This is a genomic window from Curtobacterium sp. 'Ferrero' (assembly GCF_002412165.1).
GTDB lineage: Bacteria > Actinomycetota > Actinomycetes > Actinomycetales > Microbacteriaceae > Curtobacterium.
Genome location: NZ_NXIA01000010.1, coordinates 1 through 111445, shown reverse-complemented (window position 1 = coordinate 111445; position 111445 = coordinate 1). Strand labels below are relative to the sequence as shown.

General features: G+C 72.5%; 113 protein-coding genes (1 of these 113 cut by a window edge). 56 read left to right on the top strand and 57 right to left on the bottom strand.

All coding sequences use genetic code 11. From position 1 onward, the window contains the following. Positions 1-1076 carry the 3' portion of a molybdopterin-dependent oxidoreductase gene (locus tag Csp2054_RS10570; RefSeq protein WP_096899272.1) on the top strand. 1726 nt of this gene lie to the left of the window's left edge, so only the last 1076 of its 2802 coding nucleotides appear in the window; its start codon lies off the left edge, out of view; the stop codon is at positions 1074-1076. Next, positions 1076-2068: an XdhC family protein gene (locus Csp2054_RS10565; RefSeq protein ID WP_096899271.1), complete on the top strand. Its 993-nt coding sequence runs from the start codon at positions 1076-1078 to the stop codon at positions 2066-2068. Before Csp2054_RS10570 ends, Csp2054_RS10565 begins: the two co-directional genes overlap by 1 nt. Positions 2069-2121: 53 nt before the next feature. On the opposite strand, the gene Csp2054_RS10560 is transcribed toward Csp2054_RS10565, so the two are convergent. Further along, positions 2122-3444 (bottom strand): amidohydrolase family protein, encoded by a 1323-nt coding sequence (locus Csp2054_RS10560; protein WP_096899270.1) that lies wholly within the window; start codon positions 3442-3444, stop codon positions 2122-2124. A 118-nt stretch (positions 3445-3562) separates the two neighbouring features. Between Csp2054_RS10560 and Csp2054_RS10555 the strand changes: the two genes are divergently transcribed. After that, on the top strand, positions 3563-4960 hold the full coding sequence (locus Csp2054_RS10555; protein ID WP_096899269.1) for an amidohydrolase family protein: 1398 nt from the start codon (positions 3563-3565) through the stop codon (positions 4958-4960). Between the two features lie 74 nt (positions 4961-5034). Here Csp2054_RS10555 and Csp2054_RS10550 read toward each other — a convergent pair whose 3' ends face one another. Both Csp2054_RS10550 and Csp2054_RS10545 read right to left on the bottom strand, forming a co-directional pair. After that, positions 5035-6003 carry a PDR/VanB family oxidoreductase gene (locus Csp2054_RS10550; RefSeq protein ID WP_255252699.1) on the bottom strand — a complete coding sequence of 323 codons (969 nt, stop codon included), beginning with the start codon at positions 6001-6003 and terminating at the stop codon, positions 5035-5037. Further along, complete coding sequence (locus Csp2054_RS10545) at positions 6000-6629, bottom strand: helix-turn-helix domain-containing protein (RefSeq protein WP_096899268.1); 630 nt, start codon at positions 6627-6629, stop codon at positions 6000-6002. The genes Csp2054_RS10550 and Csp2054_RS10545 overlap by 4 nt, the downstream gene beginning before the upstream one ends. A gap of 154 nt (positions 6630-6783) precedes the next feature. On the opposite strand from Csp2054_RS10545, the gene Csp2054_RS10540 reads away from it, so the two are divergent. The 7 genes from Csp2054_RS10540 to Csp2054_RS10510 all read left to right on the top strand — a co-directional run bounded on the left by Csp2054_RS10540 (position 6784) and on the right by Csp2054_RS10510 (position 13977). Further along, complete coding sequence (locus tag Csp2054_RS10540; RefSeq protein WP_096899267.1) at positions 6784-8094, top strand: amidohydrolase family protein; 1311 nt, start codon at positions 6784-6786, stop codon at positions 8092-8094. A 43-nt stretch (positions 8095-8137) separates the two neighbouring features. After that, positions 8138-8905: an ABC transporter ATP-binding protein gene (locus Csp2054_RS10535; RefSeq protein ID WP_255252698.1), complete on the top strand. Its 768-nt coding sequence runs from the start codon at positions 8138-8140 to the stop codon at positions 8903-8905. Next, positions 8905-9774 carry an ABC transporter permease gene (locus tag Csp2054_RS10530; RefSeq protein ID WP_096899266.1) on the top strand — a complete coding sequence of 290 codons (870 nt, stop codon included), beginning with the start codon at positions 8905-8907 and terminating at the stop codon, positions 9772-9774. Before Csp2054_RS10535 ends, Csp2054_RS10530 begins: the two co-directional genes overlap by 1 nt. A gap of 78 nt (positions 9775-9852) precedes the next feature. Then, positions 9853-11040 (top strand): nitrate ABC transporter substrate-binding protein, encoded by a 1188-nt coding sequence (locus tag Csp2054_RS10525; RefSeq protein ID WP_096899265.1) that lies wholly within the window; start codon positions 9853-9855, stop codon positions 11038-11040. Positions 11041-11216: 176 nt separating this feature from the next. Continuing rightward, on the top strand, positions 11217-12578 hold the full coding sequence (locus Csp2054_RS10520; protein ID WP_096899264.1) for an FAD-binding oxidoreductase: 1362 nt from the start codon (positions 11217-11219) through the stop codon (positions 12576-12578). After that, the gene (locus tag Csp2054_RS10515; RefSeq protein WP_096899263.1) at positions 12575-13402 is read left to right on the top strand and encodes a creatininase family protein; all 828 of its coding nucleotides are present in this window, start codon (positions 12575-12577) and stop codon (positions 13400-13402) included. The genes Csp2054_RS10520 and Csp2054_RS10515 overlap by 4 nt, the downstream gene beginning before the upstream one ends. Next, entirely contained in the window at positions 13399-13977 is a 579-nt protein-coding gene (locus tag Csp2054_RS10510) for a pyridoxal 5'-phosphate synthase (protein ID WP_096899262.1), read from the top strand. The genes Csp2054_RS10515 and Csp2054_RS10510 overlap by 4 nt, the downstream gene beginning before the upstream one ends. On the opposite strand, the gene Csp2054_RS10505 is transcribed toward Csp2054_RS10510, so the two are convergent. Further along, positions 13974-14459 carry a DUF6328 family protein gene (locus Csp2054_RS10505; RefSeq protein ID WP_096899261.1) on the bottom strand — a complete coding sequence of 162 codons (486 nt, stop codon included), beginning with the start codon at positions 14457-14459 and terminating at the stop codon, positions 13974-13976. The two genes, Csp2054_RS10510 and Csp2054_RS10505, sit on opposite strands and share 4 nt — an antisense overlap. A gap of 95 nt (positions 14460-14554) precedes the next feature. Here Csp2054_RS10505 and Csp2054_RS10500 point away from each other — a divergent pair, with 95 nt between their 5' ends. Next, positions 14555-15175, top strand: coding sequence for an antibiotic biosynthesis monooxygenase (locus Csp2054_RS10500; RefSeq protein WP_096899260.1), 621 nt, complete (start codon positions 14555-14557; stop codon positions 15173-15175). 4 nt (positions 15176-15179) lie between these two features. Here Csp2054_RS10500 and Csp2054_RS10495 read toward each other — a convergent pair whose 3' ends face one another. The 4 genes from Csp2054_RS10495 to Csp2054_RS10480 are packed head-to-tail and all read right to left on the bottom strand — an operon-like array spanning position 15180 to position 19394. Beyond that, entirely contained in the window at positions 15180-16115 is a 936-nt protein-coding gene (locus tag Csp2054_RS10495; RefSeq protein WP_096899259.1) for a Ppx/GppA phosphatase family protein, read from the bottom strand. A 31-nt stretch (positions 16116-16146) separates the two neighbouring features. Beyond that, a complete protein-coding gene (locus tag Csp2054_RS10490) occupies positions 16147-17004 on the bottom strand; it encodes a ribokinase (RefSeq protein WP_096899258.1) in 858 nt (285 codons plus the stop codon). Next, a complete protein-coding gene (locus tag Csp2054_RS10485; RefSeq protein ID WP_096899257.1) occupies positions 17001-18428 on the bottom strand; it encodes an MFS transporter in 1428 nt (475 codons plus the stop codon). Before Csp2054_RS10485 ends, Csp2054_RS10490 begins: the two co-directional genes overlap by 4 nt. Positions 18429-18434: 6 nt before the next feature. Continuing rightward, a complete protein-coding gene (locus tag Csp2054_RS10480) occupies positions 18435-19394 on the bottom strand; it encodes a nucleoside hydrolase (protein ID WP_411897152.1) in 960 nt (319 codons plus the stop codon). Positions 19395-19636: 242 nt separating this feature from the next. Here Csp2054_RS10480 and Csp2054_RS10475 point away from each other — a divergent pair, with 242 nt between their 5' ends. Further along, positions 19637-20623 (top strand): LacI family DNA-binding transcriptional regulator, encoded by a 987-nt coding sequence (locus Csp2054_RS10475; protein WP_255252697.1) that lies wholly within the window; start codon positions 19637-19639, stop codon positions 20621-20623. A 260-nt stretch (positions 20624-20883) separates the two neighbouring features. On the opposite strand, the gene Csp2054_RS10470 is transcribed toward Csp2054_RS10475, so the two are convergent. The 7 genes from Csp2054_RS10470 to Csp2054_RS10440 form a co-directional block, all read right to left on the bottom strand. Continuing rightward, positions 20884-21366, bottom strand: coding sequence for a GNAT family N-acetyltransferase (locus Csp2054_RS10470; RefSeq protein WP_255252696.1), 483 nt, complete (start codon positions 21364-21366; stop codon positions 20884-20886). A gap of 96 nt (positions 21367-21462) precedes the next feature. Then, a complete protein-coding gene (locus tag Csp2054_RS10465; RefSeq protein WP_096899256.1) occupies positions 21463-22140 on the bottom strand; it encodes an HAD family hydrolase in 678 nt (225 codons plus the stop codon). A gap of 62 nt (positions 22141-22202) precedes the next feature. Then, entirely contained in the window at positions 22203-22844 is a 642-nt protein-coding gene (locus Csp2054_RS10460) for an MBL fold metallo-hydrolase (RefSeq protein WP_096899255.1), read from the bottom strand. A 69-nt stretch (positions 22845-22913) separates the two neighbouring features. After that, the gene (locus tag Csp2054_RS10455) at positions 22914-24845 is read right to left on the bottom strand and encodes an amylo-alpha-1,6-glucosidase (protein ID WP_141399225.1); all 1932 of its coding nucleotides are present in this window, start codon (positions 24843-24845) and stop codon (positions 22914-22916) included. Further along, positions 24842-25756 carry a carbohydrate ABC transporter permease gene (locus Csp2054_RS10450; RefSeq protein WP_096899254.1) on the bottom strand — a complete coding sequence of 305 codons (915 nt, stop codon included), beginning with the start codon at positions 25754-25756 and terminating at the stop codon, positions 24842-24844. The genes Csp2054_RS10455 and Csp2054_RS10450 overlap by 4 nt, the downstream gene beginning before the upstream one ends. Continuing rightward, entirely contained in the window at positions 25753-26793 is a 1041-nt protein-coding gene (locus tag Csp2054_RS10445) for a carbohydrate ABC transporter permease (RefSeq protein ID WP_255252695.1), read from the bottom strand. Before Csp2054_RS10445 ends, Csp2054_RS10450 begins: the two co-directional genes overlap by 4 nt. 5 nt (positions 26794-26798) lie before the next feature. Beyond that, complete coding sequence (locus Csp2054_RS10440) at positions 26799-28067, bottom strand: extracellular solute-binding protein (protein ID WP_096899253.1); 1269 nt, start codon at positions 28065-28067, stop codon at positions 26799-26801. A gap of 94 nt (positions 28068-28161) precedes the next feature. On the opposite strand from Csp2054_RS10440, the gene Csp2054_RS10435 reads away from it, so the two are divergent. Then, positions 28162-29145 (top strand): LacI family DNA-binding transcriptional regulator, encoded by a 984-nt coding sequence (locus Csp2054_RS10435; protein ID WP_096899296.1) that lies wholly within the window; start codon positions 28162-28164, stop codon positions 29143-29145. A gap of 231 nt (positions 29146-29376) precedes the next feature. Next, positions 29377-30087: a hypothetical protein gene (locus Csp2054_RS10430; RefSeq protein ID WP_096899252.1), complete on the top strand. Its 711-nt coding sequence runs from the start codon at positions 29377-29379 to the stop codon at positions 30085-30087. Here Csp2054_RS10430 and Csp2054_RS10425 read toward each other — a convergent pair. Continuing rightward, positions 30084-30710 (bottom strand): helix-turn-helix domain-containing protein, encoded by a 627-nt coding sequence (locus tag Csp2054_RS10425; RefSeq protein WP_096899251.1) that lies wholly within the window; start codon positions 30708-30710, stop codon positions 30084-30086. The genes Csp2054_RS10430 and Csp2054_RS10425 overlap by 4 nt on opposite strands. A 66-nt stretch (positions 30711-30776) precedes the next feature. On the opposite strand from Csp2054_RS10425, the gene Csp2054_RS10420 reads away from it, so the two are divergent. Further along, complete coding sequence (locus tag Csp2054_RS10420; protein ID WP_096899250.1) at positions 30777-31760, top strand: NAD(P)/FAD-dependent oxidoreductase; 984 nt, start codon at positions 30777-30779, stop codon at positions 31758-31760. Here Csp2054_RS10420 and Csp2054_RS10415 read toward each other — a convergent pair. The 5 genes from Csp2054_RS10415 to Csp2054_RS10395 all read right to left on the bottom strand — a co-directional run bounded on the left by Csp2054_RS10415 (position 31745) and on the right by Csp2054_RS10395 (position 35773). After that, the gene (locus Csp2054_RS10415) at positions 31745-32413 is read right to left on the bottom strand and encodes a pentapeptide repeat-containing protein (RefSeq protein ID WP_096899249.1); all 669 of its coding nucleotides are present in this window, start codon (positions 32411-32413) and stop codon (positions 31745-31747) included. The genes Csp2054_RS10420 and Csp2054_RS10415 overlap by 16 nt on opposite strands. A 4-nt stretch (positions 32414-32417) precedes the next feature. Next, positions 32418-32867, bottom strand: a complete 450-nt coding sequence (locus Csp2054_RS10410) for a DUF6314 family protein (RefSeq protein WP_096899248.1) — start codon at positions 32865-32867, stop codon at positions 32418-32420. Between the two features lie 22 nt (positions 32868-32889). Further along, positions 32890-33213, bottom strand: coding sequence for an SHOCT domain-containing protein (locus Csp2054_RS10405; protein WP_096899247.1), 324 nt, complete (start codon positions 33211-33213; stop codon positions 32890-32892). Between the two features lie 252 nt (positions 33214-33465). Next, a complete protein-coding gene (locus Csp2054_RS10400) occupies positions 33466-34518 on the bottom strand; it encodes an NAD-dependent epimerase/dehydratase family protein (protein WP_096899246.1) in 1053 nt (350 codons plus the stop codon). Positions 34519-34579: 61 nt separating this feature from the next. Further along, positions 34580-35773 (bottom strand): zinc-dependent alcohol dehydrogenase, encoded by a 1194-nt coding sequence (locus tag Csp2054_RS10395; protein WP_096899245.1) that lies wholly within the window; start codon positions 35771-35773, stop codon positions 34580-34582. Between the two features lie 257 nt (positions 35774-36030). On the opposite strand from Csp2054_RS10395, the gene Csp2054_RS10390 reads away from it, so the two are divergent. Beyond that, on the top strand, positions 36031-36867 hold the full coding sequence (locus Csp2054_RS10390) for a polysaccharide deacetylase family protein (protein WP_255252694.1): 837 nt from the start codon (positions 36031-36033) through the stop codon (positions 36865-36867). 44 nt (positions 36868-36911) lie between these two features. Here the strand turns inward: Csp2054_RS10390 and Csp2054_RS10385 are convergent, their stop codons facing one another. The 5 genes from Csp2054_RS10385 to Csp2054_RS10365 all read right to left on the bottom strand — a co-directional run bounded on the left by Csp2054_RS10385 (position 36912) and on the right by Csp2054_RS10365 (position 42188). Continuing rightward, positions 36912-37811 (bottom strand): aminoglycoside phosphotransferase family protein, encoded by a 900-nt coding sequence (locus Csp2054_RS10385; protein WP_255252693.1) that lies wholly within the window; start codon positions 37809-37811, stop codon positions 36912-36914. Positions 37812-37894: 83 nt separating this feature from the next. Beyond that, positions 37895-38521, bottom strand: a complete 627-nt coding sequence (locus Csp2054_RS10380; protein WP_176491654.1) for a DNA alkylation repair protein — start codon at positions 38519-38521, stop codon at positions 37895-37897. Continuing rightward, positions 38518-39318: a sulfite exporter TauE/SafE family protein gene (locus tag Csp2054_RS10375; RefSeq protein ID WP_096899243.1), complete on the bottom strand. Its 801-nt coding sequence runs from the start codon at positions 39316-39318 to the stop codon at positions 38518-38520. The genes Csp2054_RS10380 and Csp2054_RS10375 overlap by 4 nt, the downstream gene beginning before the upstream one ends. A gap of 39 nt (positions 39319-39357) precedes the next feature. Continuing rightward, positions 39358-40455: a type I restriction endonuclease gene (locus tag Csp2054_RS10370; RefSeq protein WP_096899242.1), complete on the bottom strand. Its 1098-nt coding sequence runs from the start codon at positions 40453-40455 to the stop codon at positions 39358-39360. Between the two features lie 530 nt (positions 40456-40985). Further along, positions 40986-42188: a peptidoglycan DD-metalloendopeptidase family protein gene (locus Csp2054_RS10365; protein ID WP_096899241.1), complete on the bottom strand. Its 1203-nt coding sequence runs from the start codon at positions 42186-42188 to the stop codon at positions 40986-40988. 231 nt (positions 42189-42419) lie between these two features. Between Csp2054_RS10365 and Csp2054_RS10360 the strand changes: the two genes are divergently transcribed. The 4 genes from Csp2054_RS10360 (at position 42420) to Csp2054_RS10345 (ending at position 46901) form a co-directional block, all read left to right on the top strand. Then, the gene (locus tag Csp2054_RS10360; RefSeq protein ID WP_096899240.1) at positions 42420-44276 is read left to right on the top strand and encodes a gamma-glutamyltransferase family protein; all 1857 of its coding nucleotides are present in this window, start codon (positions 42420-42422) and stop codon (positions 44274-44276) included. Positions 44277-44523: 247 nt separating this feature from the next. Then, the gene (locus tag Csp2054_RS10355) at positions 44524-44964 is read left to right on the top strand and encodes an OsmC family peroxiredoxin (RefSeq protein ID WP_096899239.1); all 441 of its coding nucleotides are present in this window, start codon (positions 44524-44526) and stop codon (positions 44962-44964) included. 79 nt (positions 44965-45043) lie between these two features. Further along, positions 45044-45298, top strand: coding sequence for a hypothetical protein (locus Csp2054_RS10350; RefSeq protein ID WP_141399224.1), 255 nt, complete (start codon positions 45044-45046; stop codon positions 45296-45298). A gap of 106 nt (positions 45299-45404) precedes the next feature. After that, a complete protein-coding gene (locus Csp2054_RS10345) occupies positions 45405-46901 on the top strand; it encodes a threonine/serine exporter ThrE family protein (protein ID WP_096899237.1) in 1497 nt (498 codons plus the stop codon). A gap of 18 nt (positions 46902-46919) precedes the next feature. Here Csp2054_RS10345 and Csp2054_RS10340 read toward each other — a convergent pair whose 3' ends face one another. Both Csp2054_RS10340 and Csp2054_RS10335 read right to left on the bottom strand, forming a co-directional pair. Beyond that, positions 46920-47114, bottom strand: a complete 195-nt coding sequence (locus Csp2054_RS10340) for a DUF2795 domain-containing protein (protein WP_096899236.1) — start codon at positions 47112-47114, stop codon at positions 46920-46922. A 106-nt stretch (positions 47115-47220) separates the two neighbouring features. After that, a complete protein-coding gene (locus Csp2054_RS10335) occupies positions 47221-47898 on the bottom strand; it encodes a TetR/AcrR family transcriptional regulator (protein WP_096899235.1) in 678 nt (225 codons plus the stop codon). Between the two features lie 190 nt (positions 47899-48088). Here Csp2054_RS10335 and Csp2054_RS10330 point away from each other — a divergent pair, with 190 nt between their 5' ends. Both Csp2054_RS10330 and Csp2054_RS10325 read left to right on the top strand, forming a co-directional pair. Continuing rightward, positions 48089-48412 carry a hypothetical protein gene (locus Csp2054_RS10330; RefSeq protein WP_096899234.1) on the top strand — a complete coding sequence of 108 codons (324 nt, stop codon included), beginning with the start codon at positions 48089-48091 and terminating at the stop codon, positions 48410-48412. A gap of 86 nt (positions 48413-48498) precedes the next feature. Continuing rightward, positions 48499-49314, top strand: a complete 816-nt coding sequence (locus tag Csp2054_RS10325) for a hypothetical protein (RefSeq protein WP_096899233.1) — start codon at positions 48499-48501, stop codon at positions 49312-49314. Between the two features lie 6 nt (positions 49315-49320). Here Csp2054_RS10325 and Csp2054_RS10320 read toward each other — a convergent pair whose 3' ends face one another. Continuing rightward, positions 49321-50232: an SDR family oxidoreductase gene (locus Csp2054_RS10320; protein WP_096899232.1), complete on the bottom strand. Its 912-nt coding sequence runs from the start codon at positions 50230-50232 to the stop codon at positions 49321-49323. Between the two features lie 224 nt (positions 50233-50456). On the opposite strand from Csp2054_RS10320, the gene Csp2054_RS10315 reads away from it, so the two are divergent. Next, complete coding sequence (locus Csp2054_RS10315) at positions 50457-51233, top strand: hypothetical protein (protein WP_141399223.1); 777 nt, start codon at positions 50457-50459, stop codon at positions 51231-51233. 3 nt (positions 51234-51236) lie between these two features. On the opposite strand, the gene Csp2054_RS10310 is transcribed toward Csp2054_RS10315, so the two are convergent. Continuing rightward, positions 51237-52019 carry an endonuclease/exonuclease/phosphatase family protein gene (locus Csp2054_RS10310; protein WP_096899230.1) on the bottom strand — a complete coding sequence of 261 codons (783 nt, stop codon included), beginning with the start codon at positions 52017-52019 and terminating at the stop codon, positions 51237-51239. A gap of 16 nt (positions 52020-52035) precedes the next feature. After that, positions 52036-52605 (bottom strand): sigma-70 family RNA polymerase sigma factor, encoded by a 570-nt coding sequence (locus tag Csp2054_RS10305; RefSeq protein WP_096899229.1) that lies wholly within the window; start codon positions 52603-52605, stop codon positions 52036-52038. A gap of 49 nt (positions 52606-52654) precedes the next feature. Here Csp2054_RS10305 and Csp2054_RS10300 point away from each other — a divergent pair, with 49 nt between their 5' ends. Continuing rightward, a complete protein-coding gene (locus Csp2054_RS10300; protein ID WP_096899228.1) occupies positions 52655-53305 on the top strand; it encodes a TetR/AcrR family transcriptional regulator in 651 nt (216 codons plus the stop codon). Here Csp2054_RS10300 and Csp2054_RS10295 read toward each other — a convergent pair. The 3 genes from Csp2054_RS10295 to Csp2054_RS10285 all read right to left on the bottom strand — a co-directional run bounded on the left by Csp2054_RS10295 (position 53298) and on the right by Csp2054_RS10285 (position 57825). Further along, a complete protein-coding gene (locus tag Csp2054_RS10295; RefSeq protein WP_096899227.1) occupies positions 53298-54836 on the bottom strand; it encodes an LCP family protein in 1539 nt (512 codons plus the stop codon). The two genes, Csp2054_RS10300 and Csp2054_RS10295, sit on opposite strands and share 8 nt — an antisense overlap. 154 nt (positions 54837-54990) lie before the next feature. Then, positions 54991-55641, bottom strand: coding sequence for a GntR family transcriptional regulator (locus Csp2054_RS10290; RefSeq protein WP_096899226.1), 651 nt, complete (start codon positions 55639-55641; stop codon positions 54991-54993). Positions 55642-55653: 12 nt separating this feature from the next. Further along, entirely contained in the window at positions 55654-57825 is a 2172-nt protein-coding gene (locus Csp2054_RS10285; protein WP_255252692.1) for an MMPL family transporter, read from the bottom strand. 76 nt (positions 57826-57901) lie between these two features. On the opposite strand from Csp2054_RS10285, the gene Csp2054_RS10280 reads away from it, so the two are divergent. Both Csp2054_RS10280 and Csp2054_RS10275 read left to right on the top strand, forming a co-directional pair. Further along, complete coding sequence (locus Csp2054_RS10280; protein ID WP_096899224.1) at positions 57902-58300, top strand: MarR family winged helix-turn-helix transcriptional regulator; 399 nt, start codon at positions 57902-57904, stop codon at positions 58298-58300. 78 nt (positions 58301-58378) lie between these two features. Beyond that, a complete protein-coding gene (locus tag Csp2054_RS10275) occupies positions 58379-59401 on the top strand; it encodes an LCP family protein (RefSeq protein WP_096899223.1) in 1023 nt (340 codons plus the stop codon). 66 nt (positions 59402-59467) lie between these two features. Here Csp2054_RS10275 and Csp2054_RS10270 read toward each other — a convergent pair whose 3' ends face one another. The 5 genes from Csp2054_RS10270 to Csp2054_RS10250 form a co-directional block, all read right to left on the bottom strand. Further along, entirely contained in the window at positions 59468-60151 is a 684-nt protein-coding gene (locus tag Csp2054_RS10270) for a transglycosylase family protein (RefSeq protein WP_096899222.1), read from the bottom strand. A gap of 348 nt (positions 60152-60499) precedes the next feature. Then, positions 60500-61651: a 23S rRNA (uracil(747)-C(5))-methyltransferase RlmC gene (gene rlmC, locus Csp2054_RS10265; RefSeq protein WP_096899221.1), complete on the bottom strand. Its 1152-nt coding sequence runs from the start codon at positions 61649-61651 to the stop codon at positions 60500-60502. A gap of 7 nt (positions 61652-61658) precedes the next feature. Further along, the gene (locus Csp2054_RS10260) at positions 61659-62543 is read right to left on the bottom strand and encodes an SMP-30/gluconolactonase/LRE family protein (RefSeq protein WP_096899220.1); all 885 of its coding nucleotides are present in this window, start codon (positions 62541-62543) and stop codon (positions 61659-61661) included. A 47-nt stretch (positions 62544-62590) separates the two neighbouring features. After that, on the bottom strand, positions 62591-63232 hold the full coding sequence (locus Csp2054_RS10255; RefSeq protein WP_096899219.1) for a FadR/GntR family transcriptional regulator: 642 nt from the start codon (positions 63230-63232) through the stop codon (positions 62591-62593). Between the two features lie 19 nt (positions 63233-63251). Beyond that, positions 63252-63974: an SDR family oxidoreductase gene (locus tag Csp2054_RS10250; RefSeq protein ID WP_096899218.1), complete on the bottom strand. Its 723-nt coding sequence runs from the start codon at positions 63972-63974 to the stop codon at positions 63252-63254. 46 nt (positions 63975-64020) lie between these two features. Here Csp2054_RS10250 and Csp2054_RS10245 point away from each other — a divergent pair, with 46 nt between their 5' ends. The 7 genes from Csp2054_RS10245 (at position 64021) to mnhG (ending at position 71346) form a co-directional block, all read left to right on the top strand. Further along, a complete protein-coding gene (locus tag Csp2054_RS10245; RefSeq protein ID WP_096899217.1) occupies positions 64021-64779 on the top strand; it encodes an SDR family NAD(P)-dependent oxidoreductase in 759 nt (252 codons plus the stop codon). Positions 64780-64949: 170 nt separating this feature from the next. Then, positions 64950-67865: a Na+/H+ antiporter subunit A gene (locus Csp2054_RS10240; RefSeq protein ID WP_096899216.1), complete on the top strand. Its 2916-nt coding sequence runs from the start codon at positions 64950-64952 to the stop codon at positions 67863-67865. After that, positions 67862-68290, top strand: coding sequence for a Na(+)/H(+) antiporter subunit C (locus Csp2054_RS10235; RefSeq protein WP_096899215.1), 429 nt, complete (start codon positions 67862-67864; stop codon positions 68288-68290). The genes Csp2054_RS10240 and Csp2054_RS10235 overlap by 4 nt, the downstream gene beginning before the upstream one ends. Next, positions 68287-70047, top strand: a complete 1761-nt coding sequence (locus tag Csp2054_RS10230; RefSeq protein WP_096899214.1) for a Na+/H+ antiporter subunit D — start codon at positions 68287-68289, stop codon at positions 70045-70047. The genes Csp2054_RS10235 and Csp2054_RS10230 overlap by 4 nt, the downstream gene beginning before the upstream one ends. Next, a complete protein-coding gene (locus Csp2054_RS10225) occupies positions 70044-70640 on the top strand; it encodes a Na+/H+ antiporter subunit E (protein ID WP_096899213.1) in 597 nt (198 codons plus the stop codon). Before Csp2054_RS10230 ends, Csp2054_RS10225 begins: the two co-directional genes overlap by 4 nt. Next, positions 70637-70996: a sodium:proton antiporter gene (locus Csp2054_RS10220; RefSeq protein ID WP_176491653.1), complete on the top strand. Its 360-nt coding sequence runs from the start codon at positions 70637-70639 to the stop codon at positions 70994-70996. The genes Csp2054_RS10225 and Csp2054_RS10220 overlap by 4 nt, the downstream gene beginning before the upstream one ends. Continuing rightward, complete coding sequence (gene mnhG / locus Csp2054_RS10215) at positions 70993-71346, top strand: monovalent cation/H(+) antiporter subunit G (protein ID WP_176491652.1); 354 nt, start codon at positions 70993-70995, stop codon at positions 71344-71346. Before Csp2054_RS10220 ends, mnhG begins: the two co-directional genes overlap by 4 nt. 151 nt (positions 71347-71497) lie before the next feature. Here mnhG and Csp2054_RS10210 read toward each other — a convergent pair whose 3' ends face one another. Both Csp2054_RS10210 and Csp2054_RS10205 read right to left on the bottom strand, forming a co-directional pair. Next, a complete protein-coding gene (locus Csp2054_RS10210) occupies positions 71498-72715 on the bottom strand; it encodes an MFS transporter (RefSeq protein ID WP_096899211.1) in 1218 nt (405 codons plus the stop codon). Between the two features lie 149 nt (positions 72716-72864). Next, on the bottom strand, positions 72865-73050 hold the full coding sequence (locus tag Csp2054_RS10205; protein ID WP_096899210.1) for a hypothetical protein: 186 nt from the start codon (positions 73048-73050) through the stop codon (positions 72865-72867). 104 nt (positions 73051-73154) lie between these two features. On the opposite strand from Csp2054_RS10205, the gene soxR reads away from it, so the two are divergent. Further along, positions 73155-73622, top strand: a complete 468-nt coding sequence (soxR, locus tag Csp2054_RS10200; RefSeq protein WP_096899209.1) for a redox-sensitive transcriptional activator SoxR — start codon at positions 73155-73157, stop codon at positions 73620-73622. Between the two features lie 66 nt (positions 73623-73688). Here soxR and Csp2054_RS10195 read toward each other — a convergent pair whose 3' ends face one another. The 3 genes from Csp2054_RS10195 to Csp2054_RS10185 form a co-directional block, all read right to left on the bottom strand. Next, positions 73689-74414, bottom strand: a complete 726-nt coding sequence (locus Csp2054_RS10195; RefSeq protein WP_096899208.1) for a phosphatase PAP2 family protein — start codon at positions 74412-74414, stop codon at positions 73689-73691. Between the two features lie 67 nt (positions 74415-74481). Further along, positions 74482-75132, bottom strand: a complete 651-nt coding sequence (gene pcp, locus Csp2054_RS10190) for a pyroglutamyl-peptidase I (RefSeq protein WP_096899207.1) — start codon at positions 75130-75132, stop codon at positions 74482-74484. Between the two features lie 73 nt (positions 75133-75205). After that, a complete protein-coding gene (locus Csp2054_RS10185) occupies positions 75206-75889 on the bottom strand; it encodes an SDR family NAD(P)-dependent oxidoreductase (protein ID WP_096899206.1) in 684 nt (227 codons plus the stop codon). 101 nt (positions 75890-75990) lie between these two features. Between Csp2054_RS10185 and Csp2054_RS10180 the strand changes: the two genes are divergently transcribed. Beyond that, entirely contained in the window at positions 75991-76836 is an 846-nt protein-coding gene (locus Csp2054_RS10180) for a helix-turn-helix transcriptional regulator (protein WP_096899293.1), read from the top strand. 9 nt (positions 76837-76845) lie between these two features. On the opposite strand, the gene Csp2054_RS18100 is transcribed toward Csp2054_RS10180, so the two are convergent. Then, positions 76846-77148, bottom strand: coding sequence for a Dabb family protein (locus Csp2054_RS18100; RefSeq protein ID WP_176491651.1), 303 nt, complete (start codon positions 77146-77148; stop codon positions 76846-76848). Continuing rightward, positions 77145-77285, bottom strand: coding sequence for a hypothetical protein (locus tag Csp2054_RS18095; RefSeq protein WP_176491650.1), 141 nt, complete (start codon positions 77283-77285; stop codon positions 77145-77147). The genes Csp2054_RS18100 and Csp2054_RS18095 overlap by 4 nt, the downstream gene beginning before the upstream one ends. A 158-nt stretch (positions 77286-77443) precedes the next feature. Between Csp2054_RS18095 and Csp2054_RS10170 the strand changes: the two genes are divergently transcribed. After that, positions 77444-77896 (top strand): hypothetical protein, encoded by a 453-nt coding sequence (locus Csp2054_RS10170; RefSeq protein WP_096899204.1) that lies wholly within the window; start codon positions 77444-77446, stop codon positions 77894-77896. A gap of 108 nt (positions 77897-78004) precedes the next feature. Further along, entirely contained in the window at positions 78005-78601 is a 597-nt protein-coding gene (locus tag Csp2054_RS10165) for a DUF305 domain-containing protein (protein ID WP_096899203.1), read from the top strand. 23 nt (positions 78602-78624) lie between these two features. On the opposite strand, the gene Csp2054_RS10160 is transcribed toward Csp2054_RS10165, so the two are convergent. The 5 genes from Csp2054_RS10160 to Csp2054_RS10140 all read right to left on the bottom strand — a co-directional run bounded on the left by Csp2054_RS10160 (position 78625) and on the right by Csp2054_RS10140 (position 85065). Further along, entirely contained in the window at positions 78625-79572 is a 948-nt protein-coding gene (locus Csp2054_RS10160) for an ROK family protein (RefSeq protein ID WP_096899202.1), read from the bottom strand. Further along, positions 79569-81263 carry a dipeptide ABC transporter ATP-binding protein gene (locus tag Csp2054_RS10155; protein WP_096899201.1) on the bottom strand — a complete coding sequence of 565 codons (1695 nt, stop codon included), beginning with the start codon at positions 81261-81263 and terminating at the stop codon, positions 79569-79571. Before Csp2054_RS10155 ends, Csp2054_RS10160 begins: the two co-directional genes overlap by 4 nt. Beyond that, the gene (locus Csp2054_RS10150; RefSeq protein ID WP_096899200.1) at positions 81263-82156 is read right to left on the bottom strand and encodes an ABC transporter permease; all 894 of its coding nucleotides are present in this window, start codon (positions 82154-82156) and stop codon (positions 81263-81265) included. Before Csp2054_RS10150 ends, Csp2054_RS10155 begins: the two co-directional genes overlap by 1 nt. Before the next feature lie 58 nt (positions 82157-82214). Beyond that, the gene (locus Csp2054_RS10145) at positions 82215-83174 is read right to left on the bottom strand and encodes an ABC transporter permease (RefSeq protein WP_096899199.1); all 960 of its coding nucleotides are present in this window, start codon (positions 83172-83174) and stop codon (positions 82215-82217) included. A gap of 94 nt (positions 83175-83268) precedes the next feature. Then, positions 83269-85065: a peptide ABC transporter substrate-binding protein gene (locus Csp2054_RS10140; protein ID WP_096899198.1), complete on the bottom strand. Its 1797-nt coding sequence runs from the start codon at positions 85063-85065 to the stop codon at positions 83269-83271. 207 nt (positions 85066-85272) lie between these two features. Between Csp2054_RS10140 and Csp2054_RS10135 the strand changes: the two genes are divergently transcribed. From Csp2054_RS10135 to Csp2054_RS10110, 6 genes are all read left to right on the top strand, one after another. Next, entirely contained in the window at positions 85273-86457 is a 1185-nt protein-coding gene (locus Csp2054_RS10135; RefSeq protein ID WP_217990904.1) for an ROK family protein, read from the top strand. Continuing rightward, positions 86450-87976 carry a M81 family metallopeptidase gene (locus Csp2054_RS10130; RefSeq protein WP_096899196.1) on the top strand — a complete coding sequence of 509 codons (1527 nt, stop codon included), beginning with the start codon at positions 86450-86452 and terminating at the stop codon, positions 87974-87976. Before Csp2054_RS10135 ends, Csp2054_RS10130 begins: the two co-directional genes overlap by 8 nt. Further along, a complete protein-coding gene (locus tag Csp2054_RS10125) occupies positions 87973-88713 on the top strand; it encodes a copper homeostasis protein CutC (RefSeq protein WP_096899195.1) in 741 nt (246 codons plus the stop codon). The genes Csp2054_RS10130 and Csp2054_RS10125 overlap by 4 nt, the downstream gene beginning before the upstream one ends. A 75-nt stretch (positions 88714-88788) precedes the next feature. Then, entirely contained in the window at positions 88789-90375 is a 1587-nt protein-coding gene (locus tag Csp2054_RS10120) for a sensor histidine kinase (RefSeq protein WP_096899194.1), read from the top strand. Next, entirely contained in the window at positions 90372-91073 is a 702-nt protein-coding gene (locus Csp2054_RS10115; protein WP_096899193.1) for a hypothetical protein, read from the top strand. The genes Csp2054_RS10120 and Csp2054_RS10115 overlap by 4 nt, the downstream gene beginning before the upstream one ends. A gap of 182 nt (positions 91074-91255) precedes the next feature. Then, the gene (locus Csp2054_RS10110) at positions 91256-92779 is read left to right on the top strand and encodes a glycosyltransferase family 2 protein (RefSeq protein WP_096899192.1); all 1524 of its coding nucleotides are present in this window, start codon (positions 91256-91258) and stop codon (positions 92777-92779) included. Positions 92780-92790: 11 nt separating this feature from the next. On the opposite strand, the gene Csp2054_RS10105 is transcribed toward Csp2054_RS10110, so the two are convergent. Then, a complete protein-coding gene (locus Csp2054_RS10105; protein WP_096899191.1) occupies positions 92791-93780 on the bottom strand; it encodes a response regulator transcription factor in 990 nt (329 codons plus the stop codon). 47 nt (positions 93781-93827) lie between these two features. Here Csp2054_RS10105 and Csp2054_RS10100 point away from each other — a divergent pair, with 47 nt between their 5' ends. Further along, a complete protein-coding gene (locus tag Csp2054_RS10100) occupies positions 93828-94187 on the top strand; it encodes a hypothetical protein (protein WP_096899190.1) in 360 nt (119 codons plus the stop codon). Positions 94188-94363: 176 nt separating this feature from the next. Beyond that, positions 94364-94810 (top strand): MarR family winged helix-turn-helix transcriptional regulator, encoded by a 447-nt coding sequence (locus Csp2054_RS10095; protein ID WP_317951662.1) that lies wholly within the window; start codon positions 94364-94366, stop codon positions 94808-94810. Between the two features lie 57 nt (positions 94811-94867). Here the strand turns inward: Csp2054_RS10095 and Csp2054_RS10090 are convergent, their stop codons facing one another. Beyond that, on the bottom strand, positions 94868-95260 hold the full coding sequence (locus Csp2054_RS10090; RefSeq protein ID WP_096899188.1) for an Asp23/Gls24 family envelope stress response protein: 393 nt from the start codon (positions 95258-95260) through the stop codon (positions 94868-94870). 133 nt (positions 95261-95393) lie between these two features. Next, positions 95394-96506 (bottom strand): 5-methyltetrahydropteroyltriglutamate--homocysteine S-methyltransferase, encoded by a 1113-nt coding sequence (locus Csp2054_RS10085; protein ID WP_096899187.1) that lies wholly within the window; start codon positions 96504-96506, stop codon positions 95394-95396. A gap of 69 nt (positions 96507-96575) precedes the next feature. Between Csp2054_RS10085 and Csp2054_RS10080 the strand changes: the two genes are divergently transcribed. From Csp2054_RS10080 to msrA, 9 genes are all read left to right on the top strand, one after another. Then, the gene (locus tag Csp2054_RS10080) at positions 96576-97397 is read left to right on the top strand and encodes an aldo/keto reductase (protein WP_096899292.1); all 822 of its coding nucleotides are present in this window, start codon (positions 96576-96578) and stop codon (positions 97395-97397) included. A 219-nt stretch (positions 97398-97616) separates the two neighbouring features. Further along, entirely contained in the window at positions 97617-99236 is a 1620-nt protein-coding gene (locus Csp2054_RS10075) for an amino acid permease (protein ID WP_096899186.1), read from the top strand. Between the two features lie 105 nt (positions 99237-99341). Beyond that, positions 99342-100181 carry an urea amidolyase associated protein UAAP1 gene (locus Csp2054_RS10070; RefSeq protein ID WP_096899185.1) on the top strand — a complete coding sequence of 280 codons (840 nt, stop codon included), beginning with the start codon at positions 99342-99344 and terminating at the stop codon, positions 100179-100181. Continuing rightward, complete coding sequence (locus Csp2054_RS10065) at positions 100181-100876, top strand: urea amidolyase associated protein UAAP2 (protein WP_096899184.1); 696 nt, start codon at positions 100181-100183, stop codon at positions 100874-100876. Before Csp2054_RS10070 ends, Csp2054_RS10065 begins: the two co-directional genes overlap by 1 nt. Before the next feature lie 50 nt (positions 100877-100926). Beyond that, the gene (gene uca, locus Csp2054_RS10060; protein ID WP_096899291.1) at positions 100927-104565 is read left to right on the top strand and encodes an urea carboxylase; all 3639 of its coding nucleotides are present in this window, start codon (positions 100927-100929) and stop codon (positions 104563-104565) included. Continuing rightward, the gene (gene atzF, locus Csp2054_RS10055; protein ID WP_096899183.1) at positions 104562-106316 is read left to right on the top strand and encodes an allophanate hydrolase; all 1755 of its coding nucleotides are present in this window, start codon (positions 104562-104564) and stop codon (positions 106314-106316) included. Before uca ends, atzF begins: the two co-directional genes overlap by 4 nt. Before the next feature lie 23 nt (positions 106317-106339). After that, on the top strand, positions 106340-107038 hold the full coding sequence (locus Csp2054_RS10050; protein ID WP_096899182.1) for a TetR/AcrR family transcriptional regulator: 699 nt from the start codon (positions 106340-106342) through the stop codon (positions 107036-107038). A 58-nt stretch (positions 107039-107096) separates the two neighbouring features. Next, positions 107097-107705 carry a biotin transporter BioY gene (locus Csp2054_RS10045; RefSeq protein WP_096899181.1) on the top strand — a complete coding sequence of 203 codons (609 nt, stop codon included), beginning with the start codon at positions 107097-107099 and terminating at the stop codon, positions 107703-107705. Positions 107706-107785: 80 nt separating this feature from the next. Then, entirely contained in the window at positions 107786-108307 is a 522-nt protein-coding gene (gene msrA, locus Csp2054_RS10040) for a peptide-methionine (S)-S-oxide reductase MsrA (RefSeq protein WP_096899180.1), read from the top strand. 103 nt (positions 108308-108410) lie between these two features. On the opposite strand, the gene Csp2054_RS17765 is transcribed toward msrA, so the two are convergent. Both Csp2054_RS17765 and Csp2054_RS17760 read right to left on the bottom strand, forming a co-directional pair. After that, positions 108411-108608, bottom strand: coding sequence for a hypothetical protein (locus Csp2054_RS17765; protein WP_141399221.1), 198 nt, complete (start codon positions 108606-108608; stop codon positions 108411-108413). Further along, positions 108598-108918, bottom strand: a complete 321-nt coding sequence (locus tag Csp2054_RS17760; RefSeq protein ID WP_141399220.1) for a hypothetical protein — start codon at positions 108916-108918, stop codon at positions 108598-108600. The genes Csp2054_RS17765 and Csp2054_RS17760 overlap by 11 nt, the downstream gene beginning before the upstream one ends. Here Csp2054_RS17760 and Csp2054_RS10035 point away from each other — a divergent pair, their 5' ends adjacent. Next, a complete protein-coding gene (locus Csp2054_RS10035; RefSeq protein ID WP_141399219.1) occupies positions 108919-109368 on the top strand; it encodes a hypothetical protein in 450 nt (149 codons plus the stop codon). 83 nt (positions 109369-109451) lie between these two features. Continuing rightward, positions 109452-110090, top strand: a complete 639-nt coding sequence (locus Csp2054_RS17755) for a hypothetical protein (protein WP_141399218.1) — start codon at positions 109452-109454, stop codon at positions 110088-110090. A 97-nt stretch (positions 110091-110187) separates the two neighbouring features. Here the strand turns inward: Csp2054_RS17755 and Csp2054_RS10030 are convergent. Next, positions 110188-111445: IPT/TIG domain-containing protein (locus Csp2054_RS10030; protein WP_141399217.1), on the bottom strand; the 1258-nt coding region annotated here is incomplete at its 5' end.

Here is a 111445-nt window from a genome sequence, read left to right as displayed (position 1 = left end):
ACGGCAGCTCCGGCCTCGACCAGTGCATCGACCTGGTCGAGGACGCCCTCGCCACCGGACCCGACACCGCCGAGCACGACCGCGCGCTGCCGTGCATGGACGGCCCCGTGCTCGACGACTCGGCTGACTGGGTGTCCGGCAGCGGGATGGCCGTCGCGGCGATCGCCACCGTCCCCCCGCGAGGGCACCACGCGCACGCGACGGTGGAACTCACCGGGGAGGGGCGTTACCGGGTCGGCGTCGGGACGGCGGAGTTCGGCAACGGCACGACCACCGTGCACACCCAGCTCGTCGCCACCGCCCTCGGCACCACCCCGGACCGGATCACGGTCCACCAGTCCGACACCGACGCCGCCCGGTACGACACCGGTGCGTTCGGCTCCGCCGGTGTGGTGGTCGCCGGCAAGGCCCTGCACGCGGCGGCCACCGCCCTCCGCGAGCTGATCGTCGAGCGGGCGACGACGGTCGTGGCGGACCGGACGCCCCGGACCGCCACCGGCGTCCTCGGCCCGGCGGTCCACGTCGGGCCCGACGGCGTCCGCGTCGGCGACGTCCACGTCCCGACGGCCGAGCTGCTCGCGGCGGGTCCCCTCGTCGCCCACGGACAGCACGACGGCACACCGCGGTCCCTCGCGTTCACGGTGCACGGGGTCCGGGTCGCCGTGCACCGCCCGACCGGCGAGGTCCGGGTGCTGCAGAGCGTGCAGGCCGTCGACGCCGGGACCGTGATGAACCCCGAACAGCTCCGCGGCCAGGTCGAGGGCGGCGCCGCGCAGGCGATCGGCTCGTCGCTCTACGAGGAGGTGGTGCTCGACGACACCGGGCGCGTGACGACCGACAGCTTCCGCAACTACCGCGTCCCGAAGATCTCCGACGTGCCGCGCACCGAGGTCCTGTTCGCCGAGACCCACGACCCGCTCGGCCCGCTCGGCGCGAAGTCCATGAGCGAGGCGCCCTACAACCCCGTCGCACCCGCCGTGGCGAACGCCGTCCGCGACGCGATCGGTGTCCGTCCGTACCGCCTCCCGATGACCCGGGACCGGGTCTGGGCACTCGTCGAGACCGGGAGGTCCTGATGTTCGAACTCGCCGACCGCCTCCTCGCCGTCCTCGACACCGGCGGGTCCGTCGTCGTCGCGACCGCGGTGGACGTCCAGGGCAGCGCCCCGAGCGGCACCGGGACGTCGATGGCCGTGCTGCCCGGCGGGCACGTCGTCGGGACGATCTCCGGCGGATGCGTCGAGGGCGTCCTCCACACGGTGGCCGAGACCGTCGCCGAGACCGGCGAGGCCGTGCTCGAGCGGTTCGGGTTCGACGCCGCGCCGGACGACCCGGACGCCGTGTGGGCACCGGCACTGCGCTGCGGCGGCCGCGTCGAGGTGCTCGTGCACCGGGTCACACCGGACGACACCGCCGTCGTCGAGGCCCTCCGGCACGCGTCCGTCGGGTCGCCGACGACGCTCGCGCTCTCGCTCGCGCCCGGGTCCCTCGGACAGGTCGTCACCACCCCCGACGGGTGCCGCGGCCGGGTGTTCACCGAGTACGCCGGCGGCCGTGCCCGCTGCCTCGTCGTCGGCGCCGTCGAGTTCGCGGTCGCCGTCACCAACGCGGCGTCCGTGCTCGGCTACGCCGTCACCGTCCACGACCCCCGACCGGTGTTCCTCACCCCCGAGCGGTTCCCGGCCGCGCACGGGCTCGTCCTCGGCTGGCCGACACGGACGCTCGCCGACACCGCGATCGACGCCTCGACCGTCGTCATCGTGCTCTCCCACGACGACCGGTTCGACGCGGAGGTCATCGACCTCGCGCTGCGCCGCGGCGCCGGCTACGTCGGCGCGATGGGATCGCGCGCGACGCACGCGCGTCGGATCGTCGAGCTCGAGGCGCTCGGGACGCCGGACCTGCACCGGTTGCGGTCGCCGATCGGCCTGGACATCGGGGCACGCACCCCGGCGGAGGTCGCCGTGTCGATCATGGCGGAGGTGATCGCCACGCGGACGGGCGCCGACGGCCGCCCCCTGGCCCAGGGCGCGGGTCCCGTCCACCGGAGGCCGCTCGCGGTCGGGTGACGTGCCTCCCGGCCGGCCACGCGTGGACCGCGCGCCGACACGCGGTCGACCCGTCAGGCGGGAGGGCCATCCGCGCGCGCCGACGCGGCCGGCGTCCGGCCGAGACGCTCCCGGAGCCGCGCTGCCAGCTCGCGCTCGTCCGCGTCGACCAGACGGCCGTCACGGACGACCACACGCCCGCCGACGACCACGTGCCGCGGTCGTCGCCCCGGCGATGCCCACAGGAGGCCCGCGACCGGGTCGTCGACCCCGGCGTCGGCCACCCCCGACACGTCCCAGACGCACAGGTCGCCGGCGGTCCCGGCGCCGAGGTGGCCGAGTTCCGGACGCCCGAGTCCGGTCGCCGAGCCCTCCGTCGCCATGCCGAGGACCCGTCGCGCCGTGAGCTGCGATCCGACGAGGGCCGAGACCTGCATCGCGAGCCGGGCGTCCGCCAGCAGGTGCCCGGCGTCGTTGCTCCCGCCGCCGCTCGTCCCGAGCCCGACCGGGACGCCGGCCTCTGCCAGCCGTGCGACGGGCGCGATCCCCCACCCCATCGGCACGTCACACCCGGGCGCGTGCGTCGCGGTGACGCCGGCCGCCGCGAGCCGTGCGATCTCGTCGTCCGTCACGTCGCAGAGGTGCGCGAGCGTGACGTCGGGCGCGAGCCAGCCCCACTCCTCGAGCAGGTCGACCGGTCGGCGCCCGTAGCGCTCCAGGGCGATCGCGGTGTCCACCTGCTCGTTGGCCTGGGTCCGCCGCCGGAGGCCGTGCCGTCTGGCGACGTCGCCGAGCACGCGGAACGTCGCCTCGGGGTCGGAGTGCACACCGGCCGGACCGACCGCGACCTGCAGGCGACCGTCCGGATCGACGCCCCCGACCGCTCCGGGAGCGAGCAGCCCCCGGACGATCGCCTCGGCGGACTCGCCCGCCCGGTTCGGGTCGTCCCGCGCCGCACCCCGCACGAAGACGATCCGTCCACCCAGGGCGCGCACCGCGTCGGCGGTCGCCGCCGCCAGGGCGACGGTGTCCTCGGCGGTGCCGTCCGCGGGCCAGTTCAGGTGGTGGTCGGCGATCGTCGTGACGCCGGACAGGAGGCCCTCAGCGGCGCCCACGGACGCGGCCAGCGCGTAGAGCTCGGGATCGTGACCGACCCGCGTGTACGCGGCGGCCATCGCCGGCAGCCAGTCCGCCATCGGGACGCCACGCGTCCCGGGGAGGGTCCGGAACGCGGTCTGCAGCAGGTGGTGGTGTGCGTTCACCAAGCCGGCGGTGACGACACAGCCCTCGGCGTCGAGGACGGTCTCCGTCCCGGAGCCGTCGTCGAGCACGACGTCGCCGTCCCGCTCGGTCCGCGGATCGACGAGGACACGGACGGCGCCGGAGACGGTGAGCATGTCGGCAGTTCTAGCAGCGCCGCGTTTCCGGCTCGTGTCGGGCCGCGGCGCCGCAGCCGTCCCCGGCCGACACCTGCCGGTAACACCCGTGTGACACGGCCCTCCTAGGGTCGCGGGCATGACCCGCACTCTCGTCCGCGGCGGCTGGGTCCTCACCGCCGCCCCCGACTCCTCGTCGACCCCGGCCGCGATCCGGGACGGCGCCGTGCTCCTCGACGGGCCGCGGGTCGCCGCGGTCGGCACCTTCGCCGAACTCGCCGCAGAGCACCCCGACGCCACGGTCCGCGGCGGGGCCGACGACATCGTCACCCCCGGCTTCGTCAACACGCACGGGCACTTCAGCGAGGGGCTCATCACCGGGATCGGTTCGCAGTACACGCTCTGGGAGTGGCTGCAGGAGCTGATCTCGCGCGTCAACCCGGTGATGACGCGCGACAAGGCGTACGCGGGCACCGTGCTGCAGGGCATCCAGATGCTCCGGAGCGGCGTGACGACCGCCAACGACATGTTCTGCTCCGACCCGATCCCCGGCGAGCCGGCGACCCCCGGTGTGGTCCAGGCGCTCGAGGACCTCGGCCTGCGGGGCGTGGTCTCGTTCGGGTCGGGCGACGTCGACCGCGGGTTCGGGCCGGCACCGATCATCGAGGAGTTCCACGCGCTCCGCGAAGCAGCCGACCGGAGTCGCTACAGCACGTTCCGCGTCGGCATGTCCTCGATCGGCCGCTACACCGACGCGGCGTGGGAGGAGCACATCGGGTACGCCGTCGACGGCGGCCACGGCATCCACATCCACATCCAGGAGGTCCGCGAGGAGGTCACGGCCGCCCGGCAGCGCACCGGGCGCACCGTCGTCGGCCACGCCGAGGCGACGGGCATGTTCCGGGTGCCGGTCATCGCCGCCCACAGCGTCTGGGTCGACCGCGACGACCGCGAGCGGTACGCCGCCAACGGTGTCGGCGTCGCGCACAACCCCGTCGCGAACGGCATCCTCGCGAGCGGCATCGCACCGGTGGCGGAGATGCGTGCGCTCGGGATCCCGGTCGGCATCGGCGTCGACGGCCCTGCGTCGAACGACTCGCAGGACTTCCTGCAGGCGATGAAGACCGCCGCGCTCCTCGCCCGTGTGCGCGACCTGCAGGCGACGGCGATGAGCGCCCGCGAAGCGTTCGAGATGGCCACGCTCGGCGGAGCCCGGGCGCTCCGGATGGACGACGAGATCGGCTCGTTGGAACCCGGCAAGCGCGCCGACCTCGTCGTGTTCGACGGCGACGGCCCGACGCTGGCGAACGTGCACGACCCGTACCAGGCGGTCGTGTTCGTCGCGGGGAGCCGGGAGGTGCGCGATGTCTGGGTCGACGGCGACCTCAGCGTCGAGCACGGCGAGGTCACGAAGGTCGACGTCGGCGAGGCCGTGGCACGGGCGCGACCGCTCGCGAAGCAGCTCGTCCGCGAGGCGGGCCTGGAACGGCTGTCGGCGTTGACCGGCGCGTCGTTGGACGACACCGAGCGGCCGTAGGGGCCCGGCAGGTCCGCGGATCGGCGTCGGCGGTGCCGGGCCGCCGCGGACGCCGGTCCGCCCGTGCGCGCGCCCTACAGTTCGAGCACGAGCTTCGGGCACCCCGCCGCCGCCCGCGAGACGCAGATCATCATGACGCGGTCCTCGGCCTGCTCCGCCGGGCTGAGGACGGTGTCACGGTGGTCCACGGCGCCCTCGAGCACCGGCGTCTCGCACGTGCCGCAGGTGCCCTCGCGGCAGGACGACAGCACGAACACCCCGGCGTCCTCGGCGACCGCGAGGACCGACCGCTCCGCGGGCACGGTGAACGTCTCGCCGGTCAGGGCGAACTCGACCTCGAAGGAGTCCCCCGGGGCCGTCGCGTCCGCCAGCGCCGCGAACCGCTCGACCCGCACGCTGCCGTCGGGCCAGTGGACGGCAGCCGCGACGACGGCGTCCATCAGCCGGGTCGGACCGCAGCAGTACACGACCGCGTCGCGCGGCGCGGCGAGGAGCGCGGCGACGTCGAGCCGTCCGCCCTCGTCCGCCGCCAGGATCGACACGCGCTCCGGGTACGCGGCGGCGAGGTCTGCCGCGAAGGCCATGTCGGCCCGGCTCCGTCCGGCGTAGTGCAGTTCCCACGGGGTCCGAGCGGCCTCGGCCGCCTCGATCATCGCCGCGATCGGGGTGATGCCGATCCCCCCGGCGACGAACACCGCCGGACGCGCCGGGTCGAAGCCGAAGTGGTTCCGGGGACCACCGACGACGAGCTCGTCGCCAACGTCCACCCGCTCGTGCACGGCGACCGACCCGCCTCGGCCGTCGGGCTCCCGGAGCACGGCGACCCGCCAGTGCCCGACGGGGGTGGTCGCGACGAGGGAGTACTGCCGTTCGGTACCGGGGGCGACCTCGACGTCGATGTGGGCACCGGGCTCCCAGGTCGGGAGGGGCGTCCCGCCCGTCGGGGCGAGGTCGAGCACGACGACGTCCCGTGCGACGGCGGCGCGGCGAGCGACTCGGACACGGAACCGCCCGGCCGCACCGTTCGAGATGCCGCCGTTCACGACCGGCCTCCGCTCCGCGCGGGGCTCTCCTTGACGACGATGAGGTGGAACCGGGTGCCGACCGGACTGCACCACCGGTGCGGTGTCCCGCCGCGGTAGTACGCCGAGTCGCCGGGCCCGAGCAGCAGCGGCTCGTCGTCGCCGAGGTCGAGCCGGACCGCCCCGGCGAGCACGTAGAGGAACTCGTCCTCCCGGTGCTCGTAGAAGTCCCCGGGGTCGGTGTTCTGACCGGTCCACTCGAGCGGCTCGAACGCGTGCTCGCCGCCGTGCACGAGCAGCCGTGCCTCGCCCTGCGAGAAGGGACCGCGGGCACCCTCGTCGGCCCGGAGCACGTCGGGACGCGGGTCGTCCGGTCCCCGGAGGTACGGGTCGCCGGCGGCGAGCAGCTCGACCTGGCTGGTGCCGAGCGCGACCGCGATCTTCTCGAGCGAGACCATGCTCGCCCGCGAGTGCCCGCGTTCGAGCTGGCTGAGGAACGGGTGCGACAGTCCGGTCAGCTCGGCGAGCTGCACGAGGGTCAGCGCTCGGTCGCGGCGGAGACCACGGATGTGCTCGCCGATGCGGCGGGCCTGCTCGTCGACCACGCGCTGGTTGGCGCGCTCGGTCTCGATGATGTCGGTCGGCATGGACGTCTCCTGGCGTCTCGGACCGCTCCGGTCCAGGTGCCGGAGCGGTGTGTCACGAACGGCAACCGCCGCGAAACAGGGGGGAAACACGGTCCCCATAGCATCGCCGATGTTGATGCGATCAACATTCTCACACACGATCGAGAGGGACCCAGTGGACCAGCACCTGCCTCGGCCGCTCGCCCTGATCCGGGACGCACTCCTGCCGGACGGGCAGCGCGTGGACGTCTCGATCGTGGGCGACACCGTCGCGGCGGTGGCTCCGGCCGGGACGCTCCACGCGCCGGACGAGGCCGTGCTCGAGCTCGGCGGACGCCTGCTCCTCACCGCGCCGGCCGAGCCGCACGCCCACCTCGACAAGGCGCTGAGCTCCGACCGGATCCAGCCGCCGCTCGGTGACCTCGGGTCCGCGATCGCCGCCTGGGTCGACCACGCCGCGACCATGACCGTCGAGGACGTCGTGGACCGGGCCCGCACCCAGGCACTCGCGATGCTGGCGGCCGGCACCACGGCGGTGCGGACCCACGTCGACGTCCTCAGCGGGCACGGCGAGGCGTCGCTCGAGGACGCCACCCGGGGCGCCCGCGCCCTGGTGCAGGTCCGCGACGAGCTCGCCGACCTGATGGACATCGAGCTGGTCGCCCTCGCCGGCCCGCACGCCCCGGACGCCCACGTCGAGGCCGTGCTCGACCTCGGCGTGGACCTCGTCGGCGGCGCGCCCCACCTGGCGGACGACCCGGACGCCGACGTCGACCGTCTGCTGGCGATCGCCGCCCGTCGCGGCACCGGGGTGGACCTGCACGCCGACGAGAACCTCGACGGACCGGTCACCCTCGACCGCTACGCCCGGACCGTCCGCGACTGGCCCCGGGACCGGCAGTACTCGGCCGGACACTGCGTCCGGCTCGGCACGCTCGACCCCGAGCGCCTCGACGCGGTCATCGCCGACCTGGTGGCGGCCGACATCGGCGTCATCGCGCTCCCGATCACGAACCTGTACCTGCAGGGCTGGGACCACCCGGTCGCGACCCCGCGCGGGCTCGCCCCGCTCCGGACCCTGCTCGACGCCGGGGTCCGTGTCGCCGCGGGTGCCGACAACGTCCGCGACCCCTTCAACCCGGTCGGACGCTCGGACGCCCTCGAGACCGCTTCGCTCCTCGTCAGTGCCGGACACCTCACGCCGGACGAGGCCTACGGGCTCGTCAGCGACGGCGCCCGCAGCGTCATGGGGCTGCCCGTCGCCGGAGCCGTGCCCGGCGCGCGCGCGGACTTCCTCGCCGTCGCCGCGTCGAGCGTCGTGGACGCCGTCGCGAACGCCCCTGCCGAGCGCTCCGTCGTCTCCCGCGGTCGACTCGTGGCGACGACCGAGACCGTCCGGGCCGTCGCCCGGCCCCGACCCGCCGCGCAGCCCGCTCCGGCCACCGCTGGGTCCCGACCCACCGCGCAGGCCGCCGCCCGCGGCTGAAACCCACCCGACACCAGATCCCGAACCCCGAGAAGAGGACGCCGTGACCACCACCGCTCCGCCGCCCGTCACGAAGACGGACCGGCTGCTCGACTTCGCGGACGTCGAGATGACGTTTCCGAACGGCACCGTCGCACTCCAGGGCGTCGACCTGACCGTCGACCGCGGCGAGTTCGTCTCCGTCGTCGGCCCGTCCGGCTGCGGGAAGTCGACCCTGCTGCGCATCGCCTCCGGACTCGAGACCGCGTCGGACGGCACCGCCGGGGTCGCCGCCGACCGGATCGGGTACGTCTTCCAGGACGCCACGCTGCTGCCCTGGCGCACCGTGCAGGGCAACGTCGAGCTGCTCGCCGAACTCCAGAAGGTCCCGAAGGCAGAACGCGCCGCGAAGGCCGGACGCGCCATCGAGCTGGTCGGCCTGCAGGGCTTCGAGTCGAACCTGCCGAAGCAGCTCTCCGGCGGCATGCGGATGCGCGTCTCCCTCGCCCGGTCGCTGACGCTCGACCCACAGCTGTTCCTGTTCGACGAGCCGTTCGGAGCGCTCGACGAGATCACTCGGGAACGCCTCAACGACGAGCTGCTCCGGCTCTTCGTCGAGCAGCGGTTCGCCGGCCTGTTCATCACCCACTCGGTGTCCGAGGCCGTGTACCTGTCCACGAAGGTCATCGTCATGTCCGGTCGTCCGGGCGGTGTCGTCGGTCGGTTCGACGTGCCGTTCCCGATGCCCCGGGACCCCGACATCCGCTTCACGCCCGAGTTCGCCGAACTCGTGGGCGAGGTCTCGCACGCACTCCGGGAAGGACACCGCTGATGGCCACGCTGCAGGAGGTCGCCGAGACCCGCGCCGTCCGCGCCGCCGCCCGTCGCACCCGGGGCACCGGACGGGCGCGCATCGCATGGTGGCAGCCCGTCGTCGTCTTCGCGGTGCTCGTCGGCATCTGGTACGCCGCGGCCGCCTACTACGACCACGTCCGGAACCTCGCGTTCCTCGTCCCCTACCCGCACCGCGTGCTCCAGGCGATCGTCCACCCGACACTGCCGGACGGGTCGCCCTCGACGTTCGGCAGCGACCTCTGGTCCGCCCTCGGTCGGACCACCGTGGTGTCCCTGACCGGGCTCGGGCTCGCGATCGTGATCGGTGTCGCGTGGGCGATGGCGATGGCCCAGGCGAAGTGGCTCGAGCGCTCGCTCTACCCGTACGCGGTCGTCCTGCAGTGCGTGCCGATCCTCGCGCTCGTGCCGCTCATCGGCGCCCTGTTCGGCTACGAGTTCGCCAGCCGGGTCATCGTCACGGTGATGATCGCCCTGTTCCCGATGGTCTCGAACACCCTGTTCGGGCTGCAGTCCGCCGACCGTGGCCAGCGCGAGCTCTTCCAGCTCCAACGCGCCGGCCGGCTCGCCCAGCTCGTCAAGCTGCAGCTCCCCGCGGCGCTCCCGTCGATGTTCGTCGGTCTCCGCACCTCGGCCGGTCTCAGCGTCATCGGCGCGATCGTCGGCGACCAGTTCTTCCAGCGCGGCAACCCCGGCCTCGGCGTCCTCATCCAGGTCACGGCCTCGCGCCTGATGGGCCCGGAGCTCTACGCGACCATCATCATCGCCTCGCTCTACGGCGTCGCCGTCTTCCTCGTGTTCGGCCTGATCGGCCGCCTGGCCGTCGGCCGCTGGCACGAGTTCGGCTGACCCCCCTTCCTTCCCTCCCTCCCTCCACCCACCCGACAGCACCAGCACCACGAGACCCGCACCACGAACGGAGCCTCCATGCGCACCACCACCCGACTCGGCGTCGCCACCGCTGCACTCGCCGCCACCGCCATCGCCCTCACCGGATGTGCCGCCGGCTCGTCCGCCAGCGGCACGACGAGTGCCGCGACGTCGAAGGCGGCCACCGGCCCGGCCGTTGACCTCTCCGGGGTCTGCCCCTCGACCGTCGTCGTGCAGACCGACTGGAACCCCGAGGGCGACCACGGCCACCTCTACGAGATGCTCGGGCCGAACCCGACGATCGACGCCTCCGACAAGAAGGTGACGGGCGACCTCTACGCCAACGGCAAGAGCACCGGCGTGAAGCTCGAGATCCGTGCCGGCGGCCCCGCCATCGGCTACTCGAAGGTCTCGTCGCAGATGTACCAGGACAAGTCGATCACGCTCGGCTACGTCTCGACCGACGAAGCCGTGCAGTTCTCCGGCAACCTGCCGACCACCGCCGTCTTCGCCGAGAACGACCAGTCGCCGATGGTCATCATGTGGGACCCGTCGAAGTACCCGAAGGTCGACAGCATCAAGAGCCTCGGCAAGGCCCTCGAGAAGGACGGCGGCGTCGTCCGCTACTTCAACGGCGCCGCGTACATGACGTACCTGCAGCAGTCCGGCAACCTCCCGAAGAGCGTCCTCGACGGCAGCTACGACGGCACCCCGGCGAAGTTCGTGGCGGCCGGCGGGAAGGACGCACAGCAGGGCTTCGCGACCGCCGAACCGTACATCTACCAGAACCAGGTCGCGGCCTGGGGCAAGAAGGTCGACTACGCCCTCATCTCGAGCACCGGGTGGAACCCCTACCCCGAGACGATGAGCGTCCGGACGGGTGACCTGCAGAAGCTGTCGCCCTGCCTGGAGAAGCTCGTCCCCGTGATGCAGCAGGCCGACGTCGACTACCTGAAGTCGCCGCAGGCCACGAACGACCTCATCACGAAGCTCGTGCAGCAGTACAACAACGGCTGGACCTACGACTCGAAGGTCGGCGACTTCGCCGCGGAGCAGATGGTCAAGCTCGGCATCGCGAAGGACACCGACGGGTACATCGGCTCGATGGACGAGTCCCGCATGCAGTCGTTCCTCGAGAAGGCGGAGCCGATCTTCGCCGGCGGCGGCGACGTCAAGTCCGGCATCACGCCGTCGGACCTGTACACGAACGAGTTCCTCAGCAAGTCCATCGGTCTCGGCGACTGACCGAGCGGTCGGCGCAGCCGACCACCCACCGGACTGGAGGCGCGGTGCCGGCCCGCACCGCGCCTCCCCCCACCGGCACGGCCGGGACGCCGCAGGCGCGTCGCCCCGGAACCGGCGTCGTGGGCCCAGTCCGCACTCCCCCCGCCTCCGGCCCTTCCCACCTCCCAGGAGTCACCATGCCCGCATCCCCCGCCGCCCTCGAGGCGCTGCGGACCGAGCTCGTCGCCCTGCTCGGCGAGCGCGGCGTCAGCGCCGACCAGAAGACCCGTGAGCGCGCCTCCGTCGACGAGGCGACCATGAGCCCGATCCTCAGCGAGCAACTGCCCCTCGGTCTCGCCGACCTCGTCGCGTCACCGTCGAGCGCCGACGCGATCGCGGCGACCCTGCAGGCCGCCGTCCGCCTCGGTGTCCCGGTGACCACGCGGGGCAAGGGGACCGGCAACTACGGGCAGGGCATCCCGCTCCACGGCGGTCTCGTGCTCGACACCAGCCGCGCCAGGGCGGTCGTCGAGGTCGGTGACGGCTGGATCACCGCCGAGGCCGGCGCGACCATGGTCGCGCTCGAGCAGGCGGCCGCCGCCGAGGGGCAGCAGCTGTGGATGTACCCGTCCACGGCGCAGTCGACCATCGGCGGGTTCCTCTCCGGCGGGTCCGGCGGGACCGGGTCGATCTCCCACGGGTCGAACTGGGAGGGCTTCGTCACCGCGCTCGACATCGCACTGCCCGGCGAGTCCGAGCTCGTGCACGTGGAGGGCGACGAGGCGCAGCCGTTCGTGCACACGTACGGCACCGCCGGCGTCATCGCCCGTGCGACCGTCCGCCTCGAGCCGCTGCAGGACTGGCGTGCGGTCTACGCCACCTTCCCCACGTTCGAACGCGCCCTCACCGCCGTCCGGACGCTGCGCGACACCACCCCCGCGCCGCGACTCGTCAGCGCCGACCGCGCCGAGGTCGCCGCGAAACTGCCGAAGGACGCCGGGATCGACCCGACGCTGGCGAGTCTCCGCGGGATCGTCGACGCGGCCGTGCTCGACGAGTCGATCGAGCTCATCGAGGCCGCCGGCGGCACGGTGCTCGACGTCCGCGAGGGACTGCAGCAGACCACCAGGGTGTCGATGCTCTCGTACAACCACCCGATCTGGTGGCTCAAGCGGAACACCCCCGACACCGAGTGGTTCCACGTCGAGGTCGGCGGCGAGGCGCTCATCGACCGCATCGCCGAGGTCGAGGCCGTCTACCCGGGCGCGATGCTCCACATCGAGGCCGCGCACGTGGGCCCCATCGGCATGCTCACCGCGCCCTACACCGGTGCCGAGGACGTCTACGCCGGCTACCCGCTGCTCCGCGACCTCGGCGTCCGGGTGCACAGTCCGCACCAGTACTACGTCGACCACGGCGTCGAGGAGCTCGTCGCACTGAAGCAGCAGACCGACCCGCAGGGGCTGCTCAACCCGGGGCACGTCATCGACCCCTCGCTCGTCCTCAGCGGCGGTTCGACCGCGTCGGCGCAGCCCGTCGTCCCGGGGTTCGGCAAGTGAGCGCCCGGCTCCTGACCGAACTGTCCGGGCCGGAGGTCACCAGACGGGTGACGTCGGACACGATCGTCGTGCAGCCGACCGGCGCGGTCGAGCACCACGGCCCGCACCTCCCGCTCATCACGGACTTCCTGCTCGCCGACCACATCGGTGGTGCCGCGGTCGACCGGGCCGCGGAGGAGGGTCTCGACGTCTGGCGGCTCCCCACCCTGGCGTTCACGAAGTCCGACGAGCACAGCTGGGCGCCCGGCACCGTGTGGCTCGACGAGTCGACGATGTTCGACACCGTCGTCCAGGTCGGGCGGGCCGTCGCGCTGATGGGCGCCGGATCCCTGGTGTTCGCGAACGGGCACGGCGGGAACGTCGCGCTGCTCCAGGTCGCGCTCCGTGAGATCCGGAAGCGGTACGGGCTGAAGACGTTCCTCATGCCGACGCTGGCGCGCACGCCCGGCCCGTCCGGTGAGGACGCCGACGAGCGCGGACTCGGCATCCACGGCGGCGCGGCGGAGACGTCGATGATCCTGCACCTCCGCCCGGACCTCGTCGACATGACGAAGGCCGAGCGGTGGGTGCCCGACCACCTGGCGGAGTTCGAGAGGATCCGGTTCAACGGCGGTCCGGTCTCGTTCGGGTGGCTGTCGAACGACTTCGGGACCCCCGGGGTGGTCGGGGATGCGAGCCGCGCGACCGTCGACTACGGCCGCGCGCTGTGGGACGTCTCGCTCGACGAGGCCGTCGCGTCCTTGCACGAGATCGCGCGCTTCGACCCGGCAGTGCGTCGGCCAGCAGTCGGCACGGTGACTGCTCCGGCCTCGGTCACGCGGTGACCGTGCCCGCGGAGCCGTTCGCGACGCTCGCGGAGTGGCTGCCGGACCCGTCCTCGGGCGACACACCCGTCATGACGCTCTCCACGATCGGTCTCGACGGGTACCCCGCCGCCCGCACCGTCCTGCTCTCGCGGTTCGACGGACGGCGACTGCACTTCCACACCGACGCCGACAGCCGCAAGGTCGCCGAACTCACCGCGACGCCCCGGGCCACCGTCACCCTGCTGTGGCCGGAAGCCGCTCGGCAGCTGGTCGTGACGGGCGACGTCACCCGGGTGTCCGGTGCCGAGGCACGCACCGCCTACCGCGATCGGTCCCGGTACCTGCAGGTCCTCGCGTGGCTGAACGACCACGACCTCGCCGCACTGGGCGCGGACGAGCGGCGGACCCGTTGGGCCGACTTCGAACGGGAGCACGCCGGCCTGCCGTTGGAACCACCACCGGGGTGGGCGGGTTTCGCGATCGATCCCGTCCGGGTGTCGTCCTGGCGGGGAGCGACCGACGCCCCGAGCAACCGGGTCGTCCACGAGCGGCGCGCGGACGGGGGCTGGTCGGTGACGAGCCGGGCCGGTTAGTCCTCGGTGTCCCGCGAGGTCCGTCGCAGCACCGTGGGCAGCGCCGTCCAGAGCGTCCCCGTGCCGACGAACACCGCGATGCCCGCGATGACGCCGCCCACGCCTCCGAGCACCACGTCGAACACGAACCACACCGTGCCGGCGAACAGGAGCGCCGCGGCGAAGAGCGTCACGAGCAGGAGGACGTTGCCGGCCCGCACGAGGTCGTGCTTCTGCCGCTGCTTGAACACGAGCCGGTGGGTGGCCACGACGGCGAGGGCGACCACGGTCACGACGACGGCGAGCACGACCAGCGTGAGGTAGATGGTCTCCTGCCGCACGCTGAGCGACGAGAACCGCTGCTGGAACGGCAGCGTGAGCAGGAACCCGGCGAGGATCTGCGTCCCGGTCTGCACGATGCGCAGCTCCTGCTGGATGTCGGTCCAGTTCCGGTCCCACCGCTCGGTCGGGGTCTCGTTCCGGCCCCGCTCCAACTCGCTCATGAGGTGACCGTACTGGTCGCGCGGACGTTCCGACTGCGCCGCTGTTCGCCCGGCGACGTCACGAACCCGAAACACACGTCAGCGAGACTGGGAGCATGACTCCACAAGAGCCAGGGAGCCTCGCCTCGTCATCCGTGAGTGCAGGCCCGCCCGTCACCGTGTCCATCACCCGTCTGGTCGAACCCGACCGTATCCCGGAGGCCACCCGCTGGGTGCAGTCCGGTGTCAACCTCGCGAACCGGTACCCCGGGTTCCTCGGATCCGGTTGGGTCCGCTCGCACGCGACGAGCCGCGAGTGGCACATGCTCTACCGTTTCGCCGACCATGAGCAGCTCGCCACGTGGGAGAACTCCGACGACCGGCTGCGGTGGCTCGACCTCGGCCGGGACCTCGTCGTCGAGTCCCGTGTCGAGCGGCGCACCGGGATCGAGGGCTGGTTCGACGCCCCGCAGGACGCCCCGTCGTCGAGCGCCCCGCCGCGGTGGAAGCAGGCGGTGAGCATCTGGCTCGGGTTCTTCCCGGTCAACCTCGCGTTCACGTACCTGGTCGGCTGGCTCGTCCCGGCGTTCGGGCACCTCCCCGTGCTGCCGCGGGTGCTCCTGACGACCCTGGTGCTCACGCCGATCATGACGTTCTGGGTGCTGCCGTTCGTGACGGGGCTGATCCGGCCGTGGCTCCTCGCCCCGCCACGGAAGGTCGGACAGCCGACCGGCTGATTCTTCAGCCGAGGACGGAAAGCTGGTCCAGCCGCTCCAGGATGACCCCCTCGCGGAGCGCCCACGGGCAGATCTCGAGCGCCGGCAGGTCGAAGATGTCGAGGCAGGCCTCGGCGACGAGGGCTCCGGGGACCACCTGGTGCGCCCGACTGGGCGAGACCCCGGGCAGCGTCGCCAGCTCGTCGACGGTCATGCCGAGCAGCGCGGGGAGCTGCCGCCGGAGTTCGGCACCGTCGAGCGACCGGGCGACGAGCGGCCCCGCGGCCGACGGCGCCGCACCGCAGATCCGGGCGATCGACCGGAACGTCTTCGAGGTCGCGACGGCCCGGTCCGGACGTCCGGCACGCAGCAGCAGCCCCGCGTCCCGCGCGATCTCGACGCGGATCTCGTGCCGGAGCCGGCGGACGTCGTCGTCGGTGGGGGTGCCCGCGGCGAAGAACGACCGGGCCAGTCGCGCGGCCCCGATCGGCATCGACCAGGCGACGTCGGGTGCCTCGTCCGCGCCGCCGGCGATCTCGAGCGAGCCGCCGCCGATGTCGAAGACCGCCAGGCGGCCGGCGGACCACCCGAACCAGCGCCGGACGGCGAGGAAGGTCAGGCGCGCCTCGTCGCCGCCGGAGAGGACGGCGAGCTCGACGCCCGTCCGCGCCTCGACGTGTGCGAGCACCGCGTCGGAGTTCACGGCGTCGCGGACGGCCGACGTGGCGAACGCGAGCATGTCCTCGCAGCCGCGTTCCTCGGCGACGCGCACGGCGTCCGCGACGAAGGCGGTGAGTGCGTCGATGCCGTCCTGCGTCACGGCGCCGGACGCGTCGAGGTGTTCGGCGAGGCGCAGCGGTTGCTTGAACGAGGACGCCGGCAGCGGCGCGGCACCGCCGTGGGCGTCCACCACGAGCAGGTGGCCGGTGTTGGAACCGATGTCGAGGACTCCGACGCGCATGGCACCAACGCTAGCGGCCGGGAGGCCCGACTCACGCCCGCAGGAACGCCTCCAGCTCCGCCGTGGTCGGGTAGGACGCCTGCGCGCCCGGCTTGGTCGCGGCGTACGCCCCGACCCCGACGGCGAAGCGGGCGGCATCGACGAGCGGGGCGCCGGCGGCGAGCCGCAGTGCCACCGCGCCCATGAACGCGTCACCGCAGCCCGTGGTGTCGACCGGGTCCACGCGGACGGCGTCGACCGACACCGGCTCCGCGTCGCCGTCGTGCACGGTGCAGCCCGCACCACCGCGGGTCACGATCGACCGGGCGACGCCGTGGTCGCCGAGCTCGGCCGCCTCGTGCTCGTTGACGAGGAGGACGTCGGTCAGGTCGAGGAGCTCCTGCGGGACGGCACCGAACGGCGACAGGTTCGTGAGGACCGTGACCCCGGCGGCGTGCGCGGCGCGGGCGGCGGCGAGGACGACGTCGATCGACACCTCGAGGCACAGGCCGAGCACGGCGGCGTCGGCGAACACGTCCGACGGCACGTCCTCCGGTGCCAGCGTGCCGTTCGCACCGGCAGAGATCACGATCGTGTTCTCGCCCGCGGCGTCGACCGTGATGACGGCCGTGCCGGTCGCCGTTCCCTGCCGGACCGCGACGTGTGTCGTGTCGACACCGGCCGCCGCGACGGAGTCGCGGAGCAGCGCACCGTTCCCGTCGTCGCCGACCGCACCGATCATGCGCACCGTGCCCCCGAGCCTCCCGGCTGCCACCGCCTGGTTGGCGGACTTACCACCCGGCAGGATCGCGAGGTCGGACCCCTGCAGGGTCTCCCCGGGCTTCGGGAAGCGCTCCGTGCGGACCACCAGGTCCGCGTTGAGGCTGCCCACGACGACGATGCCGGTCATGCGGCGGCTCCTGTCTCGGCCGAGGCCGGGCGCGGGATGAGGAAGGACGTGGCGAGGGCCGCGCAGGTGATGACGGCCCCGAGCAGCATCCCACCGGAGTAGCCGGCGGTGCCCGCGGACCCGCCGGTGCCGAGCGCGATCTGCAGAGCCGGGAGGACGGCGAAGCTGATGCCGGCACCGAGGTTGAACGCACCCGCGTTGAGGCCCGGCAGGAACCCGGGGTTCGACTCCGGCGACAGCACGATGCCGAGCCCGTTGAGGATGATGTTCGCGATGCCGGCGTAGGTGATGCCGATGAGCACGGTCGCGGCGACGAGCACGGGCAGCGAGTGCACGCCGACGAACGCCATCACGAACGTCGCGACGATGCTCCCGACGAGGCCGACGCGCAGCACCGCCCGGTAGCCGAGCGTGGGCGCGAGCCGACCGGCGAACGGTCCGACGATCCAGCCGACCAGCGCGTACGGCGTGAGGAACGCGAGCGAGGCGAGGTCGGCCTCCATCCCGAAGCCCACCTCGGTGTTCTGCGCGAGCGACGTGACCAGTCCGTTGACCACCGCGAAGACACCCGTCATCGTCAGCAGGGTCGTGACGAGGAGCGCCCAGGTCCCGCGGCGCTTGAGGAAGCGGGTCTCGACGAGCGGCTCGCGCACCCGCGACTCGACGGCCCAGAAGACCCCGAACGCGACGAGCGCGACGACGACCCCGCCCACGACGAGGGCCCAGTTCGCCGCGGCGAGCTTGCCCGCCTCGTTGAACGCCGTGAGGAGCGCCCCGACGCTGACGACGAGCGGGAGGACGCCCCACCAGTCCATGCGCGTGCCGGCGGACGGCTTCGACTCGACGCCCCACGCGGCCACCATGAGGGCGGCGACGACGGTGACGACCGCGATCACCCAGAAGATGCCGCGGAACCCGAAGTGGGTCGCGATCCAGCCGCCGGCGAGCGCGTCGACGCCCGCGATGCCGCCGTTGACCGCGGTGAGCAGGCCGAGCGCGGCGCCGTACCGCTTCGGGTCGGCGATCTCGTTGCGGAGGATGAGCAGGCCGATCGGGACGACAGGACCGGTGACGCCCTGGACCATGCGGCCGACGAACAGCATCGGGACGTTGACGGCGAGCGCGGCGACGACGCTGCCCACGAGCATGACGACGAGCATGCCGAGCAGGACGCGCTTGCGACCGACGATGTCGGACAGGCGGGGCAGGAACAGCGAGAACAGCGCCGCGAGGGTGAAGAACAGCGTCTGCGAGAGGCCGATCGTGGCGTCGTCGGTGCGGAGCTCGCGTGCCATCGTGACGAGGGCGGGGCTGAGCATGCTCGCGTTCAGCTGGAACGCGACGCACGCAGCGAGCAGGGCGGCGGTGAGGGCCGCGACGGACCGCTTCGTGGTGGTCGACGTCGTCGTCGAGGTGGTGGTCATGGTGGGTCAGTGCTCCGGGGTGACGGTGGTGTCGGGGACGGCGGCGGGTTCGGCGGCACGGGGCGTCCAGCCGGTGTCCGGCGTCTCGCCGATGCGCTCGAGGGCGTCGACGACGAGGTCCCAGAACCGGCCGTGGTCGAGCTCGAGGGCGGCACTCGTGCGGCAGTCCTCCGGCGCGGGTGCCCGGAAGTCGGCGACGGTCATGCCGAGGGTGTGCTCGCCCTTCGTCTCGACCGTGATCGGCACCTTCACGGTGCGGACGATCGTCGGGTCGATGACGTACGCGACGGCGCACGGGTCGTGCACCGGGGGTGCGTCGAAGCCCTGCGCGTGCTCGTAGGCCTTGCCGAAGAAGTCGAGCAGCTCGCCCACGAAGGCGGCGGGCCCGGTGCCGACGGCGGCGATGCGCGCGGCGACCTCCGGGGTGGCGAGCGCCTGGTGCGTGAGGTCGAGGCCGACCATGACGACGTCCCACCCGGCGCTGAAGACGATGTCGGCGGCCTCGGGGTCGATCACGATGTTGAACTCGGCGACGGGGCTCCAGTTGCCGACGTGCACGCCGCCGCCCATGAGGACGACCTCCTTGACGCGCTCGACGATCCGCGGCTCCTTGCGGGCGGCCAGGGCGATGTTCGTCAGGCCGGCGGTCGGGACGAGCGTGACCGTGCCGGGCTCGTGCGCCATGACGGTGTCGATGATGAGGTCGACCGCGTGCCGCTCGTCGAGGCCGAACGACGGCTCGGGCAGCATCGGGCCGTCGAGGCCGCTCTCGCCGTGGATGTCCTCGGCCACCTCGATCTCCCGCAGCAGCGGACGGGGGGAACCGGCGGCGAACGGCACGCCCGTGATGCCGGCGATCCGGGCGACGGCGAGGGCGTTGCGGGTGACCTTCGGGAGCGTCTGGTTGCCGACGACGGTGGTCACGGCGAGCAGCTCGATGTCGGGGTTCCCGTGGGCGAGCAGCATCGCGACGGCGTCGTCGTGCCCGGGGTCGCAGTCGAGGATGATCTTGCGGGGTTCGTGTTGGTCGGACACGCGGGGCTCCACTTCGTCGGGGATCGTCACCGTCACACGGACGGAAGTCGGGGCTCGACGCGGTGGGGTCCGCGGCGGAGGAATCAGCTCCCGCGGCACGTCAAGCGTTTGACATCAGAACACGTCAAGCGCTTGACGTCAAGTCGAGACGTCGCGCTCGGTACGATCACACGGTGCCCTCCTCCCCCCGTGTGACCGCTGCGATGGTCGCCGACCGTGCGGGGACGAGCATCGCCACCGTGTCCCTCGTCGTGAACGGGAAGGACCGCGGGCGGGTCTCGGCGCCGATCGCGGAACGGGTGCGGGCGGCCGTCGACGAGCTCGGCTACGTGGTGGACCACGCCGCGAGCTCGCTGGCCCGGGGCAGCGGGGACCTGGTCGTGCTCATCGCGCCCGACCTGTCGAACCCGTTCTTCGCCGAGGTCATCCGCGGCGTGCGGGACACCGTCGGCGACCGGTTCCAGCTCGTGCTCTCGGTCACCGAACGCGGCCAGCAGCCCGCGACCGCCGACGTCCGACGGTTCGAGCGGCTGCGGCCGGCCGGGATCCTCGTCGACGCCCCGGCCTCGGGCGAGGACCTCGTCGCGAGCGTCCCCGTCGTGCAGCTCGACGCCCCCGGCGGACCCGACGCCGTGAACTACGACCTCTCCCCCGGCGTCCAGGAGCTGGTCGCGCACCTGGCCGGCCTCGGGCACCGGCGGATCGGTTACCTCGACGGCACCTCCCGTGCCGCCACGTTCGCGGTGCGCCGCGAGCTGCTGCACGACGCTGCGCGGGCGGCCGACGTCGCGGTGTCACCCGTCGACGCCCGGGCGGACCTCACCGTGGACGCGGCGGCCCAGGTGGCGGCGGCGACCCTCGACGCCTGGCTCGAGGACGGCGTCACCGCGGTGGTGGCGGCAGCGGACACGCTGGCCTACGGCGTGCTCCGTGCGGCGGCGGCGAACGGTGTCGCGATCCCCGGGCAGCTGGCCGTCGCCGGTTTCGACGACCTGCCCTCGTCGTCGGTCACCGCTCCGGCACTGACGAGCGTCGCCCTGCCGGGAGCCGACCTCGGTCGAGCGGCGGCACTCCGGCTGCTCGCGACGCTCGACGGCACCGCTGCCGAGGTGCCGGCCCTGCCGACCCGGTTGGTGGCACGCGCGAGCACGACCGGCTGAGCACGCGGCCCGTGCAGCGGCGCGGGACGGGAGCACCGGCGCGGGACGGGAGCACCGGCACGGGACGGGAGCACCGGCACGGGAGCGGTGTGCGAGAGCGACATCGTGCTGCGCGACCACGAGGACCTTTGCGCGAGGGCGACAGTGTGCGGTGCGACCGCGGCGGTGGACTGTCGCTTTCGCGGAAGCAATGGCGACGGCGACGGCGACAACGCCCGCCGCCGGCGACGGCGACAGCGCTCGCCGACAGCCTCCCGCGCCTACAGCGTCTTCGCGAAGCAGAACGACCAGGGCATCGTCTCGGCGTACGGCGTGTACACCGGGATCTGCTCCCAGCCGGTCTTCCGGTAGAGCGCGACCGCCTCGGGCTGCTTGTCGCCCGTCTGCAGGATGAGCCGGTGCGCCCCCTGCTCACGCGCGACCTGCTCGCCCTCCGCCAGCAGCGCCGTCGCCGCACCCTTGCCGCGCGCTGCGGCGAGCACGATGAGGCGCTTCAACTCGATCTCGTCACCGAGCCGGCGGACCGCGATGTGCCCGAGCGGCGTGCCGTCCTCGTCGATCGCGAGGAGCGACGTGACGACCTCGGCCGGGTCCACCGTCAGCACCCGGTTCCGCTCGGCGGTGACGGCGGGGTCCTCGGCGGCGTTCGACGGGCCGTACCGCTCGTGCATCTCCTCGTCCATCGTGGCGCGGAGGGCAACTCCCCGCGGATCGTCCCAGGCGACGCGTTCGATCGTGATCACGAAGAACGATCTTCGCACGCTGCCGTGCCGCCGCGGGACGTCGATCAGCACGACCGGACGACCGGAGGACCGGACGACTGGACGACCGGACGACGCTCAGCGCAGCGCCGCGATCGGGCCCTCGACCGCACGCAACGCCGCCAGCACCGCGGCCGCGTCGTCGTACACCGCCGCAGCCCCCGCGCCGCGGAGTTCATCCCCGCCCACGCCCCCGGTCATCACGCCGATGCTCGTCACCCCGACCCGTCCGGCGGACTCGACGTCCCACATCGCGTCGCCGATCATGACCGCGGACGACGCCTCGACCCCGGCACGGTCCAGCGCGACCGCGATGATGCCCGGGTCCGGCTTCGCCTGGTCGACGTCCTCGGCGCTGGTCACGGCGGTGAGCCACTCCTCGGCGTCCAGCAGCTCGCGCAGCCGCACCAGCTCGGTCTCCGGAGCACTCGTCGCCAGGACCACCGCGTGGCCGTCCCGGGCGACGGCCGCCAGGAGGTCGCGTGCTCCCGGCAGGAGTCGGAGCCGCGGCTGGTGTTCGGCGTAGTAGGCCGAGTGGTACTGCTTCGCCGCACCGCGGGTTTCGTCGGACGCTTCCGGCAGGAGGGTCTCGAGCAGCTTCGACGAGTCCATCCCGATCGCCCGGTGGATCCGCCACGCGTCCACGGACTCACCGATCGCCGTGAACGCCCGCCACCAGGCGTCGATGTGTGCGTAGTTGGAGTCGACGAGCGTGCCGTCGATGTCGAAGAGGACTGCGGTGCGCGGGTCGGCCATGTCGCCCACCCTGGCCGGGCACGCCGGACCGGGCTCCCAGCCTGGCCCGACGTGGACGGGTGTCAGACCGTGATCGACTCCCCCGCGGGCAGGATCGTCACCGGCACCGGCCCGAGCCCGTCCGGACCGAGGAAGCGCGCCGCGGACTGCTGGCCCATCTCGCTGAGCATCGCCTCGTGGATCTGCACGGCTCGTTCCGGCGCGACCTCGCGCACGTAGTCGACCGCTTCGGCCGTGTGGGTCCACGGGCCGCTCGTCGGCAGCAGGAGGGTCTGCACCGGGACGCCGGGGACGAGGTACGCGTCGCCGGGGTGGAAGACCGCGTCGTCGACGAGGTAGCCCACGTTCGCGATCGTCGGGATGTCGCGGTGGATCACGGCGTGCTGCTCGCCGAAGACCCGCACCGAGAACGGTCCGACCGCGAACGTGTCGCCGGCCTGCACCGCGACGACGCGTCCGTCGTGTGCGCCGAGCTGGTCGACGACGGCCTGCGGCGCCCGGACGACGAGTTCCGCGTTCGCCTCGAGCCCGCTGCGCACCGCGTCGGCGTCGAAGTGGTCGAAGTGCTCGTGCGTGATCAGGACGCCCGTCGCGGCACGGACAAGGTCGGCAGCCTGGGGCGTGAACGCGCCGGGGTCGATGACGAGCGTGGCACCGTCCCGTTCGAGGACGACCGTGGCGTGGTTGTACTTCGTGAGCTCCATGTGCCGAACGCTACCCCCGGCGCACCGGACGGGAGGCCCGTGGCGGCGCCGCCACGGGCCTGGCGTCCGTCACCGCAGCGCCGCCCACACCGGGAACGCCGCTGCCGCACTCCACGCCTGCGGTCGGCACGCCGCCGGGTACGGCGCCGGCCGACTGACCTCCGCGGCCGCGTCTCCCGCGTGCAGCTCCGGCATCCGGAAGTCGAACGCGACCGCGGCGGTGAGCAGCTGCTCGGCGAGCTCCCGGGCCTCGGCGACGTGCCCCGAGCGCTGGAGTCCGGTCACGACGACGGCCGTGTCGTGCGTCCAGACGGACCCGCCGTGGTAGCTCAGCGGCCAGTAGCCGGCGGCGGTGGTCGACAGGGTCCGGAGCCCGAACCCGCTGGCCATGTCCGGGGCCACCACGCGTGCCGCGACGGTCGCCTCCTCGTCGGCCGAGAGGATGCCGGTGCCGAGCAGGTGCCCGATGTTGCTCGTGGCCGAGTCGACCGGACGCTTCTCGGCGTCGAGCGCGATGGCCGGGTAGGGGCCGACCTCGTCGGACACCCAGAACGCCGCCCGGAACCGCTCGGCCAGACGGTCGGCCCAGGCACGCCACTCGTCCCCGCCTGCCCGGCCGAAGGCGTCGAGCAGGTCCGCTCCGTGCACGGCCGCCTCGTGCGCGTACCCCTGCACCTCGCACAGCGCGATCGGGCCGTCGGCGAGGGTGCCGTCCCGCCACTGCACGCTGTCCCCGGAGTCCTTCCACCCCTGGTTGGCGAGCCCGCGACCGGTCTCGTCGACGTACTCGAGCAGTCCGTCGCCGTCGGCGTCACCGTGGTCGCGCATCCAGGCCAGGGCTCGCTCGAGGGCGGGCAGGAGCGCCTCGACCTCGGCGTCCGGCATCCCGGCGCGCCAGGCGTCGTGCAACAGGCACACCCAGAGCGGCGTGGCGTCGACGGTGCCGTAGTAGAGCGGCGGCAGCGACAGCTCGTCGTTGTCGATCGCGAGCGCGGCCTGGCGCAGCTCGTGCATGATCTTGCCCGGCTGCTCGGCGGTGGCCGGGTCGACACGGGTGCCCTGCACGGCGGCGAGCACCCGGAGCGTGTCGGCAGCGAGTGCGGTGTCGACCGCGAGCAGGAAGCGGGCGGCCCAGATCGAGTCGCGGCCGAACAGGGTGAAGAACCAGGGGGCACCGGCGGCGAGGAACTCCCCCTCCGGTCGCCGGAGGCGGAGCGCGTCGAGGTCGTCCGTCGCGCGGTCGAGCCAGCGGCGCAGACGGTCGTCCTCGACGTCCGTCGGGGCGGCGAACGTCCGCGGCGTGGTCGCGCCCGTCACGACGGCGTCCGGTGCGACGACGGCGCAGTCCCAGCCGACCTCGACGACGCGGGCGCGCGGGACACGCCAGGTCAGGACGACGTCGCCGTCGTCCAGGGCGACCTCGGCACCGGGTGCGGTGAGGGTCACGTCGACGGAGCCGGCCGTCCAGGAGGCCCGTCCCGCGTCGTCGGCGCCGCCGCCGGGTACGCGGGCGGCCGCGACCGGCGCGTGCCCACCTCCCGCCTTGACGGCGTCCATCCCGCTCGCATCGGGTGTCAGACGGGCCTGGACGACCACGTCGGTGTCGACCGGTGCGGTCGCGAGGCGGTCGGTGATCCGCAGGGACTCCCGGACGCCGTCGGTCCGCACCGTGCGGCGGCGGTCGAGTCGGACGTCCGGGTCGGCGCCCGCACCGTCCAAGCCGCGGAGCAGTCCGGTGAACACGACCTCGGCGGCGCTCTGCGGCGCGGTCGCGACGTGCTCGACGTCGGTGCCGGCGATGCTGAGACCGACGGCCGACACGAAGCGCTGGTCGCCGGTCCAGTAGCCGTGCACCGGGTTGGTCCCGACGGTGCCGTGCCGGTCCGACCACGCCTGGGTCGGTGCGGCGAGGACGACGACCTCGTCGTGGAGCAGCGGTTGCAGGGGCATCGCGGGCGCCTCGGCGTTCGTGGTGGGTGTGCTGGTGGACGTGGTGGTCATTCCTTGACCGCCCCTTCGCTGGAGTTCATGATGCGCTTCTGGAAGACGAAGAACGCGATCGCGACCGGGATCGTCATGACGAACGCGGCGGCGAGCTTGATCGGGTACTGGTTGCCGGCACTGAGCGCTCCGGACGCGAGCGACGCGACACCCTTGGTGAGGGTCGTCAGGTTCGGCGACGACGTCGAGACGATGAAGTGCGCGAGCTCGTTCCACGAGCCCTGGAACGACAGGATCGTGATCGTGACGACGGCCGGCCGCGCCATCGGCAGCACGATCGACCAGAACGTCCGGAACACTCCGGCGCCGTCGATGCGGGCCTGTTCCTCGACGCTCACCGGGATCGACTCGAAGAAGTTCTTCATGATGAACACGCCGGCGGCGTCGACGAGCAGCGGGACGATCATGCCCGAGTACGAGTCGTACATGCCGAGCTGGTTGATAACGAGGAACTTCGGGATGAGCAGGACGACCCCGGGGACCGCCATCACGGCGATGACGAGGGCGAAGACGGTCTGGCGTCCGGGGAAGTGGAGCCGGGCGAGGGCGTACCCGGCGAGCGAGTCGAAGAAGATCCGGCCGAGCGTCACGAACACCGCGACGATCACCGAGTTCATCGTCCAGATCCCGAAGTCCGAGTTCTCGAACAGCGTCCGGAACGCCGCGCCCGTCCAGGTCGTCGGGAGCGCCAGCGGGTGGAGCGAGGCGTCCTGGTCGGTCTTGAACGCGTTCACGATCGCGACGTAGAACGGCAGCAGGTACACCGTGGCGATGACGACGCCGACGACCAGCAGGGCGATCCCGCGCCCGGTGAGCCGGCGTGGCCGCCGGCCCGGGCCGGGTGCCTGCGTGACGGTGGCGGCGCGGAGGTCCGGCACCGTGCCTCCCGGCCGGGTGGACGTGGCGGTCATCGTGACCCTCCCTGCTCGATCCAGCGCATGCGACGGCGCGACACGGGGCGCTCCTTGAGCGCCCAGCGCTGCAGCAGCGTGAAGACGACGATGATCGCGAACAGGACGAACGCGATCGCCGCCCCGACGCCCCACTGCTGACTGCCGAACGCCGATGTGTACGACAGGTACGCCGGGGTGAGCGTGGTGTTCGCCGGGGCGCCCTTCGTGCCGGTGTAGATCTGGTCGAACACCTGCCAGGTCCCGATCAGCCCGAGCGTCAGCACGGTGAACAGGGTCGGTCGCAGCTGCGGCAGCGTGACCCGCCAGAACCGCGTCCACGCACCGGCGCCGTCGATCATCGCGGCCTCGTCCACCTCGGTCGACAGGTTCTGCAGGGCCGCGATGAACAGGAGCATGAAGGTGCCGCTCGTGGTGAACACGGCCAGGAGGATGAACGCCGTCATCGCGACGGACGGCCCGGACAGCCACTCCCACCACGAGATGCCGAGCATGGTGTGGTCGGCGAGGAACGCCGGGGGGTTCCCGGCGCCGAGCTGGAAGATGCCGGTCGGCTCGTTGAACCAGTTCGGACCCTTCAGGCCGATCCAGCCGATGATCGCGTTCACGGCGCCCGACGACGAGAACAGGAACAGCCAGAGGACGGTGATCGCCACCGAGCTCGTGACGGACGGGAAGTAGAACGCGGTCCGGAAGAACCCGCGGCCCCGCAGTGCCCGACCGTTCACCAACACGGCGAGGCCGAGCGCGACGGCGGTCTGCAGCGGCACGACGAACACGACGTACCAGAGGTTGTTCCGCAGCGCGGTGCCGAAGTTCTGCTCGTCGAGGCCGCCCCCGGCGAGGATCTTCGCGTAGTTCTGCGCACCGACGAACGACACGTCGGACGAGAACGGGCTGCCGACCCCGCGCCAGTCCGAGACGCTCACCCACGCCGCCATGACGACCGGCACGAGCAGGAACAGGCCGAGCACGACCACCACGGGCGCGGTGAACAGCCAGCCGGACACGGCCTCCGCGCGGTTCTTCCGGGACACGTCCGTCAGCCCTTCAGCGCGGCGGTCATGTTCTTCTGCACGCCCTCGAGCAGGGCCTTCACGTCCGTCGTCTTGAGCGCGCCGAGCTTCGAGTCGAGGTCAGCGATCACGTCGGCCGTCCCGCTCTTGGTCGGGAGCCCCTGCGCGGACGAGGCCTGGTCGAGGAACGCAGCGTCCTGCGGGTACTCCTGCTTCCAGGTGCTCGCCGCCGACTCGACGCTGGGCATCACGCCGAAGGCCTTCGCGAACGCGAGCTGCTGGTCCGTGCTGGTCATCTTCTCGACGAACGACAGCGCCGCCTTCTGGTTGGGCGAGTCCTTCGCGATGCCCCAGCAGTTCGTGAACTGCAGCGTGCCGGCGCCCTTCGGGCCCTCCGGCAGCGCGACCACCTTGTAGTCGACGCTCGGGTAGCTCGACTGCATGGCGCCCGTGAGCCAGTTGCCCTCGATCGTCATCGCCGCCTTGTTCTTGCCGAACGCGTCCCCGCCCCAGCTCTCGCCGAGGTCGCTCGAGAACTTCATCGAACCCTTCTGCAGCAGCCCCTTCACGTAGTCGAGGGCCTGCACGTTGGCGGCCGAGTCGACGGTCGCCTTCGTCTGGTCGCTGTTCGTGAGCGCGCCACCGGCCTGTGCCATGAAGGCACCGAGACGCTCGACCTGGGGGCTCGTCGCGAGACCGACCCGGCCGTCCTGCGTGAGCTTCCCCGCGACGGTCGCCAGCTGGTCCCAGGTGGTCGGGACGTCGGCGTCCGTCAGACCGGCGGCCTTCCAGTCAGCCGTGTTGATGAACAGCGCGAGGGTCGAGAAGTCCTTCGGCGCGCAGTACAGCTTGTCGTCGAGGGTGAACGACTTCGTCAGCGTCGGGTAGAAGTCGCCCTTGTCCTCGAGTTGGTCGCCGTATGCCAGGAGCGACCCGTTCGAGGCGTACCCGGCGAGGGACGAGGTGCTGACGTAGAAGACGTCCGCGGGCTTGCCAGCGGCGAAGCCCTGTGCGAGCTGCTGGTCGAGGTTGTTCGCGGCCTGGACCGTCGCCTTGGTGCCCGACGACTTCGACCACGCGGCGGCCGCGGTCTTGACGGCGCTGGTCTCGGCGTCGCCCGAGGAGCCGATGAGCACGCTCAGCGCCTTGTCGCTCGACGTGAGTCCGCCGCTGGCGGAGTCGGAACCGGAACCGCTGCCGGATCCGGAGAACCCGGACCCGCAGGCCGAGAGGGAGAGGGCGGCCGTGAGCGCGATCGCTCCCGCGGCCAGCTTGCGTGCTGTGCGTCGTTGCATCGGGTGACTCCTCGTCGAGGTGGACTCTTGATCGTTCAAATTTGATCGATCAAACGCGTCGACCATACACCCGGGAGGCGCTAGCGTGAAGAGCGTGTCCACTCCCGCCACCGTCGCCGACGTCGCTGCGGCCGCCGGCGTGTCCCGACAGACGGTGTCGAACGCGCTGAACCGGCCCGAGATCGTCCGTCCCGCGACGCTGACCCGGGTGCAGGCCGCCATCCAGGACCTCGGGTACCGTCCCCACGCCTCCGCGCGACGACTCCGCACCCGGCAGAGCTCGACCCTCGGGGTGCGGCTCCCGCCCGTGCACGGCATCTCCGGCGCCGTGCTCGACCGGTTCCTGCACGCCCTGGTCGAGAGCGCGGACGAGCGCGGCATGCGGATCCTGCTCTTCACCGCCACCGACGTCGACGACGAGCTCACGCACATGGAGCGCCTGGTCGAGGGGTCGGACGTCGACGGCTTCGTCCTCACCTCGACGGCGCACGGTGATCCGCGGGCGTCCTGGCTGGTCGAGTCGGCCGTCCCGTTCGTGACGTTCGGTCGACCCTGGGGCCTGGACGACATGGACCACGCCCCACACCCCTGGGTGGACGTCGACGGGCGGGCCGGGCTCCGCGACGCGACGACGGGGCTCGTGGCGCGCGGGCACCGGCGCATCGGGTTCCTCGGCTGGCCGAGCCCGTCCGGCTCCGGTGACGAGCGCCGGACCGGCTGGGCCGAGGCCCTCGCGGCAGCCGGGCTGGAGGGCGTGGGGCTCTCGAGCGAGGACGACGTCACCGCGGCGACCCGTGCCGTCACGGACGCGGTGGCCGCCGGGGCGCGCTTCGACGCGGTCGTGTGCGCGTCGGACACCCTCGCGCTCGGGGCCCGGTTCGCGCTCGGCGACGACGTGACCCTGGTGGGCTACGACGACACCCCCGTCGCCGAGGCCGTCGGGATCTCGAGCGTCGAACAGCCACTGGCCGCGGCGGCGTCGGCTGCCGTCGAACTGCTGATGGGCTCCGGCCGCTCGGTCCTGCCGTCGTCCACGGGGCACCGGCTGCTCGCGCCCCGGGTGGTCTGGCGCGACTGACCGGAACCTGCCCGGACGGAAGCACCGGCCGGGGTCCACCGGGGAGGAACCGCCAGCCGGGACACACCGGGCGGGGAACCGCCGGCCGGGACGCACCGGGGGGACTGCCGGCCGGGGCGCACGGGCGAGGGGCGTCGTCCGGACACGATCCGGTGACGATCCCAGCGCCCTGCGGATGCGCCGGCCGAGCGCGGACTAGCGTGCACGACACGCACGATTCCGGGGGGACGCATGGCACCGACGAAGGACTTCCACGGTACGGCGCTCGCCGCGAGCGCCGGGGCCGCACTGCTCGCGGCGGTCGCGCTGGCGGGGTGCGCTCCGGTCACCGCAGCCGACCCGACCGCCGCCCCGCCGTCCGGCTCGGCCTCGGCGACGACGACCGGCAGCGAAGGGTCCGGCAGCGGCGCGACGGGCACCGGAGGGACCGGCACCGGCACGACGTCACCCCGGCCGACCTCGACGATCACCCCGGTCCCCGGGGTCGACGACGACCGCGGGCACCTGCCCGACACGTGCACCGGGCTCATCACCGCCGGCAGGTGGGACGACTCGTTCGCCGCGATGCCGCTCAACGACCCGACCGTCGTCGGTGACCCGGTCGAGGTGCCGAAGGACGCCCTGACGCCGGTGCTGCAGCCCGACGGCACGAGCCTGTACTGCGTCTGGCGTGACCCCCGCGCCGACATCACGTTCCTGTCGATCCGCGTCGCCGTCGTCGACTCCACGAAGACGTACGCGCACCTGCAGAGCGCACTGGACGGGTACGACTGCGCACACGACGGCTACGGTTACCGGTGCCAGCGGATCTCACAGGACAGCCAGTACCCGGTCACGGACGGCGACACCTACTCCACCCGCGGCGACGTCGGCATCCACATCCAGCAGGCGAACATCCCGACGTCCGGTCTGCTCGACGACGTCATCGCGCACGTCTTCTAGTCGACCGGAGCCGGCCGCCCGGCGGGGCGCGAGCGGACATGTGCCCGCTCGCCCTGCGGCCCGTACAGGCACAGCACCTCGGCCGCCTCGTCGGAGACGTTGCCCACCCAGTGCGGCGTGTGCGTGTCGAACTCGACGACCTCGCCGGGACCGAGGTCGAACTGCCGCTCGCCGAGCAGCAGGAGCACACGGCCGGACAGGACGTAGAGCCACTCGTAGCCCTCGTGGGTCTTCAGGCTCCGGTCGGTGGTCGACGGACCCGGCGGGATGAGCTGCTTGAACGCGCGGACACCACCCGCTCGCCGGGTGAGGGGCACGACGACCCGACCGCCGTGGAGTTCCGGCCGCAGGTGCACGCGCGGGTCGCCGGTCCGTGGTGCTCCCACGAGGTCGTCGAGCGGCACACGGTAGGTTCGCGCGAGCGGCAGGAGCAGCTCGAGCGTCGGCTTGCGCCGCCCGGACTCGAGCCGCGACAGCGTCGACACCGAGATCCCGGTCTCGGCGGCGAGCGCCGCCAGCGTGACGTCGCGGCGTCCGCGCAGCGCGCGCAGTCGTGGGCCGACCCCCTCGACGACCTCAGCCGTCGTCCGCGCGGCGAGCTGCGCCTCCTGGTCGTGTGCCACACCGCCATGTTGCCACTCCGGCAAGCGTTGTTGCCAGCAGCGCCCCCAGGCGGCGAGGCTGCGGACATGCCAGATCACTTCGACGTCGTCGTCATCGGCGGCTCCGCCGCAGGCCTGTCGGCCGCACTCATCCTCGGACGGTCACGGCGCTCCGTGCTCGTCGTCGACTCCGGCGAGGCGCGCAACGCCTCGGCGCAGGGCGTCCACAACTTCCTCGGCCAGGAGGGCACGTCACCTGGCGAGCTGTACCGCCTCGGTCGCGCCGAGGTCGACCGCTACGGCGTCGACGTGACGGCCGGGAGGGTCGTGGCGGCGTCCGCCACGGAGGGGGACGCCGCGGATCCGGTCGCCTTCTCGGTCACGCTCGAGTCCGGCGCGGTCGTCACGACCCGCAGGGTGGTCGTCGCCTCCGGCGCCGTGGACGTCCTGCCGGACGTACCGGGCCTCGCCGAACAGTGGGGCCGCGGCGTCGTGCACTGCCCGTTCTGCCACGGGTGGGAGGTCCGCGACCAGCGGATCGGCGTGCTCGTGTCGACGCCGAACGGCGCGCACCACGCCCTGATGTTCCGGGCCCTGAGCGACGACGTGACGGCGTTCGTCACCGATCCGTCCCTGCTCGATGACACCACCCTGGCCGGTCTCCGTGCACGCGGCATCAAGGTCGTGCACGATCTGATGGCGGCGGTGCATGCCGATGGCGATCGGCTGACCGGCGTGACCCTGGGTTCCGGCGACTTCGTCGCGCTCGACGCGCTCGCGGCGGCGAGCACGACCGAGGCGCGCGTGGACTTCCTCGCCGGGATCGGTCTGGCGGCCTCCGACTTCGTGGTGGGCGACCACCGGTACGGGAGTGCGCTGACGGTCGACGGCGTCGGTCAGACGGCGGTCCGGGGCGTGTACGCGGCCGGGAACGTGACCGCACCGATGGCGACGGTGATCGCGTCGGCTGCTGCCGGGACGGCGGTCGGTGCAGCGGTGCACGGGGACCTCGTGCAGGCGGAACTGGTGGCGGCGGTCGGCGCGGCGGCGACGCCTCAGCCCACGCGGTAGCCGGCCTGGGTCGCGAGCAGCGGCGCCAGCGTGTACAGCTGGTCCGTGCCGATGGTCGCGCCACGGAGGCCCTCGAGCCGTTCCGTCCGGTCGAGGTCGGCGTCGCGCAGGTCGACGTGCTCGATGCGGGTGTTCGTCCCCTCGACCGCCCGGATCCGCGTGCCGGGGAACGCGACCCGGAGCAGCTTCGCGTCGGCGAGGTCGAGCTCGTCGACGACGCAGTCGCGGAACACGACGTCGGTGAGGGTCGCTCCGCGGAGGTTCACGAACCCGAGCTTCATGCCGACGAACTCGACCCCGTCCATCGCGGAGTCGTACAGTTCGGCGGATCCCACGCGGCCGCCCGACAGCCGGACCGTCCGCCAGGTGCTGCTCGACGCGCGGAGGACCGGGGCGTCGAGTTCCTCGACCACGGCGTCGCGGGCACGGAGGCCGCGGAGGTCGGCGTCCCCGGCGCGGAGGACCTCGACGACGGACTCCTCCAGCTCGAGGTCGGGCACGCGCTCCCCTGCGAGGTCGAGCACCGCGATGTGCTTGCCCTCGATCCGGTCGCCCGACAGGACGTCACCGGGTCCGGGCGCCCACGGCTCGAGGTCGCCCGGCTCGGTGATGGAGGTGCGTGGGGCGTCGGTGCCGTCGGTTCTGCGGGCCATGCGTTCAGTCTGCCGCGCGGGTCCGACGTCGGAGCTCGCTCGTGAGGGTGTAGTCCTTCGCGGGGCCGACGGCGTCCCACCGGACCGTCCAGAGCGCGGTGTCGCCGTCGAGCACGCCGGTGTAGTCGTCGGGCGAGCAGGCGTGCGCCACCGCGCTCCCCCAGACCCAGGGGTGGAACACGCGGCCGTCGGAGAAGTGCACCGTCCAGGCGTGGTCGGCCGCGGTGCGGGCTGCGTCACCTCCTGCCCGGGTCCTGCGGACGAACAGCGTCCGCGAGACCGGCACGGTGCGGCCGTCGAGGGTCATCGTGCCGGACTCGTCCCAGCGGACCTCGTGCGCGTCGGTCGCGGTCAGGGTCGTGCTGCCGGTGACGGTGCCCGCGGCGCCGGCGCGGCGGTCGACCACGGTCCGCCGCAGTTCCCACTCCCCGAGGAGGTCCGTCGGCTCCAGCACCCGTCCACCCTACGGCGGGGGCTCACCCGCCGAGGGCGTCCGCCCGGGCGGCCCGGTGCTCGTCGTCGGAGATGACACCACGGGCGTGGAGGTCGTCGAGCTCAGCGAGCCGCTGTTCGAGCGACGTCGCGGGCGCGAACGCCTGGCTCTGCATCGCCTGGTGGGCGAGGTCCTCCTGCAGCGTGAACGGGTTCTGCCCCCGCTTCGCCATCCGGCTGCTGCGGACCACGACCGTCACGATGACGGCCACGAACCCGAGGCCGACCACCACGCTCGCGATGCCGAACAACGCTCCGAACGCGCCGACGAACAGTCCGCCGTCGCCACCCCACAGATCTCCGAACACGGTCGTCCCCCTTCGTCGGACGCGCTGATCGTACCGTCTGCGTGCGTCCCGGTGGCGCCCGGCGACGGGAACGCCGCTCGGAGCCCAGTCCGGCGAGGGTCGGTCCTTCCCATCACGCCTGCAGTACGAAGCCGATCCGCTCGTGGGGAGCCGGAAGGAACGGCTCCCCACGAGCGAATCGGCTCATCACGAGCGGAACGGCCGACCACGAGCGGAACGGCCCGCAACGCCGCGCCCGACCGCCTCCCCGCCTCACCCGCGCAGCGGCCCCGACGCCGGGACGCTCGCACCGTCGGCGAACCCGGCCACGAGCTCGCCGAGCGCCTCCTCGGCAGTGTGCCGGGCCTCCCACCCGAGCACGGACCGGGCACGGTCCGTCCGCATGACCGGCACGCCCGCGGCGATGTCGATCCACCCCGCGTCCGTCGGCTGCAGCCGGAGCCGCCACGTCAGCGTCACGACCGAGCGCAGTAGACGCAGCGGGATCCGCACCGCGCCACGCATGCCGAGCACCCGGGCGATCCGGGGCGGCGTGAGCACCGGGGACGCGGCGACGTTGAACGCTCCGCCGGCCCGCTGGTCGACGACCCGCCAGTACGCGTCGGCGAGGTCGTCGGCGTGCACGGCCTGGAACACGAACGGGTACGGCAGGGGCAGGACCGCCCAGCGCACCCACCGCACGATCCGCATCGGCACGAGGTGCCCGAGGAACAGCCCCCGGAGCTCTGCGGCGGCACCCCGCTGGAAGACGAGTCCCGGCCGGAGGCGGGTCACGGTGAGGTGGGGGTGCGCGGCCTCGAACGCGTCGAGCGCGGTCTCGTCCTCGGCCTTGTGGCGCGAGTACGTCGCGGTCGGGATGCCGGTCGCCGGCCACGTCTCGTCCACCGGGGTGCGCTTGCCGTCCGGCGTCACCGGGCGGTAGGCCCCCACGGAGGATGCGACGACCACGTGCGGCACACCGGCACCGACGGCCGCCTCGAGCACGTGCGCCTGTCCGTCGACGTCGGTGCGCCGCTGCGCGGGGATGTCGTGCGTCGGCTGCAAGGCCCAGGCGAGGTGGACCACGGCGTCCGCGCCGTGCAGGACGGCCCGCAGCTCGGCGACCGCGGACGGGTCCCCGACGTCGATCGCATGCCAGGTCGCGACGTCGTACGGGGCCACCCGGGCGTCCGGGAGCCGACGCGCGACCCCGACGACCTCGAGCCCCTCGCCGGCGCGGCCCTCGCCGGCCAGGCGTGCGGCAGCGAGCCGCCGCAGCAGCGCGGTGCCGACGTTGCCGGTCGCGCCGACGACCACGATCCGCATCAGCGCGCCCCGATCGTCCGGCCGGCCCGGCACGGTCCGCCCGGCACGCTCAGCCCCCGCATCACGCCGGGCTCAGGGTCGGGTCGAGGACGACCTTGACGCAGTCGTCCTCCTTCTTCTGGAAGACCTCGTACATGCGCGGGGCGTCCTCGAGCGACACCCGGTGCGACGTCAGGTCGAGGGTGCCGAGCGGGTCCGACGGGTCGGACACGAGCGGCATGATGTCGTCGATCCAGCGCTTCACGTTGCACTGCCCCTCACGGACGGTGATCTGCTTGTCGAACAGGGTCATCATCGGCATCGGGTCGGCCATCCCGCCGTACACGCCGCTGAGCGACACCGTGCCGCCCCGGCGGACGAGGTCGATGGCGGTGTGCACGGCCGCGAGCCGGTCGACCCCGGCGGTCTCGATCGCCTTCTGTGCGAGCCCGTCGGGCAGCAGTCCGGCGGCGCGCTGCGCGAATCCGGCGACCGGGTTGCCGTGCGCCTCCATGCCGACCGCGTCCACGACCCCGTCGGGTCCGCGGCCGTCGGTCAGGTCGACCAGCTGCGGCACGAGGTCGTCGGACAGGTCGAACACCTCCGTGCCGTGGGCCGCGCCGAGATCACGCCGGACCTGCTCGGGGTCGACGGCGAGCACCCGGTACCCGAGGTGCCGGCCGATCCGGGCGGCGAACTGCCCGACCGGGCCGAGGCCGAGCACCGCGAGCGTCCCGCCCTCCGGCACGTCGGCGTACTGCACGGCCTGCCACGCCGTGGGGAGGATGTCGCTCAGGAACAGCCAGCGGTCGTCGGGGGTGCCGTCGTCCGGGACGACGATCGGCCCGTAGTCGGCGTGCGGCACGCGGAGGTACTCGGCCTGCCCACCGGGGACCTGGCCGTACATCTTCGTGTACCCGAAGAGCGAGGCGCCGGTGCCGTACTCGGTCACCTGGGTCGTCTCGCACTGGGACTGCAGGCCGTTGCGACACATGAAGCAGTGCCCGCACGAGATGTTGAACGGGATGACCACACGGTCGCCGACCCGCAGGTTCGTGACGCCGGAGCCGACCTCCTCGACGATGCCCATCGGCTCGTGGCCGAGGACGTCGCCCCGGTCGATGAACGGGCCGAGCACCCGGTACAGGTGCAGGTCGGACCCGCAGATCGCCGTGGAGGTGATCCGCACGATCGCGTCGGTCGGCTCCTGGATGGTCGGGTCGGGGACGGTCTCGACGGACACCTTCTCGGTGCCCTGCCAGGTGAGTGCGCGCACGTCGCGTTCCTCTCGTGGTCGTTCCGGGCCGGCCGGGAGGCACGGCTCGTCTCCCCACGTCGGTACCCGTCCGCCCCGTGGCGGCTTCCCAGCGTGATCCGCTCGACGCGGCACCGGCCGCGCCGTCCGCCGCCGGCCGGACGCCCGGCCGCGGCTCGGCCTCCGGCCGATCGGCGACCCGTTCGTGGCCGACCGACCACCCGGATCGTCCGCCGCGGCGATGCGCGCCGACCGCACCGGACCGGATGCTGTCCCCGATGGACGCACGCACGACCCGCCGCACGCTCCTCGCCAGAGCGGGAGCGCTCCTCGCTGCCGGGGCACTCGCCGCCTGTGCACCTGACGGCGCACGACGGCAGGCGGACCCCTCCGCGTCCCCGTCGACGGACCGCACCCCCACACGGACGCCGAGCGCGACGGCGACGGCTGCGCCGACCCCGACGCCGACGTGGACACGAGCCGCGGTGACCCGACGCCCGCTCCCGGCGGGAACCGTCACGGCGCTTCCGACGGGCACCCCGGGCATCGCGTGGACGGTCGACGACGGGGCGTCCCCGGCCGTGGTGGCGGCGTACGCGGCGTTCGCGGCCGAGACCGGCACCCGTCTGACGTTCTTCGTCAACGGCGTCCGGCCGTCGTGGACCGAGCACGCCGACGTGCTCCGACCGCTGGTCGAGTCGGGCCAGGTGCAGATCGGCAACCACACCTGGGACCACCCGGCCCTCACGAAGCTCTCCGACCAGGCGATCGAGGACGAGCTCATGCGGAACCACGACTTCATCCAGCGCACGTTCGGTGTCGACGCGCGTCCGTACTTCCGTCCGCCGTACGGTTACCACGACGCTCGGGTCGACGCCGCTGCCGCCCGTGTCGGCTACACCACCCCGCTGCTCTGGTACGGCACGCTCGCGGACTCGGGCGACATCGACGCCGGGCAGATCGTCGGGTTCGCCGACCAGTGGTTCACCGCGGGCCGCATCGTGATCGGCCACGCGAACCACCCCGGGACGATCGGCGCGCTCCCCCGACTCGGTCGTCTGCTCCGGGAGCGCCGGCTCGGCACCTACACGCTCGACGACGTCTTCCTGCGCTGACCGACCGCCGTCGTCCCGTGACCCGGTCCGTCACGTCGGGCCGGTCACGCCACGGGGTCGGCGAGCACGGCCCGCAGGACGGCCTCGTGCTCGGTGCGGTCGCCGGGGCCGGCGCTCCCCGCGAGCATGATGAGCGCCTTCCACAGCGCCCAGGCACGGGCCCGCGCCCACGTCCCGTCGTCCGACCCGACCGCGTCGCGGAGGACCCGACGCGCCGGCACGTCGAGGGACGTCCACGCGAACACGAGGTCGCACGCCGGGTCGCCGACCCCGCACGTGCCGAAGTCGATGAGCGCGCTGAGCCGTCCACGGTCGTCGACGAGCAGGTTCCCGGGCGCGACGTCGCCGTGGAACCACACCGGCGGGCCCTCCCACCGGCTCGCCTCGGCGGCCCGCCAGACGGCCTCGCACGCGTCACGGTCGACCGCCGTCCTGAGGGTGTCGAGGGCAGCGACCACCTCCGACGCGTAGTGGGAGGGGTGTTCGCCGCGGTGGAACGAGTGCGCCCCGGCGGCGGGTCCGCCGTCGGTCGGGACCGCCCGGAGCTGCCGCAGCACCGCCGCGACGTCGGCCGCCAGGGCCGAGCGGTCGACATCGGGCAGGGCGGCGACGACCCGGCCGGGCAGCCACCGGCGGACCGACCACGGGAAGGGGTAGCCGGCTCCCGGAGCCCCGAGGGCGACCGGCTCCGGCACCGGCACGTCGAGCGCGGCCGCGAGCACGGGGAGCGCCCGCTGCTCCTTCTCGACCGCGGGGACGTACCCCGCGGCGCTCGGCAGCCGGACGCTCAGGTCGTCGCCGAGGCGGAACGTCCGGTTGTCCCACCCCTGGTGCGCGACCTCCCGGACCGGCAGCTGCGCCCACGCCGGGAACTGCTCGCGGACCAGCCGGCGCACGAGGCCCGCGTCGATGCGGGGCACGTCGGCGTGCACGTCGGAGGACACCCGGACAGGCTAGGCCGTGGCCCTCGACCGCACCAGCGTCGGGCGGAACGGACGCGGCGGAGGCGAGCCGCGCCTCCCGTCCGTCACCCGCGCAGGCGGTCCCGTTCGGCGGGCGGCAGGTGTTCCGTCGCCGTCGCGCGCGCAGCGGGCGACAGGAACCGACCCTGCCGCTCCAGGAAGTCGATCAGCGCCGGCTCGGACGCCCGCTTGCCGACCTCGCGGAGGACCCGTCCGATCGCGGACTGCACCGTGTCCCCGCGCTCCCGGACCAGCCGGCCCGCGATCCCGAGCGCGACCTCGGCGTCGCCCTGCTTCACGAACGCGAGGGGCGCGACCACGGCGATCCGCCGCACGGTCGCGACGTCCGACTTCGCCAGCGCGAAGAGGTGACCCGTCGACGCCCCGCGGACCAGCGGTGCACCGACCAGTTCCTCGGCCGCGAGGTCGACGAGCACCGGGTCGTCGAACCGCTCCGCCTTCGCCGCCGCGAGGTACTCCTCGGTCAGCTCCTCGTCGGGCGAATCGCGCATCGCCTGCACGAGCAGCAGCACCGCGACCAGCCGGGCGCCGGGGTCCTCGCTCCAGAGCAGCGCCGACCGCTCGCCCTCGTCGAGGGCGGCGAAGCGCCGCGCCACGCGGCGGGCGGAGGCGACGTCGCCGGTTGTGCGGGCGAGTGCGGCGAGCACGTCCTCGGCCTGGAGGCCCGTCACGCGGTCTCCCCGTCCGTCCCGACCGGGGTGGGCCGGTCCCGGCGGGTGCGCGCTCCGCGCCGCAGCACGAGCACCGCGACGACCACCAGGAACGCCGCGAACATCCACGTGCCGACCCGCGGGTCGACGAGCCGCGCGATGCCCGCGCCGACCGGTGAGCACACCGCCGCTGTGATGCCGACCGTGAGCCCGACGCGCAGGTCCACCGCGCGACGTCGGAGGTTCGCGACGGTGCCCGAGATTGTCGTCGGGACCATCGTCAACAGGGAGGTGCCCTTCGCGAGCAGGTCCCCGGCGCCGAGCGCGACCTCCAGACCGGGCACGATCACCACCCCGCCACCGACCCCGACCAGTCCGGAGAGCACGCCCGAGAGCAGGCCGAGCACGAGCAGCACCGCCGCCTCGACCACCCCGAAGCGCACGTCCCCGCCGCGGGTGGGCACCGACGTGAACAGCGACACGAGCACGACGACGATGAAGCCCACGAAGATCCACGGGAGGACCCGCAGTGGGATCGTCCGGAGCAGTCGGGCGCCGATCGGGGCGCCGACGACGCTGCCGACCGCGAGGGTCAGCGCCGCGAGCCAGTGCACCTCGCCCTGCACGGCGTACGTCGCCGCTCCGACGACCGCCGCGGGTGCGATGGCCACGAGCGAGGTCGCAGATGCTCGGCGCTGGTCCATGTGCGCGAACGCCATGAGCGCCGGGACGACCACGACCCCGCCGCCGACGCCGAACAGCCCGGAGAGGAGCCCGGCGACGACGCCGATCGCGACGAGGGCGAAGGTCCGCGGCATCGTCCCAGCCTACGGCTCGAGCGGCGAGGGGACCCACCGTCAGGAGGCCAACCGTGCCACCGCCTCTCGGATGGCGTTGGCGTGCAGGTAGATGTCGTCGAGCGCGTCGATCGGGTGCTTCGTCTCGACCTTGTTCTCGTCGAAGAGACCGAGGTACTTCTGCTTCTTGCCGTTGAACCAGAGCCGGGCGATGGGCTTCCGGTTGTTGTCGTCGAGCAACACCGCGAAGTACGACTTCTGGTCACGGTGCGCGATGCGGTCCGGCTTGACCTCGCTGCAGGCGATGGCCTTGACGATCTGGTACCCCTCGAGCTCCTCGAGCGTGGTCTCGATCTCGGTGTCGCGGTCGAGATCGCCTTCCGCGACCGGTGCACTCGTCACGGCTTCGGCGGGCGATTCCGCGCCGACCGGCGCACTGTAGGACGCGCCGAGCGCCGTCTTCAGCCGGTCGTTCACCTGCTCGTTCAGGAACTGCTTCGACGCCTTCGCGACGAGCGTCGTGAACTGGGTCCGCGCCTCCTGGGTGAAGCGACCGTCGTAGACGCGCGACGCGAAGAGACGGACGAAGTCCTCCTCCGGCTCGCGGAACTGCGCGGCGATCGCCCGCTTGATGGCGCCCACGTACTTGAGTTCCTCGGCAGCACTGATGACCGAGTCGAGGTCGAAGACGTCCTTCGTCAGCTTGCGGAGTTCCGGAAGCAGAGTCTCGTCGATGTCGGCGAGGTCGAGGACGAGGAACGGCCGGTCGTCCATCTTGTTCGGCGCATCGAGGTCCGTGTAGAAGTTGTAGACCTCGCCGTTCGTCAGAACCGCGATGCGTGCGTTCGTGACCGAGAAGTAGCGGAACAACTGCGCCGCGTTCTCGACCGTCAGCTGGCCCGACGACTTCTTGCACTCGATGAGGATCTGCACCTCGCCGTCGCGCATGATCGCGTAGTCGACCTTCTCGCCACGTTTCACCCCGACGTCGGCCGTGAACTCCGGTACGACCTCGAGCGGGTTGAACACGTCGTAGCCGAGGATCGTCGAGATGAACGGCATCACGAACGCGTTCTTCGTCGCTTCCTCGGTCTGGATTGCGTCACGCTGGTTCTGCACCTTCGTCGCCAGCGCCGCGAGACGCTCTTCGAACTCCATCGTTCCTCCCCTGGATCACCACCACGCTAGTTGACGACCCGTCATCATTGCGATCACTTGCGCCCCCACTTCGCGGGCAGCGGCCAATCTAGCGCACGTGGAACATCACACATCAACGCCCTAGGCTGTTGGGCGGGGCGGCGGTTCGCCGGACGACCGTCCCGGGCAAGGATGAAGCCCACCACCGCAGCAACGGTGATGGGCTTCGAGTTGCTCTCCGAGTGGAGTGCAGAGGGACCGCGTACGTCCCGAGCGGAACGCTCGGAGCCAGCATACGTGACCCCGGTCACGGACGCACCCTCGGCACCACCGCTCCTCGTGTCCGCCGGCGCTGACACCGGAGGTGGTCTCGATGTCGAACGACAACGGGTCCGAGCCCAGGCGTCGGGTGTCCTGGCTGGGGGTCGCGAGCTTGCTCGTGGCCGTCGTCAGGCTCCTGCTCGACGTCTGGCGGAGGGACTGAGACGGGCGGCCCGCACGCAGCACGCGTGCGGGCCGTTCCGGCGGACCGGTCGGACGACGACCCGGCGTCAGCGGAAGTGCAGCGCCGTCAGCGGGTCGAAGAGCGTGCCCGCACGTCGGGTCTCGACGTGCACGTGCGGCCCCGTCGACTGCCCGGTGTTGCCGGACTTCCCGATCTCCGACCGCACGGACACGATCTGCCCCTGCTTGACCTCGATCTTGCTGAGGTGCGCCGTCAGGACCGTCACGTTGCCGTACGTCACGACGATGTAGTTGCCGTACGAGGCGTTGTTCGCCACCGTGCTCGTGACCGTCCCGGTCCCGGAGGCGTACACGGGCGTCCCGACCGCCACCGGAGCGTCCGCTCCCTGGTGGTACCGCGGCACGTGTCCGGCACCGCGGTCGTCGCCGTAGCGGCCGGAGATCTTCGTGCTGGCGACCGGCCACAGCAGCCCGGTGACGGGTTTCGTCGACCACACACGGGTGTCGGAGGCGCCGTAGAGCACGACGTTGCCGTCGACCTGCACCATGAGCGAGCCCGCACCGGCCCGCCCGGTCCTCGAGTTCCAGAGCGTCACCTTCGCGCCGGTCGCGTTCCGTCCGACGACGGCGAAGTTGCCGTCCTTGCGCAGTTCGGCCCACGCACCCGCGTGGCCGCCCGTGCCCGACTGCCACACGACCTTGCGGTTGATCGTCTGGACGAGGTTGCCGTCGGTCTGCATCGTAAGTCGACGCGCGCCGCTCGTGTCCGAGCTGAGGACTGTGCCGGAGAAGATGGTGTTGCCGGCGGGGACGGTGCCCTGCTGGCTCGTCCAGTTCACGATCGCGGTCTTGCCGGCGTAGAGCCCCATCGTCCCGTCGGCACGGACGGCGAAGGACGTCGACTGCGTCGTGCCGGCGGAGGCCCAGCGCACGATGCGCTTGCCGCCCCGGAGCAGGTCGACGGCCCGGTTCCGCCCGATGGTGAGGACGGCGCCCGGCTGGTTCGAGGTGCCCGACGCCCAGAGGACCACGTTTCCGACCCCGTACTCGACGAGATTGCCGTCGCCCTGCAGGATCAGCCGGAACTGCCCGTTCGGTGAGGTCACGGAGTCGCCGGGCTGCAGCGTGGTGCCCGCCGGCACCGAACCCTTGTAGACGACGGAGGCGGAAGCGGGCTCGGCGAGCCCGACGGCACCGGCGGCGGCGACGGCGACTGCCACGAGCGCCGCGGTCAGGCGGAGTCGTGGGAGTCGGCGGGCGCGCGCGACGGAGGACGGTGTGCTGGTCATGGAACCCCTGATCTGGATCCGGTCGAGCCCCTGCGCGACCGTTCGCTGGCGCGCTCTCTCCACACGCCGCCGAACGATGGTCGCTGTTCCGCGCGGGGACCACAAGGGATCAGCCGGAACCGGAAGAACCCCAGTTCCGGGGGCACACGGCTCCGGAACCAGCACCGAGGAGCACGCAGCGGGTGCCCGTCGACTGGTCGGGACGGCGTGACAGGGGAGCAGGATCGGGGCATGCCGAATGCCGCCTTCACCCCACCCACGCCGACCCAGACCCGCCCGGACCTCGCCGGGACGTTCGGCGCGGTCGCCTCCACGCACTGGACCGCCACCGCCGTCGCCCAGTCGGTCCTCGAGCGCGGCGGGAACGCCTTCGACGCGGCGGCGGCCGGCGCGTTCGTACTGCAGGTCGTCGAACCGCACCTGAACGGGCCGGGCGGTGACCTGACCGCCGTGTTCGCGACGGCCGACGACCCGACGCCCGTGGTGCTGTGCGGGCAGGGTCCGGCCCCGGCCGGAGCGACGCGCGAGCACTACCTCGCCGAGGGGCTCGACCTCGTGCCGGGTGCGGGGGCGCTCGCGGCGACCGTCCCCGGGGCGGTCGACGCGTGGCTCCTGCTGCTCCGCGACCACGGGACGTGGGACATCGCCGACGTCCTCGCGCCCGCCATCGGCTACGCCCGTGACGGGCACCCGGTCGCCGCCGGCGTGGTGCGGACGATCACCGCGGTCCAGGACCTGTTCCGCGACCACTGGCCCACCTCCGCTGCGCGGTGGCTGCCGGGAGGCACGGTGCCGGTCGCCGGGGCACTCGTGCGCAACGAGGCGCTCGCCGCCGTCTACGAGCGGCTCGCCGCCGCGGGCGGCGAGCACGCCGGCCGCACGGCTCGCATCGACGCGGCCCGGACCGAGTGGGCGGAGGGCGTGGTGGCGCAGGCGATCGACCGGTTCGTACGGGAACCGCACCGGCACTCGTCGGGCACCGACCACGCCGGGGTGATCCGCGCCGCCGACCTGCAGGCGTTCCGCGCGACCTACGAGCCGGCCACCACGGCCGAGTTCCGCGGGTGCACGGTCGCGAAGACCGGACCGTGGGGCCAGGGCCCGGCGCTCCTCGAGACCCTCCGCCTGCTCGACCCGCTCGACGACGCACTGCTCGACCCGTCCACCGAGCTCGGCGCGCACACGATCGTCGAGGCGCAGAAGCTCGCCCTCGCCGACCGCGACCTGTTCTACGGCGACGGCGACGTCCCGCTCGACGCACTGCTCTCCGACGCCTACACCGACGAGCGGCGCACGCTCATCGGCGAACGGGCCTCCGCCGAGCTCCGACCGGGCTCGGTCCCGGGCTACGAGCACGCGACGCCGCCGCTCCGCACCGTGTACGACGCCCAGGCGGACGGCACCGTGGGCGAGCCGACCGTCCGGGTCGTCCGCGACGCGGAAGAGGCCGTGCCGGAGGAGGACCGCGGCGAGCCGTTCGTCGCGCCGACCGGGGAGACCCGCGGCGACACGGTGCACATCGACGTCGTCGACCGGTGGGGCAACATCGTGAGCGCGACGCCCTCGGGCGGGTGGCTCCAGTCGTCCCCCACGATCCCGGAGCTCGGGTTCTGCCTGGGCACCCGCCTGCAGATGACCTGGCTCGAGGAGGGCACGTCGTCGACCCTGACCGCCGGCGAGCGCCCGCGCACCACGCTCACGCCGACCCTCGTGCTGCGCGACGGCCGACCGGTCCTGGCGCTCGGCTCCCCCGGCGGGGACCAGCAGGACCAGTGGCAGCTGCTGTTCCTGTTGCGGTGGATCGTCGGCGGGTACAGCCCGCAGCAGGCGATCGACGCGCCGGCGCTGCACACGACGTCGTTCCCCGGCTCGTTCTGGCCGAGGACGTGGGAGCCGGCGGGTCTGGTGGTCGAGGACCGGCTCGGCGACGACGTGATCGCGGCGCTGGAGGCTCGCGGCCACGTCGTCACCCGGGCCGGCGACTGGTCGCTCGGTCGGCTGTGCTGCGTCACGCGCGACCCGGAGCGCGGTGTGGTGGGCGCGGCGTCGAACCCGCGCGGCGCGCAGGGCTACGCGATCGCCCGCTGACGTCGCGTCACGACGCCGTGGTCGGCAGGGCGGGCGCGGGTCCGGCATCCCGGGTCCGTCCGCCGAACAGGCCGCGGTCGAAGCGCGCACCACGAGCCCGCGCGCGGTACGACGGCCTGTCCCCCATGCGCCCGATCGTCGGGCAGACCTGCGTCTTCACCGAGAGCCGGTTGCGAGAACGATCGTTCTCCGATTGACTCGCGGTGCGGCTCCGAACGGAGTCCGACCCCACACGAAAGGAGCGGGAATGCCCACGCGCACCGCACGCACCGCCTGGAACGGCGGCCTCGAGGACGGTTCCGGTCAGGTCGAGCTCTCGAGCTCGAAGGTCGGCACCTACGACGTCTCCTTCCCGAAGCGCGCAGCCGACGACGCCGGCGGGACGACCAGCCCCGAGGAGCTCATCGCCGCGGCCCACTCCTCCTGCTACGCCATGCAGTTCTCGGCGATCCTCGGCGAGGCCGGCGGCACCGTCGAGGCCCTCGACGTCAAGGCCGACGTCTCGCTCGGCCCGGACTCGGCCGGCGGCTTCAAGCTCACCGGAATCGTGCTCACCGTCAGCGGCGAGGTCTCCGGCATCGACGAGGCGGCCTTCCTCAAGGCGGCCGACGAGGCGAAGGCGACCTGCCCCGTCTCCAAGGCGCTCACCGGCGTCGACATCGAGCTGCACGCGACGTTCGAGCAGTAGTCGTCACCCCCTGACGGACGGGAGGCCCGTGGCGACCCCGCCACGGGCCTCCCGTCCGTCGTCGGGTAGCGTCGGCTCGGTGAGACGTCACCGCTTCGTCACCCCCACCTGGCTCGCCCTCTGGGCGGGCCTCGCCGCCCTGGTGGCGGGCGTGACGATCTGGGCCACCGCCCCGAGCGCGTCGTTCGGCTGGTTCGCGTACGCCCCGCTGGCCGGCGCGGTGTTCGACCCGGTGACCCACTCGTGGCAGCAGGTCGTCGGCCCCCTGGTCGCGGTGGCGGGTGCGGTCGTCGCAGCCTTCGCCGCCGGACGACTGAGCGTGCGCCGACGCTGACCCGCCCCGCCGCTGACCCGCTCAGCCGCTGACCTGCCCAGCCACTGCGCGGCACGTGTTCAGCGGACGTCCGGACTCGGTGGACCACGCCTGGCACCATGGCGGGATGGCCGAGCAGTCCCTCCCCGGCGCGCCGCGACCCGGCCGCCCGCCACGGCCCCGCGTCCGCAAGGTCGCTCAGCACGACCTCCGCGATGCCCGCGCCCGGTTGCGCGGCACGATCTACGAGGACGTGACCCCCGACGTGCGTCCGCGCGAGCAGTACTCGCCGGTCCAGATCGTCGACTTCTGCCTCGACCTCGCCGAGGTCATGCTCGCTTCCGGAGCGGACACGCGCACCGTCGAGACCGCCGTGGTCGCCGTGTCCACCAAGTGGAACCTCGCCCCGCTCGACCTCGACTTCTCCGGCAGTTCGGTCACCATCCAGTACGCGCCCGCCGACGCGCCGGCGCTCGTCAAGGTGCGGACCGTCACATCGGACGGGTCCGACCTGAACCGTCTGTCGCGCGCCAACCAGATCGTCGACGACCTGGTGCACGGAGCCCGCGACATGACCTCGGCCGTGAACGCCCTCGTCGCGGTGCTGCGGATGCCGCCGCGCTGGCCGACGTGGCTCGCAGACGTCGGACTCTCGATCCTCGGCACCTCGATCGCGGTGCAGGCAGGAGGCGGGTGGCGTGCCGGCGTGGGAGCGTTCGTGCTCATGCTCGGGATCATCGTCTCGGGTCGCTGGCTCACCGGCCGGGGCTTCCCGCAGTTCTTCGTGTCCGGTGCCCAGGGAGCGGTCGCGTCGGCACTCGGCACCCTGGCCATCTCCGCCGGGGTGCTGCAGCCGGGCGGTGCGGCGACCATGGTGGCCGCCCTCGTGGTGCTGCTCCTGCCGCACGTGTCGCTCGTGACGTGGGCGCAGGACGCGATCTCGGGGTTCCGGGCCATGGCCGTCGCCCGCGCGTTCTACATCGTGCTCGTGATCGCGGCGATCGTGGTCGGCGTCCCGGCCGGCATCGCCCTGACCCACTGGCTGCGGATCGAGGTCGACCCGTCCGGCATCGTGCTGAACCCGCTGCCGCTCTGGCTCTCCCTGTCGCTCACGGTGGTCTCCGCCGGGGCGAACTGCTTCGTGCAGCAGGCGAGCGCGCGCGTGATCCCGTTCGCGGTCGTGCTGTCCGTGGCCGCGGGCGCATCGCTCTTCGGACTCCGCCAACTCGGGCTGCCGCTCCTCGGTGCGACCTTCATCGCGTCGGTGCTGCTCGGCGTCCTCGCGACCCTGGCCGCGGCGCGGATGCGGGTGGCGGTGGCGGCGATCGCGGTCCCGGCGTTCTGCGGCGCACTGCTGCCCGGTGTCGCCGTCTCGAACGCGCTCCTCAACGTCATGTCCGGCTCGTCCACCGCCGCGCTCGACTTCGTGTCCGCGGTCACCGTGGCGCTCGCGATCGGCGCCGGCCTGGTGCTCGGCGGGCTCTTCGCGACGCCGGGCGCCCGCCGTGCCCTGCGCCGGGCGCGGAAGGTCGTCGTGCACTCGGTGCACAGCGACACGACCGCGCTCCGGGTCATCCGCGACTCGGGCTACGACCCGGGGGACGGCAGCCGTCCCCGCTGGTAGGCCGGGAGCGGATCAGGGTCAGCTCGCGTCGGAGACCGCGCTCGACACCGCGGTGGGGGCGTCGTACTCGCCGTCGGGGATGTTGCGCAGCGCCTCGAGCGCGTCGCCGTCAGCGCCTTCCCGCTCGGCGGTGGCGACGATGTCGTCCTTCGAGGCGGGGTAGTCGATGCCGCTCAGGTACTTCTGGATCTCGATCGGGTTGGGGTTCGCCACGACGGCTCCTTCCGGTTGGGGCCTCCACCGAGTACCCGACCATCCCTCCGTCCCGACCCGGTTCCGCGTTCGGTGGCCAACACCCCGCACGGAAGCCGGGAGCGGGTCAGATCTCCCAGCTGCCCGGGTCGCCCCACGTCGCGTGCTGCACCTGGGCCTGCGGCTGGTACCGCTCCATCCAGCCGCGCTCGAGCCGTGCCACGGCGCGGTCGAACGCCGGCACGAGCTCCATGTCGGCACGGAGGAGCGCCTGCAGCTGGAGCCCTTCGTAGAGGGCGATGAGCTGCTCCGCCCCGCGTCGCGGCTCCATCGTGTGCGGTGCGCGACCGATGGCGACGTCCCGCTCGAGTCCGCGCTTGATCCGGCCGTAGAAGAGCTGGTAGCGCGACCGGAGGTAGGCGGACATCGGGTGGTCCGGGTTGCCGGCGACGGAGAGCAGCGCGACGAGCAGCCGCATGAGCGCGGGGTCCTCGGCGTTGGACGCGACGATGGCCCGCAGGAAGTCGATCGTCGAGGCGTCGCCGACCTCGGCCGACACCTCCTCGAGACGTCCACCGTTCCACCGGTCCACCGCGGCGAGCACGAGACCGTCCCACGACGGGAAGTGCAGCTCGAGCTCGGCGAGCGAGATGCCCATGCGCTCCGCGACGTGCTCGGGGCGGGCCTCGTGGAACGGCACGTCGCGGAGCAGGTCCACGGTCGCGCCGACGATGGTGATCCGCAGGTGCAGGGTCGCTGCCGCCGCTGCTGCCGCGTGGGTGTCCGCGCTGGTGTTCTCGAGCATCGTGCCCTCCGAGGTCGCCGGACGTCCTGTCCGGGTGCACCCCGCGAGGGGTACGTGCCGCACCCGATCGGGCGCCCTTCCATCCAAGCGGACATCGACGCTCGCCAGCATCCCCGGTTGGGGTGTCGGCATTCCGGGGGACACGGTCGCGACTCAGCCACCTCGCGGTCGACCGTGTGACGATGCCCGCATGTCCCCGAACGACTCCACCGCGCAGGGCCTGGCGACGATGGCGTCCGCCGGCTTCGAGTTCGGCGACGACGCCGAGCAGGTCGCCCACGACGTCCGGACGATGTGGGAGCAGCTCGGGCGACCCGAGGGCGCCTTCGACGCGGCAGCCCGCGCGGTGGCGGCGCTCCCGCAGCGCCCGGAGGTGCCGCTCGCCGACCAGGCACGGCGTCGTGCCTTCGAACGGGCGATCGGGATCAACCCCGTCGAGGTCGAGCTCGCCGCGGCCCTCGCCGCGCGGGAACTGCTCGAACGGCTGGCCGCGAGCTGCGGGACGCCGCGGTAGAGGTAGCCAACATGTTGCATGTCACATGATGGCGTGCGACACTGGATCGGCCGGTACCCGACCGGCACACGACCCCGGGAGCACCCATGGCCGCAGCACGCCGTTTCGTCACCGACATCGACCCGACGTGTTCCGCGTTCGCCCGGACCGTGCTGCTCGAGACGTGGCGCGCACTGCTGCCGGACACCCTCCCGCTGGCGCGACCGCTCTCGTTGGCGGACCGGTTGCGGCTGGTACGGGCCGAGGTCCTGGACCTCACGGACGCCTCCGCCGTCGACACCGGCAGCGACGGCCGGATCGGCGCCGGATCCCTCGCCGTCCTGTGGCACAGCGTCGCCGGCGACGTCCCGGTCGCGGGCGTGGCCCCGTCGGACGAGATCACCGGCTCGGGCGCGGTCGGCGTCTCGGTGAGCGCCGCGGTCGCGCTCGGCATCGACCGTGACGACCTCGCGGCGGCCGTCACCGCGACCGCCGGGGAGCTCGGCGCGGCCCGGATCGTCGTCTTCTGCCTTGATCCCCGCGACGGGCGGAGCGCGTCCGAACTCGTCCGGGCGTTCCGCCGCATCACGTCGTTGCAGGTCGAGATCGTCGTGCACGACCTGTCCACCGACATCACCGTTGCACGGCTCGCGGCCTGCACGCGTTTCGTCACGGTCGACCCCGTCGCCGCGGCGGTCGCCCGCTCGGTGGGCGTCCGGACCGTCCGACTGGACGCCGCCGACGACCTGACCGCGCTGTTCACGGCGCTGCAGACGGGCGCGGACCTCGATCAGCCGGACGATCGTCGTGCTCGCGACCTCGCCTTCACGCTGGACGCCTGGCAGCGCGGGCGCTCGTCCACGGCGGCGCTGTGGTCGTCGGTGCGCCGCGTCGGCAGCACCGACGACCTCGTGGTCGCCTGACCGGGACTACGGCGTGGGCATGCCGCCGTCGACGTGGAGCGTCTCGCCGACGACGTACGACGACTCGCCGCTCGCCAAGAAGACGTACGCCGGAGCGAGCTCGGCCGGCTGGCCCCAGCGACCCAGGTAGGTCTGCTCGCCAGCGCTCGGCAGGTCCTCGGGCTTCTGGCCGCCGGCCGGCTGGAGCGGCGTCCAGATCGGCCCGGGAGCCACGGCGTTCACGCGGATCCCCTTGGGCGCGAGCTGCGCGGCGAGCCCCTTGGCGAGGTTGTTCACGGTCGCCTTGGTCGCCGCGTAGTGCACGAGGTGCGGCGACGGGGCGTACGCCTGGATCGACGTGGTGTTGATGATCGTCGATCCGGGCGCCAGGTGGGGGACGGCGGCCTTCGTGATCCGGAACGTGGCGTAGGCGTTCGTCTTGAAGGTCTCGTCGAACTCGTCGTCGTCGATGTCGACGATGGAGTCGATGTTCTGCTGCTTGCCCGCGTTGTTCACGAGGATGTCGAGACCGCCGAGGCCCTCCACGGCCTTCGCGACGAGCTCCTCGCACCACTCCTTCGACGTGATGTCCCCCGGGAGCGCCACGGCCGTGCGCCCGGCCGCCTCGATGAGCCCGACGATGCGCTGGGCGTCCTCTTCCTCCTCGGGCAGGTACGCGATCGCGACGTCGGCACCCTCGCGGGCGTAGGCGATCGCGACGGCGGCCCCGATGCCCGAGTCGCCACCGGTGACGAGCGCCTTCCGGCCCTCGAGGCGCCCCGAGCCGCGGTAGGTGTCCTCGCCGTGGTCGGCGGGCACGTTCTGCGCCATCTCCTCGTCGGTCCCGGCACCCTCGAGGTACTGCTCGTCGGGCTTCTTGTCCGCGTAGAGCTTCGTCGGGTCCTGCATGGTGTACTGGTCGATCCGCTGGTCCGTCATGCCGCAGACGGTACGCAGCGGCGGTCGCACCACCGTCCAGCGGGCTGTCCCCCGGTCCGGTCGACGGGGACGCGCCGCCCGCGCGGTGACGGCGCGGGGACGATGCGGTGACGGACGGGAGGCCCGTGGAACGTCCGTCGCGCAAGGTCACGGTCCGGTGACGGCCCGGACCCGATTCGGTAACACCCGTCGTCCATCCCGGTGACGCCCCGTACGGTCGTGTGGTGACCTTCCGACCCCTGCTCGCCCTCGGTCTGGCGACGCTCGCCGTTCCGACGGGCGTGTTCGGCGTCGGGACGTCCACGTTGGTCGGCGGCGACGGGGTGACGGAGTCGGTGACGGCGCACGTCTCGAACCACGCCCTGCAGCAGGTCGACACGATCGAGCTGGGCGCCGAGGCCATGGTCCTCGAGCACGACGACTCCGAGGTCGTCACGCTCCCGATGCGCGATGCGCGCGGCACGGTGGCCGTCCTCAACCGCCTGCTCGGGACCCCTGCACGGTCCCGGACCCACGTCGGCGAGGGCGGCGCGTGCTTCCCGGCCGGCACCACCTACACGTGGGGCGGCGGACTCCGGGTGGCCGCGATGAACACGCCGTCGACCCTCGGCAACGCCGTCGAGATCCGGGTGCTGCGCGACGACGTCCGCGGGCGCACGGGTACCCGCATCGCGCTCACCGGACCGGACGGCGTCCAGGTGGGCGACGACATCGCCGAGCAGGTCGCCGACGCGCCCCCAGCGGACCGCGAGTCCTTCGGCAGCGGCGACGACGACGGCCCCTCGGCCTGGCAGCTCCTCCTCGCGCCCGGCTGGGACGGAACGACGGCTGACGACGAACCGTCCACGCGCGACGAACCCGGTGACGGTCACAGCGACGAGCCGTCCGGGGACGACGCCGCGACCACCGGCCGGAACGGGCTGTCCGCCCTGACCGACGACGACAGCCGCGTCATCGTGCTCGGGACCCCGATGCCGGTGAACGCGACCCGCGACTGCTGACGCTCAGACCCGGATCGACGCGACCACCGGGAAGTGGTCGCTCGCGGCCCACGTCTCCGGGCCGTCGTGGTCGATCAGCACGCGCTCGACCCCACGGACACCGCGCGTGAGCACCCAGTCGATCCGCTCGCCCGTGGAGACCGGCGGCTGCCAGTCGTTGAACGTCGCGGTGCGGTCGGTCGGGTCGCCCGCCTGCCCCCACGCGTCGATGTAGCCCGCGTCGAGGAACGCCCGCGACGCGGCGCCGTCACCGAACGGCTCGTTGCAGTCGCCGGCGACCAGGACGGGCCCCTCCACAACCTGCAGCCGCTGCACCACGAGTGCGGCGCTCTTCGCCCGGACCGCGTCGCCGTGCGGGCCCTCCTCGTGGTCGAAGTGGGTGGTCAGCACGGTGAACGGATCACCCTGCACGTCGAGGAACCGCGCATGGTTGGCGATCCTCGGGAACACACTCCCCCAGGTGTTCGACACCGGCTCGTCCGGGGTGTCGGACAGCCAGAACGAGCCGGTGTCGACCGGGCGGAGGCGGTCACGGCGGAAGAAGACGGCCGCGTGCTCCCCCGCCGATCCACCCTCCCGCCCCTGACCGACGTCGCCGTGGTCCGGCAGGCCGGCGCGCAGGTCGTCGAGCTGGTGGTCGAACGCCTCCTGGACGCAGAGCAGGTCCGGGTCGTGCCGGCGGACGATCCCGAGCAGGACCGGGAGCCGTGCGGGCCAGTCGTGGGCCGGGTCCGGGTTCTTGACGTTGTAGGTCATCAGGGTGATCGGGCTGGCGACGCTGCTCACCCGACGAACCTACCGATCAGGCCGGCTCGGGCAGCATGACCCGCCGCAGGGCGATGAGGCCGTCCCGCGCGCGGGTCTTGGCGGTCCCCAGCGGCACGCCGAGCTCGGTGGCCGTCTCGGGCCCGGTCAGGCCGACGAGGTGCCGCAGGACGACCGCCTCGCGCTGCCGCTCCGGCAGCGCGGCGATGCCCCGACGCAGGGCGATCCGGTCGAGGACGCTCTCCGCGTGCTCCGTCGTCGTGTGGTCGACGAGTTCGAGGTCTCGGACACCGATGCGCAGGTCGCGGTCGCGGTCCGCCCGGCTCTTGCGGACCCGGTCGATGGCGCGGCGCTGCGCGATGGTCCGGATCCATGCGATCACGGAGTGCGCCGGGTCGTAGCGGTCGGCGATGAGCCAGAGTTCGAGGAACACGTCCTGCACCACCTCCTCGGCCTGGGACGGGTCCGGCAGGTGGTGTCGGACGTACCGCTCGACGAGCGAGTGGAACCGTTCGTGGAGGGCGGTGAAGGCGGATCGGTCACCTGCTGCGACCGCGAGCATGAGGTCCCGCTCTTCCGAGCGCTTGGCGAGGAGTGCGTCTTCCATATGTGGAACTTTGCATGATGCAAAATGTACTCACAAGTACAATCAGCACATGCACGGCAGGAGCGCGCGAGTGTCCGTTCGGGGCACCACGTCCAAGGGGCTGGCCACCAGGGGCCGCATCGTCGAGGCTGCGGCCGAGCTCATGCTCGTCGGCGGCGTCCGCGGGACCACCCTCGACGAGATCGGCACCGCAGCACGCGTGGGACGGTCGCAGATGTACCACTACTTCGACGGCAAGGACGCCCTCGTGCGGGCCGTCATCGATCGGCAGACCGACGCCGTCATCGACAACCAGGGCGAGGACTTCGCGGAACTCACGACGTGGGAGGCGTGGGGACGCTGGCGGGACCGCATGGTGCGCGGCGCCGACGAGGGCGGTTGTGTCGGCGGATGTCCGCTCGGCTCGCTCGGCACCGAGGTCGCCGAGCGCGACGCCACGGCACGCGAACTCGTCGCCGCCGGCTTCACCCGGTGGGAGCAGGGCTTCCGGGACGGCATCGCCACCATGCGAGACCGGGGGCTGGTCAGCGCGGACGCGGACCCGGACGCCCTCGCGACCGCCGTCATGGTGGCGCTGCAGGGCGGACTGTTGCTCGCCCAGGTCCACCGCGACCCGCGTCCGCTCGCCGTCGGACTGGACACCGCCATCGCCGCTCTGCGCCGCTTCGCGGTGACGCCGGAAGACGGCGGGATCAGTTGATGCAGACGCCCTCTTGGCCGTAGTTGTGCACGTCCGTCGACTTCGCGCTCGGCTCCTGCGCAGGCTTCTCGGACGTCGACGAGGACCCCGACGACGAGCCCGCGGACGACGAACCGGAGCCCGCCGCCTGCGACGACGAACCCGCCGGCGTGGACGCGCCGGACCCCGGCTGGGCCGGTGCCGACACGGTCTTGCCGTCCGTGCCGAGCACGAGCGTGACCCCCGTCACCGAGCTGGTGCGCACCGCGACGGCGCCGGGCGTGACGGCGGCGACCGCCTTCGCCTCCTTCTCCATGCCGACGGGGTACTGGACCTGGGTCAACTTGGTGGTGTCCGACGAGCCGGGGGTGCCGACCTGGAAGCCGCGCGCGGTCAGGTTCTGGCTGGCCGTCGTCGCGGCGCCGGACACGCCGCTGCCGTTCAGGACGGTGACCGAGACGCTCGCGGGCTGGGCGCGACCGGCCTTCGCGTAGGCCTCGGGCTCACCGGTCAGGCTCTGCACGAACGCGGGCAGACCGACCTCGTCGACCTGCACGATCGACAGGGCCGAGCCGTTCACCGTGATCGTCGGGGTCCCGAGGGTGGGGATGGTGGCCGACTGGATGTTGCCCGGTCGCAGGTTCCGCATCTGCGTGCCGAGCGACACCAGGTCGGTGTCGGTCTGGATCGAGCCGCCGACCGCCTTGAGGATGTTGCCGAGCTTGATGGGGTTGAGCAGCGTGCCGGCCGAGAGCACCTTGCGGGCCTCCTGCGACAGGAAGTACTGCTGCCGGACGTTCCGGTCGAGGTCGCCGTTGGGCAGCCCGTGCCGCTGCCGGACGAACGAGAGCGCCTGCTTGGCGTCGAGCGTCGACTCACCCTTCGGCAGGTTCACCCCGGAGTACGGGTCGTTGACCGCGTTGTTGAGGCAGACGTCGACGGGGCCGAGCTCCTTGACGACCTGGTAGAAGCCGAGCAGGGAGACGCGCACGTAGTGGTCGATCTGCAGACCGGAGAGGTCCTCGATCGTCTGGATGAGGAGCTTCGCGCCGCCGGTGTCACCACCGCCGTTGAGCGTGCCGTAGTAGAAGGCGCTGTTGAGCTTCCCCTTGCCGACGCCGGGGATCGTCACGTAGGAGTCGCGCGGGAACGAGATCATCGTCGCCTTGGACCCGTCGGCGCTGATGTGCAGCACGATCATCGTGTCCGTGTTGGTGGCTCCGCCGTCCGACGTGGTGCTCAGCTCCGCCATCTGCTCGGGCGTCGCGTTGTCGGGCCGGTGGTCGTCACCGACGAGCAGGATGTTCTGCGCCTGCCCGTCGACGTCGTCCTTCGTGTCCTTGTGGCCGGTGATGGCGTTGACGATGGTCACGCCGCCCGCGAGCTGGTTGTACGCGTACGCCGAGTACCCGACGCCGAGCACCACCGCCATCGTCAGCACACCGGCGATCGCCGGGAACACGGCGCTCAGGTGGCGCCTCTGGCGCCCGTGGCGGGGCGGCACGGCGCCGCGCCGGGCGCGCCTGGTCGTCTCCTCGGGTGCGTTGTTCACCCGGAAACCATAACCGCACCGGTTGGAGGATCCGTCGAATCGCCTGGCAGGTCACCGGACCACGGAGCGGACGGGAGGCACGGGGCGGCGCCGCCACGGGCCTCCCGTCCGGCCGCTGGTCGCGCCCGCGACCGCCTTCCGGCGTCGCACCCGATCAGTCGCGGGACGGGAGCAGGTGCGCGGCCTCCATCGCGAGCTCGGCGGCGATCGCGTCCTTCACGAGCACCGCGGCCTTGAGCTTCTCGATCTCCGGACCCACCTGCTCGAACGGCACGAGCTCGGCGAGCTCGGGGACCCGGAGCTTGAAGGCCAGTCCGTCCGTGGTCGACCGGCACAGCGAGGCGAGCGCTCGGTTGCCGCACGCCTCGACCCACATGGCGTAGATCGACGCACCATCGCGCGCGACCTCGGCCTGGCCGCCGGCACCGGCGCGCTGCAGCACGTCGTCGAGCGTCTTCACGACCTGCTTCCGCTGCGCGTCCGTGAACCGCGGCACCGCGAGCCGGACGACGCCGCCGTAGATGACGCCGAGGGTGCGGTACGCGTCGAGCAGTTCCTCGCGGGAGGGCGCCGCGACCCGGGTGTACCGGTTCGGCGCCATCTCGATGAGACCGGACCGCGACAGTTCGGCGAGCGCCTCGCGGATCGGCGTGCGGGAGACCCCGAGCCAGGCGATGAGGTCGTCGTCGTTCAGTCGTTCGCCGGGCTCCAGCGTGCCGTCCATGATCGCGTCGCGGATCTTGTCCTGGACGGTGTCGCGGAGGAGCTTGCGCTCGGCAGCGGGCTGGGAGGAGGGAACCGGCATGGCACCAGCGTGTCACATGTGACGGTCCGCTCGCGACAGGCGCGACGGCCACCAGGCCCGGTGTCCGAGGTCGTACGCGAGCGCGGGGACCAGGAGCGACCGGACGACGATGGTGTCGAGCAGCACCCCGAACGCGACGACGAAGGCGATCTGCACGAGGAAGAGGATCGGGATCACGCCGAGGGCCGCGAAGGTGGCCGCCAGGACGATGCCCGCGGAGGTGATCACACCGCCCGTGACGCCGAGTCCGCGGAGGACGCCCTCGCGGGGACCGTGCCGCAGCGCCTCCTCGCGCACCCGCGTCATGAGGAAGATGTTGTAGTCGACCCCGAGCGCCACGAGGAACACGAACGCGAACAGCGGCACCGACGGGTCCGCTCCGGGGAAGTGGAACACGTGGTCGAACACCAGCGCTCCGACGCCGAGCGCGGCCGCGAAGGACACGATCACGCTGCCGATGAGCACGAGCGGGGCGACGATGCTCCGGAGCAGCAGCATCAGGATGAGGAGGATCACCGCGAGCACGATCGGGATGATGAGCGTGCGGTCCCGGATGCTCGTGTCGTTGGTGTCGAGTGCCGTGGCGGTGACCCCGCCGACGATCGCGTCCGGGTCCACCTGTTCGACGGCGGTCCGGAGGTCGCGGACGGTCTGCTCGGCGGCCGCGGAGTCGGACGGGTCGTCCAGGGTCGCCTCGAGCAGGACGTCACCGCGGGAGACGGTCGGCTCGGCGGTGCCCACGCCCTGGCCCTGACCCTGTCCCGTTGCGGAACCGCCGGCGCTCGTGCCGGTCCCGGTCCCGGCCCCACCGATCGGGGTGGTGCCGGTCGGGCTGTCCTTCGCCGCCGCCACCACGCTGTCGACGCCCCGGACCCCGGTGATCGCGTCGGCGAGCGCGTCGAGGTCGGATGCGCGACCGATGACCTGCGCCGGGCTGCCCGAGCCGCCGGGGAAGTGGTCGGCCAGGACCGTCTGACCGTCGCGGGCCTGGGACGTGCCGATCACGAGGTCGCTCTGCGGCACCCCGTCGGCACGGAGCCCGATGAGCCCCGTCCCCATCGCGAGGAGCGCCACCGTGCAGACGATCCAGACCGTGCGCGTCCGTCGGGCGACGAGCCGTCCGACCGCCGCCCAGAGGCCGCGGGCGTCGGGGCCGGTGAGCACCGGGTGCGCGCTGCCGTACCGGGGACGCAGGGGCCAGAAGGCTGCACGGCGGAAGGCCATCAGGAGCGCCGGCAGCAGTGTGAGGGCGGCGAGCAGACTGAAGGCGATGCCGATCGCCGCCACCGGCCCCAGCGCCTTGTTCGAGTTGAGGTCGGAGAACAGCAGGCAGAGCACGCCGACGATCACGGTCCCGCCGGAGGCCAGGATCGGCTCCAGGCTGCCCCGCATCGCGGCCTTGGTGGCGCCCCACCCGGTGCGGTGGTCGCGGAGGGCCTCTCGGTAGCGCGCCGTGTAGAGGAGCGCGTAGTCGGTCGCCGCGCCGATCACGAGGATGGACAGGATGCCCTGGACCTGCCCGTTGACGGTGACGAGGTCGGCCTTCGCGAGCCAGTACACGACGAGGATCGAGGCGCACAGCGCGAACGAGGCGGTGCCGAGCACCAGGACCGGCAGCAGCGGCGAGCGGTACACGACGATGAGGATCACGAACACCGCGGCGAGTGCCACGCCGAGGAGCAGGCCGTCGATGCCGGCGAAGGCCTCGGTGAGGTCGGCGGTGAACCCGGCGGGACCGGTCACGTACCCGCGGACCCCGGACGGCAGGGCGTCGTCGACGTCGGCCCGGATGCCCTCGACCGCGGTGCCGGTGTCGGCGGACTGCGTCAGGGTCGCGACGATCTCCACCGCGTCGCCGTCCTCGCTCGGGATCGCCGGGCTGACCCCCTGGACGTCCTTCCGGTCGCCGAGCCGGGCGGCGAGGTCCTGGGCGGCGGTCAGGTCGGCACGGGAGAGCCCGCCGTCGCGCTCGAGCACCACGATCGCCGGCGCTCCCGAGGCCTGCCGGAACTCCGCGCTGCGCTCCTGCACCTTCGTGGCGTCGGCGGAGGCCGGGAGGAACGAGGTCTGGTCGTTGGTGGAGACCTCGGAGATCTTGCCGAAGTACGGGCCGCCGACCGAGGCGACGGCGAGCCAGGCGACGATGACGATCGCCGGGAGCACGATGCGGAGGAAGCGGGACACGACCGTGAGCGTACTCCGATGATCAGCATGCTGACCATCTGGTCGTCCCCAGCAGCGCGCTCCGTAGACTTCGGGCATGGATGACGATTCGTCGAGCTGGCCGATCGGGCGCCTGCTCGCGGCGGCGTCCCGGCGCGTCGAACGGGACTGGGACGAACGACTCCGGGAGATCGGCCTGCCGCACGCGGGCCTCATCGCCATCGACATCCTGATCCGGACGGGTCCGACGGGCGCGGACACCGTCGCGAGGACGGCGCGCGTGCAGCCCCAGACGATGTCCCGCACCCTGGAACGGCTCGAGCGGGACGGACTCGTCGAGCGCTCCCCCCACCCGGATGATCGTCGCCGCCGGGTCGTCACGGTCACCGAACAGGGTCGACGCGCCTGGGAGACGGCGAAGCACATCGAGCGCGAGGTGCTGCCCGAGGACGACGACCTGCGCCGTGCGCTGCTGGCGGTCCTGCGCGGTCGCTGATCGCCTCGCAACTGATATACGACATGCGGTACACTGGTACGGCTGACATCAGGGTCAGCCCGTCCCGGAGGAGCCCGCATGTCCGAACGCCGAGCCGCCCGTCCCGCCCGAGCCGCGCATCGTCGAGGGCGGAAGCGCCCGTTCCTCGTCGCGCTGCTCGCGACGCTCGGGTCGCTCGTCGGCGTCGCCACGGTGCTCGCGGTCGTGGCGAGCGTGTTCGTCGGCAGCCTCGCCCGGAGCTTCGACGCCCGCACCGACACGATCGAGGACGTCTTCCCCGGCGGCACCCGCCCGGCCGCGGTCGACGGCGCCGAGAACATCCTGCTGATCGGGTCGGACTCCCGGCAGTCGGCCGGACCGGACGGGCAGGCGGCAGGCGGCCGCTCCGACACCCTGATGCTCCTGCACCTCCCGGCCGACCGGGAGGCCGCGTACCTGATGTCGATCATGCGCGACTCGTGGGTGGATGTCCCGGGGCACGGGACGGCGAAGATCAACGCCGCGTACAGCTGGGGCGGGGTGCCCCTCGTCGTCGAGACCGTCGAGCAGCTGCTCGACGCCCGGATCGACCACGTCGCCGAGATCGACTTCTCCGGTTTCCGTGCCATGACGGACGCGCTCGGCGGCGTCACCGTCCGGTCGTCCACGGCGTTCGACGCGGGCAGGTACCACTTCACTGCCGGCCCGAACCGGCTGGACGGCGCCGAGGCACTGGCGTTCGTGCGGGAGCGGCACGCCTTCGCCGACGCCGACCACACCCGCGTCCGCAACCAGCAGGCGTTCATGCGCGGGGTCGTCGACGGGCTGCTCTCACGCGGCACGATCACCGACCCCCGGCGCATCCAGGACTTCGTCGCGGCGACGAGCGACCACCTGGCCGTCGATCCCGGGCTCGACTTCCGCACGCTCGTCGACCTGGGTTGGTCCCTCCGCGACCTCCGTCCGTCGGACCTGGTGACCTTCACCGTCCCGACCGCGGGCGGCGGGACCTCGGCTGACGGTCAGTCGTACGTCGCCCTCAACCCGCTGGCGGTGCAGTCGCTCTCCCGGGCGCTGCGCTCCGACGACCTGCCGGCGTGGCTCGCGGAGAACCCGCAGTAGCCCGCGCGGACACGACGAAGCCCTCCGGAACGCATCCGGAGGGCTTCGTCGTGTCCGCGAACGGGATCAGGCGGGGAGCTGAAGGGTCTGACCCGCGTAGATGAGGTTCGGGTCGTCGATGGTGGACGTGTTGGCCGCCCACAGCTCGTTCCAGCCGCCGTCGATGTGCAGCTTGGTCGCGATGGAGTCGAGCGTCTCACCGGAGACGATCGTGTAGGTCTTGCCGCTGGTCTTCACCGCGGCCGGCTTGCTCGGCGTCGCCGGGGCAGCGGTCGTACGCTGAGAGGTGGCCTCAGGGGCCGCCTGCGTGGTGGCCTTCGGAGCCGCCTGCTGCGGTGCCGCCTGCTGGGTGGTCTGCTGCGGCGCCGCGGCCTGCGGGGCGGCGGCCTGGGGAGCGGCACCGGTGGTCCCGCTCAGACCGAGCTTCGCGGAGCAGGCCGGCCAGGCGCCCCACCCCTGCGATGCGAGGACGCGCTCGGCGACCGCGATCTGGGTGGCACGGCTGGCGTTCGACGGCAGGCCGGTCCCGCCGTTGGCCTGCCAGGTGCCGAGGTTGAACTGCAGGCCGCCGTAGTAGCCGTTGCCGGTGTTGATGGCCCAGTTGCCGCCGGACTCGCACTGTGCGAGCGCGTCCCAGGTCGAGCCGGACGCGGCGTTCGCGGGCGCTGCCGCGAGGCCGACACCCGTCGCGGCGATGCCTGCGAAAGCGAGGCCGCCGACGATGGTGCGGGTTCGGGAAAGCTTCTTCATGGTTGATCACTCCACCGGAGTCGCGCGCCGGGATCCGGCTGTCCACTGCCCACTCCGACCGTTCGCGGTCACGTTGTGGGGTGCGCCACCGGGGGCAGTGGTCTCGCGCCGGTGGCACCTCGAGCGGCAACCATAGGAAACTCGTGACTGTTATCAAACCGAGACAAACGGTTCTACCCACTCGTGCTACGTACCCCGGGTCGGAACCTGTACGCGCCGATCGCCTCGGGGATGCTGATGGGCGCGTACCCCGGCGGAGCCGCTTGGCAGTTCCCTGGGAATGTCGCCGAGCGGTCCCATCCACGCGAGCAGCACCGCCACGCGAGCAGCGCCGCCGCGCGAGCAGCATCACCGCCGCGCGAGCAACGTCATCGCCTCGAGGTGCCCCGTCTGCGGGAACATGTCGAGCACCCGGACGCGCTCGAGCCGGAACGACGGCATGCGTGCGAGGTCCTTCGCGAGCGTGACCGGGTTGCAGCTGGAGTACACGACGTGCCGGACCGCAGACGCCTCGAGCCAGTCCGCGAGCGTCGCGCCGATCCCCCGGCGGGGCGGGTTCACGACGACGAGCTCCGGCACCTGGTCCGGCCGTGCCCGGAGTGCGTGCTCGGTGGCGTCGTCCGCGGCGAACCGGACGTCCGCCAGCCCGGCCTCGCGGGCCGACTGCGCGGCCGACCGCACGGCTTCGCGGCTGGTCTCGATGCCGGTGACCGCACGCCCGGGCCGTGCCGCCTGCAGCGCGAACCCACCGACCCCGCAGTACAGGTCCCACATCGTCGCCGGGCCGACCTCGTCGATCCACGCGGTGGCCTGGTCGTACAGCTGCACCGCGACGTCGGTGTTCGTCTGGAAGAAGCTCTGCGGGCGCAGGTGCATCGTGACGGCACCCATCCGCATCGGCAGGGTCTCCTGCTCCGTCAGGACCACCTCGCGGTCGCCCTCGGTCACCGCCTTGTGCTCGGGCAGCAGGTTCGCCGTGACGACGACGGCCTCCGGCAGGACCGACCGGAGCAGACCCAGGTGGTCCCGGAGCCGCGGCAGCTGTCCCTCCGACCGGAGCACGAAGCGGACCATGAGCTCGCCGTCGGGCGACTCCGAGACGAGGACGAACTTCAGCTCCCCACGCCGTGCCGCGACGTCGTAGGGGATGAGCCCTGCGTCCTCCACGAACCGGGCGAGGATCGGCAGCGCCCGCTGGATGCCCGGCGTGCAGATGCCGCAGTGGCGCAGGTCGACGCCGCGCTGCCGGTGGTCGAGGATGCCCACGGTCGGGTGCTGGACGGATCCGCCGACGACCATCTTCGCCTTGTTCCGGTAGGCCGATTCCGGACTGGTGATCGCCGGGAGCCACTCGACCGCCCCGGGTCCGCCCGCGGCCTCGACCGCGTCGTGGAGCAGCTCGCGCGTCCGGATCTCCTTGTCGAGGACCTGGTCGGCGTAGGGCTGGCCCATGAGCGTGCACGATCGGCACACCCCGCGGTCGAAGTAGTCGCACTGCATGGCCGGCTCAGGATACGGCGTACGCCCCCTGCCGGGCGTCCCGCGTCCCCGTCCGCACGCGGTAGACGGACGTGGTGGCCGTGAGGAACAGGTCCGTCCCGTCGTCGCCGCCGAAGCACAGGTTGGAGACGACCTCCGGGACAGGCACGGTGCCGAGCCGTTCGCCGGTCGGGTCGAACACGACCACACCGCGGTGGGACGACGACCAGACGTCACCGTGCTCGTCGACGCGGATGCCGTCCGGGATGCCCTCGTCCGCGCCGAGCCGTGCGAACACGCGGCCGTTCTTCACCCGCGCGCCGTCGATGTCGTACGCCCGGATCACCGGGAGGTCCCCCGACGAGCTCGCGACGTAGAGCACCCGCTCGTCCGGCGAGAACGCCAGGCCGTTCGGCTCGTCGACGTCGGTCACGACCGGGCGGAGGTCCTCGCCGTCGGCACCGCAGCGGAACACCCAGTGGTCGCCGTACTCGCGGACGCCGGGGTGGCCTTCGCGGGGCTGGGTGATGCCGTACGCCGGGTCGGTGAACCAGATCGCCCCGTCCGAGGCGACCACGACGTCGTTCGGTGAGTTCAGCCGTCCGCCGCCCCACCCGTCGACGACGACGGACACCGTGCCGTCCCGGTCGCGTTCGACGCGTCGCAGGCCGTGCGAGCACTGCACGACGGAGCCGTCGCGGTCGAGGAAGCGCCCGTTCGTGAACTCGACGCCCTCGGCGTACGTGTCGACGGCACCGCTGTCGGCGTGCCACTGCAGGATGCGGTCGCCGGGGATGTCCGACCACCGGAGGGTGCGGGACGCGGGCACCCAGCACGGCCCCTCGGCCCAGGTGCTCCCGGTGGCGATCCGCTCGACTGCTGCCTGGTCGGGGACGAGCTCGGTGAACTGCATGACGCTCCTTCGCGTTGTGGGTGCGGCCAGCCTGGCACGGCCGGGCGTCAGGTGCGGTCGACGATCTCCTGCATGGCACGGCGCGCCGCGTCGGGGTCGCCGTCCACGACGGCCTGCACCAGCGCGCGGTGCAGGTCGACGTCGTGGTCGTCCGGCCCGATCCCGCGGCGCTCGTCGAGCGCCCGGCCCACCACCAGGTGCAGCCGGGCGTACAGGGCGTTGCCAGACCGCTCGAGCACGAGCCGGTGCAGGTCGCGGTCGGCCTGGAGGAACGGGGTGGCGTCAGCGGGACCGGTGGCGGACGCGAGTCGGTCGGCGGCCGCGAGCAGGGCCTCCAGTCCGACCGGGTCGTCACGCCGGGCGGCCGCTGCCGCCGCCGCCGCGGGTTCGACCGCGCGCCGCAGCGCGCGGAGCTCCGCGAGGACCGCCGGCCGGTCCGGGCCGGCCAGCCGCCAGCCGACGACGCGGGGATCGAGGACGTCCCACTCGGCGAGGGGTCGGGCGGTGACGCCGACGCGTCGGCGGGCGCGGAGCAGACCGAGGCCGACGAGGACCCGGACGGCCTCGCGCACGATGCTCCGGCTCGCCCCGGTCCGCACCACCAGCTCGTCGATGCTCCGCGGACCGTCGCCGAACGAGCCGTCGACCACCGCGGTGCCCAGCTGGTCGAGCACGCGGTCGTAGATCACCGCTGCGCGACCGGGCTGATCACCGCTGCGCGACCGGGCTGATCACGAGCTCGTCGATCCGCGTGTGCGCGGGGGCCTCGAGCACGAACGACACGGCGCGGGCGACGTCGTCCGGCTGCAGCATGACCGCGCGGGCGGCGGCGTCCGGGACCACCGGCCGACGGTCGAGGAACTCGGTCGCGACGTCCCCCGGGCACAGGTGCGTCGCACGGACGCCGTGCTCCGCCTCCTGCTGGTTGAGGGTGCGGACGACGGAGCCGAGGGCGGTCTTCGACGCCGAGTACGCGACGCCGGCGCCGGGCTGGAAGGACCACCCGGCGTAGGACGAGACGACGACCACGACACCGCCCGTGTCCCGCAGGGCGGGCAGGGCCGCGTCGACGACGGTCACGACACCGGTGAGGTTCGTGTCGACGACGGCGCCGAACTCGCGCAGGTCCTGGTCGTCCCACCGACGCCGCGGGGCGTTCAGACCGGCGGCGAGCACGAGGGCGTCGAGGCGGCCGTACCGGGCGAGTACCTCGTCGCGCGCGGCGTGGACCGCCCCCGCGTCCGTGGTGTCCAGGGGCAGGACGTCTGCCGTGCCGCCGGCAGCGCGGACCCGGTCGGCCACCGCCGTCAGGCGTTCGGTCCGCCGTCCGCTGACGACCACGGTCCAGCCGTCGTGCGCGGCCCGCTCGGCCGTCGCCGCTCCCATGCCGCTGCCGCCGCCGGTGATCCAGAGCACCCGTCCCGTCGTCATGGATCAATGGTATGCCTATTGGTGTCACCGACGACGGGAGTCCACCGTGCACCTCGACCTCTCCGACCGCGTGGTGGTCGTCACCGGGGCGGCCCGCGGCATCGGCGCCGTGCTCGCCGACCGCTTCGCCGCCGAGGGCTGCCGGGTCGCCGCCCTCGACCTCGCCTTCCCCGACGGGCCGGGGCCGGGCGACGTCGAGCGTGTCGTGTGCGACGTCACCGACCCGGAGTCCGTGCGGGTCGCCGTGGACGCCGTGGTGGAGCGCTTCGGCACGGTCGACGTCCTCGTCAACAACGCCGGGATCAACGTCACCGGACGGGTGGCCGACCTCGACTGGGACGCCTGGCGCCGGTGCATGGACGTCAACCTCGGCGGCACGTTCCTCGTCAGCCAGGCCGTCGCCCCGGTGATGCAGGCGGCTGGCCGCGGACGGATCATCAACGCAGCGTCGTTCGCGGCGATCGTCCCGAGCGTCGGCAGCGCCGCCTACGCCGCGTCGAAGGCCGCCGTCGTGCAGTTCACCCGCGTGCTCGCCTCGGAGCTCGGACCGTGGGGCATCACCGTGAACGCGTACGCGCCGGGCATGGTGCCGACCGCGATGAACGGCTTCGCGACGATGCCCGCCGACCAGCAGGACCGACTGCTCGACACCCTCTCGCTCCGTCGGTGGGAGACGCCGGACGACGTGGCGGACCTGCTCGTGTTCCTCGCGAGCGACGCGGCCGGGTACGTCACGGGCACCCTCGTCGACGTCTCCGGCGGCAAGCTCGCGACGCAGATCCCGGCCGTGGCGCACGGGCGGTGACCGCGGGCACCCGTGCCCGGACGCGGCCGCCCGCCGAGGGCAGAGTGGAGGTGCACGAGCCGGACCCGGGCTCGTTCCTGTCCACTCACACAGGCTTTCCGCATCTGCCGATCCGTAGGCTGTGAGGGCCCAGTGAGCCGGACTGCAGCCCGACCCCGAGGAGGTGCCCCATGGTCACCGTCCTCGTCGCGTTCGCGGCACTCGCCCTCGTCGTCCCCGCACTCACCCCGCGGCTCGGTCGTCGGGTCTTCTGGATCGCGGCGCTCGCCCCGGCCGCCGCAGCCGTCCTGACCGTCGCACAGACGCCGCGTGCGCTCGGCGACGGCGTCCACGAGCGGTTCCGGTGGGTGCCGCAGCTCGACCTCTGGATCGGGTTCCGCGTCGACGCCCTGTCGTGGGTGCTCGCCCTCGTGGTGACCGTCGTCGGCACGCTCGTGCTGGTCTACTGCGTGTCGTACTTCTCGGACGACCAACCCGGCCTCGGCCGGTTCGCCGGGGTCCTCACCGCGTTCGCCGGCTCGATGTACGGCCTCGTGGTCGCCGACGACGTGATCGTGCTGTTCGTCCTCTGGGAGGCCACCACGGTCTTCTCGTACCTGCTCATCGGGCAGGACGCCGAGCGGCGGGCCAGTCGCGCCGCGGCCATGCAGGCACTCGTCGTGACGACCGCCGGCGGCCTCGCCATGCTCGCCGGGCTCGTGCTGCTGTCCGTCCGCGCCGGCACCACGTCGCTGAGCGCCATCGTCGCCGACCACGACCTGGTGACCACGGGCGGCCCGCTCGTGCCGGTCGCCGTCGTCCTGGTCCTCCTCGGGGCACTGACGAAGTCCGCGATCGTGCCGTTCCACTTCTGGCTGCCGGCGGCGATGGCGGCCCCCACGCCGGTCAGCGCGTACCTGCACGCCGCGGCGATGGTGAAGGCCGGGATCTACCTCGTCGCTCGGCTGGCCCCCGCCTTCGCGCTCGTCGACGGGTGGCGGCCGACGATCACGGTGCTCGGTGTGCTCGGCATGCTCATCGGCGGGTACCGGGCACTCCGGCAGACCGACCTCAAGCTGCTGCTCGCGTACGGCACGGTGGCCCAGCTCGGGTTCCTCGTGCTCGCCGCCGGGTGGGGAGCACCCGAGGTGGCGATCGGCGGCGTGGCGCTGCTCGTCGCGCACGCAGCGTTCAAGTCGACGCTGTTCCTCGTCGTCGGGGCGGTCGACCACGTCTCCGGGACGCGTGACCTCCGGCGGCTGAGCGGTCTCGGCCGCCGACTGCCGTGGCTCGCGGTGGTGGCCGTGCTCGCCGCGGGGTCGATGGCCGGGCTGCCGCCGACCGTGGGGTTCGTGGCGAAGGAGGCGGTCCTCACCGGGTTCACCGAGGCGTTGCACGGGCCGGACGCGGTCTGGGCGTGGACCGCGCTCGTCGGCGTCACCGTCGGCTCGGTGCTGACGGTCGCGTACTCCGCCCGGTTCCTCTGGGGGGCGTTCGGCCGCAAGCCGGGCGTCGCGGACTCCGAACCGCACGCGCTGCACGGCCTCGGCGTCGTCCCCGCGGTGCTCGCCGTCACCGGGGTCCTGCTCGGCGTCGGGACGCCGCTCGTGGCGGGCGGCGTCGAGGCCGCGGCGCAGGCGGCGGCCCTCGGCGACGAGCCCGTCCCCCACCTCGCCCTCTGGCACGGGCTCGAGCCGGCGCTCGCCCTGTCCGCGCTGACGCTCGTCGGCGGCGTCGGCCTGTTCCTCCTGCGCCGTCCGGTCGAGGCGCTGCAGCACCGGCTCGCGGGCGCGCCGAGCGCCGCCGGGACCTACCGACGGAGCATGCGCGGGCTCGACCGGGCCGCCGCCTGGCTCACCGCCAGCCTGCAGCGCGGGTCGCTGCCGTACTACCTCGGGGTGATCCTGTCGGTGTTCGTCGCCGGGGCGCTCCTGAACCTGGCCCTCGGCGGACCGTGGGCGTTCTCGGTGCGGTTCGCCGACTCGTGGGGCCAGGTGCCCGTGGTCGTCGTGATGGCACTGGCGGCCATCGCGGTCACCACCGCCAGGACCCGGTTCGCCGCCGCCGTGCTGGTCGGGATCAGCGGCTACGGCATGTCCGTGCTGTTCGTGCTGCACGGCGCGGTCGACCTGGCGCTGACGCAGCTCGTCGTCGAGACCGTGACCCTCATCGCGTTCGTGCTCGTGCTCCGGCGCCTGCCCCCGCGCATCGCGACCGCGAACCCGTCGCGCTTCCGGGTGCTCCGGGCGCTCTTCGCCGCGCTGGCGGGCGCGACGCTCGCCGTCGTCGTGGTGGTCGCGGCCTCGTCGCGCACGGCGGAGCCGCTCTGGCCCGACCTGCCGGCGATGACGAGTTCGTTCGGGCACGGCCTGAACGTCGTCAACGTCGCCCTCGTCGACCTCCGCGGTTGGGACACGCTGGGCGAGCTGACCGTCGTCGTCGCCGCGGCCACCGGGGTGGCGAGCCTGATCTTCGTGAAGTCTCGGGAGGACACCCTGCCCCGGCTCCGTGACCTGCCCGCGAGCGTGACAGGCGATCGGCACCGTGCGGACGGCGAGCCGCGCGCCTGGCTGCCGACGAGCGCGGCGATCCCGACCGGGCGGTCGGCGATGCTCGACGTCGTGGTGCGCCTGCTGTTCCACGGGCTGATCGTGCTGTCGCTCTACCTGCTGTTCGCCGGCCACAACGCGGCCGGCGGCGGGTTCGCCGGGGGCCTGGTCGCCGGCATCGCCCTGGCCGCGCGGTACCTGGCCGGAGGCCCCGCCGAACTCGGTGCCGCCGCCCCGGTCCGCGCCGGTCGGCTGCTCGGGCTCGGCGTCGCGACCGCCACGCTCACCGCGCTCGCCCCGATGTTCGTCGGACGCGAGGCCCTGTACTCGTCCTTCTTCGAGGCCACGCTGCCCGTGCTCGGCCACGTCGAGTTCGTCACCGCCACGTTCTTCGACATCGGCGTGTACCTGGTCGTCGTCGGCCTGGTGCTCGACGTGCTGCGGAGCCTCGGGGCCGAGGTCGACCGGCAGCGGCTCGAAGACGTCCGCACCCCGCTGTCCGACGCGACCGAGCCCGCCGCCGCGAGCACACGGCCCACCGAAGGGAGCCCGGCGTGACCGTCACCCTCGTCCTCGTCATCGCCATGGCCGTGCTCTTCGCGTGCGGCGTCTACCTGCTGCTCGAACGGTCCCTGACCCGGATGCTGCTCGGCTTCCTGCTCGTCGGCAACGCGCTGAACCTCCTGCTCCTGGTGATGACCGGCGCCGCGGGCCGACCGCCGATCGGGAAGTCCGCCGACGGCGTCACCGATCCCCTGCCCCAGGCGTTCGCACTCACCGCGATCGTGATCACCTTCGCCGTGAGCGCGTTCCTGCTCGCCCTCATCCACCGGTCCTGGCGCCTCTCGCGCGCCGACGAGGTCGAGGTCGACGAGGCCGACGTCGCCATCGGCCGGGACCGCGACGAACCGGCCGACGAGGACCCGGAGACGGACACCGACCCGGAGGCCGAGACCCCCCGACACGAGGAGGCCGCACGATGACCTGGCTCGTCCCGCTCCTCGTCCTCGTCCCGCTGCTCGGTGCCGCGGTGGCGCTCGGCCTCGTCCGGCACCAGGGCGTGCAGCGCGCCATCACGGTCGCCGTGCTCGCGATCGCCGTCGCGGTGGCGGTCACGCTCATGGTGCTCGTCGACCGGCACGGGACGATCGTCGTGCAGGTCGGCGGATGGCAGGCGCCGTACGGCATCTCGCTCGTCGTCGACCGGTTGAGCGCGCTGCTGCTCACCGTGAGCGCGAGCGTGCTGCTGCTGGTGCTGCTCTTCTCGATCGGCCAGGGCCTCGCCGACGACGACGCCGACGCCCCGGTCACGATCTTCTACCCGACGTACCTGGTGCTCGCGGCCGGGGTGCTGGACTCCTTCATCGCGGGCGACCTCTTCAACCTCTACGTCGCGTTCGAGATGCTGCTCGTGGCCTCGTACGTGCTCATCACGGTCGGCGGCAGCGAGCAGCGCGTCCGGGCCGGCACGACGTACATCGTCACGAGCCTCATCGCCTCCGCGATCTTCCTCGCCGCGATCGGCCTCGTGTACGGCGCCACCGGGACCGTCAACATCGCGCAGATCTCGGAGCGCGTCGCCGCACTGCCGGAGCACGTCCAGCTGCTGCTCCACACGATGCTGCTCATCGGCTTCGGCATCAAGGCCGCGGTGTTCCCGCTCGCGTTCTGGCTGCCCGACTCTTACCCGACCGCACCCGCACCGGTCACGGCGGTGTTCGCCGGGCTGCTGACGAAGGTCGGCATCTACGCCATCATCCGGCTCGAGACGATCATCTTCCCCCGCCCGCAGCTCAACACCGTGCTGCTCGTCGTGGCGATCCTGACGATGGTCGTCGGCGTGCTCGGGGCCGTGTCGCAGACCGACGTCAAGCGGCTGCTGTCCTTCACCCTCATCAGCCACATCGGCTTCATGGTGATGGGCATCGGGCTCGGCTCGGTGGTCGGCACCGCGGCGGCGGTCTTCTACACGGTGCACCACATCGTCGTGCAGACCACGCTGTTCCTCGTGTCCGGACTCATGGAGCGGGTGGGCGGCACCACGTCGACGCGCTCGCTCGGCGGACTGCTCAAGGCCGCACCGTTCCTGGCCGCGCTGTACCTCGTCCCCGCCTTCAACCTCGGTGGGATCCCGCCGTTCTCGGGCTTCATCGGCAAGCTCGGACTGTTCCGCGCCGCGGCGGAGGACGGCTCGCCCCTCGCCTACGCGACGATCGCCGCCGGGGTCGTGACGAGCCTCCTGACGCTGTACGCGCTCATGCGCGTGTGGGACGCCGCGTTCTGGCGGCCGAAGCCCGCCGCGGAGGCAGCAGCGCCGCACGTGCGCACCGCCGAGCCGCACGCGACCCTGCGCGCACCGGACCCGGCACCGCTGACGGTGTCGGAGGAGAGCGGCGAGACGTACTTCCCCGGGCCCGCCGCGTCGGGTCGCGACGCGCAGGACGGCGGCCTGTCGGCCGGTCGGACGGGAGGCGCGGTGACGGTCACCGACGCACCGGACGCGAGCAGTGCCTCCCCCGTCCGACACGGCCGTGACGCCGCTGGCGTGACGGGGGTCGGCGACGCGCCCGAGCGCGTCCGGCTGCCCCGGATGCTCGTCGGGGTGACGACCGTCGCGGTCCTCGGTTCGGTCGCGCTCACGGTCGTCGCCGGACCGCTGTACGGCTACGCGACCCGCGCGGCCGAGGCGCTCGAGTCCCCCGCGCAGTACGTGCAGGCCGTCCTCGGGGGTGCCCGGTGAGCGACACGCGCCGCTTCACCAACGCCCGCCGGATCGCCGTCGCGTGGCGGTACGAGGTGCCCCTGGTCGCCGGCCTGACGGTGCTCTGGGCGCTGCTCTGGGGATCGTGGACGCCGCTGACCCTGCTGTGCGGCCTGGTCGTCGCGCTGCTCGTCACCCAGCTGCTGCCCCTGCCGCCGGTGCCGCTGTCCGGCCGGTTCTCGGTGCCGCACGCGCTGTGGTTCCTCGTGGTGTGGTCCGGGTTCGTGGTGGCGGCGTCGTTCCGGGTGGCCTGGGTCGCCTTCCGTCCCCGCGGGGTCCGCCGGAGCTCGATCGTGCTCGTGCAGCTGCACACCACCTCCGAGATGACCTTCACCCTGGCGACGCTGGCGATCTCCCTCGTGCCCGGCTCGTACGTCGCCGACGTGGACCTGCGCCGCCGCCGCGTGCTCCTGCACGTGCTCGACACCGAGCGACGGGAACAGGTGGACGCCGAGCGGCGGACGGCCCTCCGGATCGAGGCGATGGTGATCCGCGCACTCGGGTCGGGGCAGGACGTGTCCGAGCTGTCCGACCCGACACCGCCCGTGACTACCTCCGGGGTGACCCGGTGAGCGCCGCGGTCGTGGTGATGGCGGCGGTCGTCGGGGTCGTCCTGCTGCTGCTCGGCGTGACGCTCGTGCTCGCCGTCGGTCGGATCGTGCGCGGGCCGACCATCCTCGACCGGATGATCGGCTCGGACATGGTGTTGACGACGGTCCTCGTGGTGGTCGCGGCGGCCATGGTGGTCCGCCGCGACCTGACCGCCGTCCCGGTGCTCGTGGTGATCGCGGCGACGAGCGTGTTCGCGACGATCGCCGTGGCCCGTGCGGTCACGCCGTCCTCCGACCCGTCGGACGAGGGACGGTCGGCGACGACGCCCGAGCACGTCATCGAGGAATCGCGCGCCGCCGAGGAGGGGTCACCGTGATCGAGCTGGTCGAGTCGTTCGTGGACGGCGCGGGCGTCCGGGCCTGGATCGCCGTCGGGCTGCTGCTCGTCGGCTCGGTCCTGTCGCTCGGTGCGGCGGTCGGCATCGTGCGGTTCCCGGACCCGCTCGTGCGCCTGCACGCGATGGCGAAGCCGCAGGTGCTCGGGCTGGCGTTCGCCCTGGCCGCCGTCGTCGTGGCGGTGTGGACGTGGACGGCGTTCTGGCTGGTGCTGCCGGTGATGGTGTTCCAGCTGTTCCTCGTGCCGGTCTCGACGCACATGATCGCGCGGGCGGGGCTCCGGTCGGGCGACTACCGCCACGACGAGCTGCTCGTCGACGACACCGAGTAGCCGTCGGGGCCAGCGGCCCGGTCAGGCTGCGGCGTGCGGCTGCGGCTGCGGCTGCGGCCCTGGAACGACGTCGCCGCTGTCGGACGACGACCACGACGTCGTTCCACAGCGGTAACCGGGTGGGCCGGCCGGCGCGTACAGCGGGCCGGGGTCAGGCGGCCCGGCGACGCGACAGCACGAGGTTCGCCACCGCCGCGACCACCACGACCGCCGCAGCCCCGGCGGGCATCGCCATCGCCGTGGCCGCGCCGAGCTGCTCGGCGACGTCCCCGGTCACCGCGGACGCGACCGACTGCCCGACGATCACCGCGGACCCGAGGATCGTCATGGTGGTGGCCGAGCGCCCCACCGGCGAGCGGTCGGAGCCGAGGGAGTACTGCGTCACGAGGGTGGGCCCGATGCCGATGCCCATCACCCCGAGCACGATCGCGACCGCGAGCACCGACCCGGCCTGGGAGAACGCCACGGCGCCCCCGAACAGGACGACGCCGAAGACCAGCCAGCGCCAGCCGAGCCGGAACGCCGCGGGGAACGCCGCCGAGCCGAGCGCGAGTCCGGCCGAGCCGATGCCCATCAGGCCGTAGAGCAGTCCGGCCCGGGACGCCCCGCCGTGCGACTCCATGAAGGCGGTGAGGGACGTGAGGGTGGCGCCGAAGAACAGCCCGACGCCGAGGATGCCGAGCACCACGACGATCAGCCGGGGCTGCAGCAGCTCGCGCGCGGGTGCCGGCGTCCGGTGTCCGGAGTCGGCGACGACGAGCCGCCCGGTGGGGTGCAGCGCGAACGCCGTGACGAACACGAAGGTCAGGAGGGCGGCTCCGGCGACGGCCAGCCACGGTGCCACGGCACTCGCGAGCACCCCGACCAGGAACGGTCCGATGATGAAGACGGTCTCGTCGGCGGCGGACTCGTACGCCATGGTCCCGCTGATGACCTTGTCGTGCCGGGCGGGTGCCATCCGCGCGCGGACGATCGCGACGAGCCGGGTCCGCGACATCGGCGCGACCTGGGGTGCGGAGGCCCCGATGAGGAACGACATCGCGAGGACGGCGAGGTCCGGGGCGGTGCTCGCGACCACGATGGGCAGTGTGCCGAGCAGGACGCCGTTGAGGAGCCCGACCGGGACGAGCACCGCTCGCTGACCGAGACGGTCGGCGGCGGCACCGACCATGGGGCCGAAGATCGCCGAGCCGATGCCGACGAACGCCGAGTTCACGCCGCCGAGGGCGACCGAGTCACGCGATGCGACGACGAGGGTCAGGACCCCCACGACCATCATGGCGAAGGGGAGCCGCGCGATGAACGCGATCGGGAAGTACCACCGCCCGGCGTGCGCGATCAGGGTGGTGGGTCGTGCTTGGTGGAGCATGGGGAGTGCCTTCTCGGCCCGGCCGTCGTGGGCGGCGGGCCCATCGGGTGCCGCCGCTGTCCGTCGCTCCCGAACGGGTCGACGGCCGGTAGATACACGCTGCGTGTTCTGCTTGCCCGCCCAGGGTACCAACCGGGCGGCGCCGGTCGTCAGCGCTGGACGAGTGCGCAGATGCCCGCGTGGACGAGCATGACCGGGACGGCGACGGCGTGGGGCAGCTCGGCGGCGCGGCGCTCGAGGCCGGACAGCACGCGGTCGAGCACCGGGTTGTCGGTCGGCGCAGGCCAGTTGGACGAGACGGGGCGGGCGAGGTCCTGGTGTGCGAGGAGGGTCATGGCGGGTTCCTGTCTTCCGTGCCGACCGGGTGTCGGCTTGTGATGTACAACATATTGCCGGTGCAATCACATGTCAAGTGCTAGAAGAAAGTAGGATCTCGACCATGGTGGAGATCCCCGCGCCGAAGCCGACCGACCTGCTCACGATCGGGGATGTCGTGCGCCGGACGGGCGTCGCGGCCTCGGCGCTGCACTTCTACGAACGCAAGGGCCTGATCCACCCGGAGCGCACCGCGGGCGGCACCCGGCTGTACCCGCGCCACGTGGAGCGGCGGATCGCGATCATCCAGGTGGCGAAGCGGCTCGGCATCCCCCTCGCCGAGGTCGCGGAGCAGTTCGCCGCGCTCCCGACCGACCGCATGCCGTCCCTGCGTGACTGGGCGCTGCTCAACGAGCGGTGGCGCGCACGCCTCCGGGCACGCCAGCTGGAGCTCGAGCGGCTGCAGCAGGAGATGACGCAGTGCATCGGCTGCGGCTGCGTGTCGTTGAACGCCTGCCTCGTCGTGAACCCCGGCGACACCCTCGGCGACGACGGTGCCGGGGCCCGCCGGCTGCTGCCGATCGAGGACTGACCGGTGGACCGGCGGTCGCGGATCGCTGACCGGTGGACCGGCGGTCGCGGATCGGCCGCCGGGGGCTCAGCCCTCGGTGACGCGACGCGGGGCGGGGCCGCGCAGGAACGGGACCTTCGGCATGAGCCAGTCGACCCAGACGACGCGGACGCCCGGCGCGACGGCGAGCGACCACAGGATCGACGCGGCGGCGTCGGTCGGGAAGTGGACCGCGTCGATCGTCACCGAGAAGAAGACGACCACGATCGCGACGGTGCCGAGCACGACCGCGAGCCGGTGCCACTTCGTGTGCCGGAGCAGCAGGACGAGCGCGATGACGAAGGCCGTGATGTACACGGTGTGGCCGCTCGGGTACGACGGGTCCGGCTGCACCGGGTACGGGTGCGGCAGGACCGAGACGTCCGGCCGCGCGCGGTGCACGATCTCCTTGACGACGGCCGACGGGATCCACGTGATCGCGATCGTGCCGCCGAACGCGAGCGCCGGGCGGAGGTCACGAGCACGCCACCAGATCACCGCGGCGAGCACGACGGTGATGGCGATCGCCGGCACCGGGCTGATCACGTGGTAGACCGCGGTCGTAAACGCACCGAGTGCGCCGGTGTGCAGCTGGTTGAGGGCCTTCGCGAGCCCGAGGTCGACCGTGCCGAGCGTGAACCCGACGATCGTGATGACGACCACCGCGACGACCGCCACCACGATGTTCGTCAGCGGGTAGGGGCTGCGGACGAGGATCCCGTTCACGTCGGAGGCGCGGGGACGGGATCGCTGCGGGCTGGCGTCGTCGATCATCCGGCAATGTTCTCAGCAAACGCCGCCTCTGCCGCCCGGAGACCGCGCCGGGACGATCAGAGACCGTTCAGTGTTCTGCGCCGCCGGACTCGACGAGGTCCGGTCGCGGGTCGAGCGACTCGCGGACGACGACGTCGAGCGCCCGCACGAGGTCGTCGAGCGGGACGACGGGCAGGTCCGCGGTCCCGAAGCCCGGGGTCGCCGGGACGTGCACGAACCCGGCGCGCAGCCCGTCGCGACCAGCGAGGGACATCAGCTCGTAGAAGACCTGGTTGCAGGTGAAGGTGCCGGCGGTGTTCGACACGGCCGCCGGCACGCCCGCCGCTCGGAGTCCGGCGACGATGCGCTTGATCGGCAGGCCCGAGAAGTACGCCGCCGGCCCGTGCGGGTCGATCGGCTCGTCGACGGGCTGCTCGCCGGCGTTGTCGGGGATGCGGGCGTCCCGCACGTTGATCGCGACGCGTTCGGGCGTCACGGCAGCGCGTCCCTCCGCGAGGCCGGTCGCGACGACGACGGCGGGCCGGTGCTCGAGGATCGCGGCGGCGAGCCGCTGCCGGACCTCCGCGAACACGACGGGCAGGCGTTCGACCACCAGACGGGCGGGCCCGTCCCACGAGGCGGCGAGCGCCGACGCGGCGTCCCAGGACGGGTTGCCTGCGGCGCCGCCGAAGGGCTCGAAGGCGGTCAGCAGGACGGTCGGTTCGGTCGCGTCGGCCACGCACCCAGACTAGGCACTCGACGGACGGGAGGCACGGGGCGGCGCCGCCCCGTGCCTCCCGTCCGTCCGCTGGTCACCACCCGAGCGGTGCGCCGTCCTCGAGCAGCACGCCGGTCGGCGCCTGGGCGCCGGCGTCGGCGACCGCCGCGACTGTCGCCGCGCTGACGGCGACGGGGCGGCCGTGCGGGTTCTCGACCCGGCCGAACCCGGTGTCGGTGTAGCCGGGTTCCACGGCGACGAAGCGCACCTCGGGGACGGCGCGCGCGTACTGCACCGTGAGCATGGAGACGGCGGCCTTCGATGCTCCGTAGACGATCGCCTGGTACTGCGACGCCGGCTTCGCGGGGTCGTGGTTCGCGGCGAACGATCCGAGCGCGCTCGCGAGGTTCACGACGATCGGAGCGTCCGAGCGGCGGAGCAGCGGCAGCGCGGCCTCGGTGGTGCGGACGATGCCGACGGCGTTCGTGTCGAACACCGCGAGCGCCTCGGGCCCGCTGCGGGCATCGGCGCCGATGCCGGCGTTGTTCACCAGGACGTCGAGTCCTCCGTCGGCCGAGACGGTCGCGAACGCGGCGGTCACGGAGTCGTCGTCGCGGACGTCGAGCTGGACGGCCCGGGCACCGAGCTCCTCGGCCACCCTGCTGCCGACGGCGAGGTCGCGGGCGCCGATCCAGACGGTGTGTCCGGCGGCGACGAGTCGGCGGGCGGTCTCCTTGCCGAGGCCTCTCGTTGCCCCGGTGACGAGTGTCGTGGTCATCGGCCCAGCCTCGGTCGGTGTCGCGGGCGGCGGCAGTCGTCCCGTCGTCCTGGGACCGGCGGACCCAGGACACCGCACCGTCGACGTCGCACACTGGGACGGTGCACCACTCCGAGTTCGGCCGGACGCTCCGGCGGCTGCGCGACCACGTCGCACCCGAGACCGTCGGCATCGTCCCGGGCGGCCGGCGTCGGGCGGAGGGGCTCCGACGTGAGGAGCTCGCGGCGTTGGCCGGCATCTCGGCCGACTACCTCACGCGGCTCGAGCAGGGGCGGGCGACGGCACCGTCGGCGCAGGTCGTCGAGGCCTTGTCCCGGTCGTTGCGGGTGGCGGACGCGGAGCGCGAACTGCTGTTCCGGCAGGCGGGTCACGCGGTCCCGGGCGCGGACGTGGTGCCGTCGCGCATCCCGCCGAGCGTGCAGCGGCTCCTCGACCGGCTGGCGGACACCCCGTTCGTCGTGCTCGACGCCGCCGGGACGATCCTGACCGCGAACGCGCCCTACGACGCCCTGATGGGGCCCGTCGCCGCCCTGCGGGGGCACGAGCGGAACGCGACCTGGCGGCACCTCGTCGGTCCGGGTGGTCGCGCGGTGCACGTCCCCGAGGAGCAGCGGGTGTTCGAGGCGTCCCTCGTCGCGTCGCTGCGGTTGACGGCGGCACGCTACCCGCGGGACCGCGGCCTGCGGCAGCTCGTGCGCGACCTGCGTGCGGCGAGCCCGCGCTTCGTCGAGCTCTGGGACGCCGGTGGCTCACCACCGCCGCGCGACTCGGGGCGCCGGAAGACGATCCTCCACCCCGTGGTGGGCGCGATCACCGTCGACTGCGACACCCTGCAGATCGCGACGGACGACCTCACGGTGATGGCCTACACCGCGGAGCCGGGCACCGAGGACGCCGAGCGGCTCGCCCTGGCGGTCGTGCTCGGGACGCAGTCGCTCGTCGACTGAGGCGCGGGGTCAGTCCGCGACGTCGAAGACCACGACGCGATCGCTCCCTGCGCGGATGTGCTCGGCGACCGGCTGGTGCTCGGGATGGGGCAGGTACGCGTCGAGGGCCGCGCGGTCGCGGAAGCGCACGACGAGCATCCAGTCGAAGCCGCCCTCGAGCCCCTCGGTGCTGACGCTGGTGCCGGAGCGCACCGAGTCCACGCCGTCGATGCGGGTCAGGTGCTCCTGCGCGAGAGCGTCGGCCCGCACTGCGTGGTCGCCCTCCCCGCTCCACGTCACCAGCACCACGTGCGTCACACCGCCGGTCGTCATCGGTGGGCCTCCGCGCGCTGCTGGATGCCGACGAGGACCAGGAAGAGCAAACCGATGTCGAGGATGACGAGCGGGCTGACGAGCGAGCCACCGCCGGTCAGTGCGAGGACGATCTCGACCACGACCCACGTCTCCATGACCGGGACCGTACTCATGTGCAGCACTCGCTGTACGCGGTGTTCCCCGATCGACGAACTGCAGGGGGTTCCGTGTGGATCCGGACACGAAAGAGCCACCGCTGCTCCGGGTGGTGCACCATGGAGCTACTCGTCCGATCCTCTTGCTCGAGAGACCCATGCTCACCACCGCCACCCCCCGTCGCCGGCTGCTGTTGCAGGCCACGGCGACCCTGGCGTTGCTGCTGCTGGTCGGGTTCACGGTCCTGATGCACTCGATGGCCGGTCACACCGCCGGCCACGAGCACACGATGGGCTCCCCCGCGTCCACCGCCGAGCTCGGCCACGTCGCGGGCCCCGGTCACGGCGAGCACGCGGCACCGGCGACCACGGTGATGATGATCCTCACCGACGCGAGCTGCGACAGCGGCCTGTGCGAGCTGATGTGCTCCCTGATGGGCATGGCGTGCGCGCTGACGATCGCGCTGTTCACATGGGCGCTGCTGCGCGTCCGGACCGGCGGCGTCCTCCACCTGCTCTCGCGACTGCTCGCCCTCGCTGACCGGCTACCACGCACGATCGCGCCACCGAGACCCCCGTCACTGACAGCGTTGCAGATCATCCGCATCTGATCCGCCCCGGTGGAGCCCGCATCACCGCAGGTGCGAGTTCCGCATGCCCAGATCCGGGAGGCGTCCGCCTGCCCGGAACACCTGACGCATCCACGGGAACGGAAGATCATGCACACCACCACCACCACGCGCGCCCTCGCCGTCGCTGCCGCGCTGACCCTCGGCCTCACCCTCGCCGGATGCTCCACGGGCAACAGCGGCTCCGACACGGGCTCGTCCTCGTCCGCGTCCTCGACGTCGGCCGCAGCGGCGCACAACCGCCAGGACGTCACCTTCGCGCAGATGATGCTGCCACACCACGAGCAGGCCGTCTCGATGAGCGACACGCTCCTCGCCAAGGGCTCCGGTGTCGACACCGACGTCGCCGCCCTCGCGAAGCAGATCACGGCCGAGCAGTCCCCGGAGATCGAGCAGCTCACCAGCTGGCTCCGGGCCTGGGGCGAACCGACCGAGATGCCCAGCATGTCCGGGATGTCGGGCATGATGTCGGACTCGGACATGCGGGACCTCGACCAGGCATCCGCGAAGGACGCCGGGAAGCTCTACCTCGAGCAGATGATCCAGCACCACGAGGGCGCCGTCGAGATGGCGAAGACCGAGGTCGAGAAGGGCGAGAACACCGACGCCGTGAAGCTGGCGAAGTCGATCGTGTCGAGCCAGACCGAGCAGATCCAGCAGATGCAGGACATGCTCGCCTCCCGCTGAGACCCGACGTCGGTCGTACCGCGCTACACCGCTGAGTCCTCCACCACGACGGGCCCAGACGCGAACACCCGGTCACGCACCTGCGCGGCGGCACCGAGCGCCACCGCGTCGGCGCCGAGGGCCGACTGGGCGAACCGGATCGGCGCGCCGCTGACGGGCGGCTCGGCGGCGACCGCGGCGGCCACGGCCGGTTCGAGGAGGTCCCACGAGCGGGCGATCCCCCCGCCGATCACGACCGTGGTCACGTCGAGGATCCCCGCCGTGAGCAGCGCTGCACGCGCGAGGCCCCATCCGGCGTGCTCGAACACGGCAGCGGCGTCGGCGTCCCCGGCTCGCGCGGCCTCGGCGACCCCGAGCGCGGTGGTCCGTCGCCCGGAGCGCTCGGCGTAGCGGTCGGCGATGCCCCGCGCACCCGCCAGGGTCTCGAGGTGCCCGACCTGCCCGCACGTGCACGGTGCGTCCCCGAAGCCCGGCACGTGTCCGATCTCCCCAGCTGCTCCGCGGGGTCCCGCGAAGAGCCGCCCGCCGAGGACGAGCGCCCCGCCGACACCGGTCCCGAGGGTCATCCCGAGCACGTCGGCCTGGCCGGCGACGGCACCGGTGGCGACCTCGCCGAGCAGGAACGCGTTCACGTCGTTGTCGAGCGTCGCGGGCACCCCGAGGGCGGCCGTCACCGCGGCCGTCACTCCGAACCCCGCCCAGCCGGTGAACGAGTTGCCGGTCACGAGCACAGTGCCGGTCGTCGCGTCGACCACGCCGGCGGCACCCACCCCGACACCCGTCAGGGAGGCCCGGTGCCGGTCGAGCAGGTCCGTCACGGCCCCGAGGGCGGTCGCGACGATCGCCGCCCCGCCGGCGTGCGCTGGGGTCGGCAGGTCGACGCGGTCGACGACGTCGAGGTCGGTCGTGGTGAGCAGGACCTTGGTGTTGGTGCCGCCGACGTCGACACCGGCGAGGACCGAGCCGCTCACGGGGCGACCGCCGCGAGGGTCGCGAGCCGGTCTGCCCGGCGCTGCCGTTGCACCACGGGGTCGGGGACGGGGACGGCGGCGAGGAGCCGTCGGGTGTAGTCGGTCTCGGGGTGCACGAGCGTGGCGGTGCACGCGCCCTGCTCCTCGATGACGCCCTGCCGCATCACCACGACGCGTTCGGCGAACTCCTGCACGACGGCGAGGTCGTGGGAGACGAACAGGCAGGCGAAGCCGAGGTCGTCCTGCAGCTCACGGAGCACCTCGAGCACGGTCTCCTGCACGCTCACGTCGAGTGCGCTGGTCGGCTCGTCCGCGACCAGGAGCCGCGGGGACAGGACGAGCGCGCGGGCGAGGGAGACCCGCTGCCGCTGCCCGCCGGAGAGCTCCCGCGGTGCACGGGCGGCCAGGGCACGGGGTAGCCGGACCGCGTCGAGCACCTCGTCGATGCGGCGACGGCGGTCGGCGGACGACATCCCGCGACGGTGGACGGCGAGCGGCTCCGCGATGCACTCGGCGACGGACATCCGGGCGTCGAGCGACGCGACGGGGTCCTGCAGCACGACGCCGATCCCGGACCGGAGTGCCCGGCGGTCGCGTCCGCGGGCACGGGCGAGGTCGGTGCCGAAGAGGTGCACGCTGCCGGAGGTCGGCTTCTGCAACCCGAGCGCGACCCGCGCCGCGGTCGACTTCCCGGAGCCGGACTCGCCGACGAGGCCGACGGTCTCGCCGGTGTGCACCACGACGTCGATACCGCGCAGGGCGTGCACGGCGCGCGCCCCGCGCCCGAACGTCACCGAGACGTCCCGCAGGTCGACCACCGGGGCCGGGTCGGGCCTCCCGGCCGGGTCGGACGCACCCGGAGCACCGGACGGGGCCGTCGCGTCGGGCGCGACCCGCTCGCCCACGCCGACCTGCAGCCGCGGGACGGCGGCGAGCAGCCGCTTCGTGTACTCGTGCCCGGGACGGAGCAGGACGTCCTCCACGCCCCCGGTCTCGACGATCTCGCCCTGCAGCATGACGGCCACGCGGTCCGCGAAGTCCGCGACGACGCCCATGTTGTGCGTGACGAGCAGCACGCCGGTGCCGGTGTCGGCCGCCAGGGAACGGAGGAGCTCGAGGATCTCGGCCTGCACCGTGACGTCGAGCGCCGTGGTCGGTTCGTCCGCGATGAGCAGCTTCGGTTCGTTCGCGATCGCCATCGCGATGACGACGCGCTGCCGCTGCCCGCCGGACAGCTGGAACGGGAACGCCCGGGCGCGGTCGCGCGGTGACGGGATGCCGACGCGGTCGAGCAGGTCGACCGCGTGCGCCGCGGCCTCGGCGGCGGAGACGTCGCGGTGGTTCCGGATGACCTCCGCGATCTGCGCGCCGACGCGGGTGAGCGGGTCGAGGGCGGTCGCCGGCTCCTGGAAGACCATCGACACGGTCGACCCGCGCATCGACCGGAGCGCGGACTCCGGCGCGCCGACGATCTCGTGCCCGTCGACGACCGCACTGCCGGTCGCGGTGGCATTGCCGGAGAGCAGGCCCATCGCGGCGAGCGCCACGGTCGACTTGCCGGAGCCGGACTCCCCGACGAGCGCGAGGGTCTCCCCCGGTTCGACGTGCAGGGTGACGCCCCGGACGGCGTCGACGGGCCCCGACTCGGTCCGGAAGGAGACGCCGAGGTCGGTGGTGGTCAGGATGGACATCAGCGGCCCCTCACGTCGAAGGCGTCCCGGAGACCGTCGCCCACGGCGTTGAACGCGCAGACGACGAGGATTACGGCGAGACCCGGCGGCACGATGAGCCACCAGCGCCCCGAGTAGGCGGCGGTGAGTCCCGCCGACAGCATGCCACCCCAGTCGGTCGCGGGCGGCTGCACGCCGAGGCCGAGGTACGACACGTAGGCGACGAGCAGGATCGCGTCGGCCACCTGGAACGTCGCGGCCACGACGATCGTGGACACCGAGTTCGGCAGGAGGTGCTTGCCGATGGCGCGGGCGTGCGAGCCGCCGATGGCGCGGAGCGTGAGCACGTAGTCGCGGTTCTTCAGCGTCAGGGTCTCGGCCCGGACGAGTCGGGACGGCACCAGCCACGACACCAGGCCGAGGATGACGACGAGGCCCCAGACGCCCGGCGTGGTGATGGCGGAGATGACGAGGAGGATGAACAGCGCCGGGATGGCGATGCCCGCGTCGACCACGCGCATCATCACGGCGTCCACCCACCCGCCGACGTACCCGGCGACCGATCCCCAGAGCGTGCCGACGACGGTCGCGAGGACGCCGGCGGCGATGCCGACGAGCAGCGAGACCTTGCCGCCGTACATCAGGCGACCGAGGACGTCGTGGCCGACCGCGTCCGTTCCGAGCAGGTGGGCGCCGCCCGGGGCGAGGTTCACCTGGGACAGCTGGGTGTGCGTCTGGTCGGTCGGGTACAGCAGCGGTCCGACGAAGCAGAACAGCACGACGGCGACGATGACGACGAGGCCGATGACCGCCAGGGTGTTGTGCCGGAAACGACGGACGGCGAGCCGGAGGCCGGTGGAGGCGACGGCGACGGGGGCGGTGGGTGCCTCCGGCGGGACCTGGACGGTGGTCATGCGAGGACTCCCTTCAGGTCGCAGGTGGACGCAGCGTCGATGCGGGACGTGACGGTGGTCATGCGCGGCCCGCCTTCACTCGGGGATCGATGAGGGACTGCGCGACGTCGGCGAGCAGCGTGCCCATGACGGTCGCGATCGAGATGACGAGGACGCACCCGAGGAGCGTCGGGTAGTCCGACGTCTGGGCCGCGTTCCAGAAGAGCAGGCCCATGCCGGGGTAGTTGAACAGCTGCTCGGTGACGAGCGCCCCGCCGAACAGCACCGGCAGGTAGTAGCCGAGCATCGCGACGACGGGGGTGAGCGAGTTCCGGAAGACGTGCCGCCGGAGGATCGTCGCGGTCGAGGCGCCGCCGGCGCGGGCGGTGCGCACGTAGTCCTCCTGGAGGTTCTCGAGCGTCGCGGCCCGCATGTACCGGCTGAAGACCGCGATCATCGCGAGCGCCCCGGTGACGACGGGGAGCACGAGGCCGGCCGGGTCCTGGAAGACCTCGGCGAGGGTGGAGCCGCTCGGCGCCTGCGACGGCAGCCACGGCAGCTGCTGGCTGAACACGATGATGAGCACGAGGCCGAGGAAGAACACCGGCGTGGAGTAGAACACGAACGCGAGCGCCGTCGCCGCGTAGTCGACCGCTCCGTTGCGGCGGACGGCCTGCCACATGCCGACCGGGATCGCGATGACGAGCCCGAGCACGGCGGACAGGCCGGTGAGCACGAGCGTCTTCGGCAGGCGCTCGACGATGAGCTGCGCGACCGGTTCGTTGAGGGTGTACGAGGTGCCGAGGTCACCGCTGAGCAGGCGTCCGAGGAACCGGACGTACTGGATCGGCAGCGGTTGGTCGAGGCCCTGGGCCTGGTTGAAGGTGGCGATCTGGGCGGGCGTCGCGGAGACGCCGAGGACGCCGCGGGCGGGGCCGCCCGGCAGGGCGTGCAGCAGGCAGAACACGACGATCGTGACGATGAGGACCACGGCGAGCGCTTGCAGCACGCGCCGGAGCAGGTACAGGGCTGTGGTCATGGGGCTTCCGTCATCGGGGTGGCTGGTGGGTGGGCCGGGAGGACGGTGCGGGTCGGACCCGCACCGTGCCTCCCGGCCTGGTCGCGTCAGCGACCTACTTCGACCACTTCCACTGCGCGGGGTGGAAGTTCGCGAGGGAGTCCTGGTCGAACCCGGTCAGCCCCTGCTTGACGACGGAGATCTGGTAGTCCGGCTCCGGCAGCCAGATCACCGGCAGGTCCTTCGCGACCGCGGCGCTGTAGTCCTGCACGGCGGTGGGGTCGGGCGAGGTCGTCGTCGCGTCGATGAGCTGGTCGACCTCCTTGTTCGAGTACGACCCGAAGTTCGCCGAGCCGCCGGTCTGGAACAGCGACTCACCGGTCGGGTAGGCGGGGAAGTACCAGCTGCCGGCGGTGCCGAAGAACGACAGGTCCCAGTCGCAGCTGGCCTGGTCGCTCGTGCAGGTCGGGGTCTGCGAGAGGACGCTCGACACCGGCGCGGTCTTGATCGTGAAGCCGATGCCGGTCTTCGCGAGCGAGGACTGGATCGCGCTCATCATGTTGTCGGTGACGTTCGACCCGGACTGCGAGAGCACGTTCATGGTGAACTTCGTGCCCTTGGTGACGCCGTCGCCGCACTGGCTGTCGGACGTGCCCGGGTCGGTGCAGACCATCGTGCCGCCCTGCTCCGTCCATCCGTGGCTGGTCAGGAGCGCCTTGGCCTTCGACGTGCTGAACGGGTACGGGTTGTCCTTCTGGACGCTCGACACGTAGTCGGACTCCTGCGCCTGCGGGATCGGACCGTAGGTCGAGGTGGCGGTGCCGTTGAACACGACCTTCGACAGCGAGGTCTGGTCGATCGACATCTGCACGGCCTGACGGGCGTACAGCTGCTTGAAGACGGCCCCCATCGTCGGGTTGTTGAAGTTGTACGGCATGTACGTGATCGCCCATCCGGTCCAGGGCTTCACCTCGTACCCCTTGGACTCGAACGACGCCTTCTGGTCCATGTCGGTCGCGTTGATGTAGCCGTAGTCGACGGCACCGGACCGGACCGCGTTGACCTCGGCGTCGGCCGAGGTGAACGGCAGCAGGTTCACGGTCGTGATGGACGGCTTCTCGCCGCCGTCGTACTTCTTGTTCGCGGTCAGGGTGACCTTGCCGGCCGTCGAGAACGAGCTCACCCCGTACGGCCCGGAGATCGTCTTCCAGAGGTCGTCGGTGGCGTAGTCGCCGATCTTGCCGGCAGCGGTGTTGAGGTACTTCCACACCTGCTTCGCACCGTCGGTCGTCTCGTCGGCGTTGCCCACCGAGCCGCTCGCGCTCGTCTTGTCCCACGCGTGCTGCGGCAGCGGGATGATGTGGCTGAGCTGGTTGGCGAGCATCCAGTCGGGGTTGTACGCCTTGTCGAAGGTGATCGTGAAGTGCGTGTCGTCGACGGCCTTGAAGGACGTCCAGTTGTCGGGGGCCTTGCCCTCGGAGTACGACCCCCACTGGTCCTTGTTCGCCTTGATCAGGTTGAACCAGAACTCGACGTCGCGGCTCGTGATCGGCTTGCCGTCCGACCAGTGCCGGTCGCCGAGGGTGATCGTCACGCTCTTCGAGTCGTCGGCGAACTTCGCGTCCGTCGCGACGGAGCCGGCCTTGTTCCAGGCGATCTTGCCGGTGGAGCCGTCGTAGGCGACGAGGGGCTCGTAGAGCGACTGGGCGATCGAGCCGTTGTTCGTGTTGAGGTGCGCGGCGGTGCCGATCGGCAGGATCCAGTTCGGCGTGAAGTTGGCGGGGAGCGCGTAGTTGATCTCGTCGGAGTTGCTCCCGGACGAGGCGTTGCCCCCTCCGGAGCAGCCGGCGAGCAGCGCGCTCACGGCGATCGCGGCTCCGGTGAGGAGCGCCCAGCGACGGGGCTTCGACATGCGGTGTCTCCTTGTGCTTCAGGGTGGTGTGGTGCTTCGGGAGGTGCTGCCGGACAGTCAATGGCCAAACGCGTCGAAAAAACAAACATCTCTGTGTAAATAGTCTGTTACTGCCGTTCGGGCGAAAGGGTGGGATGAGCGTTCTGCCCGTTAGGCTCGCGGCGATCGATGGTCGTCGCACCTGTTTCGGCCGGATTGGAGAAAGTCGTGCCGGACCTCAGCGCCCGCGTGCTCGAACTCGTCGCGTCGGGACAGGCCTCGAGCCGCACCGAGATCGCGGCGCTGCTCTCCGCCGCGCCGTCGACGGTGTCGCACGTGGTCGGCCAGCTCCTCGCGCACGGCCTGCTCGCCGAGGAGGGCACCGACGTCTCCACCGGCGGACGCCCCCGCAAGGTGCTGCGCATCGGCGGCGCCGACGAGTACGCGGTCGCCGCGGACGTCGGCGGCGGGCACGCCCGGGTCGGCATCGTCCTGCCGGGAGGCGCGCTCGAGTCCGTCGCGAACGTCCCGTTCGCGCTCTCCGAGGGTCCGAGCGCGGGGTTGGCACGGTTGGCCGGGCTGCTCGAGCGGCTCGCGGACGAGCGCGGCCGTGCCGGCCTGCGCGGCGTCGGACTGAGCCTGCCCGGACCGGTCGACGTCGACGCCGGCGTGGTCGACCTGCCGAGCCGGATGCCCGGCTGGAACGGCTTCCCGGTCGCGGCGTGGCTCACCGAGCGCTTCGGGCTGCCGGCCGTGGTCGACAACGACGCGAACTGCATGGCGGCGGGCGAACAGACCGTGCAGGACCCGGCCAGGCGGCAGACCATCACGATCAAGGCCGGCTCCGCGATCGGGGCCGGCATCGTGATCGACGGCCGGCTCTACCGGGGCGCCACCGGCTCGGCGGGCGACATCACGCACGTCCGGATCGACGCCGCCGGCGACACCCCGTGCTCGTGCGGCAACACCGGCTGCCTCGAGACCGTGGCGTCCGGCGCCGCCCTCGTGCGGATCCTGTCCGCCGCGGGCGTCGACGTCGCGTCCACCGCCGACGTCGTCCGGCTCGCCCAGGACGCGCACCCGGAGACGACCCGCGCGGTGCGGCTCGCGGGCCGGTACCTCGGCGAGGTGCTCGCCGCCAACGTGAACTTCTTCAACCCCGACGCCGTCTACCTCGGCGGCATCCTCTCGACGCTCGACCCGTTCATCGCCGCCGTGCGGAGCCAGCTCTACGAGAGCTGCCACCCGCTGATGACGCAGCACCTGGCGATCGAGCCGGTGTCGCTCGGCGCCGACGCCGGGCTCGTCGGCGCCGGCCAGTTCGCCCTGCAGCGCGGACTCGCCGCGTCGCTCGAGGAGCTGTCGGCCCCCATCCCGCAGTCCACCACCAGGAACAGGAGCGTCCGTGTCTGAAGCCACGTCCGCCGCACGCCGTCCCGTCATCGCGATCGCGGGGCTCGCCATCGAGACCTCGACCTTCACGCCGACCCGCACCCTCGCGCCGGCGTTCCACCCCGACCGGGGCGAGGAGGTGGTCGCGCGGTACCCGTTCCTGGGTTCGTACGCGGACCGGGCGGAGTTCCGCGGTGCCCTCATCGGTCACGCGTTGCCGGGTGGTGTCGTCTCGCGGGACGCGTACGAGTCGCTCGCGGACGAGATCGTGTCACGGCTGGCGGCGATCGGTCCGGTCGACGGCCTCTGGTACGACATCCACGGCGCGATGGTCGTCGAGGGGCTCGACGACGCCGAGTCCGACCTGCTCGGCCGGATCCGGGCCGTGGTCGGTCCGGACGTGGTCGTGTCGGCGTCGATGGACCTGCACGGCAACGTCACGGCGGAGCTCGCACACCAGGTCGACCTCGTCACCTGCTACCGGATGGCCCCGCACGAGGACGCCCTCGAGACGAAGGAGCGGGCGGTCCGCAACCTCGTCGACGTGCTGACGACCCGGCCCGTCGGACAGCAGCGCCCGGTGAAGGCCTGGGTGCCGATCCCGGTGCTCCTCCCCGGCGAGCAGACGTCCACGCGGATCGAGCCCGCTGCGTCCCTCTACGCCCAGGTACCGGAGGTCGAGGCGACGCCGGGAGTCCTCGACGCGGCGATCTGGGTCGGGTACGCGTGGGCCGACCAGCCGCGGGACCGCGCGGTCACCGTCGTCACCGGGTGGGACCTGGACGCCGTCGCCGCGGGTGCCGAGCGGCTCGCGCGCGCGTTCTGGGACGTCCGCGAGGACTTCGTCTTCGTCGCACCGACGGGCAGCTTCGACGAGTGCCTCGCCGCAGCGCTCGCACCCGGGGCCGCGCACCCGTTCTTCGTCTCGGACTCCGGCGACAACCCGACGGCGGGCGGCTCCGGCGACATGACGTGGGGGCTCACGCAGGTGCTCGCGAACCCGGCGTTCGCCACGCCCGACGGCCCGACCGTCATCTACGCGAGCGTCCCCGGTGCCGAGGCGGTCGCCGCCGCGGTGGAGGCCGGCGTCGGTGCCACGATCACGGTGACCGCAGGCGCGGCGGTCGACGCGGTCCACGCCGGGCCGATCACGATGACCGGCCGCGTGCACGCCGTCAAGCACGGTGACCGTGACGCCGGCACCGAGGTGGTGCTACAGGTCGGGTCGGTGTTCGCGATCCTCACCGGGCAGCGGAAGCCGTACCACCACGAGCACGACTTCACCGACCTCGACCTCGACCCGCGCAGCGCGGACGTCGTGGTCGTGAAGATCGGGTACCTCGAGCCGGAGCTGTTCGACATGGCGGCCGACTGGATGCTCGCGCTCACGCCCGGCGGGGTCGACCAGGACCTCGAGCGACTCGGCCACCACCGGATCGCCCGCCCGATGTTCCCCTACGATCGGGAGTTCCCGTCGGCGCCCGACCTGGGCGCGCGGATCATCCCACCGTCGAACGAACCGCTCGGAGCCATCGCGTGACCACAGCCCCCGTCGCCCTCGAGATCGCGGTGACCTCCCCGTCCGGAGCGGTCGTCGCACGGGACGCCGGAGCCGACCGCGTCGAGCTCTGCGTCGGCCTCGAACTCGGCGGGCTCACCCCGTCGCAGGCGCTCGTCGAGACCGTGCACGAGACGGGCATCCCGGCACACGCGCTCGTCCGGTGCCGACCCGGCGGCTTCGTGCACACCGACGACGAGGTGGCCCTGATGGAGCGCGAGGTCCGCTCGGTCCTCCGCTCCGGTGCAGCCGGGGTCGTGGTCGGTGCGCTCCGTCCGGACCACACCCTCGACGAGGACGCCCTCCGACGCTTCGTGGACGCTGCCCGGTCCGTGAGCGCCGTCGCCGAGGTCACCCTCCACCGGGCGGTCGACCACGCGGCGGACCCGGTCGCCGCAGCGGGCACGCTCGCGAGCCTCGGCTTCACCCGGGTGCTGACGTCGGGGGCCGCGCCGTCCGCGCGCGCCGGCGTCGACGTGATCCGTCGGATGGTCGAGGCGGCCGGTCCCGTCCAGGTGATGGCGGGCGCGGGTGTCCGTCCCGCCGACGTCCCCACCCTGGTCGGCGCGGGGGTCGCCGCGGTCCACCTGTCGGCGAAGCGGCGCTCCGAGGAGACCGCGCACGGCGGGGTACCCATGGGCGGGTCGGACGACGGTGGCGCGCACTTCGTCACGGACGCCGCGGTCGTCGCCGCTGCCCGCCGAGCGATCGACGGCTGAGCCCGACCGATCCGCCCGCGGGCAACCTGGTGCGTCGCGGACCCTCCGGGGAGTCCGGGCTGGCAGCATGAGGGCATGGCGGACCGATCTGCGGGGCCGGTCGGTGGTCGCGGACGCCGCGCCTTCCGGAACCAGTTGGGGATCATCGCCGGCGTGCTGCCGGCGATCGCCTTCGTGCTCGTGGTCGACCGGGCCGAGTTCGGGGTCGCCGGCGCGGTCGGCATCGGGGTGCTCCTCGCCGCCCTCGTCGTCACGGCGTGGGTGCGGGAGCTCGACCGCCGGTGGTTCGCCGCGGTGCTGGCCGCCGACCTGGTCGGCATCGCCGTCATCCGCGCCGACGTGCCGAGCGTCGGGATCACGGTGCTCCTCGTCCTGCCCGCCCTCTGGGCCGGCTACGCGTTCCGGTGGCGCGGCGCGGTCCTCGTGACGATCGCCTCCACCGCGACCCTGTGGCTCGGCAGCCCGGACGAATGGGCGGTGATCGACCGGCTCGACACCGCACGGCTCGTGATCCTGCCGCTCGTGATCGGCGCGGTGAGCGGCACGGCTGCGGCGTTCGCCCTGCGGCAGGACGCCCGTGCACTGCTCCTCCGACGACAGACGGAGTTCGTCGAGCGGACCCTGCGCGAGGTCTCCGGACGCGAACGGCTCGTCAGCGCGGTGCTGGACGCCGTCGACTTCGACATCGTCGCGTTCGACGACGATCGGAACATCACGGTGTCGAACGGGCAGCGTCGGTCCGGGGTGCTCGACGACCTCGGCCACGCGACCGACGGCCACCCGGGTGGGGTCCTCGACAGGGTCTTCGCCGGCGCCGAGCTCGACGGCGAGCTGCTCACCGTCCGCCGTGGCGACGGCACCACCCGCACCTACACCGTCACCGCCCGGCAGTTCGTCACCGACGGCGAGCCCGGCGGCGTCATCGTCGCGCGTGACGTCACGGCCGAACGGGAGGCGATCGGAGCGCGGGACGACCTCATCGCGTCCGTCTCGCACGAACTCCGCACACCGGTCACCGCGATCCTCGGGTCGATCGAACTCGCCCGCGACGCAGAGGGGCTCGATCCGGACACCGAGCGGCTGCTCGAGGTGGCCTCCCGCAACGCGGAACGTCTCGTCGTGCTCGTCAACGGGATTCTGCAGTCCGCCCGCGAGGAACGGGTCGACCTGGTCCTCGCCCCGTGCGACCTCGTCGACGTCGCCCGCGCGGCCGTCGAGTCCGCGGAGCCGGTCGCGCTGGCCGCCGACGTCCGACTGACGCTGTCCCCGACGGCCCCCGCCACGGTCGAGACCGTCGCGGACGCGTTCCGGATCCGGCAGGTGCTCGACAACCTGATCAGCAACGCGGTGAAGTACAACCGACCGGGCGGCACGGTCGAGATCGGGTTGGCCGCGCACGGGGACCGCGTCTGGCTGACCGTCCGCGACGACGGGATCGGCATCGCGGACGCCGACCAGGACCGACTGTTCGAGCGGTTCTTCCGCGCCGAGGCCGTCCGTAGCTCCGGCGTGCACGGCACCGGGCTCGGACTCGCCATCTGCCGCGAGATCGTCCGGCGACACCGGGGCGACCTGACCATCACGAGCGAGCTCGGCGACGGAACGACGGCGACCGTCGTGCTGCCCCGTGACGCCGGAGCGACGACCGAGGAGCGACCGTGAACCCCCTGCTGTTCTGGACGGCGATCGGCACCGGCATCACGCTCTGCGGGGTCGCCGCCCGGTCGTGGACGCACGATCGCTCCCGCGCCCGACCGACCGTCGACCGCCGCCTGGTCGACCTGCTGCTCGCGGTGGTCGGCGGGTTCCTCGTGCTCATCGGCGCCGCCCTCCTCGCCGGTCCCTCGACGTCCGTGCTCGTCGTCCTGCTCGTCGTCCTGCTCGGGGTCGCGCTGCTCTGCCTCGCCGCCGGCCGCGGAGCCGCACCCGCCGACCCGTCCGGCGCAGACCACGAGCAGGTCCGCGGCGACGTCACGGACCTGCTCCGACGTGCCGACTACCACCAGCTCTCCCTGACGCTGCTGCGGGTCGGGATCGTGGACGCCCCGGACGTCGTCCGTGCGTTCGGCGAGGAGACGCTCGCGACCGGACTGCGGGACGTCGCTGCGGCGGTCCGCCGGTCCGCTCCGCCGGACGCGACGGTGTGGATGCCCGCCCGGGACGCCGTGGTCGTGGTCGTCCGCACCGACGACCTCGACATCCCCGCCCTGCGCGCGGAGGTGGAGACGGCGGTCGCCGAGGGTGCGTTCGTGGTCGCGACCGGGATGCGCCCCCTGCTCGAGTGGGCGCGCGCCGACTCGGACGAGCACGGCTACGAGCTGGCCGACCTCGAGCGTGCGGTGGGTGCCACGGCGCGCTGACGGCGTGTGCCGGGCCGCCGGGCCCCGACGATGTCCGCCGCGCGGCTGGCCCGGACGGGGCCTGCGCGGATCCAGAGCAGAACCAGAGGTGTTCCCGCGCCCTCCTCGCCGGGACCTCGCGGTCGCCCGGTGAGACTCGGTCACGACGGACCGACACCACCGTCACGGACCAGGAGCACACCATGACCATCGAGCGGGACACCACCAGCCCCCTGCACACCCCCCGAACCGACAGCCGCAGCGCCGCCGCCGCCCGGGTGGCGCGTGCACGCATCACCGAGGCGGTCGCCGAGCACTACACGAGCCGGTCGTCCGCCGGGCTCGCCGAGTCGGTGCTCGAGGACCTCGCGGCCCTGCCCGAGCCCCGCCCCGTCGTCGGGTGCGTCATCCCCGCCTACAACGAGGCCGAGAGCATCGCCGCCGTGCTCGACTCCCTCCTGTCGCAGACCCGACTGCCCGACGTGGTGCACGTGGTCATCAACAACACGACCGACGACACGTTCGAGATCGCCGCGCAGTACGCCGGCCCGCACACCGTGGGCGAGGGCGACGACGAGCAGCGCACCGAGGTCTACGTGCACGACATCGGGGAGAACCCGGACAAGAAGGTCGGCGCCCTGAACTACGGCTTCAGCCTCATCGAGGGCTGCGACTACATGCTCGGCGTCGACGGCGACACCACGGCACACCCGGACGCGGTCGAGCGACTCGTCGAGGAGATCGTCTCGGACGAGCGCATCGGCGGGATCTCCGCGATCTACTCGATCGACGACCGCCCGTTCCGGCGTCCGGTGCAGCGCTTCCTGATCGCCGGTCAGCGAGCCCAGTTCGCCGCCTTCAACATGCAGAACATGCTGAAGGGCCGGAACATGGCGGTCCTCGGCGGCCAGTTCTCGATCTTCTCGATGCGCGCGCTGCACGAGGTCATGGAGGTGAACCACCAGGGCTCGCCGTGGGTGAAGGACAGCGAGGTCGAGGACTCCCTGCTCTCGCTGCAGGTGAAGAGCGCCGGCTACCTGACGAAGATCAGCGCCCGCGCCCGTGCGGACGTCGGCGGCATGCACACGCTCCGCGGGCTCGACGCGCAGCAGGTGAAGTGGAACTTCGGGGCCATCGAGCTCATGTGGCCCGGCCAGCGCGGCGACACGAAGGGGCAGCCCTTCCACCCGAACCTCCGGCTGCGGTGGGTCGAGCACGCCTCGATGGTGGTGAACCTGACCACCCGGGTGCTGTTCGTGCTGCTCCTGGTCGCGTCACTCTCGATCGGGGCGTTCGTCTTCAGCCCGTTCTGGCTCATCCCCCCGGTCGCGGCAACGCTGCTCAACCTCCGCGTGGTGGCGTCGATGAAGCACCGGACCTGGAGCGACGTGCTGTTCGCGGCCCTCGTCGCGCCGGCCGAGGTCTACATGTGGATCCGGCTCGGGCACTTCCTGCGGGCGTGGACCCGGTTCGCCAGCAAGAAGCAGACCGACAACTGGGCCGAGCAGGCGAAGGCCGAGCGCGGCAGCGGCAACGGCTACCTCGCGCCGGTCGCGCTCGTCGTGCTGCTGATGGCTGCGGCCGTCGCCGGCTGGTTCCAGCTGGACGTCGCCGCGCAGTCGACGATCCTGCGCTTCGGCTGGCCGGTCCTCGCCGTCATCACGGTGCTGCAGACGGTGGGGATGCTCGCCAAGGTGCTGCGACGCCAGTTCGGCTACCGGGTCTGATGCCCGGTCCCTCAGCCGAGGAAGCCGGCATCCCCCGGGCCGGTCAGTCGGTACCCGACGCCCCGCACCGTCACGACGAAGCGCGGGGCGTTCGGGTCGTCTCCGAGCTTCCGACGGAGGTTCGCCATGTGCACCTCGACGTTGCGCCGGTCCGCATCGCCCACGAAGTGCGTCGTGACGTAGCTGTCAGCCCGGAGTGCGAGCGCGAGGTCGGCCTTGGAGCGGACGCGGCGCTTCGACTCGAGCAGCGTCGCGATGAGGTCGAACTCCGTCTTGGTCAGCTCGACCGACGCGTCGTCGACCTCGGCGAGCCGGGCGTCCAGGTCGAGTGCCAGACCGTTGTGCTCGACCCGGGTCCCGTCGCCGCCGACCGTGGCCGCCGGCCCGCCGGACCCAGCCGACGCGGGCGGACCCGGCACGGCCGGCCCCGACACGGGCGAACCCGACACGAGCGGACCCGACACGGGCGAGGCCACTGGCGCGGACACGGCGGGGGCGTCGGTGACCGACGGGACGGCGGGTGCCGCGTCCGGGACGGCCGGTGCCGCGTCCCCGGGGACGGCGAGCGGCGTCGATGCTCCCGCTTCCTCTGCTCGGGACGGGACGTCCGCGGGGGCGACCTCGCGCGGACGTCGGAGCATCGCGCCGAGCCTGGCCCGGAGCTCGCGCGGCCGGAACGGCTTGACGAGGTAGTCGTCGGCACCCGCCTCGAGTCCCTGCAGGACGTCGATCTCGTCCCCCATCGCGGAGATCATGACGATGTAGGTCCCGCTCGACCGGCGGATCCGCCGTGCGACCTCGAACCCGTCGATGCCCGGCAGCGACACGTCGAGCGTGGTGACGACCGGATCGTGCGCAGCGACGGCACGGACCCCGTCCTCGCCGTTGCCCGTCGTCACCGTCTCGAAGCCGGCCTGGATGAGCACCTGTTCGATCAGGTACCGGATGTCGAGGTCGTCCTCGATGATGACCGCGACCCGACGGTCGGTGGTGTCCTGCACGGTGTCCCGCCCCTCCTGCGACCTGCCCGCGGACCCGGAGGAGCACCGTGAACAGCAGCGTCATCGTCGTCGATGCCACCCCGACCGGGGACGACCACGACTGGATCACCAGTATGGGGTACGCGCACCGGGTGACGACCGTGTCCGGCTGGGCGGCCGCCCTGTCATCGCCGGAGTTCCCGGCCGCGACGGTGCTGCTCGCCTGTCTCGGCACCGGTTCGGATGCGGTGGCATCGATCGTGCGGACGTGCCGCGCCGTCGGTTCGCTCGTCGTCGTCGACGCATCGCGCCACGACGAAGGCACGGTCCGGGTCGCCGTCGCCGCCGGTGCGCGACGGTGGGACGGCTCGGCGGACACGGCGCCATCGGCGTTCCGACCGGGGAGGGGGGCGACGCTCGACCGGTAGGGGGGATCGGTCGAGCGTCGCCAGTCTCGGGATGACGGGTGGAGCAGGAGCCTCGGGCCCTCCTGCTTCAACGGTCAAGATACTTGATCATTGACCTGTTTGACCACTCGTATGCTTACCCCAAAGCGAGGGGTGACCCTGCAGGCCTCTCGCCCACGCCGCCGATGGGAGAACCCGTGGTCAGTCCTGGTCCGGACACCGACGCAGAGCGGCTCACCGCGTTCGACGCCGTCGCGCGTGCCAACGCCGTCCTCGTCCGGCAGCTGAGCGCCCGCGCCGGCGTGCACGAGAACGCGCTCCGTGCCCTCGTGCTCATCGACGACACGGGCTGGTCGACACCGACGGAGGTGGCGGGGTACCTCGGCCTGACCTCCGGTGCCGTGACGAACATGATCGACCGGATGACCGCAGCGGGACTCGTCGAACGCGTCGCGAACCCCGACGACCGTCGCGGAGCGCTGCTCCGCCTCTTGCCCGCGGGGGACGAGGTCGTCCGCGACCACCGCCGCCGCTTCGCGGCGGTCCTCGCTGCGGTCGACGCCGCCCACGGCGGCGACCTGGCGGCTGTCCTCACCGACCTGGCGACCCGCCTCTACGAACAGGCAGGTGACGTGGACCGCTGACCCGGCGGACTGGAGGCGCAGCACCCGCTGGCACCGCGCCTCCCGTCCGGAACGGGGTCACTGGACGCGCGAGGGCTCCTGCTCCTCGTCGTCGTCACCGGGGATGTGGACGTCCTGGACCGTGACGTTGACCTCGGCAACCTCCATGCCGACGATCTGCTCGAGGGCGCGGGACACATTGCCGCGCACGCCGTCGGCGACCTGCTGGAGGGCGACCGGGTACTCCGCGACGATCACGATGTCCGCGGCGACCTGCTTCTCGCCGACCTCGACCTTGACGCCCTGCCCGAAGTCGCGCTGGCCGATCGCGTCACGGATCGCGCCGATAGCACGGGCCGCGCCGGAGCCGAGCGAGTGCACGCCGTCGACCTCGCGGGCGGCGAGGCCGGCGACCTTCTCGACGACCGAGTCGTCGATCGAGGTGGTGCCGGTGGTCTGGGTGTCAGCCATGGTTCGGTCTCCTCCGTCCGGGTGCCCGCCGGGCCGATCCCGGCGGGTGCTGTCTGCTGATGGGACGCACCACCCAGACCGAACGTCACGCAGACCGCTGCGGACTCAGGGAAGACCCAGGGAGCGATCGCCCTCAGCCCCACACCCGGTCGGCGATCGCGACGACGCTGCGGACCTTCGCCCACTGTTCGTCCTCGGTCAGGACATTGCCCTCCTCGGTCGACGCGAACCCGCACTGCGGGCTGAGCGCGAGCTGCTCCAGCGGCGCGAACCGCGCGGCATCGCGGATGCGCTGCTCGACCACCGCCGGGTCCTCGAGCTCGCCGGTCTTCGACGTGACGAGCCCGAGCACGACGATCTGATCCCCGTGCGGCAGGTACTGCAGCGGCTCGAAGCCACCGGCACGGTCGCTGTCGTACTCGAGGAAGAACCCGTCGTAGCCGGTGTTGCCGAGCAGTTCCTCTGCGACGGGCTCGTACCCGCCGGACGAGATCCAGGTCGAGCGGAAGTTGCCCCGGCAGACGTGCGTCGTGACGACCAGGTCCGACGGCCGCCCGTCGAGCACGCGCCGGATCACGGACGAGAACCGTGCGGCGATGCCGTCGGTGTCGATGCCCCGCTCCCGGGCCTTCTCGAGCTCGACGTCAGAGCACAGGTACGCCCACGCGGTGTCGTCGAGCTGCAGGTAGCGCACCCCGACGGCGTGGAACGCGGCGATCGCGGCGCGGTACGCCGCGACGAGGTCCTCGGTGATCGCGGCGCGGTCGGCGTAGTGCTCGGTGCGGACCTGGTCGGCGTCGAGCCGGAAGTCGAACACCGTCGGTGACGGGATGGTGAACTTCGCGGCGACTCCGCGACGAGCGGCCTCCTGCACGACGAACCGTGCGTGCGCGAGGAACGGGTGGTCCGTCGGGAACGAGACCGGGCCGGTCACCCGGAGCCCTTTCGGCGTCGTGGTCACCCCCTGGAACGCGATGCCGTGGTCGAGCTCGACGACCTCGACGCCGTCCAGACCGCCCCAGAAGTCGAGGTGCCACCAGCTGCGGCGGGCCTCGCCGTCCGTGACGACCTGCAGCCCGGCAGCCTGCTGCGCGTCGGCGAGCGCCCGGACGGCCTCGTCCTCGACGGCGCGGAGGGCGTCGTCGTCGATCGTCCCGGCAGCGTGCGCGGCGCGGGCCTCCTGCACGGCAGAGGGGCGGAGGTAGCTGCCGACGACGTCGGCTCGGAACGGCGGTCGCTGGGACATGGGCCGATCGTACCGAGGCGGAACGAGGAGCCGGGAGCCCACTACGTCGCACGGCGTAGTGTGCGCCGCATGCCCGCACTGACCGACACGTTCACCATGTCCAACGGTCTGCACATCCCGAAGATCGGCTTCGGGACGTGGCAGATCCCGTCCGGCAGCGATGCCTACGACGCCACGAAGACCGCCATCGAGGCGGGTTACCGCCACATCGACACCGCGCTCGCCTACGGCAACGAGGCCAGCGTCGGCGAAGCCGTCCGCGACAGCGGCGTCCCGCGCGACGAGCTCTTCATCACGACGAAGCTCCCCGCCGAGGTGAAGACCGCGTCCGGCGCGCGCGACGCCTTCGAGGAGTCGTCACGCAACCTCGACCTCGGCCACGTCGACCTGTACCTGATCCACGCGCCGTGGCCGTGGAGCGACATGGGGTCCGACCACCGCGACGGCAACGTCGAGGTGTGGAAGGTGTTCGAGGAGCTCTACGACGCCGGCCGCACGAAGAGCATCGGTGTCTCGAACTTCATGGTCGCCGACCTCGAGGACCTGCTCGGACGGACCGACGTCGTCCCCCACGCGAACCAGATCCGCTGGTTCGTCGGGAACACGCAGGACGAGACGACCGCCTTCGACCGGGAGCACGACATCCTCACCGAGGGGTACTCGCCGCTCGCGACCGGCGGGCTGCTCGAGAACGGCACCATCGCGGACATCGCGGCGAAGTACGACAAGTCCGTGGCGCAGGTCGCGATCCGGTACCTCCTCGAGAAGGACGTGCTGCCGCTGCCGAAGTCGACGACGCCGTCGCGGATCGCAGAGAACGCCGACGTGGACTTCGTGCTGTCGGCGGAGGACGTGGCGGCGCTCGACGCACTGGAGGACACGACGGCGTGAGCCGGGGTCGCTGACGAGGGTCGCTGACGCGACCGCACAGCGGACGGGAGGCCCGTGGCGGGATCGCCACGGGCCTCCCGTCCGTCGTCGCGCACTGTTTACATGCAGACGGTCGCCGACACGAGGACGAAACAGACGGGCAACGGCCACGACACAGCGCCGCACGACACTCGTAGTACCTGTCACCCGACAGGTACCGCCGCGAAAGGTCCTGCAGCCATGCGCTCTCCCGAAGCTCCGCTCCACGCACCACGCGCCACCACGTCCGCCGGCCCCGCCGCCGGCCCGTCGACCGCCGCTTCCGACCTCGCCGCCCTCGGCTACGAGCAGGAGCTCCACCGGGGCGTCGGGTCGTTCTCGTCGTTCGCCGCCGGGTTCTCCTTCGTGTCGATCCTCACCACGGTGTTCCAGCTCTTCGGCCTCGGCTTCGGCCTCGGTGGTGCCGCGTTCTTCTGGGCCTGGCCGCTCGTCTTCGGCGGCCAGCTCCTCGTCGCGCTCAACTTCGCGCAGCTCGCCGCCCGCTGGCCGATCTCCGGCGCGATCTTCCAGTGGTCGAGTCGGCTCGCCGGCGCCCGGTTCGGCTGGTTCACCGGCTGGACGATGATCATCGGCCAGATCCTGACCGTGGCCGTCGCCGCGATCGCCGTGCAGGCGGTCCTGCCGTCGATCTGGACGGGTTTCCAGGTCGTGGGCGGCCCGACGGCGGACCCCTCGGTCGCCTCGCCCACCGGTGCCGCGAACGCCGTGGTGCTCGGACTCGTGATGCTCGTGCTGACGACGGTCGTCAACATCGTGAGCGTCCGGTTCATGGCCCGCGTGACGAGCTTCGGTGTGCTGGTGGAGATCGTCGGGGTGGTCGTCCTCATCGCCGCACTGTTCGTGCTCCCGCACCGGTCGGCCACGGTGGTGTTCTCGACCGCCGGCTCGACGAGCACCGAGCCGTACGTGTGGGCGTTCCTCGCATCGTCCCTGATGGCCGCGTACGTCATGGTCGGGTTCGACTCCGCCGGTGAACTCGCCGAGGAGACCCACAACCCGCGCCGCACCACCCCGAAGACGATCGTCCGCGCCCTGACCGTCTCGGGCCTCGGCGGCGGACTGCTCATCGTCGGCGCACTCGTCGCCGCGCCGAGCCTGACCGACGGCAAGCTCGCCACACAGGGCCTCGCCTGGGTGATCACCTCGACCCTCGGCGACGTCTTCGGGCGACTCCTGCTCTGCTGCGTCGCGGTCGCCGTGTTCGCGTGCACGCTGGCCGTCCAGACCGCGGGCGCCCGGATGGTCTACTCGATGGCCCGGGAGCGCGCGCTGCCGTTCCACCGCGTCCTGTCGAGGGTCTCGCCCCGGACCGGCACGCCCATCGCCGCCTCGATCGTCGTCGGCGTCGGCGCCGGGCTGGCCCTCGCGGTGAACATCGGCCAGTCCGCGATCTTCACCGCCCTGTCGAGCCTCTGCATCGCGATGCTGTACCTCGCCTACCTCGGTGTGACGGGCCCGCTCCTCGTCGAGCGGATCCGCACGCGGCGGACCGGGCTGCCGACCGGTGTGGACGAGGACGGGAAGCCGCTGTTCACGCTCGGCCGGTGGGGCATCCCGCTGAACGCCCTCGCCGTCGCGTTCCAGGTCGGCATGGCCGTCAACCTCATCTGGCCGCGGCCGGAGATCTACGACCTCACCGGGCACTCGTGGTGGCTGCAGTACAGCGCGCTCCTGTTCATCGGTGCCGTCCTGCTCGTCGGCTGGGCCTGGTCCTCGTGGCGGAACCGCACCCACGGTCCGCTCACGCTCGCCGAGGTGCCGCACACCGCGCCGACGCCGATCGCCCCCGTCGAGGCCTGATCGAGCGGGCCGGTCGACCCCGGGACCGGTCCGCCGCCCGCCTCGCCCGCACCGACCCGGCACCAGTTCCGCCCGCTCCGCCCGCTCCACCGAAAGGCCCCACCCGTGCGCGACCTCCACCAGACCGACAGCGTGACCGCCTCACGCTCCGACGCCCGAGCGCAGGCCGGGACGACGTCCGACTGGATGCCGTACCTGCCCGCCTCGACCTCGCCGTTCACCCCGGACGGCGTCGACCCGGCCGAGCTGGTCTGGGCCGAGACGGTCGCGCCGGGCGGGTACACGCACAAGGTGCTCGCCCGTGGGACCCGCTTCCGGTTCGACGACCCGACCGGCGACGCCTGCGCCAACCTCCTCGTGCACAACGCGCTCGAGCCGTGGGAGCGCCTGAACGTCGCCGACACCCAGAAGATCCCGTGGCAGGCGTACCTCGGGCAGGGCTCGCCGCTCCTCAGCGGGGACGGGCGGATCCTGGCGAGCATCGTCGAGGACACCTCCGGCCACCACGACGCCTTCTGCGGCACGAGCACCGACGCTTGGAACGAGCGGAAGTACGGCGATGCCGCACCAGAGGGTCCGTCGCCGAGCGGGCGGTCCCTGCTCGCGAAGGCGGCGGCCAAGCACGGGCTGTCGAGGCGCGACCTGCCGCCGAGCGTCTCGTTCTTCCAGGGCGTGCACGTCGAGGCGGACGGGACCCTGACCCCGACGGGCTCCGCCGGCCCGGACCGACACGTCACCCTCATCGCCGAGCTGCCGCTCCTCGTCCTCGTCGCGAACGTGCCGCACCCGCTCGACCCGCGCGCCGAGTACACCGTCGGTCCGCTCCGCGTGCACGCGTGGCGCGGGGCGGCGACGGCGGCGACGGACCCGCGGGCCACGGCGACGCCCGAGCTGCACCGTGCGCACCTCAACTCGATCGACTACGCGGAAGCACGAGGCTGCTGATGACCACCGCCACCACCACGTCCACCGTCCCGGTCGGCGCCGTCCACGACCCCGACGTCCCCCTCGACTGGGGCGACTCCCTGGTCCCCGGCACCGTGGTCCGTGACGACCGCGTCGCCCCGCTCGCACCGTGGTCGGCCGTGGTCCGGGCCGGCGAGGTCCTGACGATCGTCGACGTCGGGGGCAACCAGAGCGCCGACTGCCTGGTCTACGACGCGCACGACCCCCACGAGCGCTACAGCGTGCCGGACACGCTCGCGGCCCAGGGCAACGCGTACGTCCGCACCGGCACGGTCCTGATGTCGAACGAGGGGCGTCCGCTGATGACCGTCGTCGCGAACGAGATCGACCGGCAGGACACCATCGGCGGCGCGTGCTCGAAGGAGTCGAACACGCTCCGCTACGGCCACCACACCCAGTACCAGCACGGCTGCCGGGAGAACTTCCTCGCGGAGGCCGCACGCCACGGACTCGGCGCGCGCGACCTCGTCTCGAACCTCAACTGGTTCATGAACGTCCCGGTCGAGGAGGACGGCGCGCTCGGCATCGTCGACGGCATGAGCGCCCCCGGCAAACGCGTCGCGGTGCGGGCCGAGCGGGACGTCCTCGTGATCGTGTCCAACTGCCCGCAGATGAACAACCCCTGCAACGACTTCTCCTGCACCCCGCTGCGCATGATCGTGGTCCAGCCGTGACCACGTCGACGGACCCCACCGCCGCACTCGACCCCGACGGGAACGACACCGTGACTCCCCCGCTCTCCACCGACACCGTGCTCGTCGCCAACCGCGGCGAGATCGCCCGCCGCGTGATCCGCTCCGCGAAGGCGCTCGGCATGCGCACCGTCGCCGTGTACTCGGACGCCGACCGCGCGGCCCCGCACGTCCGCGAGGCCGACACCGCCGTCCGGCTCGGCCCTGCGCCGGCACGCGAGTCCTACCTGCGGATCGACGCCGTCGTCCAGGCCGCGCTCGACACCGGCGCGGGTCTCGTGCACCCCGGGTACGGCTTCCTCTCCGAGAACACCGAGTTCGCCGCCGCGTGCGAGGCCGCCGGCATCCGGTTCGTCGGTCCGACCGCCGAGCAGATCGTCCAGTTCGGCGCGAAGCACACCGCCCGCGAGCTCGCGGCCGCCGCCGGCGTGCCGATGCTCGCCGGCACCGGCCTCCTCGCCAGCGTCGAGGACGCCGTCGCGCAGGCCGAGCGCATAGGGCTGCCGGTCATGCTCAAGGCCACCGGCGGCGGCGGCGGCATCGGCATGCAGGCGTGCGCCACGCTCGACGAGGTCCGGGAGGCCTACGCGAGCGTCGAGCGCACCGCCACGGCCGCCTTCGGCTCCGCCGGGATCTTCCTCGAGCGGCTCGTCCGTCCGGCCCGCCACGTCGAGGTCCAGCTGTTCGGCGACGGCGCCGGTCGCGTCGCCGTGATCGGCGACCGCGACTGCTCCCTCCAGCGCCGGAACCAGAAGGTCATCGAGGAGGCTCCGGCCCCGGCACTCCCAGCGCACGTCCGGGAGGCACTGCACGCGTCCGCCCGTCGGCTCGCCGAGAGCGTCGGGTACCGCAGCGCCGGGACCGTCGAGTTCGTCTACGACCCGGTGCGCGAGGAGGCCTCGTTCCTCGAGGTGAACACGCGCCTGCAGGTCGAACACCCGGTCACCGAGGAGGTCTTCGGCGTCGACCTGGTCGAGCTCATGCTGCGACTCGCCCGTGACGGTGCCGCCGGCATCGACGACGACGTGTTCACCCGCGCGTGGACCCCGGACGGCCACGCGGTCGAGGCCCGCGTCTACGCCGAGGACCCGGCGAAGGGCTCCCTGCCGTCGAGCGGCCTCGTCACGCAGGCCGTGTTCCCCGAGCGACCGGGTCTGCGGGTGGACGGCTGGGTCGAGACCGGCTCCGAGGTGTCCGCGTTCTACGACCCGATGCTCGCCAAGGTCATCGCGACGGGCGAGACCCGCGACGACGCCCTCGACCTGCTCCGCGACGGCCTCCTGAACACCCGGATCGACGGCATCGTGACGAACGCCGGGCTGCTCCGCACGCTCACGGACGACCTCGAGCTCCGGACCGCGACGCACTCGACGTCGACGCTCGACGAGACCGAGGACCCGGACCCGCGCATCGACGTCGTCGTGCCGGGGACGATGACGATGATCCAGGACCTCCCCGGCCGTACCGGCTACTGGCAGGTGGGGGTCCCACCGAGCGGCCCCTTCGACGGCGCCTCCTTCGCCGAGGCGAACCGAGCGGTCGGCAACCCGGACGGCGCACCCGCGCTCGAGGTCACGGCGTCCGGGCCGACCCTGAAGTTCTCGGCGAGCGCCGTGGTCGCGGTCACGGGCGCCCCGGTGCCGGTGACGCTCGACGGCGAGTCCGTGGCGATGTGGGAGCCCGTCGAGGTCGCGGCCGGGCAGACCCTCGCGGTCGGCACCGCGGCGGGCCCGGGGCTCCGGGCGTACCTGGCGGTGCGCGGCGGCTTCGACGTCCCGCAGTACCTCGGCTCGACCGCCACGTTCACGCTCGGCGGGTTCGGCGGTCACGCGGGCCGCGCGCTCCTGGCCGGCGACGTCCTGCGGCCCGGTTCCCCCGACGCGGACGCCCCGCACCCGGCGTTCCCCGCCGGTGCCCTGCTCGGGCTCGTCGGTGGCCCGACCCCGGCCGACCGTCGCACCGCGCTGACCGACACGTGGGAGGTCGCCGTCACCGAGGGACCCCACGCGGCCCCGGACTTCTTCACCCGCGACGACCTCGACGTGTTCTACGCGACCGACTACGTCGTCCACCACAACTCCGCACGCACCGGCGTCCGCCTGATAGGCCCACGTCCGGGCTGGGCGCGCACGGACGGCGGTGAGGCGGGCCTGCACCCGTCGAACATCCACGACACCCCGTACGCCGTCGGCGCGATCGACTTCACCGGGGACACCCCGATCATCCTCGGCCCGGACGGGCCGTCCCTGGGCGGGTTCGTCTGCCCCGCGGTGGTCGCCAGCGGCGACCTGTGGAAGCTGGGCCAGCTCCGTCCAGGTGACACCGTGCGCTTCGTCCCCGTCCGCGAGGCCGACGCCGCCGCGCTCGACGCGCACCGGGCCTCCCGGTCGGTGCCGCGCACCGGAGGCGACGGCGACGACGGCGTCCTGGCCCGCCTCGACGCGACCGACGCTCGACCGAGCGTCGCCTACCGACGTGACGGCGACGACAACGTCCTCGTCGAGTACGGCGACATGACGCTCGACATCGCGCTGCGGATGCGGGTGCACGCCCTCATGACGAAACTGCAGGAGGAGGCGCCGAAGGGGATCGTCGACGTCACGCCCGGTATCCGGTCCCTGCAGGTGCACACCGATACGAGCGTGCTGAAGGCGAGCACGATGGCCGGGCTCCTCCGCGAGCTCGAGGACGAGATCCCGCCGACCGACCAGCTCGTGGTGCCCTCGCGGACCGTGAAGCTGCCGCTGTCGTGGGACGACCCCGCGACCCGGCTGGCGATCGAGCGGTACATGGCGGGTGTGCGGGACGACGCCCCGTGGACGCCGTGGAACATCGAGTTCATCCGCCGGATCAACGGCCTCGACAGCGTGGACGACGTGTTCCGCACGGTGTTCGACGCGAGCTACCTCGTGCTCGGGCTCGGCGACGTGTACCTCGGCGCACCGGTCGCCACGCCGCTCGACCCGCGGCACCGGCTCGTGACGACGAAGTACAACCCCGCCCGGACCTGGACGGCCGAGAACTCGGTCGGGATCGGCGGCGCGTACCTCTGCATCTACGGCATGGAAGGGCCCGGCGGGTACCAGTTCGTCGGCCGCACCGTGCAGATCTGGAACCGGTTCCGCCGCGGCGGGCTGTTCCAGGAGGACCCGTGGGCGCTGCGGTTCTTCGACCGGATCGAGTGGTACCCGGTCGGAGCGGACGAGCTGCTCGAGCTCCGGGCCGAGACGGACGCCGGGCGTGGGCACTTCGAGACCGTCGACGGCGAGTTCTCGATCGCGTCGTACAACCGGTTCCTCGCGGAGAACGCCGGCTCGATCGCCGACTTCCGAGCGCAGCAGGCCCGCGCGTTCGACGAGGAGAAGGAGCGGTGGCGGGCGTCTGGCGAGTTCGACGTACGGGACGAACCCGCCGTGGTGCTGCCGGACGAGGTGACGCTGCCGGCCGGGGCGACCGCGGTGACGGCGCCGTTCACCTCGACCGTGTGGCAGGTGGACGTCCGGCCGGGTGACCGCGTGGACGAGGGGCAGAAGCTGCTGGCCGTGGAGGCGATGAAGATGGAGTCGATGGTGCACGCACCGGCCGACGGGCACGTGCTCGAGGTCTACGTGAAGCCGGGTGACCAGGTGGCGCCGGGGCAGGTCCTCGCGGCGATCGGGGCGGCGGCGTGAGCGGGGCCGGCACCGCGACCGCGCACGGGCACGAGCTCGGGGCCCGCGCAGCTGCTCGCGTGCACGACGCCTTCGACCGCATCGCAGCCGTCGACCGGCCCGAGGTCTGGATCACCCTTCGCGACCGCGCGGCGGTCGTCGCGGAGGCGGAGGCCGTCGACCCGACCCTGCCCCTCGCCGGCCTGCTCTTCGCCGTCAAGGACAACATCGACGTCGCCGGACTGCCCACCACCGCGGCGTCCCGCTCGTACGCGTACGAACCGACCCAGGACGCCACCGCGGTCGCCCGGCTCCGGGCCGCCGGCGCGATCGTCGTCGGCAAGACGAACCTCGACCAGTTCGCCACCGGCCTGGTCGGCACCCGATCCCCCTTCGGTGCGGTCCGGAACGCCTGGGACCCGACGCGGATCTCCGGCGGGTCGTCGAGCGGGTCCGCCATCGCGGTCGCGCTCGGGGTCGTCGACTTCGCGCTCGGCACCGACACCGCGGGGTCCGGTCGGGTGCCGGCAGCGCTGGGCGGCATCGTCGGGGTGAAGCCCACGAAGGGCCTCGTCCCGACCACGGGTGTCGTGCCGGCCTGCCGGTCGCAGGACTGCGTGACGGTGTTCGCCCGGTCGCTCGACCTCGCCCGGACCGCCATCGAGCTCATGTCGGGGCCGGACGGCGTCGACCCGCTCGCCCGGCCCGACGCCGCCCTGTCTGACGGGTCGCTCGTCGCGCTGCCCCCGGTCCCGCGGATCGCGGTGCCGCAGGCGTCGCAGCTCGCGGGGCTCGCCCCGGGCTGGGCGGAGGCGTTCGCGCGGGCCGTCGACCGGTTCCGCTCGCTCGGCCACGAGGTCGTCGAGGTCGACATCACCCCGCTCCTCGACGCCGCTGCGCTCCTGTACGACGGTGCGTTCGTCGCCGAGCGGTACGCGGCGGTCGGCGCCCACATCGAAGCGCACCGCGACGAGATGGGCGCGGACCTCGACCCGACCGTCGCCGGGATCGTCCTCGGCGGGGCCGCATCGACGGCGGCGAAGCTCTTCGCCGACCAGGAGCGACTCGACTCCCTCGGCGCCGCCGGGCGTGCGGCCCTCGACGGCACGACCGCCCTCCTCACCCCGACGACGACCTGGCACCCGACCCTCGACGAGGTCGCCGCGGACCCGGTCGGCGCGAACAGCCGGATGGGCCGGTACACGAACTTCGCGAACCTCCTCGACATGGCGTCCCTCGCGGTGCCGGCCGGCTTCGTCGACGGGTTGCCGTTCGGCGTCATGCTCACCGGGCCCGCGTTCAGCGACCGGCGGCTCGCCGCCCTCGCGGCGGCGTTCGCCGCCCCGACCGTCGACCTGCTGGTCGTCGGCGCGCACCTGCGCGACCAACCGCTCAACGGACAGCTGGTCGCGGCGGGTGGGACGTTCCTCCAGGAGGCCCGGACCACCTCCGACTACCGGCTGCACGTCCTCGACACGGTGCCGCCGAAGCCCGGACTGGTCCGGGCGGGCAAGGCCGATGCCGGTGACGGGGTCGGGGACGGTGCGTCCGCCGGCATCGCCGGCGAGGTGTGGCGCCTGCCCGCCGCCGGGTTCGCGACGTTCGTCGCCGCGCTCCCCGCACCGATGGCCATCGGCACGGTCACGCTCGCCGACGGCACCGACGTCACCGGATTCCTCGTCGAGCCGTACGCCGTCGAGGGGGCCGAGGACATCACGCGCCTCGGCGGATGGCGCGCGTACCGGCAGCAGCTCGTCGGAGCGCGGGCATGAGCCCCGGCTGGGAGGATGGCCGCATGGCTCCCGACGACCGCCCCGCCCGGCCCGGCCGACCGCGGGCGGTCCCGGAGTCGGCGTCCGGCCTGAGCCCACGGGACCAGATCCTCGACGCCGCCGCCGCGCTGTTCGTCGAGCACGGCTTCGGAGCCACCTCGACGCGGTCCATCGCCGAGCGCGTCGGCATCCGGCAGGCGTCGCTGTACTACCACTTCGCCGGCAAGGACGACCTCCTCGTGGCGCTGCTGGAGACCTCGGTCCGTCCCAGCCTCCGGTTCGCCGTCGACCTCGACGAACGGGCCGACGGCGGGGTCCCGGCGCCGGCCGCCCTCGCCGCGCTCGTGCGCTTCGACGTCGACACCCTCGCCCGCACGCCCCACAACGTCGGCACGCTCTACCTGCTCCCCGAGGTGCAGGGCGAGCAGTACGCCGGGTTCCGTGCCGACCGTCAGGCGCTGCAGGACGTGTACGCCCGGCTCGGCGCTCGCGCGGCGACGGCCGAGGTCGTCGACGTCGTGTCCGCCGACCGGCTGGGGAGCATCCTCATCCAGCTCGTCGAGACGGTCATCCAGCTCCGCCGGAGCGGCGACGTGCACGCAGCCGACCGCGAGGCGATCACCGCGAGCTGCCTCCGAGTCTGCGGGCTCGGTCCGGACGCCGTCGCGACGGCCCTCCGTGACGCCGAGACCGTCCTCAGCACCACGGGTGCCCCGGCCTGACGCCGTCGATCCGCTCCCCTGCACCGAACCCCCGAACCCTGCCCTCCGGAGGAACTCCTTGACCACCGTCGTCCCCACCGCCCGTCCCCGTCCGCTCGCCGACGCCCTGCTCCCCCGGACCGCCGCCGTCAGCACCGCACTCGTCGTCGGGGGCGCACTGCTCACCGCCGGCGCCGCCCAGCTGTCGGTGCCGCTCTGGCCCGTCCCGATCACCGGGCAGTCCCTCGCCGTCCTGCTCGTCGGCAGTGCGCTCGGTGCCCGTCGCGGCGTGCTCTCGATGCTCCTGTACATCGGCCTCGGACTCGTCGGCCTGCCCGTCTTCGCCGACGGCGCGGCCGGGGCCGGGGTGCTCGTCGGCCCGTCCGGCGGCTACCTGGTCGGTTTCGTCGCCGCTGCCGGACTCGTCGGGTGGGCCGCCGAACGCTTCGGCGATCGCCGGTTCACCGCGGCGTTGGTGTCGTTCTCGCTCGGCACGGTCGTGACCTTCGCCGCCGGGATGGCATGGCTCGCGGTCTCGCTCGGCCTCGACCTGCAGCACACCCTGGCGTACGGCCTGTACCCGTTCGTCCTCGGCGGCGTCGCGAAGGCCCTGATCGGCGCCGGGGTCACCGCGCTCGGCTGGACGGCAGCCCTGCGTCCGACGGGCCGCCCGGGCACGATGGACTGAGCTCGGGAACAGTCGGCCGGTGTCGTCGGTTGGACCGGGTGGTGCCGCAGCCAGCGGCACGACGACCACAGGAGGCCAGCATGACCACCACCGAGACCGCCATCCTCGCCGGCGGGTGCTTCTGGGGAGCGCAGCAGCTCCTCCGTCGACGTCCGGGCGTGATCAGCACCCGCGTCGGCTACTCGGGCGGTGACACCCCGAACGCCACGTACCGCAACCACGGCGACCACGCCGAGGCCGTCGAGATCGTGTTCGACCCGTCGCAGATCTCCTACCGCGACCTGCTCGAGTTCTTCTTCCAGATCCACGACCCGTCGACGAAGGACCGTCAGGGCAACGACATCGGGCGCAGCTACCGCTCGGCGATCTTCTTCACGAACGAGGAGCAGCACCGCGTCGCGCTCGACACCATCGCGGACGTCGACGCGTCGGGCCTCTGGCCGGGCAAGGTCGTCACCGAGGTCGAGCCGGCCGGGGACTTCTGGGAGGCCGAGGAGGAGCACCAGGACTACCTCGAGAAGCGTCCGAACGGGTACACCTGCCACTTCGTGCGCCCGGGCTGGAAGCTCCCGCACCGTGACGAGGCGACCGCCACGGCGTAGGCGCGCACGCCTGACGGCGTGACCGCACGACGGACGGGAGGCGCGGTGCCATCCGGCACCGCGCCTCCCGTCCGTCGAATCGAGTGCTCGACCAGGTCCGACGTCACTCGTCGCGCCAGGGCTGCCGCGCGATCCAGACGAAGACGAGTGTCATACCGAGGACACCGAAGGACGCCGGGACGGCTTGAGGCACCGCTGGGACGTCGAGCGCGGTGACACCGCTGATCAGCAAACAGCCGCCGGCAGCGATGAGCAGCGGGCTGCGCCACGACGCTCGGGGTTCCGGTGATTCAGATCCCACCGCGACGCTTCCCCTCCGCCAGCACCTTGAGCCCTGCACGCAGCGCCTGCAGGGCGATGCGATGCTTGCTCGTCTGTCGCTGCAGCGCAGCAGCAGCGATGTCGTCCGGTAGGCGGTCGTGCGTGGAGAACCTGATCAGCATCGACCGAGGCCGCTCGTCATGTTCCGTGCAGCGCACACCGGCATGGTCATCTCGCATTCCTTCGGCTCCCCCGATCTCGATCAGCTGGTGGTGTCGGGATTGCTCTCCGATATCACCATAGATCGAGACTACCCCACCAAGACAGTGCATTTCAGTACTGTGCTTCACATGCAGAGCATCAACAAACGATCCGGTATCGCGGCGGGTTGCGCTGTCATGGCCCTCGCCGCAGCCCCCCTCGCTGGGACAGCGACCCCCGCAGACGCGGCAACTTCGTACTCGGTCTCGATCACACCGGACATCAAGCCCGGTGAGAGCTTCCTCGGCTTCCCGACCGGACCGACGACGAGGTCCGTCCGCTTCTACTCCGCTGCGTCCGCGCAGATGAAGAGCATCTCGACGCATGCGGTCGTTCGGAATCTCTACAGCAACGCGCTCTTCTACGACACGACAGCGTCGTCGACATCTTCCAACATCAAGTCCTTGACCTGGACGACACCCAGCAAGTACCAGTCAGGCTTCGGGTACAAGGCCACGATGACCTCGAAGTTCACGACCAAGTCAGGCTCGGTGGCGACCAAGTCGACCTCCAAGCAGTGGGTCTCGCCGAAGGTGTGAGGCCGGCCGGACGCCGGTGGCCATGGAGGTTGCACGATCACCGGCGCTCCGCGAGAGCGTTCGAGACCGTCTTCCTTGCATCGGTGGTGTTGACGATCACGTCCGGTTGCGGATCACCCACGGCTCCGGAACACGACCTGGACGGCGATGCAACCGTCGAAGCCAGCTACGACTCAGCCACTGATCCGGAGTTCGTCGATACAAACCCCACGCGGTTCGCCCTCCAGCCCGATGGTCGGCTCACGGCTTTCGTTCGGATCACTTCGTCTCAGAAAGTTCCTCGCATCGGCAGCATCTTCACCGTCGCCGACGGGACTTTCGTGTCGAGCGCGATCGAGGCTTCCGAACCCACGGACACGGCGGCGGTCTACAAGCTGACAACAGAAACGCTCCCGCGAGATGTCGGGCTCGTGTCCGTCTACTTCCTCCATCCACCTTCCAGCCCGTTGACTGCGACTCCGGTCGTAGCGGTGCCACTACGAATCGGAACGCACTTCAACACGTCCAAGTGCCAGCCGTCGAACGGTCGCGCTCGATTTGTCCTGGTCCACGTGCGGGAGGCGAATCCGGAACTCACGCATTGTTCGCTGGCTCGGGAGCTACCGGGCACCAGAGCGTTGGACACCAGCGCAGGTGCTTGGCAGAATGCCATCCCCCTCAAGCGATCGCTGCAGGATGAGTCCGCGTCCGAGCTTTCGGGCGAAGTCTTCATCGACGGATGATGGGCCGCTCCGGGGTGCTGGCGGGCGCACCGCAACGAGGCGACCGCCACGGCGGAGGCGCGCACGCCTGAGGGCGTGACCGCCGCCTCGGTGGCGGTCAGCTCCGCCGGCGCCGCCGAGCGATCATCAGCACGGCGCCCGCGACGAGCAGGAGCGCGGTGGCGGCGAGCATCGGGGCGGTGTCGGTGCCGGTGTAGGCGAGGGCATCGCCGTTGCCGACGCCGCTGCCGTTGCCGTTGCCGGGCGCGTTCCCGTTGCCCGCTCCGGCACCGTTCCCGTTGCCGTTCCCCGCACCGTTCCCGTTCCCGTTGCCGTTGCCGTCCGTCAGCGCGACAGTGAACGTCACCGTGTCGGAAGGACCGGACGCACCGGCCGCGCCGACCTGGGTCGCCGTGATGGTGTGCGAACCCGGCCCGAGGGGGACCATGGGCGTGCAGGTCCAGGTCCCGTCGAGCTGGACCGCGACGGTGCAGACGACCGTGTCACCGTCACGCACCGTCACCGTGGCGCCGGGCTCGCCGGTGCCGCCGATCGTCGGCGTCCCGGTCGTCACGGTGCTGCCGTCCGTCGGGGTGGTGATCACCGGGGGCTCGGTCGTCGCGACCGCGGTGTAGGTGAACTGCACAGGCTCCGAGGTGCCCGCGGCGCTCGTCACCGTCACGCTCACGGCACCGACGGCGTGTGCCGGGGTCGTGAACGTCAGTGACGTCCCGTCGGCCGACACCGAGTCCGGCGCGATCGGGTCCGAGCCGTCGACCGACACCGTCGAGTCCGCGGTGAAGTCCGAACCGGTGATCGTGACCGACGTGCCGCCGGTCGTCGGACCGTTGTCCGGGGTGAGTGCCGTCAGCGTCGGCGCTCCGGCGGGCGGTGCGACGTACGTGTACGTCACGGGGTCGGAGGTCCCACCGGCGTTGGTCACGGTCACGTCCACCGGGCCGGCCGCGTGCACCGGGGTGGTGAACGTCAACGTGGTGCCGTCGTCGGAGATCGTCGTCGGGGTGATCGGGGCGGACCCGTCCACGGACACGGTGGTGTCCGTGCTGAACCCGGTGCCCGTCAGCGTCACCGTGGTGCCGCCGCCGGCAGGACCGTTGTCGGGGTCGATCGCCGCGATGGTCGGCGCGGCGACCGGGGCCGCGTTGTAGGTGAACGTCAACGGATCCGACGTCCCCGACGGCGTCGTCACCGTCACGTCCACCGGCCCGGCAGCGTGCGCCGGCGTCGTGAACGTCAACGACGTCCCGTCAGCCGCGATGCTGTCCGGCGTGATCGGGTCCGAGCCATCGACCGACACCGTGCTGTCGTCCGTGAAGTCCGTCCCGGTGACCGTGACCGACGTGCCGCCCGCCACC

What these genes read in the sequence shown, in the direction of transcription:
- Csp2054_RS10565 (WP_096899271.1), top strand. Translation starts at nt 1,076, where the DNA reads ATGTTCGAACTCGCCGACCGCCTCCTCGCCGTCCTCGACACCGGCGGG.
- Csp2054_RS10560 (WP_096899270.1), bottom strand. Translation starts at nt 3,444, where the DNA reads ATGCTCACCGTCTCCGGCGCCGTCCGTGTCCTCGTCGATCCGCGGACC.
- Csp2054_RS10555 (WP_096899269.1), top strand. Translation starts at nt 3,563, where the DNA reads ATGACCCGCACTCTCGTCCGCGGCGGCTGGGTCCTCACCGCCGCCCCC.
- Csp2054_RS10545 (WP_096899268.1), bottom strand. Translation starts at nt 6,629, where the DNA reads ATGCCGACCGACATCATCGAGACCGAGCGCGCCAACCAGCGCGTGGTC.
- Csp2054_RS10530 (WP_096899266.1), top strand. Translation starts at nt 8,905, where the DNA reads ATGGCCACGCTGCAGGAGGTCGCCGAGACCCGCGCCGTCCGCGCCGCC.
- Csp2054_RS10525 (WP_096899265.1), top strand. Translation starts at nt 9,853, where the DNA reads ATGCGCACCACCACCCGACTCGGCGTCGCCACCGCTGCACTCGCCGCC.
- Csp2054_RS10520 (WP_096899264.1), top strand. Translation starts at nt 11,217, where the DNA reads ATGCCCGCATCCCCCGCCGCCCTCGAGGCGCTGCGGACCGAGCTCGTC.
- Csp2054_RS10505 (WP_096899261.1), bottom strand. Translation starts at nt 14,459, where the DNA reads ATGAGCGAGTTGGAGCGGGGCCGGAACGAGACCCCGACCGAGCGGTGG.
- Csp2054_RS10500 (WP_096899260.1), top strand. Translation starts at nt 14,555, where the DNA reads ATGACTCCACAAGAGCCAGGGAGCCTCGCCTCGTCATCCGTGAGTGCA.
- Csp2054_RS10495 (WP_096899259.1), bottom strand. Translation starts at nt 16,115, where the DNA reads ATGCGCGTCGGAGTCCTCGACATCGGTTCCAACACCGGCCACCTGCTC.
- Csp2054_RS10490 (WP_096899258.1), bottom strand. Translation starts at nt 17,004, where the DNA reads ATGACCGGCATCGTCGTCGTGGGCAGCCTCAACGCGGACCTGGTGGTC.
- Csp2054_RS10485 (WP_096899257.1), bottom strand. Translation starts at nt 18,428, where the DNA reads ATGACCACCACCTCGACGACGACGTCGACCACCACGAAGCGGTCCGTC.
- Csp2054_RS10480 (WP_411897152.1), bottom strand. Translation starts at nt 19,394, where the DNA reads ATGCTGCTCGCCCACGGGAACCCCGACATCGAGCTGCTCGCCGTGACC.
- Csp2054_RS10465 (WP_096899256.1), bottom strand. Translation starts at nt 22,140, where the DNA reads ATGGCCGACCCGCGCACCGCAGTCCTCTTCGACATCGACGGCACGCTC.
- Csp2054_RS10460 (WP_096899255.1), bottom strand. Translation starts at nt 22,844, where the DNA reads ATGGAGCTCACGAAGTACAACCACGCCACGGTCGTCCTCGAACGGGAC.
- Csp2054_RS10455 (WP_141399225.1), bottom strand. Translation starts at nt 24,845, where the DNA reads ATGACCACCACGTCCACCAGCACACCCACCACGAACGCCGAGGCGCCC.
- Csp2054_RS10450 (WP_096899254.1), bottom strand. Translation starts at nt 25,756, where the DNA reads ATGACCGCCACGTCCACCCGGCCGGGAGGCACGGTGCCGGACCTCCGC.
- Csp2054_RS10440 (WP_096899253.1), bottom strand. Translation starts at nt 28,067, where the DNA reads ATGCAACGACGCACAGCACGCAAGCTGGCCGCGGGAGCGATCGCGCTC.
- Csp2054_RS10430 (WP_096899252.1), top strand. Translation starts at nt 29,377, where the DNA reads ATGGCACCGACGAAGGACTTCCACGGTACGGCGCTCGCCGCGAGCGCC.
- Csp2054_RS10420 (WP_096899250.1), top strand. Translation starts at nt 30,777, where the DNA reads ATGCCAGATCACTTCGACGTCGTCGTCATCGGCGGCTCCGCCGCAGGC.
- Csp2054_RS10415 (WP_096899249.1), bottom strand. Translation starts at nt 32,413, where the DNA reads ATGGCCCGCAGAACCGACGGCACCGACGCCCCACGCACCTCCATCACC.
- Csp2054_RS10400 (WP_096899246.1), bottom strand. Translation starts at nt 34,518, where the DNA reads ATGCGGATCGTGGTCGTCGGCGCGACCGGCAACGTCGGCACCGCGCTG.
- Csp2054_RS10390 (WP_255252694.1), top strand. Translation starts at nt 36,031, where the DNA reads ATGGACGCACGCACGACCCGCCGCACGCTCCTCGCCAGAGCGGGAGCG.
- Csp2054_RS10375 (WP_096899243.1), bottom strand. Translation starts at nt 39,318, where the DNA reads ATGCCGCGGACCTTCGCCCTCGTCGCGATCGGCGTCGTCGCCGGGCTC.
- Csp2054_RS10370 (WP_096899242.1), bottom strand. Translation starts at nt 40,455, where the DNA reads ATGGAGTTCGAAGAGCGTCTCGCGGCGCTGGCGACGAAGGTGCAGAAC.
- Csp2054_RS10365 (WP_096899241.1), bottom strand. Translation starts at nt 42,188, where the DNA reads ATGACCAGCACACCGTCCTCCGTCGCGCGCGCCCGCCGACTCCCACGA.
- Csp2054_RS10360 (WP_096899240.1), top strand. Translation starts at nt 42,420, where the DNA reads ATGCCGAATGCCGCCTTCACCCCACCCACGCCGACCCAGACCCGCCCG.
- Csp2054_RS10355 (WP_096899239.1), top strand. Translation starts at nt 44,524, where the DNA reads ATGCCCACGCGCACCGCACGCACCGCCTGGAACGGCGGCCTCGAGGAC.
- Csp2054_RS10345 (WP_096899237.1), top strand. Translation starts at nt 45,405, where the DNA reads ATGGCCGAGCAGTCCCTCCCCGGCGCGCCGCGACCCGGCCGCCCGCCA.
- Csp2054_RS10335 (WP_096899235.1), bottom strand. Translation starts at nt 47,898, where the DNA reads ATGCTCGAGAACACCAGCGCGGACACCCACGCGGCAGCAGCGGCGGCA.
- Csp2054_RS10330 (WP_096899234.1), top strand. Translation starts at nt 48,089, where the DNA reads ATGTCCCCGAACGACTCCACCGCGCAGGGCCTGGCGACGATGGCGTCC.
- Csp2054_RS10325 (WP_096899233.1), top strand. Translation starts at nt 48,499, where the DNA reads ATGGCCGCAGCACGCCGTTTCGTCACCGACATCGACCCGACGTGTTCC.
- Csp2054_RS10320 (WP_096899232.1), bottom strand. Translation starts at nt 50,232, where the DNA reads ATGACGGACCAGCGGATCGACCAGTACACCATGCAGGACCCGACGAAG.
- Csp2054_RS10305 (WP_096899229.1), bottom strand. Translation starts at nt 52,605, where the DNA reads ATGGAAGACGCACTCCTCGCCAAGCGCTCGGAAGAGCGGGACCTCATG.
- Csp2054_RS10300 (WP_096899228.1), top strand. Translation starts at nt 52,655, where the DNA reads ATGCACGGCAGGAGCGCGCGAGTGTCCGTTCGGGGCACCACGTCCAAG.
- Csp2054_RS10290 (WP_096899226.1), bottom strand. Translation starts at nt 55,641, where the DNA reads ATGCCGGTTCCCTCCTCCCAGCCCGCTGCCGAGCGCAAGCTCCTCCGC.
- Csp2054_RS10280 (WP_096899224.1), top strand. Translation starts at nt 57,902, where the DNA reads ATGGATGACGATTCGTCGAGCTGGCCGATCGGGCGCCTGCTCGCGGCG.
- Csp2054_RS10275 (WP_096899223.1), top strand. Translation starts at nt 58,379, where the DNA reads ATGTCCGAACGCCGAGCCGCCCGTCCCGCCCGAGCCGCGCATCGTCGA.
- Csp2054_RS10270 (WP_096899222.1), bottom strand. Translation starts at nt 60,151, where the DNA reads ATGAAGAAGCTTTCCCGAACCCGCACCATCGTCGGCGGCCTCGCTTTC.
- rlmC (WP_096899221.1), bottom strand. Translation starts at nt 61,651, where the DNA reads ATGCAGTGCGACTACTTCGACCGCGGGGTGTGCCGATCGTGCACGCTC.
- Csp2054_RS10260 (WP_096899220.1), bottom strand. Translation starts at nt 62,543, where the DNA reads ATGCAGTTCACCGAGCTCGTCCCCGACCAGGCAGCAGTCGAGCGGATC.
- Csp2054_RS10250 (WP_096899218.1), bottom strand. Translation starts at nt 63,974, where the DNA reads ATGACGACGGGACGGGTGCTCTGGATCACCGGCGGCGGCAGCGGCATG.
- Csp2054_RS10240 (WP_096899216.1), top strand. Translation starts at nt 64,950, where the DNA reads ATGGTCACCGTCCTCGTCGCGTTCGCGGCACTCGCCCTCGTCGTCCCC.
- Csp2054_RS10230 (WP_096899214.1), top strand. Translation starts at nt 68,287, where the DNA reads ATGACCTGGCTCGTCCCGCTCCTCGTCCTCGTCCCGCTGCTCGGTGCC.
- Csp2054_RS10210 (WP_096899211.1), bottom strand. Translation starts at nt 72,715, where the DNA reads ATGCTCCACCAAGCACGACCCACCACCCTGATCGCGCACGCCGGGCGG.
- Csp2054_RS10205 (WP_096899210.1), bottom strand. Translation starts at nt 73,050, where the DNA reads ATGACCCTCCTCGCACACCAGGACCTCGCCCGCCCCGTCTCGTCCAAC.
- soxR (WP_096899209.1), top strand. Translation starts at nt 73,155, where the DNA reads ATGGTGGAGATCCCCGCGCCGAAGCCGACCGACCTGCTCACGATCGGG.
- Csp2054_RS10195 (WP_096899208.1), bottom strand. Translation starts at nt 74,414, where the DNA reads ATGATCGACGACGCCAGCCCGCAGCGATCCCGTCCCCGCGCCTCCGAC.
- Csp2054_RS10185 (WP_096899206.1), bottom strand. Translation starts at nt 75,889, where the DNA reads ATGACCACGACACTCGTCACCGGGGCAACGAGAGGCCTCGGCAAGGAG.
- Csp2054_RS18100 (WP_176491651.1), bottom strand. Translation starts at nt 77,148, where the DNA reads ATGACGACCGGCGGTGTGACGCACGTGGTGCTGGTGACGTGGAGCGGG.
- Csp2054_RS18095 (WP_176491650.1), bottom strand. Translation starts at nt 77,285, where the DNA reads ATGGAGACGTGGGTCGTGGTCGAGATCGTCCTCGCACTGACCGGCGGT.
- Csp2054_RS10170 (WP_096899204.1), top strand. Translation starts at nt 77,444, where the DNA reads ATGCTCACCACCGCCACCCCCCGTCGCCGGCTGCTGTTGCAGGCCACG.
- Csp2054_RS10165 (WP_096899203.1), top strand. Translation starts at nt 78,005, where the DNA reads ATGCACACCACCACCACCACGCGCGCCCTCGCCGTCGCTGCCGCGCTG.
- Csp2054_RS10155 (WP_096899201.1), bottom strand. Translation starts at nt 81,263, where the DNA reads ATGTCCATCCTGACCACCACCGACCTCGGCGTCTCCTTCCGGACCGAG.
- Csp2054_RS10150 (WP_096899200.1), bottom strand. Translation starts at nt 82,156, where the DNA reads ATGACCACCGTCCAGGTCCCGCCGGAGGCACCCACCGCCCCCGTCGCC.
- Csp2054_RS10145 (WP_096899199.1), bottom strand. Translation starts at nt 83,174, where the DNA reads ATGACCACAGCCCTGTACCTGCTCCGGCGCGTGCTGCAAGCGCTCGCC.
- Csp2054_RS10140 (WP_096899198.1), bottom strand. Translation starts at nt 85,065, where the DNA reads ATGTCGAAGCCCCGTCGCTGGGCGCTCCTCACCGGAGCCGCGATCGCC.
- Csp2054_RS10120 (WP_096899194.1), top strand. Translation starts at nt 88,789, where the DNA reads ATGGCGGACCGATCTGCGGGGCCGGTCGGTGGTCGCGGACGCCGCGCC.
- Csp2054_RS10110 (WP_096899192.1), top strand. Translation starts at nt 91,256, where the DNA reads ATGACCATCGAGCGGGACACCACCAGCCCCCTGCACACCCCCCGAACC.
- Csp2054_RS10090 (WP_096899188.1), bottom strand. Translation starts at nt 95,260, where the DNA reads ATGGCTGACACCCAGACCACCGGCACCACCTCGATCGACGACTCGGTC.
- Csp2054_RS10085 (WP_096899187.1), bottom strand. Translation starts at nt 96,506, where the DNA reads ATGTCCCAGCGACCGCCGTTCCGAGCCGACGTCGTCGGCAGCTACCTC.
- Csp2054_RS10080 (WP_096899292.1), top strand. Translation starts at nt 96,576, where the DNA reads ATGCCCGCACTGACCGACACGTTCACCATGTCCAACGGTCTGCACATC.
- Csp2054_RS10075 (WP_096899186.1), top strand. Translation starts at nt 97,617, where the DNA reads ATGCGCTCTCCCGAAGCTCCGCTCCACGCACCACGCGCCACCACGTCC.
- Csp2054_RS10065 (WP_096899184.1), top strand. Translation starts at nt 100,181, where the DNA reads ATGACCACCGCCACCACCACGTCCACCGTCCCGGTCGGCGCCGTCCAC.
- Csp2054_RS10050 (WP_096899182.1), top strand. Translation starts at nt 106,340, where the DNA reads ATGGCTCCCGACGACCGCCCCGCCCGGCCCGGCCGACCGCGGGCGGTC.
- msrA (WP_096899180.1), top strand. Translation starts at nt 107,786, where the DNA reads ATGACCACCACCGAGACCGCCATCCTCGCCGGCGGGTGCTTCTGGGGA.
- Csp2054_RS10035 (WP_141399219.1), top strand. Translation starts at nt 108,919, where the DNA reads ATGCAGAGCATCAACAAACGATCCGGTATCGCGGCGGGTTGCGCTGTC.